The sequence below is a fragment of the Micromonospora sp. DT41 genome, assembly GCF_049841715.1.
Taxonomy (GTDB): domain Bacteria; phylum Actinomycetota; class Actinomycetes; order Mycobacteriales; family Micromonosporaceae; genus Micromonospora; species Micromonospora profundi.
In genome coordinates this window covers 57672-173014 of record NZ_JBNCKU010000011.1, presented here as the reverse complement: position 1 = coordinate 173014, position 115343 = coordinate 57672, and the positions used below count along the sequence as shown (strand labels likewise).

83 protein-coding genes, 1 pseudogene and 1 riboswitch (2 of these 85 cut by a window edge) are annotated in these 115343 nt (G+C 70.9%); of the genes and pseudogenes, 31 read left to right on the top strand and 53 right to left on the bottom strand.

Translation table 11 applies throughout. From position 1 onward, the window contains the following. The 8 genes from ACLQ23_RS21555 to ACLQ23_RS21520 form a co-directional block, all read right to left on the bottom strand. A protein-coding gene (locus ACLQ23_RS21555) for an ABC transporter permease (protein ID WP_425881006.1) crosses the window boundary here: on the bottom strand, positions 1-1029 show its 5' portion. Its footprint begins 1506 nt before the window's first position; only the first 1029 of its 2535 coding nucleotides appear in the window; its start codon is at positions 1027-1029; its stop codon lies off the left edge, out of view. 3 nt (positions 1030-1032) lie between these two features. Continuing rightward, positions 1033-1836 (bottom strand): ABC transporter ATP-binding protein, encoded by an 804-nt coding sequence (locus ACLQ23_RS21550; RefSeq protein ID WP_355591754.1) that lies wholly within the window; start codon positions 1834-1836, stop codon positions 1033-1035. Positions 1837-2069: 233 nt separating this feature from the next. Next, positions 2070-2187: riboswitch (SAM riboswitch) on the top strand. A 317-nt stretch (positions 2188-2504) separates the two neighbouring features. Continuing rightward, positions 2505-3305 carry an ATP-binding cassette domain-containing protein gene (locus ACLQ23_RS21545; RefSeq protein ID WP_425881005.1) on the bottom strand — a complete coding sequence of 267 codons (801 nt, stop codon included), beginning with the start codon at positions 3303-3305 and terminating at the stop codon, positions 2505-2507. Beyond that, complete coding sequence (locus ACLQ23_RS21540; RefSeq protein ID WP_425881004.1) at positions 3302-4549, bottom strand: alanine racemase; 1248 nt, start codon at positions 4547-4549, stop codon at positions 3302-3304. Before ACLQ23_RS21540 ends, ACLQ23_RS21545 begins: the two co-directional genes overlap by 4 nt. Before the next feature lie 19 nt (positions 4550-4568). Then, on the bottom strand, positions 4569-5549 hold the full coding sequence (locus ACLQ23_RS21535) for an ABC transporter permease (RefSeq protein ID WP_355591763.1): 981 nt from the start codon (positions 5547-5549) through the stop codon (positions 4569-4571). Next, on the bottom strand, positions 5550-6596 hold the full coding sequence (locus tag ACLQ23_RS21530) for an ROK family protein (protein WP_425881003.1): 1047 nt from the start codon (positions 6594-6596) through the stop codon (positions 5550-5552). Beyond that, a complete protein-coding gene (locus ACLQ23_RS21525; protein WP_355591769.1) occupies positions 6596-7588 on the bottom strand; it encodes a phosphotriesterase family protein in 993 nt (330 codons plus the stop codon). The genes ACLQ23_RS21530 and ACLQ23_RS21525 overlap by 1 nt, the downstream gene beginning before the upstream one ends. Before the next feature lie 118 nt (positions 7589-7706). Next, positions 7707-8825, bottom strand: a complete 1119-nt coding sequence (locus tag ACLQ23_RS21520; RefSeq protein WP_425881002.1) for a substrate-binding domain-containing protein — start codon at positions 8823-8825, stop codon at positions 7707-7709. 383 nt (positions 8826-9208) lie between these two features. On the opposite strand from ACLQ23_RS21520, the gene ACLQ23_RS21515 reads away from it, so the two are divergent. Further along, the gene (locus tag ACLQ23_RS21515; protein WP_355591775.1) at positions 9209-10402 is read left to right on the top strand and encodes an ROK family transcriptional regulator; all 1194 of its coding nucleotides are present in this window, start codon (positions 9209-9211) and stop codon (positions 10400-10402) included. A gap of 104 nt (positions 10403-10506) precedes the next feature. Here ACLQ23_RS21515 and ACLQ23_RS21510 read toward each other — a convergent pair whose 3' ends face one another. From ACLQ23_RS21510 to ACLQ23_RS21500, 3 genes are all read right to left on the bottom strand, one after another. Continuing rightward, the gene (locus tag ACLQ23_RS21510; protein WP_425735350.1) at positions 10507-12390 is read right to left on the bottom strand and encodes an alpha/beta hydrolase-fold protein; all 1884 of its coding nucleotides are present in this window, start codon (positions 12388-12390) and stop codon (positions 10507-10509) included. A gap of 326 nt (positions 12391-12716) precedes the next feature. Continuing rightward, the gene (locus ACLQ23_RS21505; RefSeq protein ID WP_355591781.1) at positions 12717-13349 is read right to left on the bottom strand and encodes a molybdopterin cofactor-binding domain-containing protein; all 633 of its coding nucleotides are present in this window, start codon (positions 13347-13349) and stop codon (positions 12717-12719) included. A gap of 107 nt (positions 13350-13456) precedes the next feature. Then, positions 13457-14677 (bottom strand): oxygenase MpaB family protein, encoded by a 1221-nt coding sequence (locus tag ACLQ23_RS21500; RefSeq protein ID WP_355591784.1) that lies wholly within the window; start codon positions 14675-14677, stop codon positions 13457-13459. A gap of 284 nt (positions 14678-14961) precedes the next feature. On the opposite strand from ACLQ23_RS21500, the gene ACLQ23_RS21495 reads away from it, so the two are divergent. From ACLQ23_RS21495 to ACLQ23_RS21475, 5 genes and pseudogenes are all read left to right on the top strand, one after another. Beyond that, complete coding sequence (locus ACLQ23_RS21495; RefSeq protein ID WP_355591787.1) at positions 14962-16146, top strand: acyl-CoA dehydrogenase family protein; 1185 nt, start codon at positions 14962-14964, stop codon at positions 16144-16146. Then, positions 16139-16447, top strand: a pseudogene (locus ACLQ23_RS21490) (phosphotransferase); the annotation flags it as partial. The gene ACLQ23_RS21495 and the pseudogene ACLQ23_RS21490, both read left to right, overlap by 8 nt. 19 nt (positions 16448-16466) lie before the next feature. Further along, positions 16467-17213, top strand: coding sequence for a phosphotransferase family protein (locus ACLQ23_RS21485; RefSeq protein ID WP_425881001.1), 747 nt, complete (start codon positions 16467-16469; stop codon positions 17211-17213). 26 nt (positions 17214-17239) lie between these two features. Next, entirely contained in the window at positions 17240-18007 is a 768-nt protein-coding gene (locus tag ACLQ23_RS21480) for an SDR family NAD(P)-dependent oxidoreductase (RefSeq protein WP_355591793.1), read from the top strand. A 247-nt stretch (positions 18008-18254) separates the two neighbouring features. Beyond that, complete coding sequence (locus ACLQ23_RS21475) at positions 18255-20123, top strand: AMP-dependent synthetase/ligase (RefSeq protein WP_425735349.1); 1869 nt, start codon at positions 18255-18257, stop codon at positions 20121-20123. Positions 20124-20136: 13 nt separating this feature from the next. On the opposite strand, the gene ACLQ23_RS21470 is transcribed toward ACLQ23_RS21475, so the two are convergent. Further along, positions 20137-21051 (bottom strand): oxygenase MpaB family protein, encoded by a 915-nt coding sequence (locus tag ACLQ23_RS21470; RefSeq protein WP_425881000.1) that lies wholly within the window; start codon positions 21049-21051, stop codon positions 20137-20139. Positions 21052-21160: 109 nt separating this feature from the next. On the opposite strand from ACLQ23_RS21470, the gene ACLQ23_RS21465 reads away from it, so the two are divergent. The 3 genes from ACLQ23_RS21465 to ACLQ23_RS21455 all read left to right on the top strand — a co-directional run bounded on the left by ACLQ23_RS21465 (position 21161) and on the right by ACLQ23_RS21455 (position 24180). Then, positions 21161-21631: a DUF4334 domain-containing protein gene (locus ACLQ23_RS21465; protein WP_425880999.1), complete on the top strand. Its 471-nt coding sequence runs from the start codon at positions 21161-21163 to the stop codon at positions 21629-21631. 27 nt (positions 21632-21658) lie between these two features. After that, on the top strand, positions 21659-22750 hold the full coding sequence (locus tag ACLQ23_RS21460) for an NAD(P)-dependent alcohol dehydrogenase (RefSeq protein ID WP_425880998.1): 1092 nt from the start codon (positions 21659-21661) through the stop codon (positions 22748-22750). A gap of 212 nt (positions 22751-22962) precedes the next feature. After that, a complete protein-coding gene (locus tag ACLQ23_RS21455) occupies positions 22963-24180 on the top strand; it encodes an oxygenase MpaB family protein (RefSeq protein ID WP_355591808.1) in 1218 nt (405 codons plus the stop codon). Positions 24181-24192: 12 nt separating this feature from the next. Here ACLQ23_RS21455 and ACLQ23_RS21450 read toward each other — a convergent pair whose 3' ends face one another. Continuing rightward, positions 24193-25356 carry a TetR/AcrR family transcriptional regulator gene (locus ACLQ23_RS21450; protein WP_355591811.1) on the bottom strand — a complete coding sequence of 388 codons (1164 nt, stop codon included), beginning with the start codon at positions 25354-25356 and terminating at the stop codon, positions 24193-24195. Positions 25357-25505: 149 nt separating this feature from the next. After that, on the bottom strand, positions 25506-26702 hold the full coding sequence (locus ACLQ23_RS21445; RefSeq protein WP_425880997.1) for a TetR/AcrR family transcriptional regulator: 1197 nt from the start codon (positions 26700-26702) through the stop codon (positions 25506-25508). Positions 26703-26886: 184 nt separating this feature from the next. Here ACLQ23_RS21445 and ACLQ23_RS21440 point away from each other — a divergent pair, with 184 nt between their 5' ends. After that, positions 26887-28101, top strand: a complete 1215-nt coding sequence (locus tag ACLQ23_RS21440; protein WP_425880996.1) for an acetyl-CoA C-acetyltransferase — start codon at positions 26887-26889, stop codon at positions 28099-28101. Positions 28102-28111: 10 nt separating this feature from the next. After that, positions 28112-30259 carry a 3-hydroxyacyl-CoA dehydrogenase NAD-binding domain-containing protein gene (locus ACLQ23_RS21435; RefSeq protein ID WP_355591819.1) on the top strand — a complete coding sequence of 716 codons (2148 nt, stop codon included), beginning with the start codon at positions 28112-28114 and terminating at the stop codon, positions 30257-30259. 4 nt (positions 30260-30263) lie between these two features. On the opposite strand, the gene ACLQ23_RS21430 is transcribed toward ACLQ23_RS21435, so the two are convergent. From ACLQ23_RS21430 to ACLQ23_RS21405, 6 genes are all read right to left on the bottom strand, one after another. After that, a complete protein-coding gene (locus tag ACLQ23_RS21430) occupies positions 30264-32210 on the bottom strand; it encodes a GMC family oxidoreductase N-terminal domain-containing protein (RefSeq protein WP_425880995.1) in 1947 nt (648 codons plus the stop codon). Beyond that, complete coding sequence (locus tag ACLQ23_RS21425; protein WP_355591825.1) at positions 32210-32962, bottom strand: ABC transporter ATP-binding protein; 753 nt, start codon at positions 32960-32962, stop codon at positions 32210-32212. Before ACLQ23_RS21425 ends, ACLQ23_RS21430 begins: the two co-directional genes overlap by 1 nt. After that, positions 32959-33714 carry an ABC transporter ATP-binding protein gene (locus tag ACLQ23_RS21420; RefSeq protein WP_425880994.1) on the bottom strand — a complete coding sequence of 252 codons (756 nt, stop codon included), beginning with the start codon at positions 33712-33714 and terminating at the stop codon, positions 32959-32961. The genes ACLQ23_RS21425 and ACLQ23_RS21420 overlap by 4 nt, the downstream gene beginning before the upstream one ends. Continuing rightward, positions 33711-35651 carry an ABC transporter permease gene (locus tag ACLQ23_RS21415; RefSeq protein WP_425735341.1) on the bottom strand — a complete coding sequence of 647 codons (1941 nt, stop codon included), beginning with the start codon at positions 35649-35651 and terminating at the stop codon, positions 33711-33713. Before ACLQ23_RS21415 ends, ACLQ23_RS21420 begins: the two co-directional genes overlap by 4 nt. Before the next feature lie 78 nt (positions 35652-35729). Then, positions 35730-36962: an ABC transporter substrate-binding protein gene (locus ACLQ23_RS21410; RefSeq protein WP_355591834.1), complete on the bottom strand. Its 1233-nt coding sequence runs from the start codon at positions 36960-36962 to the stop codon at positions 35730-35732. Between the two features lie 467 nt (positions 36963-37429). After that, positions 37430-38581 (bottom strand): acyl-CoA dehydrogenase family protein, encoded by a 1152-nt coding sequence (locus tag ACLQ23_RS21405; RefSeq protein ID WP_425880993.1) that lies wholly within the window; start codon positions 38579-38581, stop codon positions 37430-37432. Between the two features lie 74 nt (positions 38582-38655). Between ACLQ23_RS21405 and ACLQ23_RS21400 the strand changes: the two genes are divergently transcribed. Further along, the gene (locus ACLQ23_RS21400) at positions 38656-40146 is read left to right on the top strand and encodes an aldehyde dehydrogenase family protein (RefSeq protein ID WP_355591840.1); all 1491 of its coding nucleotides are present in this window, start codon (positions 38656-38658) and stop codon (positions 40144-40146) included. 1 nt (position 40147) lies between these two features. Here the strand turns inward: ACLQ23_RS21400 and ACLQ23_RS21395 are convergent, their stop codons facing one another. After that, on the bottom strand, positions 40148-40828 hold the full coding sequence (locus tag ACLQ23_RS21395; protein ID WP_355591843.1) for a GntR family transcriptional regulator: 681 nt from the start codon (positions 40826-40828) through the stop codon (positions 40148-40150). A 43-nt stretch (positions 40829-40871) separates the two neighbouring features. Here ACLQ23_RS21395 and ACLQ23_RS21390 point away from each other — a divergent pair, with 43 nt between their 5' ends. The 4 genes from ACLQ23_RS21390 to ACLQ23_RS21375 are packed head-to-tail and all read left to right on the top strand — an operon-like array spanning position 40872 to position 45036. Then, positions 40872-41690, top strand: a complete 819-nt coding sequence (locus ACLQ23_RS21390; protein ID WP_425880992.1) for an enoyl-CoA hydratase-related protein — start codon at positions 40872-40874, stop codon at positions 41688-41690. Next, the gene (locus ACLQ23_RS21385) at positions 41687-42844 is read left to right on the top strand and encodes a CaiB/BaiF CoA transferase family protein (RefSeq protein WP_425880991.1); all 1158 of its coding nucleotides are present in this window, start codon (positions 41687-41689) and stop codon (positions 42842-42844) included. Before ACLQ23_RS21390 ends, ACLQ23_RS21385 begins: the two co-directional genes overlap by 4 nt. Then, positions 42844-43872 carry an LLM class F420-dependent oxidoreductase gene (locus ACLQ23_RS21380; RefSeq protein WP_355591852.1) on the top strand — a complete coding sequence of 343 codons (1029 nt, stop codon included), beginning with the start codon at positions 42844-42846 and terminating at the stop codon, positions 43870-43872. The genes ACLQ23_RS21385 and ACLQ23_RS21380 overlap by 1 nt, the downstream gene beginning before the upstream one ends. A gap of 30 nt (positions 43873-43902) precedes the next feature. Continuing rightward, on the top strand, positions 43903-45036 hold the full coding sequence (locus ACLQ23_RS21375; RefSeq protein ID WP_425881027.1) for an acyl-CoA dehydrogenase family protein: 1134 nt from the start codon (positions 43903-43905) through the stop codon (positions 45034-45036). Here the strand turns inward: ACLQ23_RS21375 and ACLQ23_RS21370 are convergent. The 10 genes from ACLQ23_RS21370 to ACLQ23_RS21325 form a co-directional block, all read right to left on the bottom strand. Continuing rightward, positions 45022-45720 (bottom strand): TetR/AcrR family transcriptional regulator, encoded by a 699-nt coding sequence (locus ACLQ23_RS21370; protein WP_355591858.1) that lies wholly within the window; start codon positions 45718-45720, stop codon positions 45022-45024. The genes ACLQ23_RS21375 and ACLQ23_RS21370 overlap by 15 nt on opposite strands. Before the next feature lie 161 nt (positions 45721-45881). Beyond that, on the bottom strand, positions 45882-46598 hold the full coding sequence (locus ACLQ23_RS21365) for a tyrosine-protein phosphatase (protein ID WP_425880990.1): 717 nt from the start codon (positions 46596-46598) through the stop codon (positions 45882-45884). After that, positions 46595-47671 carry an acyl-CoA dehydrogenase family protein gene (locus tag ACLQ23_RS21360; RefSeq protein ID WP_425735336.1) on the bottom strand — a complete coding sequence of 359 codons (1077 nt, stop codon included), beginning with the start codon at positions 47669-47671 and terminating at the stop codon, positions 46595-46597. Before ACLQ23_RS21360 ends, ACLQ23_RS21365 begins: the two co-directional genes overlap by 4 nt. Then, positions 47668-48267, bottom strand: a complete 600-nt coding sequence (locus ACLQ23_RS21355; protein ID WP_355591867.1) for a nitroreductase family protein — start codon at positions 48265-48267, stop codon at positions 47668-47670. Before ACLQ23_RS21355 ends, ACLQ23_RS21360 begins: the two co-directional genes overlap by 4 nt. A gap of 3 nt (positions 48268-48270) precedes the next feature. Beyond that, positions 48271-49029: an ABC transporter ATP-binding protein gene (locus ACLQ23_RS21350; RefSeq protein WP_355591870.1), complete on the bottom strand. Its 759-nt coding sequence runs from the start codon at positions 49027-49029 to the stop codon at positions 48271-48273. Further along, on the bottom strand, positions 49026-50021 hold the full coding sequence (locus ACLQ23_RS21345; protein ID WP_425880989.1) for an ABC transporter ATP-binding protein: 996 nt from the start codon (positions 50019-50021) through the stop codon (positions 49026-49028). Before ACLQ23_RS21345 ends, ACLQ23_RS21350 begins: the two co-directional genes overlap by 4 nt. Beyond that, positions 50018-51553: an ABC transporter substrate-binding protein gene (locus ACLQ23_RS21340; RefSeq protein ID WP_355591876.1), complete on the bottom strand. Its 1536-nt coding sequence runs from the start codon at positions 51551-51553 to the stop codon at positions 50018-50020. Before ACLQ23_RS21340 ends, ACLQ23_RS21345 begins: the two co-directional genes overlap by 4 nt. Positions 51554-51608: 55 nt before the next feature. Further along, entirely contained in the window at positions 51609-52496 is an 888-nt protein-coding gene (locus ACLQ23_RS21335; RefSeq protein WP_355591879.1) for an ABC transporter permease, read from the bottom strand. Then, positions 52493-53686: a CaiB/BaiF CoA transferase family protein gene (locus ACLQ23_RS21330; protein WP_425880988.1), complete on the bottom strand. Its 1194-nt coding sequence runs from the start codon at positions 53684-53686 to the stop codon at positions 52493-52495. The genes ACLQ23_RS21335 and ACLQ23_RS21330 overlap by 4 nt, the downstream gene beginning before the upstream one ends. Beyond that, on the bottom strand, positions 53683-54624 hold the full coding sequence (locus ACLQ23_RS21325; RefSeq protein WP_355591885.1) for an ABC transporter permease: 942 nt from the start codon (positions 54622-54624) through the stop codon (positions 53683-53685). Before ACLQ23_RS21325 ends, ACLQ23_RS21330 begins: the two co-directional genes overlap by 4 nt. A 206-nt stretch (positions 54625-54830) precedes the next feature. Between ACLQ23_RS21325 and ACLQ23_RS21320 the strand changes: the two genes are divergently transcribed. Beyond that, entirely contained in the window at positions 54831-55478 is a 648-nt protein-coding gene (locus ACLQ23_RS21320) for a TetR/AcrR family transcriptional regulator (protein ID WP_355591888.1), read from the top strand. Positions 55479-55480: 2 nt separating this feature from the next. On the opposite strand, the gene ACLQ23_RS21315 is transcribed toward ACLQ23_RS21320, so the two are convergent. Then, a complete protein-coding gene (locus ACLQ23_RS21315; RefSeq protein ID WP_425880987.1) occupies positions 55481-58246 on the bottom strand; it encodes an AMP-binding protein in 2766 nt (921 codons plus the stop codon). A gap of 4 nt (positions 58247-58250) precedes the next feature. Further along, positions 58251-59414, bottom strand: coding sequence for an acetyl-CoA C-acyltransferase (locus tag ACLQ23_RS21310; protein WP_425735333.1), 1164 nt, complete (start codon positions 59412-59414; stop codon positions 58251-58253). Between the two features lie 179 nt (positions 59415-59593). On the opposite strand from ACLQ23_RS21310, the gene ACLQ23_RS21305 reads away from it, so the two are divergent. From ACLQ23_RS21305 to ACLQ23_RS21260, 10 genes are all read left to right on the top strand, one after another. Then, positions 59594-60805: an acyl-CoA dehydrogenase family protein gene (locus tag ACLQ23_RS21305; RefSeq protein ID WP_355591897.1), complete on the top strand. Its 1212-nt coding sequence runs from the start codon at positions 59594-59596 to the stop codon at positions 60803-60805. Positions 60806-60821: 16 nt separating this feature from the next. Beyond that, positions 60822-64100 (top strand): carboxyl transferase domain-containing protein, encoded by a 3279-nt coding sequence (locus ACLQ23_RS21300; protein ID WP_425880986.1) that lies wholly within the window; start codon positions 60822-60824, stop codon positions 64098-64100. A gap of 29 nt (positions 64101-64129) precedes the next feature. Further along, positions 64130-65104: an NADPH:quinone oxidoreductase family protein gene (locus tag ACLQ23_RS21295; RefSeq protein ID WP_425880985.1), complete on the top strand. Its 975-nt coding sequence runs from the start codon at positions 64130-64132 to the stop codon at positions 65102-65104. A gap of 10 nt (positions 65105-65114) precedes the next feature. Then, positions 65115-65906 carry an SDR family oxidoreductase gene (locus tag ACLQ23_RS21290; protein WP_355591906.1) on the top strand — a complete coding sequence of 264 codons (792 nt, stop codon included), beginning with the start codon at positions 65115-65117 and terminating at the stop codon, positions 65904-65906. Continuing rightward, complete coding sequence (locus ACLQ23_RS21285; RefSeq protein WP_355591909.1) at positions 65899-66654, top strand: SDR family oxidoreductase; 756 nt, start codon at positions 65899-65901, stop codon at positions 66652-66654. Before ACLQ23_RS21290 ends, ACLQ23_RS21285 begins: the two co-directional genes overlap by 8 nt. After that, on the top strand, positions 66651-67103 hold the full coding sequence (locus tag ACLQ23_RS21280) for a MaoC family dehydratase (protein WP_425880984.1): 453 nt from the start codon (positions 66651-66653) through the stop codon (positions 67101-67103). The genes ACLQ23_RS21285 and ACLQ23_RS21280 overlap by 4 nt, the downstream gene beginning before the upstream one ends. Before the next feature lie 29 nt (positions 67104-67132). Next, positions 67133-67900, top strand: coding sequence for an SDR family oxidoreductase (locus ACLQ23_RS21275; RefSeq protein WP_355591915.1), 768 nt, complete (start codon positions 67133-67135; stop codon positions 67898-67900). Between the two features lies 1 nt (position 67901). Beyond that, complete coding sequence (locus ACLQ23_RS21270) at positions 67902-68927, top strand: phosphotransferase family protein (protein ID WP_355591918.1); 1026 nt, start codon at positions 67902-67904, stop codon at positions 68925-68927. A gap of 148 nt (positions 68928-69075) precedes the next feature. Further along, positions 69076-71055, top strand: a complete 1980-nt coding sequence (locus tag ACLQ23_RS21265; protein ID WP_425880983.1) for an acyl-CoA dehydrogenase — start codon at positions 69076-69078, stop codon at positions 71053-71055. Positions 71056-71168: 113 nt separating this feature from the next. Further along, a complete protein-coding gene (locus ACLQ23_RS21260; RefSeq protein ID WP_355591924.1) occupies positions 71169-71651 on the top strand; it encodes a hypothetical protein in 483 nt (160 codons plus the stop codon). A 29-nt stretch (positions 71652-71680) separates the two neighbouring features. Here ACLQ23_RS21260 and ACLQ23_RS21255 read toward each other — a convergent pair whose 3' ends face one another. From ACLQ23_RS21255 to ACLQ23_RS21235, 5 genes are all read right to left on the bottom strand, one after another. Then, entirely contained in the window at positions 71681-72397 is a 717-nt protein-coding gene (locus ACLQ23_RS21255; RefSeq protein WP_355627726.1) for an alpha/beta fold hydrolase, read from the bottom strand. Between the two features lie 129 nt (positions 72398-72526). After that, positions 72527-73594, bottom strand: coding sequence for a glycosyltransferase family 2 protein (locus tag ACLQ23_RS21250; RefSeq protein WP_425880982.1), 1068 nt, complete (start codon positions 73592-73594; stop codon positions 72527-72529). Between the two features lie 42 nt (positions 73595-73636). Beyond that, entirely contained in the window at positions 73637-75397 is a 1761-nt protein-coding gene (locus ACLQ23_RS21245; protein ID WP_425735327.1) for a hypothetical protein, read from the bottom strand. A gap of 343 nt (positions 75398-75740) precedes the next feature. Next, positions 75741-76565: an alpha/beta fold hydrolase gene (locus ACLQ23_RS21240; protein WP_425880981.1), complete on the bottom strand. Its 825-nt coding sequence runs from the start codon at positions 76563-76565 to the stop codon at positions 75741-75743. A gap of 296 nt (positions 76566-76861) precedes the next feature. After that, positions 76862-77869, bottom strand: coding sequence for a 1-aminocyclopropane-1-carboxylate deaminase (locus ACLQ23_RS21235; RefSeq protein ID WP_425880980.1), 1008 nt, complete (start codon positions 77867-77869; stop codon positions 76862-76864). Between the two features lie 228 nt (positions 77870-78097). Between ACLQ23_RS21235 and ACLQ23_RS21230 the strand changes: the two genes are divergently transcribed. Further along, positions 78098-78991, top strand: coding sequence for an acetoacetate decarboxylase family protein (locus tag ACLQ23_RS21230; protein WP_355591939.1), 894 nt, complete (start codon positions 78098-78100; stop codon positions 78989-78991). A 78-nt stretch (positions 78992-79069) separates the two neighbouring features. Here ACLQ23_RS21230 and ACLQ23_RS21225 read toward each other — a convergent pair whose 3' ends face one another. The 4 genes from ACLQ23_RS21225 to ACLQ23_RS21210 form a co-directional block, all read right to left on the bottom strand. After that, on the bottom strand, positions 79070-79750 hold the full coding sequence (locus tag ACLQ23_RS21225) for a GntR family transcriptional regulator (protein WP_355591941.1): 681 nt from the start codon (positions 79748-79750) through the stop codon (positions 79070-79072). A gap of 126 nt (positions 79751-79876) precedes the next feature. After that, positions 79877-80716 carry an SDR family NAD(P)-dependent oxidoreductase gene (locus tag ACLQ23_RS21220; RefSeq protein ID WP_425735326.1) on the bottom strand — a complete coding sequence of 280 codons (840 nt, stop codon included), beginning with the start codon at positions 80714-80716 and terminating at the stop codon, positions 79877-79879. A 118-nt stretch (positions 80717-80834) separates the two neighbouring features. Beyond that, positions 80835-81200: a nuclear transport factor 2 family protein gene (locus ACLQ23_RS21215; RefSeq protein WP_355591945.1), complete on the bottom strand. Its 366-nt coding sequence runs from the start codon at positions 81198-81200 to the stop codon at positions 80835-80837. A 208-nt stretch (positions 81201-81408) separates the two neighbouring features. Beyond that, positions 81409-82221, bottom strand: a complete 813-nt coding sequence (locus ACLQ23_RS21210; protein ID WP_425735395.1) for a MerR family transcriptional regulator — start codon at positions 82219-82221, stop codon at positions 81409-81411. A gap of 77 nt (positions 82222-82298) precedes the next feature. On the opposite strand from ACLQ23_RS21210, the gene ACLQ23_RS21205 reads away from it, so the two are divergent. Beyond that, positions 82299-82661: a hypothetical protein gene (locus ACLQ23_RS21205; protein WP_425735325.1), complete on the top strand. Its 363-nt coding sequence runs from the start codon at positions 82299-82301 to the stop codon at positions 82659-82661. Between the two features lie 542 nt (positions 82662-83203). Beyond that, the gene (locus tag ACLQ23_RS21200; RefSeq protein WP_355591949.1) at positions 83204-84097 is read left to right on the top strand and encodes an SDR family NAD(P)-dependent oxidoreductase; all 894 of its coding nucleotides are present in this window, start codon (positions 83204-83206) and stop codon (positions 84095-84097) included. A gap of 36 nt (positions 84098-84133) precedes the next feature. Here ACLQ23_RS21200 and ACLQ23_RS21195 read toward each other — a convergent pair whose 3' ends face one another. From ACLQ23_RS21195 to ACLQ23_RS21175, 5 genes are read right to left on the bottom strand one after another with little or no spacing between them, the layout of a single operon-like run. Further along, positions 84134-85873, bottom strand: coding sequence for a hypothetical protein (locus ACLQ23_RS21195; RefSeq protein WP_355591951.1), 1740 nt, complete (start codon positions 85871-85873; stop codon positions 84134-84136). A gap of 10 nt (positions 85874-85883) precedes the next feature. Then, positions 85884-90296: a hypothetical protein gene (locus tag ACLQ23_RS21190; RefSeq protein WP_355627701.1), complete on the bottom strand. Its 4413-nt coding sequence runs from the start codon at positions 90294-90296 to the stop codon at positions 85884-85886. Beyond that, entirely contained in the window at positions 90296-95818 is a 5523-nt protein-coding gene (locus tag ACLQ23_RS21185; protein WP_355627698.1) for a DUF3892 domain-containing protein, read from the bottom strand. Before ACLQ23_RS21185 ends, ACLQ23_RS21190 begins: the two co-directional genes overlap by 1 nt. Continuing rightward, positions 95815-99219 carry a DUF6603 domain-containing protein gene (locus tag ACLQ23_RS21180; RefSeq protein WP_425735324.1) on the bottom strand — a complete coding sequence of 1135 codons (3405 nt, stop codon included), beginning with the start codon at positions 99217-99219 and terminating at the stop codon, positions 95815-95817. The genes ACLQ23_RS21185 and ACLQ23_RS21180 overlap by 4 nt, the downstream gene beginning before the upstream one ends. Next, positions 99216-104186, bottom strand: a complete 4971-nt coding sequence (locus tag ACLQ23_RS21175; RefSeq protein ID WP_425735323.1) for a hypothetical protein — start codon at positions 104184-104186, stop codon at positions 99216-99218. Before ACLQ23_RS21175 ends, ACLQ23_RS21180 begins: the two co-directional genes overlap by 4 nt. Positions 104187-104562: 376 nt before the next feature. On the opposite strand from ACLQ23_RS21175, the gene ACLQ23_RS21170 reads away from it, so the two are divergent. Continuing rightward, entirely contained in the window at positions 104563-105669 is a 1107-nt protein-coding gene (locus ACLQ23_RS21170; RefSeq protein ID WP_425735322.1) for a peptidoglycan-binding domain-containing protein, read from the top strand. Between the two features lie 35 nt (positions 105670-105704). Here ACLQ23_RS21170 and ACLQ23_RS21165 read toward each other — a convergent pair whose 3' ends face one another. The 6 genes from ACLQ23_RS21165 to ACLQ23_RS21140 all read right to left on the bottom strand — a co-directional run. Further along, a complete protein-coding gene (locus ACLQ23_RS21165; RefSeq protein WP_425735321.1) occupies positions 105705-107387 on the bottom strand; it encodes a bifunctional 3-(3-hydroxy-phenyl)propionate/3-hydroxycinnamic acid hydroxylase in 1683 nt (560 codons plus the stop codon). Between the two features lie 127 nt (positions 107388-107514). Beyond that, the gene (locus ACLQ23_RS21160; RefSeq protein ID WP_425880979.1) at positions 107515-110853 is read right to left on the bottom strand and encodes a BTAD domain-containing putative transcriptional regulator; all 3339 of its coding nucleotides are present in this window, start codon (positions 110851-110853) and stop codon (positions 107515-107517) included. A gap of 155 nt (positions 110854-111008) precedes the next feature. Beyond that, a complete protein-coding gene (locus ACLQ23_RS21155) occupies positions 111009-111428 on the bottom strand; it encodes a hypothetical protein (RefSeq protein ID WP_157552616.1) in 420 nt (139 codons plus the stop codon). A 217-nt stretch (positions 111429-111645) separates the two neighbouring features. After that, complete coding sequence (locus tag ACLQ23_RS21150; protein ID WP_306270948.1) at positions 111646-112779, bottom strand: glycoside hydrolase family 53 protein; 1134 nt, start codon at positions 112777-112779, stop codon at positions 111646-111648. A gap of 34 nt (positions 112780-112813) precedes the next feature. Next, positions 112814-114010 carry a cellulose binding domain-containing protein gene (locus ACLQ23_RS21145; protein WP_425880978.1) on the bottom strand — a complete coding sequence of 399 codons (1197 nt, stop codon included), beginning with the start codon at positions 114008-114010 and terminating at the stop codon, positions 112814-112816. Positions 114011-114087: 77 nt separating this feature from the next. After that, on the bottom strand, positions 114088-115343 hold the 3' portion of the coding sequence (locus ACLQ23_RS21140; RefSeq protein ID WP_425880977.1) for an RICIN domain-containing protein. It continues 229 nt past the right edge of the window; the window shows 1256 of its 1485 coding nt (coding positions 230-1485); the start codon falls outside the window, past its right edge; the stop codon is at positions 114088-114090.

Sequence of the window (115343 nt, the reverse complement as noted above, 5' to 3'; positions counted from 1 at the left end):
CCAGCCGGTCGCGAACAGGCCCGCCGGCACGCCCAGCACGACGGAGGCAATGCTCAGCTGGCCGACCTCCGCGAGGATCATCAGTCGTACCTGACCCGGTGTCGCCGCTATGGCCCGCAGCAGGGCGAGGTCGCGACGTCGGTGGCGTACCGCCAGGCCGATGGTTCCCGCCACGACGAAGATGACGAGCAGCGCGACGTAGCCACCGAAGACGGCCCCGATCTCCACGAGCAGGGCACCCGCCGCGAGAGCCTCGGGTTGCTCCAGCTTGCCGCGCTCGACACCGGTGTACGCCTTCGCTCCGACCTCGGCGGACATTCGGCGAGCCTCGGCCACCACTGCGGTGCGGTCCGCGCCGGGCGCCAGGATGATTCCGATCGCGTCGGCCCGGCCCGGGTGCGGGTTCAGCTGCACGGCATGGGTGTCGGTGAAGAAGAGGGCGTCCGCCGGCCCGTCCCCGGCGACCGTCCGTTCGACGGTGGCACTGATCCGATACTCGCGGACGCCGCCGTTGACCAGGATGGCGATCCGGTCACCGGGGCTCGCTGTGGAACCGGACGTCGTGGCGAGCCCGACGTCGACGGCGACCTCGTCGTCGGCGCCAGGCTGGTTGCCGGCGACGATCCGGTACGGCGTGAGCCCGGCACTGCTCCAGCCGTGGCCGGTGGCCTCCGTCGCCACCGGTGTCGAGACGACGGCCCGGAAGGAGTTGTCGACGGCTACGGTTGCCACTCCGGGCACCTGCCGGAGCCGATCGGCAAGCGCGACCGGAACGGTCCCGCCGGCGGGTAGGGCGACAGTGGTCGTGACCATCTCGCCGTCGAATTCCCTGTTGGTGACGGTGAGTTCGCGGTTGGCGATCACCACGTCCGCGGCGGCCAACCGCTGTGGTGTGGGCTGGTAGCGCAGTCCGGACTCGACCAGCAGGCCGATTGACGTCAGGATCGTGACGCCGAGCGTGAGTGCGACCAGGGTGGCGACGGCGCTTCCGATACGGTGGCGCAGCATCTGCGCGGCCAGTCTCAGCACGGCTCAGACCTCCCGCGCGGTGCCTGCGGGGCGGCGGCCGAGCAACGCCAACTGCTCGGCGATCCGCTCCGCGCCCGGCTGGGGCATGTCCCGCACGATCCGACCGTCCGCGAGGACCAGTACCCGGTCGGCGTAGGAGGCGGCCACCGGGTCGTGGGTCACCATGATGACCGTCTGCCCGGAATCGTCGACCACCGACCGCAGCAGGGTCAGCACCTCCGCCGCCGTCTGCGTGTCCAGGGCGCCGGTCGGTTCGTCGGAGAAGATCACGTCAGGACGCATCGCCAGCGCGCGGGCGATCGCCACCCGCTGCTGCTGCCCACCGGACAGCTCCGCCGGTCGGTGACGCAACCGATCGGCGAGCCCCACCCGTTGCACCACCTCCCGCAGCCACGCCGCGTCGACCGGCGTCCCGGACAGCCGCAACGGCAGGTGGATGTTCTCCTCGACGCTCAGCGCGCCGATCAAATTGAAGGCCTGGAAGATGAAGCCGATCCTGCTCCGGCGCAGCTTTGTCAGCTTGGTCTCCGACAGCCGCGACAGCTCCTCCTCGGCGATCCACACACGACCGGAGGTCGGCCGGTCCAGACCCGCCGCCATGTGCAGGAGGGTGCTCTTGCCCGAGCCGGACGGGCCCATCACCGCCGTGAACGTGCCGCGCTCGAACGTGGCGTCCACGCCGGCGAGCGCTGTGACGGACTGACGCCCGGACCCATAGACCTTGACCAGGCTCTCGACCCGGACGGCAATCGGCCCGGCAGCAGCCGCCGGCACCGGGATCGGGGAACGGTAGACATCCGTGCTCATAGTTTCTTTCCTTTATCGGCGCTCTGGGTGGCATGCCGAAGCGACAACCACGCCAGGCCCCGTGTCGCGAGACCGAACGTGTCAGGTCGAACCCTTCCGTCCGGAATTCCTTGCACCTGAACGTATGCGGGTCGTCGGACGGCAGCCATCCCCCGTGCCGTACTCCCGGCGTAGTGCTGGCACTACCAGCTGCCCGAACGCGTTCGACGGCGATGCTCTCTACGCTCCGTCTGCGTCACGAGTGGTAAGCGTCAAGCCTCCCGGCTCGCTGACCCGGCAACCGCGCCACGCGCACGGTGCCCCGGGGGAAGACCCGGCCGACCGCGAGCCGCGGCCCGGCAAGAGCGGGTGCCTCCTGGCACCGGAAGGCGAGTTCGCCGTGCCGACGGGCACGACACGAAGCCGTTGGTTGTGGCTGGGTTGCGAGCCCTGTAGACACGTCTCGCAGGCGCGCGCCGCTCAAACGAGCTGCGTGAGTGGCAGCGATGGTGGCCGCCCTCGCTCGGAGCGAACGTCGACGCGTTCAACCGCTACGGCATCGTGCCCGTCGCCCGTGACCTCGCCGGCCTCCGGCAGGCCCAGGTCGACTTCCTGTTCACGGCGCACTGGTCGCCGGCCTGGCCGGCTGCTGTTGGTGACGCCCCGGCTTCACCAACAGCAGCCGGGGCTCAGGACTGCTCGACCTCGCCCGACGCACCGGTGATCATCGAGACGATCTCGTTGCGGCTGGTCTCCTCGATGTTGCGGACACCGACCTGGCGGCCACGGCGCAGCACGGCCACCCGGTCGGCGATCCGGAACACCTGGTCGAGGTTGTGGCTGACGACGAGGACTGCGGCGCCCCGCTCCCGCAACTTCATGATCAGCTGCTCCACCTTGGCGGTCTCGGCCACCCCCAGCGCGGCGGTCGGCTCGTCCATCACCACCAGGCCGCTCGCCCAGTGGGTGGCTCGGCAGATCGCCACCGCCTGACGCTGCCCGCCGGAGAGGTCCCTGATCGTCGCCTTCGCGCTGGGGATGCGGACGTCCAGGGCATCCACCAGTTCCTGGGTCTCCCGCGCCATCCGGCGGCGGTCCAGCAGCCGCAGCGGGCCGCGGGTCAACTCCCGGCCGAGGAACATGTTCATGTAGACCGGCTGCGAGTCGGCAAGGGCCAGGTCCTGGTAGACGACCTCGACCCCCTGCCGTCGGGCGTCGGAGGCGTCCCGGAACGTCACCGGTCGGCCGTGAATCCGCAGCTCGCCCTCGGTCGGCTGGTACACCCCGGAAATGATCTTCACGAGGGTGGACTTGCCGGCGCCGTTGTCACCGACCAGCGCCGTGATCTGACCGGCGGCCAGTTCGAGGTTGAACCGCTCGATCGCGACGACCCCGCCGAACTGCTTGCGGATGTCGCGCAGCTGCAACGGTGGGGCGCCCGTGCCGGCCGCGTCACCGGCCGGGACTGTGTTCTGGGTGACAGTGCTCATGATGCCCTCCCTGTGCTGCCGGACGCGTGGGTGCGCGGGTCGCTGTCGTCGAGCCGGATCGGCGTCGACCCGTCGGCGGCGTAGACGCCGGTGACGGCCGGGGCGCCGGAACGCACGCCGGTCACCCCCGCGGTCAGCGCCCGGGTGACGAAGACCTGCGGGCGGAATCCGAACAGGACGGTGTCGCCGGGTGCGACGGACGGCACCGCGCCGACGTCAGCCATTGCGTAGTAGTCGATCGCCTCCGGCGCGGGCATCTCCACGTCGACCAGGTGCGCGTCGTCCAGACCACCGCCCCGGGGCACGATCAGGGCGCGCGTGCCGCCCAGACCCAGCACGGGGTCGACGTAGAGCCCGCCACCGAAGACGTACGCCCGGCCGTCCCACAGGTGGGACACCTCGCTGACGTAGAGCACGGCGGGCTCCTCGACCAGGTCGGTGACAGCGTGCCAGGGCGTCGTGCCGGTCAGCCCGTGACCGGGCTCGACCTGCGTGGCACCCGCCTCGGCGAGCATGCCCAGGATCGCTGTGGACGTCGTACCCGGGGCGTTGATCTCGACGTGGGACCGCCCGGCGTCGCGCAACGCGGTGGCGGCGGTCCGCAGGGTTTCGAGGTTCGCAGTCGGCACCACCCGGCCGGCGGCCGGGTCGAACAGTTGGGTCGGGAAGCTCGTGACACCGGCGAACCGTGCCCCGGAAAGGGCGTCGAGCCGGTCGGCGACCGCGACGATCTCGTCGGCCGGGTAGCCACCCTCGTGACCTCGGTAGAAACGGTCGCCGGGGGCGCTGATCCGGGCGAGCAGCGCCTGCTCCCGGCCGGCGGCGGCGCTCGCGGCGGCCGCCTCGCCGGCCCTGGTGTCGTTGAAGACCGTCCAGTATCTCGGGGCGAGCGCGGCCGCGGTGGCTGCCTCGTGCCGGGGAATCTGCACCAGGTGACCGAGGTGACCGATGCCGAGCCCGCCGCGTCGATCGGCCAGGGCGCACTGCAGGTCCACGCCGACGGCGTCGGTGATGCCGGCGTCGCGGATCGTCCGGCAGAAGTCGGGGTTACGCCCGACCTGCTTCGTCATCGCGTACGCGGAGAGCCCGTGGCGGTCGGCCTCACGCTTGATGGCGGCGGCGTTCGTCGCCACGGTGTCCAGGTCCAGCGCATAGCAGTTGGTCGGCAGGTCACCCCTGCCGTGCAGGTCCGCGGCAGCGGCCAAAAGGCCCGGGTTGCGGCGTCGCAGCAGATCCAGAAACATGCGTCAGCTTCCTTCCGGGTCAGCTGCGCCGCTCGCGCAGCGAGAGGGAGACGGCCACGAGGATGATCGCGCCGCGCGCCATCATCTGCTGGGACACGGACAGCCCGGCCAGGATCAGGCCGTTGTTGAGCATGCCCATGAGCAGGCTGCCCAGCAGCGCCCCGACGATGGAGCCCTTGCCGCCGAACAGGCTGGTCCCGCCGACGATCACCGCGGCGATCACGGTCATCAGGTCTGCCTCGCCGAGGGTGTACCGGGCGCCCTGCAAGCGGCCGGCGTAGAGCAGACCGGCCATCGCGGCGCACATGGCGCTGCCCATCATCACCATGATCTTGACGCGGACCACGTTGATGCCGCTTACCCGGGCCGCGCCCACGTTGTCGCCGATCGCGAGGGTGTGCGCGCCGTACCGGGTCTGCCGCAGCACGAGGTAGCCGACGACCACTGCCGCCACCGACCAGAGCACCAGGCCGGGGATGCCGAAGATCTCGCCCTGGCCGAAGATCGCGAGGAACGCGTCGTTGCCGACCGGCACCGACTGGAGGCCGGTGACCTCGCGGGCCAGACCGGCCACCGCACCCATCGTGGCGAGGGTGACCAGGAAGGACGGTAGCCGCACGAGGGTGACGAAGACGCCGTTGACCAGGCCGACCGCCGCGCCGGCGAGCAACCCGGCCGCCGCGCCGAGCAGCATGCTGTCGGTCTCCCGCAACGTCACCGCGCCGACCAGCGCGGAGAGCGCGACGACCGAGCCGATGGACAGGTCGATCTCACCGGCTGCCAGCACGAAGACCAGGCCGACCGCCATGACCGTGATCGGCGCGGTCTGGATGATGATGTTCGTGAGGTTGCTGGTGGTGAGGAAGCCATTGCTGCCCTGCGTGATGGCAAAGAACAGGAACACGACGGCGAAGCCGATGTAGACCACGTAGTCGCGCCAGTTGAACCTGCTCCAGGCCGGCCCGCTTCTGGCCTTCACCGCAGCATCGGTCTGGGTCATCTATCGTCCCTCCGCTGTTTCGAAAGAGGCGGTCCAGCCGGGCTGGGTCGCAACGGGCCGCGCCGCCGAACCGAGGTGGGCGGGCAGGTCGTGGTCGGTCGGCGGACCGCTGTGGACGCCGGCCTCTTTACGGGCGACCGCGATGGCGCCGAGCAGGCCGGCGCGGTCGCCGAGCAGACTGGTCTTGATCTCCGGGGCGTCCGCGCTCAACGCGGCGACCCAACGCCGGACCGGATCGACAAGCTCGACCCGGGAGCCGATCCCGCCGCCGAGGACGACCGCCTCCGGGTCGAGGACGGCGGTGACCGCGACGATTGCCAACGCGATGAAGCGGGCCTCCTCGTCGATGGCCGCCCGGGCGCCCTCGTCGCCGGCCGCGGCCCGGTCGAAGACATCGGGCACGCTTGCCTGCTCGCCGCTGACCGCCCGGTAGCGGGCGGCCAGGGCAGCGCCGGCCACCGCCTGCTCCAGCGCGCCGTGGACCTGGTTCGCGGGATCGAACGGGTCGGTGCCCAGTGGCAGGTAGGAGATCTCCCCCGCCGCGCCGCGGGCGCCGCGGACCAGTTCGCCGTTGAGCACGATGCCCATGCCGATCCCGGTGCCGACGGCCACGAAGACGAAATGCCGATGGGTACGTCCGCTGCCCAGCCACCGCTCTCCGGCGGCTGCCATGTTGACGTCGTTGTCCAGCACGACCCTGTGACCCAGCCGGCTGGTCAACTCGGCCCGGATGTCGAAGGACCCGAGTTCGGAGACGTTCGGGGAGAGGTCGACGGTGCCGGTGGCCGGGTCCGGGGCGCCGGGCAGGCCGATAGCGCTGACCCGGACGTCGGACCACGGAATGCCGGCCCGGACGGCCAGGTCGCGGAGCAGCATGTCGATCTGCGCGACGACCGCCACCCCGCCGCGCGGGTCGGTGGCCAGCACGTCCTCGGCCACGATGTGACCGGCGAGATCCGCGATCGCGGCCCGGAGCTTGGTGCCGCCGAGGTCCACACCGGCGACGTACCCGGTCGAGTCGGACCGCGGGTTCGGGTGGCCGGCCATCAGCCGACCGTCAGGAGTCGGGCCGGGTTGGCCACCAGCATCGCGTCGAGCGCTTCCGGCGGCACACCGAGCCGGGCGAGGCCCGGCACGATCTCCTGGCCGAGGTACGAGTAGCCGAGGCGGCCGTGCGTGCCCGGATTCAGGTACGCCTCCGCGCCGGTCAGGTCCATCGAGAGCAGGATCCGGTCGGCGTACCCGTCGCGGACCAGCCCCGCGAGCATGTCCAACCGGGCACGGTCGGGCCGGTGGTACGCCCGCTTGCCGAACTCACCCTCGGGCGGGTTGTCCGGCAGCGGGGCGAGCACGAAGTCCCAGAACTGCTTGCCGAGGGTGTCGAAGGCGATGTTGACGCCGGTCGCGAGCACCGCCCGCAGGTAGTCCGGGTCGGGGTTGATGTCCAGGTGGCCGATGACGATGCGGGAGAGGTCGGCTTTCTCCTCGCGCAGGATCTCGACCTGCTCCAGCGCCATCGTGCCGTGCGTGGTGTGGGTGTTCACCGACAGCCCGGTGGCCACGTGGGCGCGGGCGGCGGCACGCAGGCACTTCTCCTCGTGCGGGGTGATCTCGTTGAGTCCGGTGGCCTGCTCGCCGAAGATGCCGACCTTGACTCCGGTGTCGCCCACCCCGATCGTGGCGTCGGCGACGAACCGCTCCCGCATCTCGTCCACGCTGGCGTTCAGCGCCCAGCCCGGCGAGTACGGCTCCAGGTAGATCGCCGATCCGGCGACGACGTGCAGGCCGGTGCGTTCGGCCACCTCGCGCAGCAGTGTGACGTCGTGGCCCACCACCTCGTACGGGGACAGGTCCACGATCGTGCCGAAGCCCAGTTCCGGCAGGCCGCGTACGGCGTCGACGGCGAGGTCCGCGCGGTCGTCGCCGGCGCCGCCGGACAGCCACGGCCCGGGCACCAGCGCGCCGAGGTGCTCGTGGCTCAGCACCCGGCCGAGCGACTCGGGGGACACTGGCCCGAGGACTGTCTGGACGTACCCCATCTGGCTTTTCCTTCCATCGCGCTTCGCAGAGGGCTCGCGGACCCGGCCGTGTCGCGCGGCCGGGGTGAGGCCCGGGGTCTCGTCAGGGAGAGGCCCCCGGGCCTCGCGTCACCTGCTGTTAGTTGGCGCGCACCTCGGCCGGCGGCTCCTGGCCGTAGTCGTCGCGCCAGGCATCGGCGATGTTCTCCTTGGTGGCGGCCATCGGCGATCCGACGACCAGCTCGGGAGCCTTCTTGTCGAGCAGCCCGTAGGCGCCGACGATGCCCAGGCTCTGGCCGAGCCGGGTGGAGCCGTTGGCGACGACGCCGACGATGTTGCCGCCCTTGACCAGGTCGGCGGCGAGGTTCGCCTCCAGGTCGTTCGTGACGATCTTGACGTCGGTACGACCCTGCTGCCGGGTCGCGGCGAGCACGCCCTCGGCGGCGGTGGCCCAGGCGACGTAGACGCCGTTCAGGTCGGAGTGGCGGGTCAACATCGCGGTGGCGATGTCCTCGGTGCGCGCCGGGTCGGAGAACCCGCTCTCCTCGACGATCTTGATGTCGGGGTAGAGGAAGTTCAGCCAGTCCTTGAACGCCTTGTCCCGCTGGTTGGTGAACCAGAAGTCGGCGTCGTGGTAGATGTAGCCGACCTTGCCCTTGCCGCCGAGCGCCTTGCCGAGCATTTCCGCGTTGGCCTTACCGAACGCGGTCAGGTCGGCGGTGACGATGCCGACGATCTGCTCCCCGGCCTTGTAGCCCTTCGGCGGGGTGGTCATCACGACCAGCTTGACGCCGGCGTCGACAGCGGGCTTGAAGGCCGCCGCGGCCGCGGTGGGGTCGACAGCGATCGTGACGATCAGGTCGGGCTTGAGCGCCAGGACGGTCTGCAGGTTGTTGGCCTGCCGGGCGGCGTCGAACTCGGCGCTGGTGCTGGCCAGCACCTTGATGCCGAGCTGGTCGAACTCCTTGCGGACGCCGGACTCCACAGCCTTGGTCAGCGCGGATCCCTCGTGCCAGACGAACGCGGCCGAGAAGTTGCCGTCCTTGACCTTCTGCTGCTCCTCGGGGGTCAGCGAAAGCTGGTCGGCGGCGGTGGGCGTCTCCCCGCCGGGGCCGACGAACGACAGGCTCGGTTCGGTGCGAGGACCGCTCGACGCGCCGCCGTCATCACCGGACGTCTCGGTCGAGCAGGCGCTGACCATGAGCGCCAGGGCGCAGATCGCGCCCAGAACTGCCCCACGCCTACGGGTGAGATTCATAGCTCTTCCCTCCACAGCAACGGGCCCGGAGCCGGTGGCTCCGGACTGAGACGGGGTTCCGACGTGACCAGCACGGCACGTGACAAGGGACCCGTGCCGTCACCCCGGCTCCGGTCCGTACCGGCGGGGCGGCGGCCTCTATTTCCGTTCAGGATGAAAGTATTAACGTCCCTGCTCACACCAGTCAAGAGGCCCGCCCGGAGATTTCAGCCACGCGTTTCGACCACAAAGATGGTCATGTGTCCGGCTACGGCGGAAATGCAGTGGACGGCGCGAGTCACCGGCGGCATCCCGAGACCCGGGCGAACCGACACGCGCTCGGGTGTTGCGGCGGCCAGGGCGCAGCCTTAACATTCGGTCGGAAAGAAATAGGGGAGGTGGACGTGGAAGCACAGGCGCCGCGACGCGCGAACCGGTCGACAGTGCTGACGCACGTACTCACCCACGGCCCGGTGACCCGTACCGCCATCGGCCAGGAGACCGACCTCTCCCCCGCCACGGTCTCGCGCATCGTCGAGCAACTTCTCGACGAGGGGTTGCTGACCGAGAGCGACGGCACCCCGAGCACCACCCGGGGCCGGCGGGCGACACGGGTGGCGATCGCCGCCGGACGGGGCGTGGTCTGCGGAGTCGACGTCGGCGGCTCCAACGTCCGACTGGTGGTGGCCGACCTCGCCGCCACACCGCTTGTGGGCCGCACGGTCCCCACCCCGGCCGACTACGACGCCCCCCGGCTGGCCCACTGGCTGGCCGACCTCATCCGGCAGACCGTCGGCGACCATCTCGACCGGCTCGACTGCGTGGCGGTGGGGCTGCCCGGTGCCGTTCGGCAGCACGACCGCACCGTCCGTAACGCGCCGAACCTTCCCCAGGTCGAGGATCCGGAGTTCCTTCGCCTGCTGGAGAAGCGGTTGGCCACCGGCATCGAGGTGGACAACGACTCCAACTACGCACTGCTGGGTGAGCTGCGCTTCGGCGCGGCGCGCGACACGCAGACCGCTGTGATGTTCACGATCGGGGCCGGGCTCGGCGCCGGCGTCGCCATCGAACGGCGGCTGTTCCGGGGCCGCAGCGGCATGGTGGGCGAGTTCGGGCATCTGCCGGCCGGCCCTCTGGGCGGCGCACTCGAACAGATCATCACCGGGCCCGGCATCCTCGCCCGCGCCCGCGACCTCGGCCTACCGTTCGACAACGCGGCCGACGTCTTCCACTCCGGAGATCCCCGCCTGGTGCCGGTCAAGCAGTACGTCGAGCAGGCGCTGCTGATCATCCTCACCGCCGCAGTGGTTGCCTACGAACCCGAGGTGATCGTCCTCGGCGGCGGCATCTCCCACGCGCTCACACCCGATCTCGGCCGACTGGGCAGTCGGCTGCGAGAGATCGTGCCCTCCGCCCCGGCGGTCGTCCAGAGCGCGGAACTCGGGGACCTCTCCGGCGCGTTGGGCGCCGTGGTGGCGGCGCTGCACAGCGCGTACGGCCGACTCGGGCTCGCCGAGCCCGACCTGGCCCACGTACCCCAGTCGGACGCCCTCGTCGGCTGCGACCTGCGCGCGTTGGCCGCCACGGCGGACGCCTGACCGTCAGACGCCGCCGGGCCGTGCCCCGACTCGGGGCTCCGGCCGGACGGCGCCGGTGATGGTGGGCCGACGACCTGCGATCGCCGGCCCACCATGCCGAAGGGCTACCGCACCCGCAGCTGCTGATGGACGGCCGCGGTGGGGGCGTAGGTCGGGTCACCGGAGTAGGCGACGTGGACCGGGTATCCCCCGGCCGACAGGCCGCTGGTCGGCAGGTTGACGACGGCCGCGCCGTCGGTAAGCGACACCACCTGCGTGCTACCGCCGAACGTCACGGCGATCTCACCGGTCACCGGCGGCGCCTTCTTGTGCTGGGTCTGCGCCCGCAGGTCGACGTCCAGCCTGAAGGTGCCACCCCGGACGATCGACGCGGGCGCGGCCTTCGCCTTCACGACGACCCGTGCCGCACCCGGAGGCGTCAGGGTGACCCTGGCCGTGCCCGCCTTGGTCGGGTCGACCACCGACGTCGCCACGACGGTGAGCGCCGAAGCGGTCTCGTTCGCCGCCACCGAGAGCCGACCGTCCGCGGAGACGGTAGTTCCCGCCGAGGTCGCGCCCGTGACCGACCACGTCACCGCCGGACTCACACCGTCGTTGGTGGTGACCTTGGCGGCGAACTGCCGGGTCCAGTTCCAGCCCTGCGTCAGGCTCTCCGTCGGCGGGATCACCGACACCGAGTCGACGCCTGACCACAGGTGGTCCCGGGCGAAGATCGTGAACAGCTGGCCCGCCGTCATCCCGTCGTGCGCACCGGGCACCTGGGTCGTGTGGGCGTCGTACCCGCGGGCCCGGAAGTTGTTGGCGATGCCGTTCTGGGCGTTGAGGTTGCCCTCGAAGACGCCGTTGCCGAGGAACACGAAGAGGTCGTCGTCGCCGACCGCGCCGGCGATGGTGTCGTAGTCCTGCGTGGTGAGGGACGGGTTGCCGGAGAAGTGCCCGTAGAACGCGAACGTGGTCGGATAGTTCCTGATGACGACGCCGCCGGTCATCCCGCCATAGGAGAACCCGCCGTAGGCACGTCCCTCCCGCTCGGTCGAGACGTTGTAGTTGGCCTCGATGAGGGGAAGGATCGTCTGGACCAGGTTGTTCGCGGCGTTGGTCTGGTTGTACGAGGCGAACCCGAGGCTCGTGCCCGTGAAGTGGTTGCCCATGGTGACGACCACAGTCGGCTCGATCTCGCCCTTGGCCGTCATGTTGTCGAGGATGTTCGGGACGTTCGCGGGGACCATGAAGTCGGTCTCGTCACCGAAGATCCCGTGGGCCAGGTACGCGACCTTGTACGGCTGCGCCCGGTTGGGGTCGTAGTTCGGCGGCAGGTAGACACCGAGGTAGTGGCCACTGTCGCCGAGGATCGTCGTGTAGGGGATGTACCGGACGGTGCCCCGCCGCGACGGGTCCGACACCGGCAGCTCGTACTCCGAGCGCTCCTTCAGCACCGGGTCGTTCTGCTTGTCGGCGTACGGCACGTACACGGCGTCGAGCACGTCGTTGTTGCGGACCCGGAACGAAGACTCGCCCGGGGGTCGGGGGTTCGTCGAAGCCGGGTCCCAGATGCGCTTGTTGACCCAGCCCTGGGTCGGGTCCCAGACCCGGTACCAGTAGCTGAGGCTGCCGGCGTGCAGCGGGACCGAGACCGACCAGTAGCCGGCAGGGTCCCTGGTCATGTCCCTGAGAAACTCGGTACCTCCGGCGTGGTACCGCCCCGGCTGCCACGCCTCCGGCTGGTACCGCGTGGTGCCGGTGCCGACGTCGAGCAACGTCAGGTCACCGGCCAGGCGGACCTGCGTGGCGTTGGGGTTGTGGTAGACGAACCTGACGGTGTAGCCGGTCGGTGAGGTGCTGTCCGCAGTGACTGTCGCACCTTCCACGAGCGCGGTCGTGGTGGCGGCGGCAGCCGGCGCGGAGACGATCGCGCTGGCACCGAGTGACGCGAACGCGAGCAACGCGACCGCACGCGCGAGCCCGCGCCTTCCGATCGCCTTCCTCATCTGAGCACACTCCTTCGTAGTCTCATATCTTGTCCTTTCCGACCCACGGTTCTATTCGGACACTGTCGACTGAGGGCAGCACTGATCGAGCCCCAATCGGGGCGCAGCGCTTGATTCGGCTCATTACCGGAGGAGCCACCGGAGCTGAAGGCGTCTGGGGACGGGACGCGGGTTGGTGGTGGTGGAACGTGAAGAGCCTCCTCCTGGGCCACCCGGGCTCGCGCCCGTCGATAACGACCCGTTCCGGCACTCTCTGGACCCGATGCGGCGCTAAATCGAATTAGCAAAATTAGTGTGGCCGCGCACACCTTCCGATGTCAAGGGATCTAGCGCCCGCGCGCCGGCCCGACCGCCGGATGGCCGACGAGGGTGCGACCGTCGCGCGGGGCGAGTTCCACAGCCACGGCGAGGGTGCTCGGGCTGGCGGCCCTCGTGGCGAGGGCACCGATGTCGACTCTCCGGCCGGCGTCGTCGGTGACGAAGCCGGCCTCCAGCCGCAGGTCGCCAAAGGGTACGTCGAGCACTGCCGACGCGGCCCCCAGGAGCCGTTGTCGGGCGATGGCCGCTGCGACCCGGATCGGCGCATAGGACGGCCCGACGGCAGCCAGGGTGCCCGCACGCTCCGGCCGGGCGTCGGCAGGTGCCACGCGGATCCGTCCCCGCGGGACGCAGAGTTCCTCGGCGATCAGGGTGGCGGTCGAGGTGGTGGCCGTCTGCCCCATCAAGGCTCGGGGCACCGCGAACGAGACGGTTCCGTCCTCACTGACCTCGACAGCGATCAGTGCCGAGGTGGTCAGCGCCACGGCGGTCATGATGCCGTTGAGGCCGAGCAGCTCCGTCGGGTCCGACGACGGCAGCTCGGCAGCACCGGGGGGCGTCACCAGCTCCGCAGCGGTCACCAGCACCGGTGCGGCCAGTACGTACCCGGGGAAGCGTCCCCGGGTATTGCGCTCCACCATGGCCGTTCTCACTGCTGATCGGTGTGCTGTCTCGCGAACTGGGTGCGGTGCGTCGGCAGGGGTCGGGGACGCGACACCGGCCGCGTCCCCGACTGCGACGTACATGTTCAGGATGGGCGGTTGCCGAGCGGGATCTCGATGTTGATCTGCTGCCCCTCGGACAGGAAGAGCAGTGCCAGCTTGCGCAGGAACTCGTCGAAGAGCCAGTAGGACGGGGGCGCCAGGGGAAGCGGGAGCAGCGCCTCCCGGACGGCGATGAACGGCCCCCAGGCCGTCTGCAACAGGGTGTCCCAGAGCGGTTCCCGGGGGATCTGCAACCAGTTGGCGATCTGGTTGCCGAGCAGGAACCTCGTGAACGAGCCGAGGATGGGCTTGCTCAGGATGCCGGCGTCGATCTCCTTACCGAGGTCGAGCAGGATGTCCGCGAGCGCGATGCCCTCGGGAGTCGGTGCCAGCACCGGGTCGAGGACCTGGTCGGCCTGGGCGTTGGCCTCGCTCCACGTGGCGGGGATGTACTCGTCCTTGATGCCCAGCATGTGTGCGGCCACCTGCCACAGGTGGAGGAAGGCTGTCGACTCCCGGGTGGGGATCGGAACCCGCCACGCGTTCAACTGGCGCATCACAGTGGTCGGCAGGCTGTGCCAGGTGACCATCATGTCTCGCTGGCTGATCGGGATGTCCTCCGGGGCGACGGCCACCCACCTCGGCGACTGTGGCAGGAGGTGGCGCACGCCGGCGTGCGCCAGCCGGGTCTTGACGGCCGTCACGATCATCGAGCCGGTGGGCTGGTAGGCGTTCGCCGTGCCGATGTCGTATCCGAGCTTGGCCGTCTTGGAGATGCGGTCCTTCATGTCCGCGCCGCCCTCGGAGTAGTAGACGGCGCGGGCCTCCTTCGGAATGACAGTGCTCATCATGCCGCTGGCAAGGCCGTACAGCACGCCGAGGTAGAGCCCTCGCTTCTCGTTGAACTGCACAGCTGTGGCGAGCTTGCCCTGGTCGACCCAGGACGGAAGCTGGCGGGCACGCTCGATGAACTGGCGCACGTCGGCGGGCAGGCCGTCCGGCAGAGGCTGCCCGTTCCTGGTCCAGGTCCGCAGCACCCGGTTGACCAACGGCGCGTCGCCCCTGTCGAGCAGCGAGGCGACCAGAGGGTCGGCCTCCTCGTCCCACACCCATCGCGGGTCGGTGCCCGCCCCGGCACCCGCGACCGAGCCCACTGGGGACCAGGACCATGGTGCGGCCTGCGCTGGCGTGGTGGCACTCAACGCGCCGAGCGCGCCCAAGGCCCCTCCGACCTGCAACATCTTGCGTCTGCTGAGTGGTTCCACGGCTCACTCCTCGCGGTCGAGGCCATTGATACGGTGAAACAAATGTTGCGACCGTGTATCAGATGAGAGCACACTGTGCCGGTGATCACAAGGAGGATCGCGACGGCCATCTATGTACGGCGCGATCTGAACTGCGCGGACGTCGCGCCACACGAAGTCGCCACGGTGGCAACCGGTTCCGGCGTACGTCCTGGCCGGACAGTCCAGAACCAAAGAGCCGGTCGGTGCCCCACCCGACCACTGGACTTCGCGTCCGGGCGACCAGACCGACCAGGAGGCACAGGGTGCGTACGGATAGGACAGTCGACACCGGCCCGGAGAGCCTGACGGAGCGGGTTCGGCGATTCATCGACGACCAGGTGATTCCGGTCGAGCGCGAGATCGAGACCGATCCGGGAATCCTCGCCAAGCTTCGGGCGGGGGCTCGCGCCGCAGGCGTGTTCGCCCCGTCGGCGCCCACCGAATACGGCGGCCTGGGACTGCCCCTGCTCGAACAGGCCGACGCCCTCGAAGAGGCAGGCAGGAGTCTGCTCGGTCCGCTCGTCATGAACTGCGCGGCACCCGACGAGGGCAACATGACGCTGCTGGAGCACATCGCCACGCCCGCGCAACGCGAGCGGTACCTCCGGCCACTGGTCGCCGGTGACGCTCGTTCGGCGTTCGCGATGACCGAGCCCGCCCCGGGCGCCGGATCAGATCCCGGAGCGCTGACCACGACAGCCGCGCGTGACGGCGACGACTGGGTGATCGATGGCGGAAAATGGTTCATCACGGGCGCCGACGGCGCCGCGTTCTTCATCGTGATGGCGCGCACGGGCGCCGACGCCGCGACGATGTTCCTCGTCGACGCCGGCACGGCCGGGCTGTCGGTCGGCCGGCACATCCCGACCATCGACGCCGGCTTCACCGGCGGACACTGCGAGGTGGCGTTCGACAGCTGCCGGGTCCCGTCGTCGGCCGTGCTGGGTGAGGTCGACAGGGGTTTCGTCAACGCGCAGGTGCGGCTCGGGCCGGCCCGTCTCACCCACTGCATGCGCTGGCTCGGTGTCGCCCGCCGCGCTCACGAGATCATGCTCGGCTACGTCGTCGAGCGGAAACTGTTCGGCAGCCGGCTCGCCGATCTCGGCCTGGCACAGCACCTCATCGCCGACAACGAGATCGACATCGCGGCGTGCCGGGCGCTGATCCGTACCACCGCCGCGACGCACGACCGGCATGGACGCGCGAACAACGAGACGTCGATAGCCAAGACCTTCGTGTCTGAGGCCGTCGGGCGGATCGTCGACCGCTCGGTCCAGTTGTGCGGCGCGCAGGGCGTCTCCCATGACCTGCCGCTGGCGCGGTTCCTGGCCGAGGTGCGCCCGTTCCGCATCTACGACGGCGCATCCGAGGTGCACCGTTGGGCGGTGGCCCGCCGCGCTGTCCGGCGGTACGAGGCCGCCCGATCAGGCGGGGCAACGCATGGCTGAGCAGGGCTGCGATCCGCCGGGCCTGGCGCTGCGCCGCCTCGTGCCGTACCTCATGCAGTATCTGCCGGAGGTCGACAGTGCCCTGCCCTGGCACGCGGAACTCCTCACCGGCGGCCGGAGCAACCTCACGTACCGGATCAGCCAGGGCGAACGGTCCTGGGTGCTGCGGCGGCCACCGCTCGGCCACGTGATGCCCAAGGCGCACGACATGGCGCGCGAGTATCGCGTGCTACACGGCCTGCGATCAACGGCGGTGCCGAGCGCCCGGCCACACCTGCTCTGCGCGGACGAATCCGTCATCGGCGCCCCCCTTCCTCGTCATGGAGCATGTCGACGGCGTCGTGCTCTCCTCGGCGGCCGACTGCGCCGGTCTCCCCCGAGAACGCGCGGCGGCCATAACCGACGTCCTGGTCCGGACGCTGGCGACGCTGCACGACGCCGACCTGACCGGCACCGATCTGGAGACCTTCGGTCAGCCGGTCGGCTACCTGGGCCGGCAGGCCACGCTGTGGACCGCCCAGTGGACCCGGACCAAGGTACGTGACCTGCCGGGATTCGAGCGGCTCGCGCGCTGGCTGGCCGCCCGCACGGACGCGTTCGCCGACCGGCCGTGGGCGCTGGTGCACGGCGACTACCGGCTGGACAATCTCATCCTCGCGCCGGACACCTCACAGGTACGCGCGGTGCTGGACTGGGAGATGGCCACCCGTGGCGATCCGGTGTGCGACGTGGCGCTCCTGCTCGTCTACTGGACCGAGCCCGGAGACACGCTGCGGCGGCACGTTCCGGTGGCCCTCGGCGTGACCGACCGTCCCGGGTTCGGTGACCGGGCAGCCGTTCTGCGCGCCTACACGGCGATCCGTCCGGTCGACAGTGACCACCTCGACGTATGCCTCGCTCTCACCTGCCTCAAGCTCGCGGTCATCATGGAATCCATCTACTTCCGCCATCTGCAGGGCAACCAGCTGGGATCGGACGCCGCGGAGATGGCCGGGGCGGCTGCGGCGCTCGTGGACATGGGCCTGCGGGTCGTCGACGGGCAGGGCGTCGCGGCGCTGGGTTCGTGACGGAACCGCCGAAGAGAGGAGACGAGATGAGCGTGACCGACGGGCAGCTTCAGGGCAAGGTCGCCTGGGTGACGGGCGCCGGCCAGGGCGTGGGAGCGGCGATCGCCGAAGGGCTGGCGGAGGCGGGCGCTTCCGTGATCCTCCAGTCGCGCCGGATGGACGCGTTGGAGGCGGTGCGCGACAAGATCGTCGCCAACGGTGGTACGGCGGACATCGTCGCCGGTGACGTCACCGACGAGGCTGTTGCCGAAGCCGTCGTGACGTTGGCCCGACGACGATGGGATCGCCTGGACATCCTGGTGAACAACGCCGGCATCAGCCCGGCGCTGCACCGCAGCGAGCAGCTGAGCGTCGCGGACTGGCAGCAGGTGATCGACACCAACCTATCCGGGGTGTTCGTCTGCGCCCGCGCCGCCGGCGCGATCATGATCGAGCAGGGCGCGGGCAGCATCGTCAACATGTCATCGGTGCACGGCCAGGTCGGTCTTCCGCGACTGGCCGCCTACAGCGCCAGCAAGGGCGGAGTCGAGCAGCTCACCCGGACGCTGGCCCTGGAGTGGGCGGCCGCAGGCGTACGGGTGAACGCTGTCGCGCCCGGCTACCTGGAGACACCGATGACGGCAGGGCTACGCAGCCACGACCAGTGGTCGAGGCGGTTGCGCGAACGGATTCCGATGGGCCGGTTCGGCCAGCCGCACGAGGTCGTTGGTGCCGTCGCCTTCCTGGCCTCGGACGCCGCCAGCTATGTCACCGGCAGCATCCTGCACGTCGACGGCGGGTGGACCGCGCAGTAACCACCGGTCCCGCCCCGACGAGCGCCGCTGCGGCCGCCCCGCCCCGGGGCGGCCGTTTGGTTAGGCGAAGTTCTAGCGCTGGTCACGACTGCGGCCCAGATACCCGCGTACGGACAGTCGGTCCTTCCCAGAAAGTTAGCCCTCGTTTACAGTGCTGTCACAGGCTGCGGCACCCTCGCCACCACCACGATGAGGGGTACACCGGCCTCACCCCACCAGGCCCGGTTACGGCTGAAGGAGTAACCCCATGGACCCCGCCGAGACTCTTGCCGACCAATGCGCCAAGACGGCCGCCGACTTGACCGTTCCCGCCCTGCTGCACCGCAACGCCACCGAATTCGCCGACCTGCCGGCTCTGACCACACTCGACAGTGACGACACCCGCACGTGGGCGCAGGTGCACGCCGAGGTCACCGAGATCGCCTGCGGCCTGGCCGACATCGGCCTGGAGCCGGGCGGCCACATGCTGATCATGATGTCGAGCCGGCCGGAGCACTGGCTTGTCGACCTCGCCGCAGTCCACCTGGGCGCGGTGCCCTCCACGATCTATCCGACGCTGAGCACCGACCAGATGCGATACCTGGCGCTCCACAGCAACGCCCAGGTGCTCGTGCTGGAAAACGCCGCAGCGCTGGACCGCTGGCGTCCGGTCCTGCCGGACCTGCCGCACCTGCGCCGGATCGTGGTGGTCGACGAGGCCGAGCCCGACGACCTGTCCCCGAAGACCGTGCCGCTGTCACAGGTGCGTTCCGCCGGTCAGGCAGCGCACCGGGCCGACCCCGCCGCCTTCGAGCGGCGCTGGCGCGCGATCCGACCCGAGCAGCCGGTGACGTTGCTCTACACGTCGGGGACGACAGGTGACCCGAAGGGGGTCGTACTCAGTCACCACAACGTGATCTACCAGGCCGTGGCCCTGGAGGCCAACGTGTTCGTCCCCGACCACGCGCCGTCGGTGGCCTACCTGCCGCTGGCCCACATCGCGGAGCGGTTCCTGGGCATCTACAACCCCATCTACCGCGCCGGCCACGTGACCATCTGCCCGGACCCCACCCAGCTCATCAAGGCCCTGCGCACTGTCGCTCCGTACTCGTTCTTCGGTGTTCCGCGAATCTGGGAGAAGATGGCCGCCGGCGTCCAGGCCCACCTGGCCGCCGCGGAGCCCGCCGTGCAGACCGCCTTCAGCGCCGCGAGCGCCGTCGCCCTTCAGGCGTACGAGCTGCGCGCGGCGGGCCAGGCCGTGCCCGACGAGCTGGCTGCCCAGTTGGCGCAGGCCGAAGCCACGGTGCTGCGCCCGATCCAGTCCACACTGGGCCTGCAGAACATGCTCTGGGCCGGCAGCGGCGCCGCCCCGATCCCGGTCGACGTCCTGCGGTTCCTGGCCGGGCTCGGCGTCGACGTGCTGGAGGTGTGGGGCATGACCGAGACCACCGGCACCGCCACCATCAACCTGCCGGACCGTTTCCGTACCGGCAGCGTCGGTCGGCCCCATCTGGGCATGCAGGTACGCCTCGCCGACGACGGTGAGATCTTCGTACGCGGGCCGTTGGTCTGCTCCGGATACCTGCGCGCCGACGGCAGCATCGAGCCGATCGTCGACGCGGAAGGATGGCTGGCCACCGGCGATGTCGGCACGATCGACGACGACGGCTTCCTCACCATCACCGACCGCAAGAAGGAAATCATCATCACGTCCAGCGGCAAGAACATCTCGCCGGCGCAGATCGAGGGGCTGCTTCGGGCACATCCGCTCATCGGTCAGGCGGTCGCGATCGGCGACCGGCGACCGTACGTGACAGCGTTGATCGTGCTGGACGACGAGGTCGCTCCCCAGTGGGCGCGGGCACGTGGCATCAGTGACGCGCAGCTGCCCCACCTGGCCTCGGACCCCCTGCTGCTCGCCGAGATCCAGGCCGCCGTCGACGCCGCGAACGCCAGGCTCGCGCGACCGGAACAGGTGAAGACCTTCGAGGTGTTGCCGTCGAGTTGGACGCCGGAGTCGGGCGAGCTGACCCCGACGCTGAAGTTGCGCCGCCGGGTCATCGTCGAGCGGTACGGCGACAGCATCGACGGTCTCTACCGGTCGGCGGCCCCGGCGGCCGAGTCCGCCACCGGCTAGCCGTACACCACTGTCAGCGATCGGTCGGCGGCTCCGGGCGGGCCAGCCACTTCGGGTCGAGGTCGGACGGCGGTGGCGGTGCGCCCAGGTCGGAGGGCTCGTACCCGTGCGGGTAGCCGGGGTATGTGCGGTTGTCCGGCGCGATTGTCAACCTGCTGGTGCCGCGCGGCGGCATCAGGCGCACCGCCGCAGCCCGGCCGCGCAGCCCGTAGGTGACCACGGCGGACACCCAGCGCGGCGCGGCCGGGAGCCCGAAGGCGGCGCGCAGCTCGGCGGGCAGCAGTGCGAGCACTCCGAGCCGCGCGGCGCGGCGCAGCGGGCGCGGGTACCAGGAGGCGAACAGATCCAGGGTGTGGGTGGCGATGCGCTGGTTGCTCGGGTCGTAGCGGAACGTGGCCCGTTCGTACTCGCGCTTGAAGTCGAGGAACGCGTCGAAGTCGTCCGGCACGTCGCGGATACCCATGCGCGCGCCGACGGCCCGGTAGTAGTGGAACGCTGCCAGCCGCTCGTGCTCGTGCAGCCGGCGCCAGCCGAACCGGTCCAGCCAGTCGATCGGCTCGTACACGAACGTGGACAGGACGTAGCGCATGTCGTCGTTGGAGATGGCGTACTGATGATGTGCCCGGTTGATGGCCTTGAGCGCCTGCCGGCCGCGCGGCGAGTCGTAGCCGTGCTCGGCCATCTCGGCCATCAGCAGCGCGGTGTCGTCGTACCGCCGCTGGGCGCGGAGCCGGAACTCGCCGGTGGCGTCGAGCAGCGCCGAGATGCTCGGCACGCAGTACGTGCGCAGCAGTGCCAGCTCCAGCGCCCGCTGGTAGTCGAAGGGAAACTCGTAGCCGATCGAAATGCGGTAGATCTCGTGATGGTCGCGGACTGGATCGAGTGCCTCGATACGGCGCAACCAGCGGTGTCGGCCGCCATCAGCCATCGCGATCACCTCCCCAGCAGGTTCGGCGACGGTGCGGCGGGTTGTCAAGGCCGGGTGCGGCGGCCGGCCAGGTGCCCACGACCCTCACAAACGGCGAGAGGAAGCCACGATGAACACGAGTACGGCCCGAGCCCGCTTCTCCGAGCTGCGCCGGCAGGGCGGCCGGGTATCCGACGCCGAACTCGACGACATCTGGGCCGCGTTGGACACGGTCCGCCCCGAGAAGATTCTCGGCGAGTGGAAGGGCAGCGCGCTCGACACGGGGCACCCCCTCAACGGGCAGCTGGACCGGGTCCGGTGGTACGGCAAGCGCTTCGTCTCCCCCGCCGACGCCAAGCCGCTGATCTGCCGCGACGACAGGGGCGAGTTGTACTCCAACACCGTGCTCGGCAAGGGCGAGGCCAGCCTGTGGACCGTCGAGTTCCGTGGCGAGTCGACCGCGACCATGGTCTACGACGGGCAGCCGGTCTTCGATCACTTCAAGCGAGCTGACGAGAACACCCTCATGGGGATCATGAACGGCAAGAACGTCCCCGCCGACGGTCCCTTCTTCTATTTCGTCCTCGAGCGCGCGGCCTGAGGCTGACCGCTCGCGAAGGAGTCCACCATGCGAATCCGAGCTGCCGTCACCGACACCTCGGGCGGGCCGTTCGTCGTCCAGGCCGTGGATCTCGAGGCCCCACGGCCGTACGAGGTGCTGGTCCGAATGGCAGCTGCCGGCCTGTGTCACACCGACCTCAGCATGCAGGCGATCTGGCCCCGCCGGTTGACTCCCATGGTCTTCGGCCACGAGGGCGCCGGCGTGGTCGAGGATGTCGGCTCGGCAGTCACCACTCTCGCGCCGGGCGACCACGTCTGCCTGACCTTCAACAGTTGCGGTGCGTGTGAGCAGTGCGTGGCTGGTCACCCGGCGTACTGCCGTCGCCAGGACACCCTGAACACCTCGGGCGGCCGGGGCGACGGCACCACCCCGTTGTCCCGCGACGGCACACCGGTATACGCGGGTTTTTTCGGCCAGTCCAGCTTCGCCACGTTCGCGCTCGCCCACGAGCGCAACGCCATCCGGGTCCCTGACGATTTGCCGGCCGTCGTCGCCGCGCCGCTGGGCTGCGGTGCGCAGACCGGGGCGGGTACGGTACTCAACCGTCTGCGCCCCGAGCCGGGGAGTTCCCTGGTCGTCATCGGTGCCGGCGGGGTCGGACTCACCGCGCTCATGGCAGCGCTCGTGAGCGGCTGCGCCCCTGTCATCGTCATCGAGCCGGTTGCCTCGCGACGAGCCCTGGCCATCGAGCTCGGCGCCACGGCGGGTCTGGACCCGAAAGCGGCCGACCTCGTCACCAACGTGCGTGACCTCACCGGTGGCGGCGCACACCACATCGTGGACACCACCAGCCGTCCGGAGATGCTCCAGCGGGCCGTCGCCTTCCTGCGTCCCCGGGGCGACCTCGCCCTCGTCGGTGTCGGCACCACAGTGGCCTTCGACGTCATGAGCCTGCTCACCAAGGGGATCCGTGTTCACGGCGTGATCGAGGGCGACGCGGACCCGGCGCGCTTCATCCCCGTACTGGTCGATCTTCACCAACGCGGCCTCTTTCCGCTGGACCGGCTCATCGCCGCCTTTCCCTTCGACAACATCGGTGACGCCGTGGCCGGCATGCGCGACGGCTCGGCGATCAAGCCTGTGCTCACCTTCGGTTGACCCGGTGTGCCATCGCGGAGCCGGGTCGACGGGCCGCAGGACCGTCGATTCGGCGGCGATGTCCTCGCGTCGCGCCTACCCCCTTGTCGGCAGAGTCAAGCTCCTCTATGTTAATAGAAAATCACACGCCCGGATAACTTGAAACCTGCTTGTAGCACCCCATCAAGCTGGTGTTCAGGGCGATGTCCGGCTAGCCCGGAAAGCGGTGGCTAATGGAAAATCTCAGCAGAAGAAGCGCCCTGACCCTCGGCGCGGCGCTGGGTCTGGTAGCCGTGACCGACGTGCCCAAGGCGTGGGCGTGGTCCTCGACCAACTCGATCGCCGGGACCAACGCGGTCACGGACCCGTGGGACGTGTGGGACGACGACACCGACCCGCTCGTCGCCTCCATGCTCGACAACGGCCAGATCCCGGCCGTCAACAACGCGTTCAAATCGTTCATCAAGAACGGCGACCCGGTGCCCAGCGGCCTGCCCCCCGCACTCACCACCTACCTCAGGCAGTTCAACAAGCTGCCGTCGTGGGCCGACCAGGCCAAGCTGGACCGTGCCGCCCAGTTCAACAAGCGCATGAGCATGTACCTGTTCCTGCTGTACGGGCTTGGCAGCGGCATCATGAGCACCGTCATCCCCCGCGAGGCCCGTAACGTCTACTGGTCCGAGGGCGGCGCCGACATGAAGTCACGCGCGGCGAAGACCTTCACCTACGGCTACGACCTGAACACCCCCGACGCCTTCAAGCCGACGGGCAACTTCATCACCACCTCCACCAAGACCCGCCTGACGCACGCCGCGGTGCGGCACCTGCTGCCGCAGTCAGCGGCGTGGCGGGGGGTCACCGACCATCCGATTCCGATCAGCAACGGCGACATCCTGATCACCTTCCACAGCCTGGGCACCTACGTGCACAGCAAGTTGGTGGAGTGGCGTCGATACGGCCTGCGGGTGTCGGCGGCGGAGGAGGAGGCGTACCTGCACATGTGGCAGGTCGCGCTGCACCTGCTTGGCGTACGGGACGAGTTCATCCCCGCCACCTGGGCCGCCGCACACGAGCAGTCGCAGTACGCGCTGACGCCGATCCTGGCGCCGACGCGGGAGGGCATCGACCTGGCCGACATCCTGTTGAACCTGACCTCGTCGGTCGACCTGGGCATCACCAAGGGATTCCAACGCGAGTTCGCGCGCTACGTGCTCAGCGACCAGATCGGTAACTGGCTGCGGTTGCCGCGCGACCTCATCTCGCGAGGCGTGATCGAAGCCGGCTGGCCGACGTACATCATGTTCCGCGAGGGGCTGTCACCCATCATGCCGCGCACCTTCTCCACGTTCGACCACTTCGTGCGCGGCTTGGCGATGCTCTTCCTCAACAACGGCACCTCGGCGTCGCACACCCCCATCACCATCCCGGTGATGAACCGGCCCGGCAGCTGAGTCGGCCAGTGCTCACCGCGTCAGGGCACCGGTGACCAGGGCGGTCACCGCGTCCCGATGGCCGGGCGCATCCTGCCAGCGCAGGGCGCGCCCGGCCTCGACCACCACCCCGAAGCCCGCATGGACCAGCAGTCGGGCCTGCCGTGGGTCCAACTCCGGGCGGACCATCCGCACCTGTTGCTCCCAGACGGCGATGTGCTCCCGCTGCGCGAGGATCAGGGGCCGCCGCAGATCGGCCGGCAGACCGGCGACCTCGGCCTCGGCGACGCTGGTGAGCGCGTTGTGCTCGAAACAGTAGGCCACGTACGCCGCCGCCAACGCGACGACGGCCTGATGTGGGTCGGTCGCCCGGTGAAGGCTCCGCTCCACCGCCTGGGCCAGCAGGCCCGCCGCCTGCAGGCAGGCGGCCACCAGAATGTCGACCTTTCCGGGGTAGTGCCGGTAGATCGCGGACGGGGCCAACCCCACCGCCTGGGCGATCTGCGCGTTCGTGACGTTGGCGAAACCGTCCCGCGCGAAGAGCGGGACGGCCGCCGCCAGGATCTCGGCGCGTCGGGTACGCGGCACGGGCTGGGCGGGCAGTTCGACCAGGCGCGCGCTGCCCGCCGCCGTCGCCGGATCGGTGGCCACCACACCCAGGGCGGACGCCAGCAGCAGATCCTCGATCCGGCGTTGGGCGATCGAGGTGCGGTGCATGGTGATGGACCCGATCACACCGAGGGCCGCCATCGCCCGCAGGCGCTCGTCGGGCAGCGGGTACTCGCGCCGTACCGTGTCGGTGACCCGCCCCACGACGTGCGCGAACTTCGTCCGAAGCAGTTGACGGTCCGCGCGCTTGAGGTAGCGGGCCTCCCACCGGTAGAGGCCGCCGGACACGCGGTGGGACACCGTGACCCGGGTGAGGGCGGCGAGCACGTCGGTCAGGGCCGCCTCGGGCGGCCACTCGTCGACGACAGCTACGAGCTTGTCGACGATGACGTTGGCGCACTCGGCGAACAGCGCGTACTTGTTCGGGAAGTGCCGGTAGAGGGCTGCGGCGCTGATGCCGACGACGGCGGCGATCTCCTCCATGGACGCCGCGTGGTAGCCGCGCTCGCTGAAGACCTGACCGGCTGCCTCGACGATGACCTGCTTGCGGTTTCGAGGTCGGGTGGCCGCGGTCGGCCCGGTGGTCACCGGCTCAGTCGATCAAAGGTGGGCGGACACAGCAGCACGCCTGACAGTCAATCACAGCATCGTCGCGCCCCGTGCTCACCGCCGGGTCCGCCGTGCCCGGGCGGCTCCGAGGCGCGCGGCCGGACCTGCCCGGCGCGGATGCACGCTGGTCAGGCGTGCAGGACGGCGAGGGCCAGGTGGGCCGTCTGGGTGTCGTAGCCTTCGGCACGGTCGAAGCGGCCGAGCCGGCCGATGTCGGTGATGACGTTGAGCGCGGCGTGGACGAGCACACGGGCGCCGGTCACCGGCAGGTCCGGTCGTACCGTCCCGACGAGTCGTACCCACTCCTCGACGTGCAGGCGCTGTGCCCCGCGCAACTGGTGACGGTCCTTGTCGGGCAGGTTGTTGTTCTCCGCCAGGTAGACCGCGACGAGGTCGCTCTGGCCGAAGGCGTAGGCGACGTAGGCCCGCACGACTCGGCGCAGGGCGTCCGCCGGGTCACTCGCCTCGGTGATCGCCGCGCTGGTGGCCCCGGCAAGGCGGTCGGTGGCGCGGTAGTAGGCGGCCGCGAGCAGGTCGGCCTTGCTGGGAAAGTACCTGTACACGCTGGATGCCTGCATGCCGGCCGCGCGTCCGATGTCCTCGACGGCCACGGCGTGGTAGCCGTGGCGGTGGAAGAGGCGGATCGCCTCGATCAGCAGCAGTTCCCGGCGCGCCGCCGGGCGCACCGGCGCGGTACCCGGCGTGCCGCGCTGCGGTGGCGGCAACTGGGGCGCATCGCCGCGCAGGAGGGTCCAGGCGACCCGGGTGAGCAGTTGCTCGGTGCCGGTGCCGGTGGTCGCCGCGCGGTAGGTGGTCACACTGCCGAAAGCGCTGAGAGCCGCGTTGACAAGCAACTCGGCCTGCTCGGCGGTCAGTTCGGGCCGCAGCTCGCGCAGCGGCCCGGCGAGGCGGCCGACAAGCGTGGTCAGGGTCGCGGCGAACTCGCGGCGATGCTCCGGTGTGAGGTAGCGGCCTTCCCACTGGTACAGCCCCGCGACGCGCCGCTTGCTCACGGCAACGCTGGCGAGCCTGCCCAGGAGGACGTCGAGGACGCCCTCGGCGGTGGCGGTCGGCGGGTCGGCGGTCGCGGCGAGCAGCGCGCCGACCACCTCCCGGGTGGCGTGCACGAGGATGGCGTACTTGTTCGGGAAGTGCCGGTAGACCGCCGGGCCGCTGATGCCGACGACGGCGGCGATCTCGTCGACGGAGACGCCGTGATAGCCCCGCTCGCAGAACAGTTCGGCCCCGGCCAGGGCAATACGGTCCTTGCGATCCTTCGGACGCTTCGTCGCTACGGGGCCGGTGCCGCTCGCTGCTGCTCGCACCTCTACACGTTAGCGCCACCTCGCAGGATTGCTGCGATGCCCCTCTGCCCTCTCGTTCGCCGTAAGCGATCCAGGCCGGATGCGGCCAGCAGGCATGAGGGGTCGATGTTGCTTGACAATCGGCCGCGAGCTCAACGAAAGTTAGGCTGGATTCGCATTCGGGTGAGCAGCGAGGAGCTTGGCTATGACAACCGAGGCGTTCATCTACGACGCACTACGCACACCGCGTGGTCGGGGCAAACCGAGCGGATCGCTACACGGGGTTAAGCCGGTTTCGCTCGTCACCGGCCTGATCGAGGAGACCCTGCGGCGGATGCCCGGACTGGATCCGGCGCTGATCGACGACATCGTGCTCGGGGTGGTGTCCCCGCTGGGCGACCAGGGCGCCGACATCGCCAGGACGGCCGCGGTCGTCGCCGGCCTGCCCGACACCGTGGCCGGCGTCCAGCTCAACCGCTTCTGTGCCTCGGGCCTGGAGGCGGTGAACATCGCCGCGCAGAAGGTGCGTTCGGGCTGGGAGGACCTCGTCCTCGCCGGCGGCGTCGAATCGATGTCCCGCATCCCGATGGGCTCCGACGGCGGAGCGTGGGCACTGGACCCGGAAACCAACTACACCACAGGCTTCGTGCCCCAGGGCATCAGCGCGGACCTCATTGCGACCATCGCGGGCTACGACCGCGACGTGGTCGACGGCTACGCGCTCCAGTCGCAGGTCCGGGCCGCCAAGGCATGGGCCAACGGCTACTTCAACCGCTCGGTCGTACCGGTGCGGGACCGCAACGGGTTGACAATCCTCGACCGCGACGAGCACATCCGGCTGGACTCTACAGCCGAAAGCCTCGCCGCGCTTCGTCCCTCCTTCGCCGGCATCGGGGAGCAGGCCGGCTTCGACGCCGTCGCGCTCCAGAAGTACCACTGGGTCGAGCGCATCAACCACGTCCACACGGCGGGCAACTCCTCCGGCATCGTCGACGGCGCCTCGTTGGTGGCCGTCGGCAGCGAGGCCGTCGGCAGGGCCGCCGGTCTCGTCCCGCGGGCACGCATCGTCGCCACCGCGATCAGCGGCGCCGAACCGACGATCATGCTCACCGGTCCGGCGCCGGCCGCGCGTAAGGCGCTGAGCAAGGCGGGCCTCGACGTCGACGACCTCGACCTCGTCGAAATCAACGAGGCGTTCGCGGCCGTGGTCCTACGGTTCGTCGCCGACATGGGCCTGAGCCTGGACAGGGTCAACGTCAACGGCGGCGCGATCGCGATGGGGCACCCGCTGGGAGCGACCGGAGCCATGATCCTCGGCACCCTCGTCGACGAGCTGGAGCGACGCGGTGGCCGCTACGGCCTCGCCACCCTCTGCGCCGGCGGCGGCATGGGCATCGCGACAGTCATCGAACGAATCTGAGGAGCCACGAATGGTCAACACGATCCGGTGGGAACACGGCGACGATCGCGTCGTCCTGCTGACCCTCGACCACCCCGGCCGTTCGGCGAACGTGATGAACGGCGAGTTCGGTGCGAGCCTCAGGGCGACCGTCGACCGACTCGAGGCCGAACGCGACCAGATCGCCGGCGTGATCATCACCTCGGCCAAGAAGACGTTCTTCGCCGGCGGTGACCTGGACGCGCTACTGCGGCTGACGCCTGCCGACGCCGAGGCGTCCGAAGCGGAAACCCGCCTGCTCAAGGACACCGTACGTCGCCTGGAGACACTCGGCCGTCCGGTCGTTGCCGCCATCAACGGCTCGACCCTCGGCGGTGGGCTCGAACTCGCCCTGGGCTGCCACCACCGCATCGTCCTCGACAACCCGACCATCGAGATCGGCTTCCCGGAGGTCACCCTCGGCCTGCTGCCGGGCTGCGGTGGCGTCGTGCGCAGCGTCCGCCTGCTGGGCGTGACCGACGCGCTCACCAACTGGCTGCTCCGCGGTCAGCGCCGCCGACCGCACGACGCGCTCTCGCACGGGCTTGTCGACGCGATCGCCGCCGACGAGGCCGACATGATGGATGCCGCCCGCGCCTGGATCGCCGCCAACCCCGACGCGATGCAGCCGTACGACCGCAAGGGCTACAGGATTCCCGGCGGCACCCCGTCCACTCCGGCGCTCGCCGCCCAGTTGCCGGCCGTGCCGGCCATTCTGCGCAAGCAACTCAAGGGCGCCCCCTACCCCGCTCCCCTCAACATCGTCGCCGCCGCCGTCGAAGGCGCCCAGGTCGACCTGGGCACCGCCCTCACCATCGAGGGGCGGTACTTCACCGAACTCGCCACCGGCCAGATCGCCAAGAACATGATCAAGGCGCTCTTCTTCGACGTACAGGCCGCCGGCTCGCGGGACGTCGGCGCTGGCCATCCGCCGCTGGAGCGGGTGGCGGTCATCGGCGCGGGCATGATGGGCGCCGCCATCGCGTACGTGTGCGCCCGGGCCGGGATGCGTGTCGTGCTCAAGGACGTGACCCTCGCAGGGGCGCTGCGCGGGCGGGACTACTCGGTGGGCCTGCTCGACAAGGCCGTCGCCCGCGGTGTGTCCACCGTCGATGAGCGCGACGCGATCCTGGCCCGGATCCAGGCGACCGAGGACATCGCCGACCTCGCCGGCGTCGACCTCGCCGTCGAGGCGGTCTTCGAGGATCCCGCGCTCAAGCAGAAGGTGTACGCCGAGATCGAGCAGGTCGCACCGGAGGCGCTGATCGCCTCCAACACGTCCACTCTGCCCATCACAATGCTCGCCGAGGGCGTCAGCAGGCCGGAGGAGTTCATCGGGCTGCACTTCTTCTCGCCGGTGGACAAGATGCCACTTGTCGAGCTGATCCGCGGCGAGCGCACCAACGAGGCCACGCTCCAGCGGGCCCTGGGCCTGGTACGTCTGATACGCAAGACACCAATCGTCGTCAACGACAGTCGCGGTTTCTTCACCAGCCGGGTCATCGGGACGTTCACCAACGAGGGCGTGGCGATGCTGGCCGAGGGGATCCCGGCTGCCACCATCGAGCAGGCCAGCAGCCAGGCCGGTTATCCCGCGCCGGTCCTCGCGTTGATGGACGAACTCACCCTCACCCTCCCCCGCAGGATCCGGCAGGAGACGGCCGCGGCGACTGTCGCCGCCGGTGGCACCTGGCAGCCGCACGCCGCCGACGCGGTCATCGACCGGATGATCGACGACTACGGTCGACCGGGACGCTCGGGTGGCGCCGGCTTCTACGACTACCGCGACGGCAAGCGGGTCGGCCTCTGGCCGGGCCTGCGGGACACCTTCGGCGGAACCAATCTCGACACACCCTTCGAGGACCTGAAGGAGCGGATGCTCTTCATCGAGGCGGTCGAGTCGGTGCGGTGCCTCGAAGAGGGGGTGCTCACCTCGGTGGTCGACGCCAACGTCGGTTCGATACTTGGCATCGGCTACCCGAGCTGGACCGGCGGTGTCCTGCAGTACATCAACCAGTACGAGGGCGGGCTGCCGGGCTTCGTGGCCCGCGCGCGGGTGCTCGCGGAGCGCTACGGTGACCGGTTCAGCCCGCCCCCACTGCTGGTGGCAATGGCCGGCCGGGGCGAGCGGTTCGAATAGGCGGTCAGATCCCGGCGACGAGTCGTTGGGCGTTCATGTACGCGATGGCCTCGACGGAGATCATCGGGTTGACGCCCAACGACGCCGGGAAGGTGGACGCGTCGGCGAGGACCAGGTTCGGGACCTCCCACGTGGCACCGTCGGGCCCGGCGACCGACGTGGCCCTGCTGCCGCCCATGCGGGCCGCGCCCATGATGTGCAGGGCTGCCATGGCGACCTGACCGGGCGCGGTGCCCAGGGTGTCCGTCTGGCTGATGAAGTCCTCGATGGAGCCCTTGCCGCGTTCCCAGATCCTGCCGCGCTGATGGCCGGAGAACAGCTTGCGGGCACCGGCGGCCTCGACGATACGAGCGGCACCGGCGATCCCGGCCCGCATGTGGGCGGCGTCGTAGGCGGAGAGGCGGTAGTGCACCACCGGCTCGCCGTCGCTGCCGACCTTTACCTGTCCACTGTCGCGGTCGCGGGTGATGATGCCGACGCCGCTGAGGTTCGGTAGCGACCGCATCTGGTCCAGGTGGTTCCGGGCGCCCGTCCAGCTCATGAAGGACACGGCGGTGGTCGGGTTGGTGGCGGCGGTCTCGTAGATGACGCCGTAGCCGAGGCCGTCGAGATCGGCGTGTTCGGTGGAGTACCGGGTCTGCATTCCGCCCTCCCACGGGCGGACCTCCTCGGCGAACACGCCCCAGACGCCGGTGGCCGGGTGCAGATGGAGGTGCCGGCCGATGTTCGGGTTCGTGAGGCCGGAGCGGCGCAACAGGGCCGGCGTCTGCACGCTGCCAGCCGCGGCGACCACCACGCGGGCGCGAATGGTCACCGGGTGACCGTCGGCGGTGTGACCGGCGACGCCGGTCGCCCTGCCGGCCGTGATGGTGACCGTGCGGACGTCGACGTCGACGAGGAGGCGCGCCCCCGCGCGCTGGGCGTCGACGAGCCAGGTCTTTGTCGCGGATTTCTTGGCGCCGATACGGCAGCCCAGACCGCACCGCCCGCACTCGATGCCGGTGTCGCAGCCGTCGACGTTGCGGGGCATCTCGTCGACATGCCAGCCGAGCGCTGTCAGTCCGCGCTCCATGAGCGCGTCACGAGACGAGATCCTGCCGTGGTCGCTGTTGACGCCGAGCCGGGACCACACCGCGTCGAGGCAACGCTCGTACTCGTCAGTGGCGAACTGTGGCACGCCCAGCGCGGCCCACTCGTCGCGAACCCGCGGCGGGGTGCGGAACGACGTGGTGTAGTTGACGACGGTGCCGCCACCGAGGCACTGTCCCTGGAGGATGCTCAGCTGGCCCTCCGCGGTGGCCGAGGGGCCCGGGGCGTAGAGCCGCGACAGCCCGGACAGCTCGCCGCCGTCGAAGTCCCTGTCGTCGTAGTACCCGCCCTTCTCCACGACGATCACGTCGAGGCCGTGACCGGCAAGGACGGCCGCGGCGGTGCCGCCGCCAGCGCCCGACCCGACGACGATGACGTCGCAGTCCAGGGTGGTCGGCGCGGACGGGCGGATCGGCGCCAGGGCGGGCTCGGGGGCGTCGGTTCTGGTGCCGAGTGGGCCGGGGTAGCCGATGGCGGGCCACACCGGCGATCGACCGGTCGGCCCGGGCGCCATGTAGTAGGACAGGGTGGCCGCGCCCTTGAGCGCCTGGAAGAGCGCCCGCTTGCGGGTGACGTTCGACTCGGCCAGGGCGAGCAGCATCCGCTCGCGGCGCTGCTGGGTCTGCCGGGAGAACCGCCGTGCGCCGCCGCCGAGGATGAACTGGGTGGTGCGGGAGTCCCACAGATCCAGCAGTTGGAGGAACTGCTTGACCTCGGCGGCGCGAGGGTTGTGCAGAACCAGCGCGGCCATGATGTCGACCGCGCCGAGTTGACTGGCCGGCGGGAGGTCAGCCCCGTCGCCCGGTGCGAAGGTGTCGCAGATGCTCGCCAGGGCGGCGCGCTGTTTGGCAGATAATTCCATCATTTTTCCCGTTCAGAGCGGTGGGCGGGGTCCCGCGTGGCCGGCGCCAGGCGCGGGGCGGTGCCGAAGTAGGCCTCGGCGACGGCGCGCCGGTCGACGCGGAGTTCGGCGGCGGACCCGGTGAGCACGACTCGGCCGTGATGGAGCACCATCGCCCGGTCGGCGATGGACAGGGCGAGATCGATGTGCTGCTCGACGAGGACGACACCGACACCGAGCCGGTCGGCCAGCGCTCGGATGCCGGGCAGCAGAGCCTGGACCGCGATCGGAGCCAGGCCCATGCTCATCTCATCGATGAGCAGGACCCGTGGCCGGCAGACCAGGGCCTTGGCGATGGCGAGCATCTGCTGCTCACCGCCGGACAGCTGACCGCACCGGCGTGACATCAGTGGTTTCAGGGCGGGGAAGAGGTCGAGGGCGTGCCCCAGGCGGGAACGCCAGCCTCGGGCGAGGGCGAGATTTTCGCGTACCGACAGGCTGTGGAACACCCCTCGGGTGTCAGGTACCAGGATCAGGCCGTCGCGGGCGTTCTGCTCCAGCCGTTTACGCAGCGGCCGGCTGAACGCGGTGACGGTGCCGACCATTGGCCGGATGACCCCGGCGGCGGTCAGCAGCGCCGTGGTCTTTCCCGCACCGTTGGGGCCGAGCAGGGCCAGGACCTCGCCTTCGCCGACGTGGAGGTCGAGCTCCCGGAGGGCGGGGATGCCGGCGTAGCCCGCCGTGACGCGTTCCAGTCGCAGGACATCGCTCATTGCACGAGCTCCGATCCGAGATACGCGGTACGCACTGCCGGATCGGAGAGCACGCCGCTCGGCGTTCCGGAGGCGATGACGGCCCCGTAGTCCAGGACGTACACGCGATCGCAGATGTCCGCGACGAGGCTCATGTCGTGCTCGATGAGCAGCACCGCCCGACCGGACGCGGCGATGGCACGGACGTGGCCGCCGAATTCGGTGCTCTCGTCGGTGTCCAGCCCGGCGGCCGGTTCGTCGAGCAGGAGGACGCGGGTGGTGCCGGCGAGGGCTCGGGCGACGCCGACGATCTTCTGCCGGCCGAGGCTCAGCTCACCGGGGCGGCGGTCGGCGACGACGTGCAGGCCGAACATCTCCAGCACGCTGTTGTCGTCGTGGTCGGGCCGGCGACGACCGGCAATGTCACTCCACAGGTTGTGCAGCGGTCCCCGGCCGGACGCGATCGCGATGTTCTGGCGCACGGTCAGGTCGGTGAAGAGCTCTCCCGCCTGCCAGGTCCGGGCCAGACCGGTACGCCGGCGCTGGTGGGGCGCGAGCCGGTCGATCCGGCGTCCGGCCACGCTGATCGTGCCCCGGGCCGATGTGAATCCGGTGACGGCGTCGACGAATGTGGTCTTGCCGGCGCCGTTGGGGCCGATCAGCCCGACGACTTCGCCCTCGTCGACATGGATGCTGATATCGCTGTTGGCCACGACGCCGCCGTAGCGGACGGTCAGTCCGGTCGTGGTGAACAGCGGCTGGGTCGCAGTCACGAGGTGACCTCCCGACGGGTGTGCCCGCGCAGCAGGCCGGTGGCGCCGCCGGCGATACCCGCGGGATTGAGTACGGCGGTCACGACCAGGGCGCAGGCTGCGATGAGGGTGTAGTAGTGGCCGAGGCCGAACGTTCCGTTGAGCAGCGTGTAGAGCACGCCCAGTGGTGCGACGAGTCCGGCGATGAGCGCACCGCTGATTCGGGTGATCCCGCCGACGTAGGCCATGCACAGGACGCTGAGCCCCACGATGATGTTGAACGACTCGACCGACAGCTGTGAGCGGCTGTAGCCGATGAGGCATCCGCCGACACCGGCGAGGAACGCGGAGAGCGCGAAGCCGGTCAGTTTGACGCGCGCCACGTCGATGCCGGCGCTCGCCGCGGCCCGCTCGTTCGAGCGGACGGCCAGAAACGACTGGCCGGTCGTGCCGGCCAGGATCCGTGCGACGGCCAGTGTGAGCAGGCCGACGATGATGATCACTGTGGTCGCGAACGCGGTGGTCGTCAGGTCGGTGCCGCTGCGCACCGCCAGGTCCCAGCCGAACAGGGTGGGGTCCGCGATGAGGTTGCCCTCGAACGGGGTCAGCGCCGGGTTGGCGAAGACGAGCTGTTGCAGGGCGACGGCACCGGCCAGGGTCACGACCGCCAGTTGCGCCCCGCGGACCCGCAGCGCCGGCAGGCCGACGATCACACCGACGACGGTGGCAGCGCCGGCCGAGACCACTATCGACAGCGGGAACGGTATGTGCCAGGACGTCGTCGCGCGGGACAGCAGAAACCCTGCGGTACCGGCGAAGGCCATGGCGGCGAGAGAGATCTGGCCCAGGTAGCCGGTGAGCACGACCAGCGAGAGGGCGATCAGCGCCATGATGATCGACGTGACGACGCCGAACCGCCAACTGCCGGAGGTCAGCGCGACGGCCAGGGCGGCGGCACCGACCAGCGCCACCGCCGCCCGCAACGGCCGTCGGGGCAGATCTACTGCGGGCATGCGTACGGTGCCCAACGCACCCCGTGCGGGAAGGTGCCGGCCCAGGACTACCAACGCGACGATGACGAGCACGAACGGCACGACGTCGCCGAGGCCGGCCTGAGCCCAGACCGGCCAGCCGTCGAAGCTGCTCAACAACAGCAGAACCGACTGGAGGACGCCGATGCCCACACCCGCCAGGCACGCGATGATGATCGAGGTCAGGCGGGCCAGGAGGGCTGCGGCGAGGCCGGGCAGGACGTAGAACATGTAGCCGATCGGGTCGAGGCCGAGTGTCGGGGCGGCAAGGACCGCCACAAGTGCCGTCGCCGCTCCGGTGAGCAGCCACATGACGCTGGCCAGCCGGTCCGGCGACAACCCTGTCAGCCTGGCGGCTAGCTCGTCTTCGGCTCCGGCCCGGGTCGCCACGCCCCACCGGGTGAACCGGAAGTACGCGGCGAGCACCAACGCCACCACCACGGCCGCGACCAGGAGCACCAGATCGCTGATGTTGATCACAGCGCCGCCCACAGGCAGCGTTCGGTCGGTGAGCAGGGCGGGCGCGAGCGCCCCGTTGGTCGAGAAGCGCAGCGGCACCAGCGCGGCGACCGCCAGCATCAGCCCGACCGATGCCACCACCTGGGACAACGGTGGTGCGGTGCGAAGCGGCCGGAACACCAGCCAGTGCGCGGCGAACGCCAGCCCGGCCGCGCTGAGCACGCCGAGCGCGACAGCGGGCCAGGCCGGCAGCGGTTGCGAGCTGAGCCGCACCGCGCCGATGGGGAACACGAGCGTGCCGGACTCCCGTAGCTCGGCCACCACCCACACCGCCCACAGGGCCAGGGAGCCCTGTGCGAAATTGAGGACTCCGGTGGCGGCGTACAGGGACACGATGGACGTGGCGATGACGGCGTACACCGCCCCGCCGGCGAAGCCGAGCGTGACGAACAGCAAGACCTGATCCATTGTCGATTCCCTTGTGCTGGCCCTGATATGGACTGTGGGCGGCGGCGTGCGACCCGCGGACGCCGCCGCAGCAAGGGCTTACACAGCGCCGGGAATGATGCTCATGACCTGGGGAATGGGCGTGATCCAGGTGTCCGTGGCGGGCTTGATCGAACCGTCGGGCTGGACCACGAAGAGCAGTAGCTGTGTCGTGCAGTTCGGTGAGGTGGCGCTGCCGCAGGTGATCTTGGGGCCGAGGAAGCTCGGGAAGTCCTTGAGCGCCTTGAGCGTCTTGAGGACACCGGGGCCGGTCAGGTCGGCCTCGGCGGCCGTGGACATCGCCTTCGCGAAGTTCATGAAGAGCGCGAACTCGCCGTACGCGTAGTACCCGGCGGTCCCGCCGGACACCCCGGAGATGTACTTCTCGGCCAGCGTCAGGTCGCTCTGGACCTCCGCCGGTGCGTACCGGGCGGCGGCGGGCAGCCAGTTCGACGAGTACAGCGCGCCGCCGGCAGCCTGTTCCGGGGCGCCCTTGATGTAGTCGGTGCACGCGGCGGTGAAGATCTCGCCCTGGTACCGCAGTTGCCGCAGTGCCTTGACCAGAGCCGTGCAGACAGCCTCGCTCGGCGCGGCGACCAGGCCGCCCACATCGGGATTGTCCCGGGCGATAGTGGAGGCCACGGCGGTGAAGTTGGGGTTCGTGGGCGAGAAGTAGATGCCCTTGGCGTCGATTTCGAGCGCCTTGGCCAGTGCCGGAAGGAGGTTGTCGATGGTCTGGTGCGACGACGGGGTGTCGACGAGGGCCAGCGTCACCGACTTCTTGCCTTCGGTCTTGAACGCCTGCAGGGCGCCGATGAGGAAGGCGGCCTGCGGCGCGGCGAAGAACACCCTGTTCTCCGCCTTGGCGCCGGTCACGGAGTCGAACGGAATCATGCCGACGAGCGGGATCTGCGCGGCGGTCAGGGTCGGCAGGGTCGCGCTGGAGGAGAGGTTGTAGCCGTCCATGACGGCGACCACCTTCTTCTCGACGAACATGTTGGCACACGACTGTGCCCGCTCAGGCGTCGTGTCGGTGTCGCACGAGACGACCTCGAGCGGATGGCCGTTGATGCCACCGAACTCGCCGTTGATGTAGGACAGTGCCGCCTTGACCCCGGTGTCGGTGCCCGGTTGGGGAACCGGACCGCCGGACGGGTTGAGGAAGCCCACGACGATCGGTGACTTGGACAGCGTGGAGGTCGTGCTCGGGGTGTCCGAGGCGCAGCCGGTCGCGGCAACCACTGCGGCGACCAGAATTGCTGAAGCCCGCAGGACGGCGGGGCATCTGGGCATGGGTCCTCATTTCGACGCGATGGTCGGTGCCGTCAACCGTTCGAGGCGGCCGACCGAACGGCTCTCCGTGATGCGACGGGCCTGTCCTGCGGTGTTCTGTCAGACGTCGCCGTTTGTGGCGTGGCGGTGTCGGCGAATGCCCAGGACGGCGCACCGCCGAACCGGCGCGTGACCGGACCGGCGGTACCGGCGGTGACAGGCGATCGGCCCGCGATCATTGGCGCGGGCACCCCTCTTCGTGCTTACGGCACTGTAAATCACACGTAACTTCTTGGGAAGAGTTCTGGGCCGCGCACTGATCGATATGAGCGCCGTGGCGGTATCCGGCTCACTGAAAGGTGGCGACGACGGGCGGGAGATGTCGAACCATGCCTAACAGAACACCCCGGCCGGTGAGTGTTCGGCACACTCGTCGGCCGGGGTGTCCGCCGTCGGTGGACGTGCCATCGACGGCGTATCGCTGAGCCTTACCGCATGTGGTCGGACAGCCCGTAGGTCTTCGCGATGATCTCGCGCTGGATCTCGCTCGTGCCGCCGTAGACGGTGGACACGACCGAGGACCGGACCAGTCGCTCCATGTCGAACTCGGTCGCGTACCCGTAGCCGCCCATCATCTGCATGGCGTCCAGGGCGACCCGACGGGCCGTCTCGGTGGCCTTGAGTTTCGCCATCGAACTCTCCCGGGGCAGCACCGTCTCCGGGGCGCGATCGACCTGGGCCGCGGTGTTGTAGACGAGCAGCCGGGCGCACTCGATCTCGGTGGCCAGGTCGGCGAGGCGGTGCCGGATCACCTGGAACGCCCCGATGGGCCGGCGGAACTGCTGCCGGTTCTTGACGTATTCCATGACGTCGTCGAACGCCCGCTGCGCGGTGCCGAGCATGACGCTGGCCAGGATGAGCCGCTCCATGTTGAGCCCGGCCATCAGTTGCCGCCAGCCGTTGTCGACCTGACCGACCACGGCGTCGGCGGGCAGCACGCAGTCGGCGAAGTAGAGGTCGTTGACCTCCCGGCCGCCCATTGTGTCGATGCCGGAGATGGTCAGGCCAGGCGCGTTGGCCGGGACCAGGAACATGGTGAGGCCGTGGTGGTCACCGGCGCTTCCCGACGTCCGGGCGACAAGCAGGATGTGCTCGGCGAGATGGGCGTTGGAGCACCACGTCTTCTGGCCGTTGATGACGAAAACGTCGCCCCGGCGCTCGGCGCGGCAGCTCAGGTTGGCCACGTCCGAGCCGGCCTCCGGCTCGGACATCGCGACTGCCTCGACGACGCCACGGGCCACCCCGCTGAGGATGAGCTTCTTCTGCTCGGACGAGCCGAAGCGCTCGTAGGTGGCGGCCACGATGATCGACGTGGTGAAGCCGCCGATCGGCGCCATCGCCTTGGCCGTCTCCTCCAGGAAGAGGCACAGCTCCACCATGCCGGCCCCACCGCCGTCGAACTCCTCCGGCAGAGACAGGCCCAGCCAGCCGAGGTCGGCCATCTTGCGGTACAGCTCCGGGCTGTGGGGCTCCCGTCCGCCGTCTGTGAGACTCTGCCGCCGCTCACGGGTGCCTGCCTCGCGACGGCAGAAATCCTGCACGGCGGCGACCAGTGACCGTTGCTCGTCGCTCCATTCCACAGCTGTACCTCCAGCGTCGCAAAGGGATTGACAGCAAGGCTAAACTATCGAATATCAAATGTCAGGAGCTGCGGATGACATCCCTCGTTGAGCAACCCCGCCGGTTGCACCTCGTCGACCCGATCACCGGCGAGTCCCGCACCGACTACGACATAGCTGACGCAGCTGTCGTACGCGCCGCCGTCGACAGGGCACGCGAGGCGGCAGGCTGGTGGGCCGGCCTGGACGCGCGGCAACGCCGGCAGCACCTGCTCGCCTACAAGGCGACAATCGCGAACCGCATCGACGAGCTGGCCGAGCTCATCCGCAGCGAGACCGGCAAGTCGATCGCCGGGGCTCAGTTGGAGGTTATGCTCGCCGTCGAGCACCTGGACTGGGCCGCCCGGCACGCCCGGCGCGTGCTGAAACGACGCGGGGTCTCCTCCGGCCTGCTCGCGTTCAACCAGGCCAGCTCCGTGGAGTACGTGCCGTACGGCGTCGTCGGCGTGATCGGGCCGTGGAACTACCCGGTCTACACGCCGATGGGGGCCATCTCGCACGCGTTGGCCGCCGGCAACGCTGTGGTCTTCAAGCCCAGCGAGTTCACCACAGGCGTCGGCGTGTGGCTCGCCGAGCGCTGGAGTGACCTGCTTCCCGATCGACCGGTCCTGCAGGTCGTCACCGGCGACGGCACGACCGGGGCGGCACTGTGCCGCGCGGGGGCCGACAAGATCGCGTTCACCGGGTCGGCCGCGACGGGCCGGGCGGTGATGGCCGCCTGCGCCGAGACTCTGACCCCCGTCGTGATCGAGGGCGGCGGCAAGGATGCGCTCATCGTCACCGCCGACGCCGACCTCGACGCCGCCGCACAGGCGGCGGTCTTCGGCGGCCTGGGCAACGCCGGGCAGACGTGCGCCGGTGTCGAGCGCGTCTACGTGGAGCAGGCCGTCTACGAGCCGTTCGTGGCCAAGCTGACCGAGCTGGTGCGGCAGGTCCAGCCGGGCGCCGAGCCGGATGCGCCGTACGGGCCCATGAGCACGCCGGTCCAGCCCGGCATCGTGCTGAGCCACATCACCGACGCCATCGACCGGGGTGCCCGCGCCGTGGTCGGTGACGCGAGTTCGGTGCGGCCACCGTTCGTCGAGCCGGTAGTGCTCGCCGACGTCCCCGAGGACAGCACGGCGGTGACCGACGAGACGTTCGGTCCGGTGCTGGTGGTCAATCCGGTGCCCGACGTCGACGAGGCGCTACGCAGGACGAACGCGACCAGGTACGGGCTGTCCGGCTCCATCTTCACGCGACACCGCCGCCAGGGGCTGGCACTCGCGGCCCGGCTGCGGGTGGGAGCCGTGTCGGTCAACTCGGTGCTCGGGTACGCCGGGGTGCCGTCACTGCCCTTCGGCGGCGTGGGCGACTCGGGTTTCGGGCGGGTCCACGGCGCGGACGGCCTGCGCGAGTTCAGCCGACCGCGCTCGGTCACCTGGCAGCGGTTCCGGCCGCCGATCGACGTGATGACGCTGCAACCCGCCGCTTCCGCCATGCGGACCTCGCTGGCGATGTTCAAGTGGCGTCATGGTCGCCACTGACTCACCCGCTCCACACCCCCAGACCGTCCAGGTGCTTGACCAGCCGCTCCGCGCCGTCGGTGAAGTGGCGGGCCATGACCGGCCGCACGGCGACCGGGTCGTGGGCCTCGAGGGCGTCCAGCAGAGCCTCGTGGTCGGCGATCATGCCCGCCCGCCACTCGGCGTCGGCCGCGTAGAACCGCGACGGCGTGTAGCGCGTCGCGGTTCGCAGCAGCCAGGACAGCTTGCGTGCGCCGGCCAGCCGGTTGATGCCGCGGTGGAACTCGAACTCGAGCTGCTCGACCCGGCCGACCTGCCGGGCCTGGGCTGCCCGGCGCAGCCGCTCGTGCTGCTGCCGCAGGTCATCGAGCTGGGCCTGGGTGATTCTGACGGCGACCCGGGCGGCGAGTTCGCCGGCGATGTCGCCCTGCAGCCCGAACACGTCCACGATGTCCTGGCGGAACAGCGGCGCGACCACGTGGCCACGACGTGGTTGCAACTCGACCATGTCCTCGGCGCGCAGCATCAGCAGGGCCTCGCGCACCGGCGTGATGCTCAGCCCGGTCTCCTTGGCGACCTCTTCAAGGCGGATCCGCTCACCGGGGCGCAGTTGGCCGGACATGATCCGGTCGCGCAGCAGGCTCGCCACTGTCTCGGAGAGCTGGGGATGAGATACGTCTTGGACCTTGCTCCGGGTTGCCACCCGACAACAGTATCAAATATCAGATATCACAAGGGACGCACCGATGCTCTCCGTGCTTGAGGCCGAGCCGGCCGGTTGTGGTCTGCGGGCCGCGACCCACGCCGGCGTACGCACGATCTGGTTCGACCGGCCCGACCAGCGCAACACGATGACGCTTGACATGTTCCGCGACTACTACGCGGCGCTGCTGGCAGCCGACAGGGATCCGGAGGTAGGCGCCATCGTGGTGACCGGCGCCGGCGACTGGTTCTGCGCGGGCGCCGATCCGGGGGCATTGGAGGCGCTGCTCGACGAACGTCACCGCGACCAACTGACCAAAGAGTTCGGCTTCGAGCCACATCTGCCGATCACGCTGGGAACGCCGATCGTCGCGGCGGTCAACGGCGGCGCCGCCGGCCTGGGGCTGGTCCACGCGCTGTATGCCGATGTGCGGTTCATGGCGACGCGGGCGCGCCTTGCCATGGCGTTCAGCCGGCTCGGTCTCATCGCCGAGTACGGCAGCGCCTGGCTGCTCCCCCGGCTGGTCGGCGTCGGCAACGCGCTGGACCTACTGGTGTCCGGTCGCAAGATCGACGCGGCGGAGGCGCTCCGGATCGGACTTGTGCAACGCGTACTCCCCCGCGACGAGGTGCTGGCCCAGGCGCAAGCCTACGCCGCCGACCTTGCCGCACACTGCTCGCCAGCCTCCATGGCGGTGATCCGGCGGCAGGTGTTCGCGGGCCTGGAATGCGGGATCGCCGAGGCGGCCGCCGATGCCAGTCGACTCATGACCGCCTCCCTGGCCGGTGCCGACTTCGGTGAGGCCCTGGCCAGTCAGGTCCAGAGGCGTACGCCCCGTTTCGCGCCCCGGGCCGGCGCGTGAGCGGGCCACTGGCCGGGGTCCGGGTCCTGGAACTCGCCGGGATCGGCCCCGGCCCGTTCGCCGCTATGCTGCTGGCCGACCTGGGCGCCGACGTCGTACGGGTCGACCGACCGGGGCCGGGCGCGCTGCCGGCCGGCGACCCGAGGCGTGACCTGCTCAACCGGGGCAAGCGCTCGATCGTCGTGGACCTGAAGCATCCCGACGGGGCCGAGGTGGTCCTCGGACTGGCCGACCGGGCCGCGATCCTCATTGAGGGCTGGCGTCCGGGGGTGGCCGAGCGGCTCGGTATCGGCCCGCAGGCCGCGCTGGAGCGCAACCCCAGCCTCGTCTACGGACGGATGACCGGATGGGGGCAGCACGGGCCGCTGGCTCACGCCGCCGGCCACGACATCGACTACATCGCCGTCGCCGGGGCCCTGCACCCGATCGGCCGCTCCGACGGGCCGCCGCAGATCCCACTCAACCTCGTCGGCGACTTCGGTGGCGGCGCGCTCTACCTCGTCGTCGGCTGCCTCGCCGCGTTGCACACGGCCCGCGGCACCGGTCAGGGGCAGGTGGTCGACGCCGCCATCGTCGACGGCACTGCCCACCTCACCACGATGTTCGCCGGACTGCTCGCCGACGGCGCCTGGCAACCCGAGCGTGGCCGCAACCTGCTCGACGGCGGCGCACCGTTCTACGACGTCTACGCGACAGCCGACGGCGGGCACATGGCCGTCGGCGCACTGGAGCCCCAGTTCTACGCCGAGCTGCTGCGGTTGCTTGGGCTGGCCGACGCGGACCTGCCCGCCCAGCACGACGTCACCGGATGGCCGGTGCTCCGCGCACGCTTCGCGGAGGTCTTCGCGGGCCGTACCCGCGACGAGTGGACCGAGCTGTTCGACGGCAGCGATGCCTGCGTGGCACCGGTGCTGTCGCTCGCCGAGGCGCAGCACCATCCGCACCTGGTGGCGCGCGCGACGTTCGAGGAGCACTTCGGCGTTCGCCAGCCCGCTGTGGCGCCCCGCCTGTCGCTGACACCCGGGTCGGTCGGCGGCAGCCCGCCGGCGCCGGGCGCGGACACCGCGACGGTCCTCACCGACTGGGGCCTCGGCGCCGACGTGCCGCGGTGGCTGGACAACGGCGCCGTCAGCGAGAAACTAGGAGACCACTGATGCGTATCGCGACACCCCTGGCCTACGCGACGGACCCCAGAAGCGGGGCTGATGCCGTGGCCGCCTGGGAGCAGGACGGCCTCGACGTGGTCTGGGTGTCGGAGGCCTACGGGTTCGACGCGCCGACCATCATGGGCTACCTCGCCGCGAAGACCACACGGCTGCAGATCGGCTCCGCCATCCTGCCCATCTACTCCCGTACCCCGGCGCTGCTGGCGCAGACCGCGGCGGGGCTGGACGCGGTCTCGGGCGGTCGTGCCATCCTCGGCCTGGGCGCGTCCGGGCCGCAGGTGATCGAGGGATGGCACGGCGTCGCCTACGATCGGCCGCTCGCCCGGACGCGCGAGGTGATCCGGATCTGCCGGCAGGTGTGGCGACGCGAGACGCTTGTCAACGACGGTGTGTATCCGCTGCCACTGCCCGCCGAGGAAGGCACCGGCCTCGGCAAGCCGCTGAAGATCCTCACCCGTCCGCTCCGCGACAGCATCCCGATCTACGTGGCGAGCCTGGGCGACAAGAACGTACGGATGACCGCCGAAGTGGCCGACGGGTGGCTCCCGTTCCTCTACGACCCGGAGCGCGCGGCCGACATCTGGGGTGCGGCGCTGGCCGCCGGACAGGGCAAACGATCCGCCGATCTCCCGCCGCTGGAGGTCGTGGCAGGTGGTCCACTGGCCATCGGCAGCGACGTGACAGGCCTGCGCGACCTCGCCCGACCGCTGATCGCCCTGTACGTCGGCGGCATGGGCGCAAAGGGTCGCAACTTCTACCACGACCTGCTGTGCCGCTACGGCTACGCCGACGACGCCGACCGTATCCAGGAGCTGTACCTGGCGGGGCGCAAGACGGAGGCCGCCGCCGCCGTCCCCGCCGAGCTGCTGGAGCGCACCAGCCTGATCGGGCCGGAGAGCTACGTACGGGATCGGGTCCAGGCCTACCGCGACGCCGGCGTCACGATCCTCAACGTCACACCGCTGGGTTCGGACCCGCGGCGTCTCATCGCCACAGTGAAGGACATGGCCCGGTAGGGCCCGTGCGGCAAGGAGCTGACACACATGGTGGACCGTCCCATCCTCACCGCCGACCACCTCGCGTTCGCCGAACTGGTGCGTGCCTTCATCGACAAGGAGATCGCACCGCACCACGACCGCTGGGAGGCCGACGGCATCGTCGACCGCGGCCTGTGGCGGGCCGCCGGCACGACCGGCCTGCTGGGCTTCTCCGTCGACGAACGGTACGGCGGAGGCGGGGTGACCGACCGGCTGTTCAGCGCCATTCTCACCGAGGAGCTGGCCCGGGCCGGCGCGAGCGGCCCTGCGTTCGGCCTGCACAACGACATCATCGGTCCGTACCTCACCGACCTGACAAACGACGAGCAGGAGGAACGCTGGTTGCCGGGCTTCTGCTCCGGCGAGATCATCACCGCGATCGCCATGTCCGAACCGGGCGCTGGCAGCGACCTGCAGGGCATCACGACCACCGCGGTACGCGACGGGGACTGCTACGTCCTCAACGGTCAGAAGACCTTCATCAGCAACGGCATCCTGGCCGACCTGGTCATCGTCGTGGCCCGCACCGACCCGGCGGCGGGGCACCGGGGCATCAGCCTGCTGGTGGTGGAGCGGGGCATGGCAGGCTTCGAGCGGGGCCGCAACCTCGACAAGATCGGGCAGAAGGCGCAGGACACCGCCGAGCTGTTCTTCGCCGACGTCCGGGTGCCCGCGGCGAATCTCCTCGGCGTCGAGGGCAAGGGCTTCGGCTACCTGATGCGCAACCTTCCCTTCGAACGGCTGTCGATCGCCGTGGCGGCGCTCGCCGGCGCCGAGACGGTGTTCGAGCAGACCCTCGCGTACTGCAAGGAACGCCAGGCATTCGGCCGCCCCATCGGCAGCTTCCAGCACAACCGGTTCGTGCTTGCCGAACTCGCCACCGAACTGCGCCTCGGCCGGGTCTTCATCGACCAGTGCCTGGTCGCGCCGGACCTCACGGCGGAGACGGCGGCGATGGCGAAGTGGTGGTGCACCGAGCTACAGCACCGCACCGTCGACCGTTGCCTCCAGTTGCACGGCGGTTACGGCTACATGCGCGAATATCCGGTGGCCCGGGCGTATCTGGACGCCCGCGTGCAGACCATCTACGGCGGCACCACGGAGATCATGAAGGAGGTGATCGGCCGATCACTCGGCCTGTGAACCGTGCTCCAGCATGGGTACGAGGAACCGCCGGGCCACGGCTCGTAGTTCTTCGGTGTCATCGAGGTCGATGACGTGGCTGGGTATGAGCAGGAAGGAGCAGGAAAGCCGGGTCATCAGCTCGGCGACGATCTCGACGTCCACCGAGGCGGAGATGGTGCCGGCGTGCTGTTCGCGGCGGAGTTGGCCGGCGACGAACCGCTGCACCGTGGCCAACGTCCGCCCGCCGTCGCTGATCATCGAAGGGATGAGCATGTCCGGTTCGGCGTCCATCAGCCCTCCGATCAGCGGGTTGCGGCGGATCGCCTGCAAGGCGCTGACGAAGCCCAGCACCACCCGGTCGCCGACGGTCGCGGCCCGCTGGATGTCGACGAGGAACTGGTCGAAGTAGCGCCGGAACTCCCGGCGGACCACCTGCTCCACCAGCCGGTCCTTCGTGGCGAACCGGCGGTACGCGGTGATCCGGGAAACGCCGGCCCGCCGCGCCACGTCCTCCATTGTTGACCGGCGGACGCCCATGCGGCGGAACTGCTCGTAGGCGGCGTCGAGAAGCCGCATGGTGATCTCGTCGTTGTCGTCGGAGCGCTCGAGCGCCTCGGTGAAGGCGCGTTCCAGCAGCGACTCCGAGCGGGGCGCGGCCCCCGGCGGTGCCGCGACAGGCTGGTCGTGGGTCGCCTCGGACATACCGGGGATTGCTGCGTTCGCGGAAACGGTCCGGGCCATGGTTGCCCTCTCGTGAGATACGTTGACGCGCGCCTTGCATCACGGTAGCAATCAGGGACCCGGAGTTCCCGAGACGGTAATGGTGGGACCGCCGGTGTCGGACACTCGTCACAGCCCGAGCACTACTCCACCAGGGCGGCCCTCAGCGCGTCGAGGTCGGCGGCGCCGAAGCCCTGCGTCGCCAGCCAGGCGGCGACGCCGCCGTGCAGCTCCTGGACGAGCGCCAAGAAGTGCTCCATGGTGGCTGGTTCCGCAGTGTGCGCCTCCTCGGGCAGGCTCGCAATCCGCTTCTCCCACTCCGGCAGGAGCCGCGCCTGGTTCCAGATCGCCACCAGGTGCTCACGGGTCCGCGCGTAGTCCTCGACCACGTCGCGCGCGGGGACGCCGAGCGCGGCGAGCAGCACGGCGACGACAACGCCGGTGCGGTCCTTGCCCGCTGTGCAGTGCACGAGCAGGGGGTTCTCGCGGGCGTCCACAGCCTGCCGCACCGCCGTGGTGATCGTCGCGGCGGACACGACGAGCATGTCGGCGTAGTGCTCGGCCAGGCGCACACCCGGGTCCGGATGCACCGGCCGCAGGGTCGATCGGCCGAACGGCAGGTGCATGATCCGCAGACCGCCTGTGAGCCGGTCCCGTTCGCTGGTCTCGGCGATCTCCCGGCGGCCCCTCAGGTCGACCCGGACCCGGATGCCTGTCACCTCGCGAAAGGCCTCTGCCTCGTCCGGGTCGAGGAACACAGGGGTGGCGCTGCGGTAGACCGCGCAGGGGCGCACCCGCCCGCCGTCGGCTGTCGGCAGGCCACCGAGGTCCCGGAAGTTCAGCGGCGTGTGGACGCTCATCGGGCGGCGAGCAGGTGGTCGATGAGTTCCTCCCGCTGCGTCGCCGGCCCGTCGAACAGCAACTCGCTGCTCTTGGCCCGCTTGAAGTAGAGGCCGATCGGATGCTCCCAGGTGAAGCCGATGCCGCCGTGCACCTGGACGGCCGTGGCGGTTACCCGGAAGTACGCCTCGGAGCAGAACGACCGTACGGTCCGGGCCTGGACGGCGAAGGCGTCGTCGTCGAGGGTGTCGTCGACCGCGTGGACGAGCGACCGCATCGACTCCACGTCGAGCAGGCGTTCGGCACACAGGTGCTTTATCGCCTGGAAGCCGCCCACCGGGCGGCCGAACTGCTCCCGGGTCAACGCGTGCTCGACCATCAGCTCCAACGCGCGGGCCGCGCCGCCGGTCTGCTCCGCGGCGAGCGCGACCATCGCCTGGTCCCGCACGCGGGCCACCACCGTGGCCGCCTGGCCCGGTCGCCCGAGCCGCCGTGCCGGGGCTGACCGGAAGCGCACCACAGCCTGGCGGCGGGTCGGGTCCAGCACGGGCGACGGCTGCACTGTCACCTCGGCCTCGGCCGGGTCCACCGCCAGGACGTCGACACCGTCCACGGTCGCGGCGACCACGAGCAGGAGCGTCGCCGCCTCGGCGTCGACGACGTGCGTCGCGGTGCCGTCGACGACCCAGGTCCCGTCCTCGCCGGCCCGGGCCCGCAGGTCGCCGCCCAGCGAGACGGCCGTAGGCAGCGACCCGTCGGCGATCCGGGGCAACAAGTCGGCGCGGGCCCGCTCGTCGTCGAGCCGGAGCAGCAGCTCGGCCCCGAGGGCCACGGTGGCGAAGTACGGGCCGCCGTAGAGGACGCGACCGAGTTCCTCGATCACGAGCCGCAGCTCCGCGCCGCCGAAGCCCTGCCCGCCGTACGCCTCGGGGATGGCCACACCCGGCAGCCCCAGCTCGACCGCCATCCGTTGCCAGACTGCGGGATCGAAGCCGATCGGGGCCTCCATCAGCCGCCGTACCTCGGATTCCGGTGACGCCTTCGCCAGGAAACCGCGCAGCGACTGGCGGAAGTCGGCTTGGGCGTCGCTCACCGGGTCGCCTCCCAGGTGTCCCAGTAGACGACCGACTCCAGCGGACGCCTGCGGGCCTCGCCCCAGCGGCCGGTCGGGACGCCGACCGGGATCAGCGCCCAGGTGATCGCGTCCGGTGGCAGGCCGAGCACCTTCCGCACCTCGTCGGCGGCGTGCCGGTGCGTGGTGGTCAGCGTCGTGCCCAGGCCCAGTGCCCGCGCCGCCAGCATGAGGTTCTGCACCGCCGGAAACACCGACGACGGCTCGTCCACTGTCGTCACCGGGACGATGAGGACCGGCGCCTCACCCATGTGCTCGGCCAGGTGGTCCGCCGAGCGCAGCATCCGTGCCTGCTTCTCGGCCGCCTCCGGGTCGGCGGGCACGCGGTCGTCGTAGCGCCGGCGGACCGGCGCCCAGCAGGCCCGATAGATCTCGCCGAGTCGAGCGCGTCGTTCGGCGTCGGTGACCACCACCCAGCGCAGCCACTGCGCGTTGCCGCCGGAGGGCGCGCAGTGGGCCGCGCCCAGGATGGTCCACAGTTGTTCGTCGGTGACCGGCACCGTGGGATCCAGTCGCCGCATCGCGCGCGTCGTCCGGATCGCCTCGAAGACGTCCATTGCTCAGGCTCCTTCGGCGGAATGCATCAGGCGACGTTCCAGGCTGGGGGTCGCCGCGATCAGGGCGCGGGTGTAGTCCGACTCGGGCCGGGTGAGCACCTGCTCGGTCGGCCCGTGTTCCATCACTTTTCCGTTGCTCAGCACCAGCACCCGGTCGGCCAGATGGCTCACGACGGCGATGTCGTGCGAGATGAAGATCATCGCGATGCCGAAGTCCACTCGGACCCGGTTGAGCAGGTTGAGGACTGTGGCGCGTACCGAGACGTCGAGCGAGGACACCGCCTCGTCGCAGACCAGCACCGCAGGCTTGGCGGCAAGCGCCCGGGCGATCGAGACGCGCTGGCGCTGACCGCCGGACAACTGCGTCGGGCGGCGGTCGGCGTCGGCGTCGCTGAGCCCGACGTACCGCACGTACTCCATCGACGGCTCGCGGAACCGGCGGGCCAACCGCCGGTTGACAGCGGTGACCTCGGCCATCGACCGCCAGACCGGCAGCCGGGGGTTCAACGCCCCGGCCGACTCCTGGACGATCATCTGGACCGACCGTGGCCCGCCGGCGAGGTGCTCGACGCTGCCCTGGCTCGGCGGCAGAAAGCCGGCGACGATCCGACCCAGCGTGGACTTGCCCGAGCCGGACTCGCCGACGACGCCGAGCACCTCGCCGCGCGCCAACTCCAGGCTGACGTCGGAGAGCACGCGGTGGGCGCGGTCGCCCGAGCCGTAGTCCTTCGACACCTTCGAGACCCGCAGGACGTCGCTCACCGCAGCACCTCCGTCCGGCCGGCGGGGGCCGCCTCACCCAGCGGGTGCCGGCAGCGCACCAGGCTCTCCTCGACACTGCGCAGGTCGGGGTGCTCCCGACAGTCGTCGGCTGCACGGGGGCAGCGGGCCGCGTAGTTGCACCCACCGCCGGTCCAGCCACCGGCCTGGTCGGCGGCGATCTCCGGGAAGGTCCGCAGCCGGTCGCCCCCGAGCCGGGGTACGCAGTCCAGCAGCGCCTGCGAGTAGGGGTGCTGCGGCCGGCTCAGCATCGCGTCCACCGCACCGACCTCCTTGACCTCACCGCGGTAGAGCACCATCACCCGGTCGCTCACGTCGCCGAGGACGCCCAGGTCGTGGCTGATGAAGACGGCGCTCAGGCCGCGCGAGGCGACCAGCTCCCGCAGCAGGACGAGGATGTCCTTCTGCAACGAGACGTCAAGCGCCGTGGTGGGCTCGTCGGCGAGGACAACGTCGGCCTCGCAGCTGAGCGCCATCGCGATCATCACTCGCTGGCACATCCCGCCGGAGAGCTGGTGCGGGTAGCTGCCCATGACCCGATCCGGGTCGAGCCGGACGTCGCGCAACGCCGCCACCGCGCGCGCACCGGCCTCGGCCCGGCTGCCGGGCAGGTGCGCCCGGATCACCCGGACGATCTGGTCACCCACCCGGCGCATCGGATGCAGCGCCGAGACGCTCTCCTGGAAGATCATCGCGATCCTCCGACCACGAATCGCGCGGAGCCGGCGGCCCCGGAGCCCGACCAGTTCCTGGTCGCCGAGGCGGATGCTTCCGGTCACCTCGGCGTCCGGCGGCAGCAGCCCCAGCGCGGCGAGGGCGATGGAGGATTTGCCGCTGCCGGACTCCCCCGCCACGCCGAGGACCTCACCGCGTCCGACAGTGAACGAGACGTTCCGCACCGCGGGCTCGGGGCTCCCCGCGAACCTGATGCCCAGGTCACGGATCTCCAGGGCCGCCTGCTCCGCGCTTGTCACTTGCGGGCCACCGTCGACATGTCCGGTCGCCCGCTGGCGTTCGGCTCGTAGCCGTCGACCTGGTCGGACAGACCGACGATCATCGGTACGGTGAACAGCGGCGCGAACGGCGCGACCTCGGCCACCTTCTTGGCGAGGTCGGTGGCCGCCGCCTTGCGCGGCGCGAAGTCGAACGTGGTCAACAGCTTGTCCTGAAGTTGCGCGGTGCCGAAGTCGGTTTTGCCGGCGTTGTAGAAGGAGTCCGGGTTGAGCAACCGGCCGTAGGTGATCGCCGGGTCGGCGTGGCCGGTCCAGCCGGACAGGAAACAGGGCGCCTGGCTCTTGGCCCAGAACGCCTCGGTGGCCGCGGCGGCGGTCTCGGACTGGATGGTGACGTCGATGCCGATCTTCTTCAGCGAGTCGATGATGATCGGGCCGCTGGTCTCGTAGTTGAGGCCCGGGAAGGTCAGGCATTTCATTGCCACCCGCTTGCCACCGGTGGCCTGGGCGACGAGCGCCTTGGCCTTCGCCTCGTCGTAGGCGTAGGTGGGTGTGATCGACGCGTCGTGGTACGGGTGCGTCGGCGGCAGCGCCGTCCAGGTCACCTCGGCGGCGTCACCGCTTGCCGCCTTCCGGATGACCTCGCGGTCGAGCGCGTAGTTGATGGCCTGCCGGATCTCCACCTTGTCGGTGGGCGCCAGCTTCGCGTTAAAGTTGATCATTGTCTCGGAGTACGCGGGACCGACCACCACCTGCTTGCCCGGCACCGTCTTGAGCTTCTCGACGCTCAGCGGCGGCACCGAGATCGCCACATCGACCACGTTGCTCTGGAACGCCGTCACCATTGCCTGCGGGTCCTTGAACACCTGCCAGTTGAGCGTGGGCGCCTTGCCCTTGTCACCCCAGTACGCGTCGTTGCGCTTGTAGTTGACGGCCGCCCCGGTCTGCAGGCTCTCCAGCGTGTACTTCCCGGCGCCGACCGGACGGGCGGCGAAGTCCTTGCCCTCCTTCTCGACAGCGGTCGGCGAGACGATCATCCCGGCCCGGTCGCTCAACGCCGTCGGGATCGAGGAGTCCGGCTTGCTCATCGTGAGCACCACTGTGTTGGCGCCTTCTGCGGTGATCGCGGAGACACTGGCGATGTCCTGGCCGTTCGCGGACGCCTTGAACCGATCCATGCTGGCCTTCACGGCGGCGGCGTCCATCGTCGTGCCGTCGGAGAACTTGACGCCCTCGCGCAGTTCCAGGGTGATCGAGGAGCCGTCGTCGGCGACCTTCCACGACGTGGCCAGGCCGGGGCCGAGCTCACCGGTCTTGGGATCGCCGACCAGAAGGCGGTCGTAGACCAGGTTGAGGTGCGGGTAGTCGTACCCCGAGGAACTCACTGTCGGGTCCAGTGAGGTCGGGAAGTTGACCGTGCCGATCTTCAAGGGTGCGGCGGCCGTCGAGTCGGTTCCGGACTCGCCGGATCCGCATGCGGTCCCGGTCGCGAGGACGAGGATGCTGACGGCGAGGGCAGTGGTGGGTAGGCGGCGGGGGCCGAATATGGACATTGCTGCTCCTCATCGAGGGAATTGGTGAGAAGAAAGGAGCGGATGACGGGACGGCTCATCCGATCCGTAGGCGGTCGCGCAGGCCGTCACCGACCTGACTGATCGCGAACGCGGTAGCGGTGATCAGCAGGCCGGGAGCGACGGTGAGCAACGGGTTGACGTAGAAGTCGGCGTACGCGCGGGCCAGGTCCGGCCCCCAACTGGGTGCCGGCGGCTGCACGCCCAGGCCGAGGAATCCGAGCGCGGCCTCGATGATCAGCGCGGTGCTGGCCAGGCCGCAGAGCTGGACGACGACGGGCCCCATCGCGTTGGGCAGCACGTGCCGCAGCGCGATCCGCCAGCCGCGTACGCCGAGCGACCGGGCCACAAGCACGAACTCCGCCTGCCGCAGCGCCAGCACCTGGGCACGCAGCAGTCGGGCGACGATCGGGGCGAAGACGACACCGACGGAGAGCATCGCGGTGAGCAGGCTCGGGCCGAGCGCGCCGGTGATCGCGATGGCCAGCACGATGCCCGGGAAGGAGATCACGGCGTCGGCGAGGCGCATCAACACCTCGTCGACAGGCCCGCCGACGTAGCCGGCGACCAGACCCCACAGGCTGCCGAACACTCCGGCCACACCGACGGTGATGGCGATTCCGCGGAAGCTGGAGGCCGAGCCGTGCATCAGTCGGGACAGCACGTCGCGGCCGTTCGCGTCGGTGCCGAGCCAGTGCGCGCCGGACGGCCCGGCGTACGGGTCGGCCGGATCGATGGCCAGCGGGTCGTACGGCGCCAGCCAGGGCGCGAGCAGCCCGGCCAGCAGCACCAGCAGGACGACCGCGGAACCGATCCAGAAGGCGACCGCGCGCGGGCCGCTTGCCGACCGTGGCCGCCGGGCGGCCAGCCCGGCGCGGACGCGCAGCGGCGTGGCAGCGGTGCGCGGGTCCATCGACGTGGTCATCGGTCTGCCTCCTGCGATCGCGCTACCGGGGCGGCCGGGCCGCGCTCGGCCGGGTCCTGCTGCTGGTGCGGGGCGAGCCCGAGTTCGGTGAGGATTTCCGTCGTGTGCTCACCGGTCCGCGGCACCGTGAGCGCGCCGGGGCGTTCGGTGAGGCCGACCCGCACCGGCCGGCCGGGCACCCGCACCGGCCGGCCGTCGGGGCCGTCAACTGTCAGCACCATGCCCGTGCCGGCCATCGCCGTGACCGCCTCCCCGACCGGGCGCATCGGTCCCGCCGCCACGCCCGCGGCGCGCATCGCGTCGAGCACCTCGGTGATGGTGCGACCGGAGGTCCAGTCGCCCACCACCTGTTCCAGACGCTCCCGCGCCTCTCCGGTGGACTCGTCGTAGCTGACGTCGGTGCCGCCCAGCACCGCCCAGAACCGCTGCCAGGCGGCGTCACCCAACGGGGCCAGGAAGACCTGCCCGTCCCGCGCCGCAAAGACGTTCGCGAACGCGGTCTGGACCTGGTTGCCCCAGCGTCCACGTGGGACGCCGGCGGCCGCCAGGCCGACCTCGTGGGCGAGCATTGCGGTGTACGAGTCGAGCATGCTCACGTCGACGAACGTTCCGACGCCCGTGACCTCACGCTCGCGCAGCGCCATGAGCACCGCGATTGTCGCGTGGTACGCGGCCACGTGGTCGGCCACGAAGGCACCGACGAACGTCGGCTCCCCGCCGGGTTGCCCGGTGAGGTCGGCGATCCCGCTCATCGCCTGGATGACGCCGTCGTACGCGGCACGGGGCGCGTCGGACGCCCCGGAGCCGAAGCCTGTGACGTGCACCATCACCAGTCGTGGATTGCGGGCCCGGAGCACGTCGTAGGACCAGCCCAGTCGCTGCGGCACGTCGGCGCCGTAGTTGGTGAGCACGACGTCTGCGGTGTCGCACAGCCGGAGCAGCAGCTCCAGGTCGGGCGGGGTCTTGAGGTCCAGGCAGATGCTGCGCTTGCCGCGGTTGTGCGAGGCGAAGTAGACGCTCACGCCGTCCACGACCGGCAGGGCGTCGCGGGACATCTCCCCCACCGGCGGCTCGACCTTGACGACGTCCGCGCCGTGGTCGGCGAGCATCTGCGCGCAGTGCGGGCCGGCGATGGCGTGGCCGAGCTCGATCACCCGGACGCCGGCCAGCGCGCCGGCCGCCGGGCTCACGCCGCCACCCGCCGGTCGAGCCGGGCGAGCACGAGGTCGGCGACGAAGTTGAGGATGAGCACCAGCAGCGCCATCAGCAGCACAGTGCCCTGCAACGTCGCGTAGTCCCGGTTGTCGACCGACTGCACGATGAGGCCGCCCAGGCCGGGAATCGCGAACACGTTCTCGACCACCACCGAGGCACCCACAAGTGTGGCCACCAGCAGCGGCAGGAGGGTCACCACGGCGGGCGCCGCCGAGCGCAACGCGTCGCCCAGGTACACCTGCCGGGGCGCGAGGCCCATCGCCCAGGCCGTACGGATGTGAGCGCTGTCCAGGGCCTGGCTCACCGCGCTGCGGACGTGCCGGCAGACCAGCGCGCCGGTGGCGAAGGAGAGCACCAGGACGGGAAGGATGATCGAGCGGATCGTCTGCACCCAGTCGTCGGCGAGCGGCGTGTAGCCGACGGCCGGCAGCAGGGCCAGGTCGAGACCGATGAAGCCGGCGGCGATCGTCGCCAGCCAGAAGTCCGGGACGGCGAGGCCGATGCCGGAGACGGCGAGCACCGAACGGCCGTCCAGGTGGCGACGCCGGGCCGCGGCCCACAGACCGGCGCCGCCGCCGATCAGCAGGGCCAGGACGAGCGCCGAGACCACCAACAGCACCGTCGGTTCGAGCCGGCGGGAGAGCAGCTCGTCCACCGGCTCCCGGCTGAAGTACGACGTGCCGAGGTCACCGCGTACCAGGTTGCCGATCCAGGAGGTGTACTGCTCGATGAGCGGGCGGTCCAGCCCGAGCTGCCTGTTGATCTCGTCGATCGACTCCTGGGTCGATCCCGCGCCGGCGATCGCCTCGGCGGGACCGCCCGGCACGATCTGTTGCAGCCCGAACACCATCAAGGTGATGAGAAGCAGCGTGGGCACGAAGGTGGCCAGTCTGCGAATCAGGAAGGCACGCATCCCGTCACCTTTCTCGCGTTAATCCTGGGAGACCCGCGACGCGCGTCAAGCAGGGGAGTTAGGGTTGACTCTGACGTCGGGGTCAGATTCGTTGCCCAGGACGTTAGGACGAGGCACTACCCGGTGTCCAGGATTTTCTATGATTCGGTTCACACGGCCGGTCGACAGCGGCCGACCGGGCGACACGAGATCGAATGGGGCGACGAGTGACAGACAGGACCACCACGCCGGCACGTCCGGACGGCGCGGCGACGCAGTCGAAGCGTTATCTCGAGCGTCGCGCCAAGCTGGTGGAGGGCGCCCACCGGGTCTTCGAGCGGGACGGGTTCATCGATGCCCGGATCACCGACATCGCGAAGGAGGTCGGCCTCGCGCACGGCTCGTTCTACACGTACTTCTCCTCCAAAGAGGAGATCTTCCGGGTCGTCGCCGAGCAGATCCAGGCCGAGATGTTCGACGGCCAGCGCGGCGGGTCGGCCGACCTCACCCCGTACCAGCGGATCGAGGCCGCCAACCGCCGCTACCTGGAGTCCTACCGCCGGCACAGCCGGATCATGGCGATCATCGAGCAGGTGTCGACGTTCAACGACGACATCCACGCGATCCGTGAGTCCCGGGCACAGCAGACCATGAGCCGGACCGAACGCTCGATCCGCAGGCTCCAGGCCGACGGCTTCGCCGATCCGGACCTCGACCCGCACCTGAGCGCCGTGGCCCTCACCTCGATGCTCAGCCGCTTCGCGTACCTGTGGATGGGCGCCGACGCCGGCCCCGACTACGAATTCGACCTCGACGCCGCCGTCGACGGCCTGACCCGCCTGTGGGCCAACGCGATCGGGCTCAAGAAGGACTGACCTCAGCCGGGGCCCGCCGGTCGCACCTCCTTCGGCATCCCGAGCAGGCGCTCGGCCACCACGTTGCGCAGCACCTGGGTGGTGCCGGCGTAGATGGTTCCGGGTCGGGCGTTGTAGAAGATGTCGACCCAGGAGGCCGAGCTGATCGGCGCACCGGCCGCGTCCGGGCCGCCGTAGCCCAGCTCCAGCACACGCCCTGTCGGCGTGGTGGCCTCCGGCCCGAGGATCTCCAGGGCCAGCTCGGTCACCGCCTGGTGGTGCGCGCTCCACTGCAACTTGAACAGGGCGGCGTCCCCCGCCGCGTCGGCACCGGTGAGGCCGCCGTGGGCCAGCCGCCGGCCGAGCGCGTCCATCACCTCGATCCGGACGTACGCGGCGGCCAGGCCGTCACGTACCCAGGCCCGATCCAGCATGCCGTTCTCCCGGGCGGTACGGACCAGCCGCTCCCACTCCGCGCGGTACCGGATGGCCTGGGTCGTGGCGGACTGCCCGCGCTCGTGGCCGAGCAACGCCATTGCTACCGCCCAGCCTCCACCGACGGCGCCCACCACATCGGCGGCCACCGCGTCGGTGAAGAACACCTCGTTGAAGTGGGAGGCGCCGGAGAGCTGCCGGATCGGGCGCACCTCGACACCCGGCTGATCCAGCGGCACGAGCAGAAAGGTCAGGCCACGGTGTCGCTCAGCGCGGGCGCCGGTACGGGCCAGCACGAAGATCCAGGACGCCAGGTGCGCGTTCGAGGTCCAGATCTTCTGCCCGGTGAGCCGCCAGCGCCCGTCGGCGCCGAGCACCGCACGGGTCTGCACCGCCGCCAGGTCGGATCCAGCGCCCGGCTCGGAGAAGCCCTGGCACCACACGTCGGTGCCGTCGAGGATCCGGGGCAGGTAGTGGGCCCGCTGTTCGGTCGTACCGAGGGCGAGCAGCGTGTTGCCCAGCATGTCGATGCCGAACGGGTCGTTGCCGCTGCCGCTTGGCACTCCGGCCCTCGCGAACTCCTCCTGGAGCACCACCTGCTGGTCCGGGGCGAGACCGAGCCCGCCGTGCTCGACCGGCCAGCCGGGGGCGAGCAGGCGGTGCCGGGCCAGCACCGCGCGCCAGCGCGCTATCCACTTGTGCAGTTCGTCGTCCCCGAGCGCCCCGAGCCCGCTCCAGCCGGGCGGAAGTTCCCTTTCCAGCAGCGCGCGTACGGAGGCCCGGAACTCCTGTGGCCCGGCGGTCGTGTCCAGGGCGCGGGCCGGCAGGTACCGCTCCCGCAGGCGGTTTTTGGCGAGCTTGCCGGTGGGCAGTCGCGGCAGGGCCTCCACCACGAACACCGACCGCGGAATCTTGTGCCGGGCCAGCCGACCGGCCAGGTACGCGAGCAGCCCGGCCACGAGCTCGTCCCGGTCGACAGCCGGGTCGACGGGCTGGACGACCGCCACGACCTGCTCGCCGAGTTCCTCGTCCGGAACGCCGAACACGGCGACGTCGACCACCGGCTCGTAGCCGATCACCGCGTTCTCGATCTCCTGGGGCGAGATGTTGACGCCCCCCGAGATGATCAGATAGTCGCGCCGGTCGGTGAGGTAGAGGTAGCCCTCGTCGTCGAGGTGGCCGATGTCGCCGAGCGTGGACCAGTCCGGGCGTACCGGGTGGCGGGCCGCCGAGCTGTCGGCTCCACCGACGTACTCGAAGTCGGACCGGCCGCCCTCGGCCTCGAAGTACACAAGGCCATCCTGCCCGGACGGCAGCTCGTTCCCCTCGGGGCCGCAGACGTGCACCCGGCAGCCGGCGATGGCGCGGCCCACCGACCCGGGATGCGCCAGCCACTCCTGCGAATCGATGAACGTGGTGCCGTTGTCCTCGCTGCCGGCGTAGTACTCCAGCAGGATCGGCCCCAGCCAGTCGATCATCTGGCGTTTGACGTCGACGGCGCACGGCCCGGCGCCGTGGATCACGACGGACAGCGAGTCGAGCACAGCGGCCCGGCGCCGCTCGGCGGGCAGCCGCAGCAGCCTGACGAACATCGTGGGCACCATCAGCGCGTGGGTGATGCCGTACCGCTCGATCGCCGTGAGCGCGCCATCCGCGTCGAACCTGCGCATCAGCACGACGGTGCCGCCCGCCGCCGTGACGGTGCTGGAGAACGAGAGCGGCGCGGCGTGGTACAGCGGGGCCGGAGTCAGGAAGACCGAGTCGTCGGTGAACTTCCACAGCTCCCTGAGCCAGCGCAGGAAATGCGGGTGTCCCTCCTGCACGGTGCGTCCGGACAGCTCGCGGCGTACCCCCTTGGGCCGCCCGGTGCTGCCGGAGCTGTAGACCATCGCGACGCCCAGCGGCTCGTGCTCCAGCGGCTCGGCCGACGACGCCGCGAGCGTCTCGGCGTAGTCGTCGAAGCCCGCCAGCGGGCCACCGACCGCAAGCCTCAACACCATCGCGGGTACGGCGGCGAGGGCGCCCGCAGCGGGTGCCGCCGCGTCCACCACAAGGGCTCTGGCCCCGCAACTGTCGACGATCCAGGCCGCCTCGTCGGCGGTCAGCGAAGTGCCGATCGGGGTGAGGACCAGCCCGGACCGCATCGCCGCCCAGTACACCTCCAGGAAGCTGAGGTGGTTGGCCATCATCAGGGCGACATGGTCTCCGGGGCGCAGGCCGGCGTTCCACATCGCCCGCGCCAGTCGGCGGGAGGCATCGTCCAACTGACCGTAGGTGAGGGTTTCGCCGGTCTCGGCGATCACCACCGCCGGCCGGTCCGGCCACCGGAGCGCATGCGCCGTGGGGTACGTCATCGGGTCACGCCATCCGCTCGACAGCCATGGCCATCCCCTGCCCGCCGCCGACGCACATCGTCTCGACGCCGACAGTACCGCCGGTGGCCTCCAACCCGTTGAGCAGCGTGGTCATGATCCGGGCACCGGTCATGCCGAAGGGGTGGCCCAGGGCGATCCCGCCGCCGTGCGGGTTGAGCTGGTCCTCCACCGAGATCTTCAGGGCGTCCACGACCGCAAGCACCTGCGCCGCGAACGCCTCGTTGAGCTCCAGCACGTCGACGTCTCTGATGGCGAGCCCGGTGCGGTCGAACAGCCGGCGTACCGCCTCGATCGGCCCGACCCCCATGATCTCCGGGGCCAAACCGGTGGTGGCGCAGCCCAGGATCCGCGCCAGGGGTTGGATCCCCAGGTCGCGGGCGCGCTCGGCGGACATCACGACGACCGCCGCAGCGCCGTCGTTGAGCGGGCAGGAGTTGCCGGGTGTGACCCGCCCGTCGACCTTGAACGGGGTGGGAAGCCCGGCCAGCACGTCGAGGTCGACGTTCGCGCGCGGGCAGTCGTCCTGTTCCACGAGCGTGCCGTCGTCCAGCCGGTACGGGCTGATCTCCCGGGCGAAGAACCCACGGTCCCGGGCGGCGACCGCGCGGTCCTGGGAGAGCTTGGCGTACTCGTCCATCCGGGCGCGGGAGATGTCGAACTGGTCGGCCACGTTCTCGGCCGTGCGCCCCATCGTGATGTAGGCGTCCGGCAGGGGGTCGGTGCCGAACCGCGGGTTCGTGGCGGCGTCGTCGATGTGTGCGCTTGAGGTCCGGGAGACGCTTTCGACGCCGCCCGCCACGTACACGTCGCCCTCGCCGGCCACGATGGCGTTCGCCGCGATCCGGATCGCGTCGAGCGAGGAGGCGCATCCCCGGCTGACGGTGGTCCCGGTGACGGTGTCGGGCAGCCCGGCCAGCAGCGCGGCCAGCCGTCCGACGTTCAGTCCCTGCTCCCCCGCCGGGTTGGCGGTACCGACGATCACGTCGCCGATCTGGTCAGGGGTGACAGCTGGGACCTTTCCCAGGGCCTGTGCGATGGCGAAACCGGCCAGATCGTCCGGCCGTGCCTGACGGAGCGACCCCTTGTGCGCACGACCGATCGGCGTCCGTGCGGTGGCCACGATTACTGCTTCGCGGGCTGGCGCCACGTCGTCTCCATTCGTCGCGAAAAGGTCCACCAACGGACCTGTCCGATTTCTTGACGCCGACGTCGACGTCGGCTCTAATTTGAGCACCGGTACCGGGCCGACGCAACCATCCGGATCGTCGGAGGCCCGGACTCACCTCCGCTTCCGACCCGGTCCGATCGACGACGCTTGGAGCTCTCGTGGACTTCGCCTACTCGCCCACCTCCGCCGCCCTGCGAGAAACGCTGCTGACGTTCATGGACGAGTGCGTCTATCCGGCCGAGCCGGTCTACCGGCAACAACTCGCCGACAGCGGTGACCCGCACTTCTTTCCTCCGGTGATGGAGGAACTCAAGCGCGAGGCACGGGCCCGTGGCCTCTGGAACCTGTTCCTGCCGCACAAGACCCAGTGGACCGAGGGCCTGTCCAACCTCGACTACGCGCCGCTTGCCGAGATCCTGGGCCGCTCGCACATCGCCTCGCAGGCGCTGAACTGCTCCGCACCGGACACCGGGAACATGGAGCTGCTCACCATGTTCGGCACCGAGGAGCAGCAGAAGCAGTGGCTCCAGCCGCTGCTGGAGGGCGAGATCCGTTCCTGCTTCGCGATGACCGAACCGGCTGTGGCCAGCTCCGACGCCCGCAACATCCAGTGCTCGATCGTCCGCGACGGCGACGAGTACGTCATCAACGGCCACAAGTGGTGGATCTCCGGGGCCGGCGACGCCCGGTGCAAGATCGCCATCGTGATGGGCAAGACCGACCCCGACGGCCCCACCTACCGGCAGCAGAGCATGGTCCTCGTGCCGCTGGACACCCCGGGCGTCACACTCGTGCGCAGCCTCACCGTCATGGGCTACCAGGACCAGGAGGGGCACTGCGAGATCACGTTCGAGAACGTCCGGGTTCCGGTGACGAACCTGCTGGGCGAGGAGGGCGGCGGCTTCGCGATCGCCCAGGCGCGGCTCGGACCGGGCCGGATCCACCACTGCATGCGGTCGCTCGGGGCGGCCGAGCGCGCCCTTGAGCTGCTCTGCCAGCGGGTGACGTCCCGCGTGGCGTTCGGCGGCCCGCTGTCCGAGCAGGGCCAGATCCAGCGCTGGATCGCCGACGCGCGGATCGAGATCGACCAGGCGCGGCTCTACACGCTCTACACCGCCTGGCTGATGGACACCCAGGGCAACAAGGCGGCCCGGACCCAGATCTCCGGGATCAAGGTCATCGCTCCCAACGTCGCGCTCCGCGTGCTCGACCACGCCATCCAGGCGTTCGGCGCCGCCGGCCTCGGACCGGACACCCCACTGCCCAGCATGTACGCCCACCAGCGCACGCTGCGCTTCGCCGACGGCCCGGACGAGGTGCACCGGCGCTCGATCGCCCGTGCGGAGCTGCACGCGCAGACATCCGCCTGACCGGGACGATGGCGGCGTGGGCGACAACGCAGAGGAGCTGACCGTGGGGATCTACCCGGATCGCGTGCTGGTGGCCAACCGGGGCGAGGTGGCCGTCCGTGTGCTGCGGACGCTCGCCGACCTCGCCGTGCCGTCGGTCGCGGTGTACGCCGCCGACGACGACCGCTGCCTGCACGTACGCCGGGCGGACCAGGCGGTGCCGCTGCCCGGCACCGGGGTCGGCGCGTACCTCGATCAGACCGCGCTGATCGAGGCCGCCCACGCGGCCGGAGCCACTGCCGTGCACCCCGGCTGGGGGTTCCTGAGCGAGAACGCCGAGTTCGCGCGCCGCTGCGCCGAGGCCGGGCTGGTGTTCGTCGGTCCGGCGCCGCAGGTGCTGCGGGTGCTTGGCGACAAGACCGCAGCACGCGCGGCGGCGGAGTCGGCGGGTATCCCCGTGGTGCCGGCGACCGGGCCGGCGACGCTCGACGAAGCGGCGAAGTTCCTGGCCGGCGCACCGGAGGGCATCATGCTCAAGGCCGTGGCCGGCGGCGGCGGACGCGGGATGCGGCCGGTCACCGACCCGGCCGACCTGGCCGCCGCGTTCGAGCGCTGCCGGTCCGAGGCGCTCGGCGCGTTCGGCGACGGCACCCTCTACGCCGAGCAGCTGCTCACCGGCCGCCGGCACATCGAGGTGCAGATCGTCGGCGACGGCACCGGCGCGGCCGTCGCCCTCGGTGACCGGGACTGCAGCCTCCAGCGGCGCCGGCAGAAGGTGGTGGAACTCGCCCCGGCACCCGGTCTGGCCTCTGGACTGCGCGACGCGGTGCACGACGCGGCGGTACGCCTGGCCGCCGGACTCGGCTACCGCGGGGTCGGCACCGTCGAGTTCCTCGTCGGCAGAGACGACTTCGTCTTCCTGGAGGCCAACCCGCGCCTGCAGGTCGAGCACACAGTCACCGAGCAGGTGTTCGACGTCGACCTCGTGGAGATCCAGCTGCGCCTGGCAGCCGGGGCGAGCCTCGCCGACATCGGCCTGGACGGTCCCGCGCCGAAGCCTGCCGGAACGGCGATCCAGCTGCGGGTGACCACCGAGACGGTCCGCCCGGACGGTGGCAGCCTGCCCGCCACCGGTGTGCTCACCGCCTTCGACCCGCCCGCCGGCCGGGGAGTACGCACCGACACCCACGGCTACGCCGGCTACCGGGTCGGCACCGGGTACGACTCGCTGCTGGCCAAGGTGGTCGTGCACGAGCCCGGCGGTGACCCGTCGGTGTTGCGACGCAAGGCGTCCCGGGCGCTCGCGGAGTTCCGCGTCGAGGGTGTGGACACGAATCTGGGCGTACTGGGACGGCTTCTTGAGCACCCCGAGGTGACCGACGGGACAGCGACCACCGCCTTCCTCGACGAACACGCCGCCGGGCTGGCCACCGCGCCGGCGCGGGAGCCGCTGTGGTTCCCCGGCGCCGACGTCGATCCGGCCGCCGCACCCGAGCCGGAGGAGGGAACGGACGGCATCGCGGTCCGGGCACCAATGGAGGCCACTGTCATAGCGGTCCCGGCTGCCGAGGGCGACCAGGTGACCGCGACGTCAGTCCTGGTCGTGCTCGAGGCGATGAAGATGGAACACCAGGTCGTGGCCGGCGCGAGCGGCGTGGTGGACCGTCTGCCGGTGACCGTCGGCCAGACCGTGCACCCCGGCACGCTGCTCGCCTCGCTGCTGGCCGGTGAGGTCCAGGCGACGACTGTCGACACGGTCGCCGAGGCCGACCCGGACCTGATCCGCCCCGACCTGCGGCGCGTCCTGGACCGGCAGCACAAGACCCGGGACGAGGCGCGGCCGGATGCGGTGTCGAAGCGGCACGGCCGGGGGCACCGCACCGCCCGGGAGAACCTCGACGACCTCTGCGACGCGGGCACCTTCTCCGAGTACGGCTCGCTGGTCCTTGCCGGCCAGCGGGCGCGGCGCAGCCTCGACGACCTGATCGACAGGACCCCCGCCGACGGCCTGGTGGCCGGTGTCGGCCAGATCAACCGCACCGGCTGCGTGGCGATGGCCTACGACTACACGGTGCTGGCCGGCACCCAGGGCTACAACGGGCATCGCAAGAAGGACAGGCTCTTCGAGCTTGCCGAACGCAACAGGTGGCCGGTCGTCATGTTCGCCGAGGGCGGCGGCGGGCGCCCCGGCGACACCGAGAACCCGGGCGTGGCGAACCTGGACACTCGCGCGTTCGCCCTGCTCGCCCGGCTCAGTGGGCTCGTGCCGACGGTGTCGGTGGTGACCGGCAAGTGCTTCGCCGGCAACGCCGCCCTCGTCGCGTGCAGCGATTTCATCGTGGCCACCCCGGACGCCAACATCGGGATGGCCGGACCGGCGATGATCGAGGGCGGCGGCCTCGGCGTGTACCGCCCGGAGGAGATCGGGCCGACAGCGGTACACGCCGTCAACGGCGTCGTCGACCTGGTGGTCCCCGACGACGCGGCGGCAGTGCGCGCCACCCGTCGGTACCTCTCCTACTTCCAGGGTCGGATCGACACCTGGGAGGAGCCGGACCAGCGCGCGCTGCGCCACGCGGTGCCGGAGAACCGGCGGCGCACGTACGACGTCCGTACCGTGATCGACACCCTGGCCGACCGGGACTCGGTGCTGGAACTCCGGCGCGAGCACGGCGTCGGCATGATCACCGCGCTGATCCGGATGGCGGGCCGCCCGGTCGGGCTCATCGCCAACAACCCGCGCCACCTCGGCGGTGCCATCGACGCCGAGGGCGGCAGCAAGGCCGCCCGGTTCATGGAGCTGTGCGACGCGTTCGACCTGCCGATCGTCTCGCTGTGCGACACACCGGGCTTCATGGTCGGCCCGGCGGCTGAGGAGAGCGCGCAGGTGCGGCACTTCGGCCGGATGTTCCTGGCCGGCGCCAGCCTGACCGTGCCGATGGTGACAGTGGTGCTGCGCAAGGGGTACGGGCTGGGCGCGCAGGCCATGGCCCGCGGCGGCTTCTACGAGCCGGAGCTGACAGTGTCCTGGCCCACAGGCGAGTTCGGCGGAATGGGCCTGGAGGGCGCGGTACGGCTCGGCTACCGCAAGGAGTTGGACGCGGTCACCGACCCGGACGAGCGCGAGGCGCTCTACCAGCGGCTGGTGGCGCAGATGTACGAGCGCGGCAGCGCGCTGAACATCGCCAGCGTGTTCGAGGTGGACGACGTGATCGACCCGGCGCAGACCCGGAACCGGATCGTCGGCGTGCTGGACGCGGCTCCGCCGCCAGCACCTCGGGCCGGGAAGAAGCGACCCCTGGTCCCCGCATGGTGACCGGGCCGGCACGACGAGGAGGAGGTCGGATGAAGGCGTGGCAGGTGACCCGGCTGGGCGAGCCCGCGGACGTTCTGGAGTGGACCGACGTGCCGCAGCCCTCGGCACCCGAGGGCGCCCTTCGGGTGGCTGTCGAGGCGGTGGCCCTGAACTTCCCCGACGTGTTGCTGTGCCGGGGCGAGTACCAGGACAAGCCGGCACTCCCGTTCACGCCCGGCGCTGAGGTGTGCGGGCGCATCGTGGACGGGCCGCGGGCCGGCGAGCGGGTGCTCGCCGCGCCCGAGCTGCCGTACGGCGGGCTCGCCGAGCAGGTGGTCGTGGCACCGCACCGGGTGTTCGTCATCCCTGACGACATGCCCGCCGAGAAGGCGGCGTCCATGCTGATCACCTACCAGACCGGGTACGTCGGCCTGCACACCCGCGCCCGCCTGCAACCCGGCGAGTGGCTGCTGGTGCACGCCGGGGCCGGCGGCGTCGGGTCGGCGGCGATCCAGATCGGCAGGGCCGCCGGTGCCCGGGTGATCGCCACGGCGGGCGGACCGGACAAGGTGCAGGTGTGCCGGGACCTCGGCGCGGAGGTGGTCGTCGACTACCTGGCGGAGGACTTCGTGCCTGTGGTCAAGGAGGTCACCGGCGGGGCCGGCGCGGACGTCATCTACGACTCGGTAGGCGGCGATGTCTTCGACAAGAGCCGCAGGTGCGTCGCCTTCGAGGGCCGGATCGTGGTGGTCGGCTTCGCGGGCGGCCGGATCGCCCAGGCGCCCACGAACCACGCTCTGATCAAGAACTACAGCGTCGTCGGCCTGTACTGGGGGCTGTACCACGTCAAGAACCCGGCCGTGATCGCCAGCACCCACGAGCGGCTTGTCGAACTGTGGCACAAGGGACTCGTCGATCCCCTGGTCAGTGAGGTGCTCCCGATGAGCGCCGCCCCGTCCGCCCTGGCCAACCTCGGCGACCGCCGCACCGTCGGCAAGGTCGTGCTCGTCAACAACCCCATCTGAGGACGTACCCATGAGTGAACAGGATCTGGTCCGCGGCCGGTGCGTGGTGGTCACCGGCGGCGGCAACGGTATCGGCCGGGCCATCGCCCGGAAAATGGCGGCCCAGGGCGCGCGCGTCGTCGTCGGCGACCTGGACTCCGCCGCAGCCGAACGGGTCGCGGCCGAGGTCGGTGGCGTCGCAGTGGGCGGCGACGTGTCGACCGACGAGGGCGTGGCACGGTTGCTGATCGCCGCCGCCGGACGGGTCGACATCTTCTTCGCCAACGCCGGAGTGGGTGTCGGAAAGGGCATCGACACGCCGGACGCCGACTGGCACACCGCCATCGAGGTGAACGTCCTTGCGCACGTCCGCGCGGCCCGCGCGCTGGTCCCCGGCTGGCTGGAGTCCGGCGGCGGCCGGTTCGTGGTGACCGCCTCCGCGGCGGGACTGCTCACGATGCTCGGCAGCGCGCCGTACTCGGTGTCGAAACACGCGGCCGTCGCGTTCGCGGAGTGGCTCTCGGTCACCTACGGGCATCGCGGCATCGCCGTCCAGGCGCTCTGCCCGCAGGGGGTGCGGACGAAGATGCTCGACGACTCGGGCGAGTTCCGGGATCTGCTGAGCCACGATGTCGCGCTGGAGCCCGAACAGGTCGCCGAGGTGGTCTGGGAGGCGCTGCACGACGACCGGTTCCTGATCCTGCCGCACCCCGAGGTGCAGCGGTACTACGAGACCCGCGCGGGCCGGACCGACGCCTGGCTGACCGGCATGCGCAAGCTCCAGAAGCGCTTCGACGACGCGGCGGTGACCCACAATGGCTGAGCGCAGGGTAGCTGTCGTCACCGGGGCGGCACGCGGAATCGGGGCGGCGGTGGCCACCCGGCTCGGCGCTGACGGTTTCGCCGTGGCCGTGTGGGACCTGGACGCCGACGGGTGCGACAAGATGGTGGCCGACCTGGGCGAGCAGGGCGTTCCGGCGTACGCGGTGGTGGCCGACGTGTCCGACGAGGCGGCAGTCGTCGCCGGTGTCGAGCAGATCGCGCAGCGGCTGGGGCCGCCGGTGGCACTTGTGAACAACGCCGGCGTCCTGCGTGACAACCTGCTGTTCAAGATGTCCTCAGCGGACTGGGACACGGTTCTCGGGGTGCACGTCCGGGGCGCGTTCCTGATGAGCCGGGCCGTCCAGGCGCACATGGTCAAGCAGCGGTGGGGGCGGATCGTCTCGTTGTCCAGCACCTCCGCGTACGGCAACCGCGGTCAGGCGAACTACTCGGCGGCGAAGGCTGCGCTGCAGGGCCTGACCAAGACGCTCGCCGTCGAGCTGGGCCCGTTCGGCATCACCGCGAACGCGGTGGCGCCGGGCTTCGTGCAGACCGAGATGACCGCCGCTACCGCGCGGCGGATCGGCCGCCCGTTCGACGAGCTGATCGCCGAGGCGGCCGCCGGCATCCCGGTACGCCGGGTGGGGCAGCCGCAGGACGTCGCCGAGGCGGTCTCGTTCTTCCTCGGGGAACGGGCCGGCTACATCAGCGGTCAGGTGCTCGACGTGGCGGGCGGGCCGGTGCGATGAGGGTCTTCAGCGGCATCGACGAGTTGCGCGCGGCTGTCGGCGAGCACCTGGGGCACAGCGACTGGCACCTCGTCACGCAGCAGCAGGTGAACACGTTCGCCGAGGCCACCGGTGACCACCAGTGGATCCACGTGGACCCGGAGCGGGCCGCCACCGGGCCGTTCGGCGCGACGATCGCGCACGGCTTCCTCACCCTGTCGCTGATCCCCACCCTGGCCGCGCAGGTGTACCGGGTGGACGGGATGAGCATGGGCGTGAACTACGGCTCGGACCGGCTGCGGTTCCCCGCGCCGGTGCCCGTCGGGTCGCGGATCCGTGCCGGGATCACCCTCACCGGTGTGCACGAGGCCCGTCGCGGTTTCCAGGTCACCTCGGACATCCAGATCGACCTGGAGACGGGCGGACCGCCGGCATGTGTGGTCGCCGCCATCTCGCTGCTCGTCCCCTGATCCGGAACTCAGAAACAGGAGCGAATCGCGTGCAGGATTCTTTTGAGGGCCGGACCGCCGTGGTCACGGGCGCGTCGCGCGGGATCGGTCTCGCCGTGGCCCGCCACTGGCACGAGCAGGGCGGGAACGTGGTGCTCACCGCCCGCACCGCCGAGGCCGCCGAGGCTGCCGCCGCGACGCTCGGCGAGCGGGCACTCGGCTTCGGCGCGCACGTCACCAACCAGGACCGCGCCCAGGCGTGCCTGGAGACCACACTGCAGCGCTTCGGTCGCATCGACCTGCTGGTGAACAACGCCGGCACCAACCCGGCGTTCGGGCCGGTGGTCGAGCAGGACCACGGGCGCTTCGCGAAGCTGATGGACGTCAACCTGTGGGGTCCGCTGCTGTGGACCTCGCTGGCCTGGCGGCTGTGGATGCGTGACAACGGTGGCGCGGTCGTCAACGTGGCGTCGCTGGGCGGGCTGGCGGTGAGCCCCGATCTCGGCCTGTACCACGTCTCCAAGGCCGCGCTGATCCACCTGACCCGGCAACTGGCTCTGGAACTGGCACCCGGGGTACGGGTGAACGCCGTCGCGCCGGGAGTGGTCCGGACCCGGCTGGCCGAGGCGCTGTGGAAGGAGAACGAGGCCGACGTGAACGCGGTGACACCGCTCGGGCGGATCGGCGAGCCCCTCGACGTGGCGGAACTGGTGGTCTTCCTGGCCTCCCGCTCGGCGTCCTGGATCACCGGGGAGACGGTCCTCGTCGACGGTGGGCAACTGCTCACCGGCTCCGCTGTCGAGCCGGTGAGCGCCTGAGATGGCAGTGGATGTCACAGCGCTCGGGCGCTGGCTACGGCAGTCGGGGCAGGCAGTTGTCGAGCCGCTGACCGCGACCCGGATCGGCCTCGGTCAGTCCAACCTCACGTATCTGCTGACCGACGCGGCGGGCTGGCGTGCCGTGGCACGTCGGCCGCCGCTCGGGCACCTCCTCGCCTCGGCGCACGACGTCGCCCGCGAGCACCGCATCCTCGCCGCGCTGGGCCGGACCGACGTGCCGGTTCCCCGCGTCCTGGGTCTGTGCCGCGACGATCAGGTGGCCGACGTCCCGGTGCTGATCGTCGAGCACGTCGAGGGCCTCGTCGTGGACAGGGTGGAGACCGCTGCGGCGATGACGCCCGACCTGCGCCGCGCCGTCGGCCTGGAACTGGGCCGGGTGCTCGCCGACCTGCACGCCGTCGACCCGACCGAGGTGGGCCTGCACGATCTGGCCAGCCACTCCGCGTACGCGCCGCGACAGTTGAAACGGTGGTCCCGGCAGTGGGCTGCCAGTCGTACCCGTGAACTGCCCGAAGTGGAGAAGCTGACAGCCCTGCTGCACGACCGGATTCCCGAGCCCGGCGACCTGGTGCTCGTGCACGGCGACTTCCACCTGGTCAACCAGATCGTCGACCCGTCGTCCGGTGCCGTCCGCGCGGTACTGGACTGGGAGCTTTCCACTCTCGGTGATCCGCTGGCCGACCTCGGCAGCCTGCTCGCCTACTGGCAGGAGCCGGACGACCCGCCCCTGGGCCTGTTCAACGCCTCCCGCCTGCCCGGGTTTCCGTCAAGAGCCGAGGTGAGCGCCGCGTACGCCGAACGGTCCGGCCGTGACCTGGCCGCGCTGCCCTTCTGGCACGTGCTCGGCCTGTGGAAGGTCGCCATCATCCTGGAGGGCGTGTACCGCCGCGCACTCGACGAACCGGCGAACGCCGCGCTGCCGGGCTCTCTGCCGGACCGTGCCGTCGTCGACCGTCTCGTCGCCCAGGCCTGGTCCGTGGCTTACGAGACGGGGCTGGCCTACTGAACGGGGCGATCCCGCACGCGGGCGGGGTCAAACGTCGCAGGATGGTGTCATGTTTCACCGTGGTCTTCCCGGGTGGGCCGCTGTGACCACCCGGTAGTCTTGATCGGGTCCAGACTGTACGCATATGTCCCGCACCGGAGGGGTGACCATGCCCGATCGCATCGACGTCACACGCCTGCAGGAGACGCTCGACGGGCCGTGGGCAAAGGTCCGCCACGCGCACCGGGAGCACCTCGACGAGCGCTTCCTTCCGGTGTACGGCGAGACAGGCGATCAGGCACGTGAGCGGATCACCCGCCTGCTCGGCGAACTCCCCGTCGAGTTGGGCATCGCGTCGGCGTTCCCCGCCGAGTACGGCGGCGGATCCGACGTGGGCGGCTCGATCGTCGCCACCGAGATGCTGGCCCAGGTCGACCTGTCACTGATGGTCAAGGCCGGCGTGCAGTGGGGCCTGTTCGGCGGAGCGGTCGCCGCCCTGGGCACCCGTCGACACCACGACGCCTACCTGCGGGACATCATCTCGGGCACGATCTTCGGCTGCTTCGCGATGACCGAGACCGGTCACGGTTCCGACGTCCAGCAACTGCGCACCACCTGCACGTACGACCCGCAGACGCAGACCTTCGACCTGCACACCCCGCACGAGGCGGCCCGCAAGGACTACATCGGCAACGCCGCCCGCGATGGACGGATGGCTGTGGTCTTCGCGCAGCTGATCACGAACGGTGAGGGGCACGGCGTACACGCGTGGCTGGTCCCGATCCGCGATGCCGAGGGCAATCCGCTTCCCGGCGTGACGATCGGCGACGCCGGGCCCAAGGCCGGTCTGCTCGGTGTCGACAACGGCCGGTTGAGCTTCGACCACGTACAGGTGCCCCGCGACATGCTGCTGGACCGCTACGGTCAGGTCGCCGAGGACGGGACGTACTCCAGCCCCATCGAGAACGACTCCCGCCGTTTCTTCACGATGCTCGGCACCCTGGTCCGTGGACGGGTCAGCGTGGGCGGCGCCGCGGCGGCGGCCACCAAGTCGGCACTCGCCATCGCGGTGCGCTACGGCGACATCCGCCGCCAGTTCGGCACGCCCGACTCCGACCGCGAGGTGCTGCTCAACGACTACCTGGCCCACCAGCGCAAACTGCTGCCCGCCCTGGCCACCACGTACGCGCTGCACTTCGCGCAGGCCGAGTTGGTCGCCGCGTTGCACGAGGTGCAGGGCAGTGACGGGCCGGTCGACGAGCACCGGCAACGTGAGCTGGAGTCCCGGGCGGCGGGTCTCAAGGCCGCGCAGACCTGGCACGCGACCCGCACGATCCAGACGTGTCGCGAGGCGTGCGGCGGCGCCGGCTACCTGGCCGAGAACCGGCTGCCCAGCCTGAAGGCCGACACCGACGTCTTCACGACGTTCGAGGGCGACAACACGGTGCTGCTGCAACTGGTCGCCAAGGGGCTGCTCACCGGCTACCGGGACGAGTTCGGCTCGCTGGACGGCTGGGGGCGCGCCTCGTTCGTCGCCGAGCAGGTCCGCGAGATGGTGCTGGAGCGCACCGCCGCGCGGTCGCTCATCGAACGGCTCATCGGCGCCGTGCCCGGCCGCGACGAGGAGGTCGCCGTCACCGACCGGGGCTGGCAGCTCAAGGCGTTCGAGGACCGCGAGAAGCACCTCCTGGACGGCGCGGTCCGCCGCCTGCGCGGTGGCGCGACCACGAAGAAGGACCGCCCCTTCGACATCTTCAACGACGTCCAGGACCACGTCCTCACCGTCGCCGCCGCGCACATCGACCGCGTCACCCTGGAGGCGTTCGTCGCCGGCATCGAGGACACCGCGGACCCGGCGGTCCAGGCGCTGCTCTCCCAGGTCTGCGACCTGTACGCCCTCAGCGTCATCGAGGCCAACAAGGGCTGGTTCCTGGAGCACGGCCGGCTCACCCCGGCCCGCGCCAAGGCGATCACCTCGGTGGTGAACGGTCTGCTCAAGGAGTTGCGCCCGCACATGCGCACGCTCGTGGACGGTTTCGCCATCCCGGACGCGTGGCTGCACTGCACGATGCTGCGCGAGGAACCACAGCGGCAGGACACCATGGCAGCCCACGACGCCGCCGGCGATCCCCACGCGGCTGCGGCGTAAGGGAAGCTGCGTCACCGAGTCGGAGATCGGACGCACCGCACGGCGAGCGCAACCCCTGTGGACCGATGGGCGTGTTGTGAGAAATCGCCGCCCATGCCGATCCCGGAGGAACAATGACCCCGACCGCGCTCCGCGTCCTCGCGCCCGTCGCCCTACTGGCGGGTCTGGCGGCCTGCACCGGCACCTCCTCCCCCACCGCCGGGGCGAGCGCCACACCCACCCCTGGCGTGGCGCTGCCCTCGGCCACCGGCGACGCGGCACCGACCCGCAGCGCCGCATCGCCCACCGCCGCCGCCGGATCGCCGACGCCCGACACCGGCACGAAGATCTGTCCGGTCAGCGCGGCGACGCTGCAGCGGGCATCGGGGCTGGCGAGCAGCACCCACCGGATCGACCCCGATCAGATCAAGTGCGCCGGGCAGTGGGCCACGGCCGGTGTGATCGCCGTCGACCCCACGCAACAGGGCGACGGGGTGCTGCTCTTCACGTACGCCGACGGCAGGTGGAAGAAGCTCGGTGAGGGCAGCGCGCTGGAGTGCAGCCCCTTCGGCATCCCGCCGGAGCTCGGCGACCGGGTCGGCTGCCTCGACCGCTGAGAGGGCCGGTGCCACTGCTCGTGGGCGCGTCAGCCACCCACGCCGCGGACCGCCTCGATGATCGTCTCAGCGACCTCGCTCGGTTGGGACACCGCCATCGCGTGGGACGCGCCGGCGACCTCACGCTGACCCCGGGCCGCCGCGCGTTCGGCCATGAACCGGTGCGCGGCGACCGGGATGTTCTTGTCGGCCTCGCCGAACACGAACCAACTGGGCAGCGATCGCCAGGCGGGGTCGCCGGTGAGCCCGTCGTTCAGTGCCTGCTCGGTGACCGGGCGCTGGGTCCGGGCCATCAGCGCGGCGACATCGTTCGACACGTCAGCGGCGAACTGCGCGTGGTAGCCGTCCTGGCCGATGGCCACCTCGTTACCGCCTGTGGACACCGGGTACTGCACGAGCGTGTCGGCAAGCGTGCTGCCGGGGAACTTCGCTGACAACGACAGCGCCGAATCGCCGGTGTCCGGTGCGAGGGCGTTCACGTACACGAGGGCTCGCACCGACGGATCGCCAGCCGCAGCCTGCGTGATCACCATGCCGCCGTAGGAGTGACCGACGAGAATGACCGGGCCACCGATCCCGCCCATCACATCCCGCAGGTATGCGGCGTCGGACGCGACGCTCCGCAGCGGGTTGGCGAGGGCCACCACGTTGTACGCGGCACCCAGGTGGTCGATCACGCCGTTCCAGCTCGCCGACTCGGCGAACGCACCGTGGACGAGGACGATTGTGGGCTGCGGATCGGACATGGCAGGCTCCTCACGTCGTGACTGTTCCACCCACCGGCCGCGGCGGTCCGCATGAATACCCAGGACGCGAAAGTGAAACCTCCCCCCCCACCTGTGGCCGCCAGCCGTGCCCTGCGGGCAGGACGCCGGTCAGGGACCGGCCGGCCGGCCGCCCTCGGGGTCGCGTCGGGACGGATCCTCCGGGACCGGAACCGCCCGCCTGCCCGCCTCCGTCGACCGCGCCGTGTGCTGGGTCGGCAGCCGTGGGCCCTCGCCTGCCTCGTCGGCCAGCCGCTCGGTTTCCTGCACCAGGTAGTGCGGTCGGCGCTTGGTCTCGTAGTAGATCCGGCCGATGTACTCACCGATCACACCCAGGATCATCATCTGGATGCCGCCGAGCCCGATCACGCTGACGATGATGGTGGTGTAGCCCGGAACGTCGATGCCCTTCTCAATGGCGTCGGCGACCACCCAGGCCATGTAGGCCACCGCGATGAGGGTGAGGATCAGGCCGCCGTAGATCGCCAGGCGCAGCGGCCGGTTGTTGAACGACAGCAGGCCGTCGAAGGCGTAGTTGAAAAGTTTGCTGAGCGTCCACCTGCTCTTTCCCGACTGGCGGGTCTCGTTCTGATGCGCCACCACCACCGTCCGGAACCCGATCCAGGAGAACAGGCCCTTGGAGAACCTGTTGTATTCCGGCATCGCCAGAATCGCGTCCACCGCGAGCCGCGACAGCAGCCGGAAGTCACCCGCGCCGTCCTGGAGGCGTACGTCGATCCACCAGTTGACCACCCGGTAGAAGGACCGGGAGGCGACCATCCGGATGAACCGGTCACCGCGCCGGTCCCGGCGGGCGATCACCTGGTCGAAGCCCTGCCGGTACAGCGCGACCATCTCGGGCAGCAGCCGGGGCGGGTGTTGGAGGTCGGCGTCCATGATGACGACCGCGTCGCCGGTGGCCCGTTGCAGGCCGGCGAGCATCGCCGCCTCCTTGCCGAAGTTGCGGCTCAGCGACGTGTAGCAGACGGCGGGGTCGGCGGCGGCGAGCCGGCGCAGCGCCGCGAGGGTACCGTCCTCGCTGCCGTCGTCGACGTACACCACCTCGATCTCCACGTCGGACAGGTCGGCGAGCGCGGCGGTCACGCTCTCGTGCAGCCGCTCCACCGACGCTTCCTCGTTGAAGCAGGGCACCACCACTGACAGACGCATCGTCGTCACCCCGCCCGGCCCGCGCGCGGGCCTCCGTCGGCACGCGGTCGGTCAGAGGCGGTAGACAAGCGCACCATCATGATCCTCCCGGGTGATGCCGAGCCCGTCCACGGGCCGGGTCTCGATACCCTCCCACGGCGTCCCCGCGGCGCGGCTCGGCACGGCCAGCACCGATCGGACGCCGATCCCCCGCAGGTACGCCACACTGCCCGCGTCGGGGAACGACGCCACAGCGATCCGGGTCTGCGCCTGGGTGACCGGCTCGAAGCCGCCCAGCCCGTTCGTCACCCGGGGAAACCCGTCGGTCGTCCACAGCATGACCGTCAGGTCGCCCACACCGCCGGCAGGGAGCACGAGCATCGGCTCCGGCGCCGCCTGCATCGCGGCCGGCGGCCGTGGCACCGTCGGGTGGGGCGTCCGGTTGACACCCTCCAGGGTGACGAGGGCCAGCGGCACCAACAGCACCACCGGCATGAGCATCCGCGTCCAGCTCCGAGGCGACGACTGGCCGGACGCCGGGTCAGACGCCGGGTCGGACGACCGGTCTGGCGGCTGCTCCGACGGCGGGTCAGACGACTGGTCCGACGTCGGGTCCGATGCCTTTTCCGACGACGGTGCCAGCGCGGTCACCAGCCCGGCGGCCAGCACCGCCAGCAGCAGGCTCGTCCAGTGCATCATCCGACCCGGCGTACGCAGCGCGTCCCAGCCGGGCAGGAGCGTGGACAACGTCAGGTAGCCGGGATCCCCGTCGCCGCCGAGGGTCGCGCCCAGGCCCAGCAACACGGTGCCGAGCACGCCGAGCCCCAGCGCGATCCGGTGCCGGAACGGGAACGCCGAGACGAACAGCCCCGCCGCTGCCAACCCGATGACTGTCATCCCCGGCAGCAGCGCCATCTCCGGCGGCCAGGACAGCTGCTCCCGTGCGGCGGCGTGGCGCTCGCCCCACAGCCACGAGTCCGCTGGCGCGGTGACGAAACCGATGAGCGGAGGCGAGAACATCTTCGTCCAGTCCAGCGTCCGCTCGGCCTGCGGATTGAGGTCGACCACCCGCAGGTAGACAAGGCCGAGCAGCAGCGTCACCGCTCCGAAGATGGCCCCACCGCCCAGGTCCGCGAGCAGCAGTCGCCGGCCGAACGGCGGGCGTTCCCGCTTGCGCCACCACGACCAGCCGTAGCAACCGGCCGCCACGAGCACCGCGGCCAGCAGGAAGTAGACGAGCGGCAGCCCGATGCCGAAGCCGAGGCTGATCTGCCAGGCGGCGACGAGCCAGCCGGCAAGTGCCCAGCCGGGGCGTCGTCGCTCCGGCCGGTATCCGTGGCGCAGCGACCAACCGTGGCCACGGGCCAGCATCGCCAGGGCCAGCGCGATTCCCCCGCTGGACAGGATGTTCAGGTGGCCGGAGTGCGCCAGCCGCCACGGCGCGTACGCCCACGCGATGCCCGCGAACGCCCCGCCCCACCGGTTGGCCCCGAGCTGCCGGGCCAGCGCGTACGCGCCGAGGAAGGCAAGCGCGTGCAGCAGCACGTAGAGCACGTTGTACCTGATGACGGCGGCCTCGAAGCCGGAGCCGAGCATCCCGAACGGGGCGTACCCGAGCAGGGTGTCGCTGTAGGCGTACGTGTATCTCTCCGGATAGAACGTGTTGGAGTTCCAGAGGTTGGTGGGGTCGCTGAGCAGAGCGTGCCCGGACCAGGCGACCTGCCAGGCCTGCAATGTCGGGTCGCCGAGGTCGCCGGGGATCGTGGTCGCCGGGTGTCGCAGCGTCGGCCAGGTCAGCACCACCGCCAACAGCAGACTGCCAAGCGTCGCCATTGTCCATTCCAGGCGGGGCCAGCGCCATCGACCCCGATCGCCAGGTCTCCGGTCATCGGAGGCCTGCTCGGGTTTCGCGTGCTCGTCTGTTGGTGGGGCGCCGGTCGACCGGGTTGTCATGAAATAGATGATCCGCAATCCTCTCGACCTTGTCCATCGGCTGTCCGAGTCGTGGATCCACGCACGGTAGGCGGTCCGCACGATATCGGTCGAGGAGCACCCTCGGTGCGGCGAACGGCGGTCCACGGAGACCGACCCCGGCCAGATCCCCACAAACCCGGCCGGGGTCAGCTCCACCCCCTGAGAAACGCCATGCGGTGTACGGCTGCGCTCGCGACCGCCGCTACGAGGTGATGAAGTCCAGCAGGTCGGCGTGGAACCTCGCCTGGTAGGGGCTGCCGACGATGCCGTGCGGCGCACCCTCGTACACCTTCAGCGTCGCGTCCTTGAGCAGCTCGGCGGTCTTCACGCCGGAGATGGCGACCGGCACGATCTGGTCGTCGTCGCCGTGCACCACCAGGACCGGGATGTCGATCGTGAGGAGGTCGGAGCGGAAGTCGCTCTCCGAGAACGCGGCGATGCAGTCGTACGCGGCCTTCAGGCCCACCTGCATGCCGGCCAGCCAGAAGGCGTCGCGCGTGCCGTCCGAGATCGTGACGCCCTCGCGATTGGCGTTGTAGAACGCGGTGGGCAGGTCCTTGTAGAACTGCGAGCGGTCGCTCTCCACGCCCTCCCGGATGCTGTCGAACGTCTCGATGGGCGCGCCCTGCGGGTTGTCAGCGGTTTGCACCAGGAACGGCGGCACCGCACCCAGCAGCACGGCCTTTGACACTCGGCCGGTACCGTGCCGACCGAGGTAACGGACCACCTCGCCACCGCCTGTCGAGTGACCCACGAGCACGGCGTCCCTGAGGTCGAGCTCCTGGATCAGCGCCGCGAGATCGTCGGCGTACGTGTCCATGTCGTTGCCGTTCCAGGGCTGCCCGGACCGGCCGTGACCACGGCGGTCGTGGGCGATGCCGCGGAAGCCGTTGTCCGCGACGAGCCGGAGTTGAGCGTCCCAGGCGTCGGCGTTCAACGGCCAGCCGTGGCTGAAAACGACAGGCCGGCCCGATCCCCAGTCCTTGTAGAAAATCGGCGTGCCGTCGAAAGCGTTTATCGTGGCCATCGAACCTCCTCGGTCGGATCTTTCCGACGAGACTGCCGGCCAGAGGCGCCGCCGGGCATCTGCCATTTGACTGTGAACCCCCGCTCCGGCCGGACCCGGAACCTGCCTTACGGCTTGCAGGACCTGCTGGGTGCCAGCGAGGCGGTGCTGAGCGACACCACGTCACCGTTGAGCAGAACCAGCAGTTGATCTACCGAATACGGTCGTTCGACCGTAGGCTGACCCACGTCCACGTCACTCACGGCCACGGCGACCACCTCTTCGGCCTGAGCAAGAGTCGGAGGGGACGTCAAGGGCTACTCGAACACGGTGCTGTAGGCGTTTATCGCAGGCTGGCCGCCGAGGTGCGCGTACAGGACGTTCGAGTTCCGGGGGATCTCGCCGTTGCGGACGAGGTCGATCAGCCCGGCCATCGACTTCCCCTCGTACACCGGGTCGATGATCACGCCTTCGAGCTGGCCGGTGAGCCGGATGGCGTCCAGTGTGGACTGCACGGGGATGCCGTAGAGGTCGCCGGCCCAGCCCTCCAGCACGGTGATCTCGTCGTCGCGCAGGTCACGGCCGAGCCCGATGAGTTCGGCCGTGTTGCGGGCGATCTTCGCCACCTGGGTCCGGGTTGCGTCGATAGTGGCGGAGGCGTCGATGCCGAGCACCCGCCTCGGCCGGTCCTGACCGGCGAAACCGGCGATCATGCCGGCGTGGGTGCTGCCGGTCACGCTGCACACGATGATCGTGTCGAAGAAGACGCCGAGCTCACGTTCCTGCTGCTGCACCTCGTAGGCCCAGTTCGCGAAGCCGAGACCGCCGAGCGGATGGTCGGACGCGCCAGCCGGGATCGCGTACGGTGTGCCGCCTGCGGCGCGAACGTCGTCGAGGGCCTCGTGCCAGCTCTGCTTGAAGCCGATGCCGAAACCGGCCGGCGCGAGGCGTACGTCGGCGCCCATGATCCGTGACAGCAGGATGTTGCCGACCTTGTCGTTGACCGGGTCGGGCCAGTCCACCCATCTCTCCTGGACGAGGACGGCCTTGAGCCCCGCACGGGCGGCGACAGCGGCCACCTGACGGGTGTGGTTGGACTGCACTCCACCGATGCTGACGAGCGTGTCGGCGCCCTGCTTCAGCGCGTCCGGAAGCAGGTACTCCAGCTTGCGGGTCTTGTTGCCGCCGTAGGCCAGGCCACTGTTGCAGTCCTCGCGCTTCGCCCAGATCCGGGCGCCGCCAAGGTGCGCGCTGAGCCGGTCCAACGGGTGGATGGGGCTGGGGCCGAACAGCAGCGGGTAACGCTCGAACGCGTCGAGGGGCATGTCGTTCCTTCCACAGGATTCCGAGCTGGGAGCGGCTCGCGAGAACAGGAGAGTCAGATCAGGCGAGGCAGCCGGATCGGGTCGCCTCGCCGCCGACGTCACCAGCGATCGACATGCAATATATTGCGTTCCACTCTGCGCCTGTCAAGGAGTTGGAAGAGACGACGCATGAACCCCTGGACCTTCATCGCGTCATCCAGGTGGACGTTGACAAACGGAAGGACCAGGATGGACAAGAACCTTCAACGGCGCGCCGTGCTCGCCGCGATGGCGGGCACCACTGTCGGTCTCGCGGCGTCGGCACCAGCCGGCGCGAGCGCCACCCCGACGCCGGCCGAGCGACTGAAGGGCTACACCTATCCGCTCAGCCCACGCGGCGTGGCAAACCTGGCCGGCAAGCCGCCGTGGCACTACGTTGGCGACGCCGTCGGCGTGGAGTTCTGGACCAGCCCGGAGGCTGCCAACGCCTCCCTGCCCACCGGCCTCGACCCGGATCCGGCCAACCCCGGTCACGGTTACGCCGTGTTCATCGACTGGCAGTTCAACGGCGCCGACGACGACTACCTCGACCCACCCTTCAGCCAGTATTCGGAGTTCCTGGTGCTGCTCGACGCGCAGTGGCAGGGCACCCCGGTGGCCTGGTGCCCGTACATCTGGGTGGACAACGACGCCTCGCTCGCGCGTGGCTGGGTGCAGGGATTCCCCAAGAAGATCGGCTCCATCCAGCAGACCCGAGCCTTCGCCATCAACAGTCCTGCCGCGCCGGCGGTCGGCAAGGGTGGCCGCTTCGCGGCGGTCATGTCCGCCGGTGGCCGGCGCCTGGCCGAGACCACGGTGACTCTCGACCGGACCGCGGACCGGCTGCCCGCGCTGACGCGCCCGCTCGTCAACCTGCGCCACTTCCCGCGACTCTCCGCCGGGCAGCACGACAACCCTGCCGTACACGAGCTGACCATGTCGGTGCTCGACAACCTGAAGTTCGCGAACACCTGGGTCGGCACAGGCGACTTGCGATTCCTGCCCGCACCCCGGGAGGAACTCGCGGATCTCACGCCGAGGCGGGTCGGCGTGGGATTCCGCGGCTCGCTGTCCTACACCGTCAACGACCTGCGCATCCTGTGAGGAAAGCCGGGGACTGACGGCACCGCGGCCGAGTCTGTTCCGCCCCTGGGAGGGGCGGAACAGACGGAGCCGATGCGCTCAGTGCGCGGGCGGATCGTCGGACTTCCCGCACTCGAAGAGCGGATCCAGACTCAACCAGTTGTCCCGGGCGGCCAACGCGGCCCGCTCAGCGTCGCCGGCCGCACAGAGATCGATGATGCGGTCGTGCAGGGCCACCGAGTCGCGCCCGTTCAGCGAGGAGAAACGGAGCCGTTCGAGCCGGCGCAGAATCGGCGTGAACTGCTCCAGCACCGAGGCGATCGCCGAATTGGCCGAAGCCGTCACAGTGACGCAGTGAAATTCGTCGTCCGAGGCGATCGCCGCGTCGACATCGCCCGCGTGCAGAGCTTCCGCGAACCGCCGGTTGGCCGCCCGCATCGTCTCGATCTCCTCGGACGACAGATTGGGCACCGCCTGACGTACGGCAAGCTCGTGCATCGCCGCGGTGACCGACTGCGCCGCGCGGGCGGCCTGGACGTCCAGTGGAGTGACCATCGTGTACCGGCCGGGCTTGGTGTGGACCAGGCCCGCCTCCTCCAGCCGGGCCAACGCCTCGCGCACCGGGGTGCGGCTCACCCCGAGCCACTGCGCCAACTCCGCGTCGTTGAGCCGCTCCCCCGGCGCCAGGGTGCCGTCGACTATCGCGTCACGGATGGTCCGGAACGCATTTTCCCGCAGTAGGGCACGCGGGATGACACCCTGACGCTTGGGGATCGGCATGCAACATATTCCACACCGCGATGAACCAACCGTCAACGAGGGGCTCACCACTACTGAACAGCGTCAATCCAACGGCGCGACTCCGTTTCGCCGCCCCGACGGCGCGTCCACCATTTCCGCTGCCCTTCAGGCGCCGGGAAAGTCGGCACCCCGGGAGAGCGTTTCGGAGGCGCGGACGTCGGCGAGGGTGTCCTCGAGCGTGGCGACGACAGCGTCGAATCCGGCGCTGCCGAGGACGAGCCGGCGCGGAGGCGCGTCCTGGACCATGGCCGCCAGCACCGCGCGAACACCACGCTGCGGGTCACCGGGCTGGTTACCGTCCTCGTCGATCATGGCCTTGCGGACGTACTCGAGCATCGGCAGGTACTCCGTGATGGTCTCCTGAAGGGCCTCGTCGGCGAAGCCGGCGTAGGCGCGGGTGCGGAAGGCGCCGGGCTCCACCGCCAGCACCCGGATGCCCAGCGGCGCGACCTCCGCGCGGAGGACCTCGGTGACGGCTTCGAGCGCGAACTTGGAGGCGCTGTAGTAACCGAACCCGTCGATGCCGCGCAGCCGCGCCACCGAGGACATGTTGATGATCCAGCCGCTGCCCCGGGCACGCATGCCGGGAAGGACGCCCCGGATGACCGACAGCACGGCGAAGAAGTTCAGCTCGAACATGCGACGGACGTCGGCGTCGGCCATGCCCTCGATCGACCCGCACCAGCCTCGTCCCGCGTTGTTCACCAGCACGTCGATGCCGCCGAAGTGCTCCTCGGCCGCGCGCACGGCCTGCTCGACGGCCGTCGGATCGGTGACGTCCAGGGGCAGGACCAGGACGCGGTCGCCGTGCCGCTGCGCCCACTGGCGCAGCTCGTCGGGCCGGCGCACTGTCAACGCCACACGGTCGCCGTTGTCAAGCGCGGCCTCGGCGTATGCCATGCCGAACCCGCCCGGGGTGCCGCCGGTGATGAACCAGGTCTTCATTGCGTGTGTGTTCCTTGCCTGAGAAGAGGCACCGGTGACCGGCTGACCGGCCCGCAGCGCCCACGAATCGTCAACCCTCTCCTCGGGAGAGGGTCAAGGGACGGTGGCGGCGTCGCCGCTACGGTTCGATCACCAGCCGGCGGATCAGAGCGCCCTCCAGGTCGAACCGGTAGTGCAGGTCGGCCGACCCTCCCGGGAAGTTCCCCTCCAGGTGCTGCACCACATCGATCTGCCCCTCCCCTGTCCGGGAAGCACCGACGAACTCCGTGGTGTACGTGTACTCGCTGGCCCCGTTGTCCAGCCAGAACCGGATCTCGTCGCGGCCCCGGTGGGTGCGGCCCTCGTCGGTCACCTCGGCGTCGGCGGCGAAGGCGCTGATCGCGGTCTCCGTGTCACGGGCCTGGTGCGCGGGAAGGTACGCCGCGATCGGGGCCGGAAGTTCGTCCCAGGAGATGACGGCGCCTCGGCCTGCGTTCGTTTCCATGTCTCCACCGTCAGGTCTCCCCCGGCGGGAGAGTCAAGAGCGTGACCCGCTCCACCCGTCCCGACCCTCGCGTCAGCCGGCCGGCATCCCCGGCAGGACGGCAGCCAACTCGGCCACTGTCAGCGGGGCGAGGTGCAGGTGGGTGCCGGAATCCCTCGCCTCGACAGTGGTGGCCAGCGCCGCCGCGCAGCCCTGTCGACTCAGGGGGTCAGGCGGAGGTTACGCGGAAGACCGGCCAGCCCAACTCGGTGCGCCACCGCCCGGGGTCGCCGGTGTCCCGGGGACCGGCGAGGTACGTCTCGTGGACCGGCCCTGCGACACCCAACGCGTGGGAGACCACCCACGCACCGAGGCGGCCGTAGGTGACGTCGATGTCGTCATGTGACCCCTGGTGGACGGCCACGGCGAGATCGACCGACGGCAACTCGACGACCTCGATCCGGCCTCTGGCGCGCGGGTCGCGCACCGGCCGGAAGACCGTCATGACGCCTGCTCCGTCGGTGAACAGTTCGTTGTCGTACCGCCCGCCGGAGGGCCCGCTGCGCTCGGCGGGCGGAAATGCCTCGTCCAGCTCGTCCATCGCCGCGTCGAACCAGGCGAGCGCGTCCTCCTGACGGACCTGCTCACGGATGGCGGCCACGGTCCTGGCGGGCACGGACCGCAGGTCGACGTCGAGCGCCGCAGCGTCCGGGTGCAGCAGTTGGCGCAGCGACACGACGGCGGCGCGCGTGCGGTCGAGTTCGGCCTCGAGTCGCCGCAGGTGACCCGATATGAGCTCGGCGCGCTGTGTGGTGTCGTCCGTCGCGAGGATCGACTTGACCTCGGCCAACGGCACATCGAGCTGACGGAGTCGGTGGATGACCTGTGCGGTGGCGATCTGGTCGGGCAGGTAGTACCGGTAGTTCGTGTGCGGGTCCACCGTCGCGGGCTCCAACAGGCCGGCCTCGTGGTAGCGGCGCAGCGTCCGCACGCTCAGGTGGCTCACTGTGGCGAACTCGCCGATGGTCAGGCCCTTTCGCATCGTCACAGTGTCCATCCTCGGGCCGGTACGACCGCACCGGCGCCCTTTCCTACTCGGATCGTCGATGGCGTTGCGGGTTGAACCAGCACGCCGACAGCACTGCGCTGCTGGCCACGGTCAAGCCGGCGACGGTGCATTCTCTTACCTATGCTGAGATGCCTCCTGAATTGATGTCCGTGCGGAGTTACCGGTCAGAGAACGTTCTCAGCCCAGCCGTACGCGCCATCATCACCTTTGCTCGCGCAACTGTCGCGGACAACGCTATGAAGTGTGACGAGATAGACAGAATCCTATCCGGCCAGATTGAAACATCGCGGCCTGACAGCCGTAGCATCACGGGCGTGGTCCCCGACCCGACTGGCTATCAGGGCACTGCCTGTCATGCCGGTGCCATCGGCCCGGTCCTGCGCGGCGACGACGGGCCCAGCAGCACAATCTGAGAGCCGCCGAGCGACTGACAGCGGCACGCCGCCGTGGAGGATCTCGTCGAGCAGGAGGCCAGCGTTGGCCTCCCGTCGGCACCGAGATGGGCAGCCCTCCGGTCGCCGTTCCCACCGAGCCGGCCCTGCTCGATGCCCCGCCGCCCATGCTCGCGGGCGTCCTCAGCGCGGGCTCGCGGCCGGGCGGCGCGACCGGGCGAAGGTATGCGAGCATTACGCCACGACTCATTACTACGCGGCGTGTCGCGCCGAGCTCACGGCACCCGCGCGCAGGTTCGACGACGCGCCGCGCGCTTGTCTATTCCGACGACACGCCCATGCCCTCGTCAGCCAAGCCGACGATGACCAGAGCGGCAGGTGGCACCGACCGATTTCCCGTGTACGAGCAGGTGCTTGGCTTGATTTAATTGACTTAACAAATAGGCGAATCCGGATGGTAGTGTCGCGGTAACAGCTTGCTATCCAGCCAGCCACCTAGACTCTCCCAGTACGCCGAACACCGAAGGGGGCTGCATGACGGCCAGGCAGCCGCACCACATCCGATGACCCGTGGGATCTCACTGGACGACGCTACGCGCCAGGATGGGCCCAGGGGTGACCAGCCCGCCTTGAGCGAAGGCGGGGACAGCGGTCGCGCGGTGGCGCGCCGCAGCCCGAGAACACGGAAGCGGGCACCCGCAGGATCCCCAGCGTTGTACGTCGCCTGGCCGGCCGAGTCGCCGCCCTCGTCGCCCGAGCCGGAGGACGGCAGGGTCGCGCTCGTCAGTGGAGGCAACCGCGGGCTGGGGCTTCAGGTCGTCCGAATGCTCGCTGAACGCGGCATGCGCGTGGTGTTGGGCAGCCGCTCGGTGGAGAGCGGCCGTGACGCGATCGAGTCCCTGGGTGACCTCGCGGACCGGGTCGCGGTCCGCCAACTGGACATCACCAACCCGGACAGTGTCGCTGCGCTCACGTCATGGATGGACCGGCGGCTCGGGCGATGCGACGTACTTGTCAACAATGCCGCCGTGCTCCTCGACGACGACGACATCGACGCCACCGCCGTCGACCTGGACGTGGTGGTCAGCACCCTGAACACCAACCTGCTCGGCACGTGGCGGCTCACCCAGGCCGTCGTGCCTCTCATGCGGGCCTGCGGGTACGGCCGGATCGTCAACATGTCCAGCGACGGTGACGGCGTTCCACCGCTGGGGCGCGGTCTGCCTGCGTACCGACTGTCCAAGGCCGCGGTCAACACGTTGACCCGCATGCTCGCCGCCGAGCTGGCCGACGACGGCATACTGGTCAACGCCTGCACCCCGGAACGCGCGGGCATCCTGACCGGACGGGCCGTTCCCCCCACGCCACTCGCCTCGGCGGCGGTGTGGCTGGCCACCCTGCCCGACGGCGGACCCACCGGCGGCTTCTTCAGGGGATTCTCGGCCGTCGAGAGGTAGCCGCCACCAGCCGGAGCCGGCGGCGGCCCACAGCGCCTATTCCACCGAGCCCTGCTCGACGACGTCGAAGACCAGACCACTCGAACCCTCGCCGCGCCCCGGCCGCTTCCGACGGCCGATCCAGGTGTGTGTCGACCCGTCCGACCAGCGTGCCCGCTGGTGTACGCGTGTGACGTGCAGCCCCTCGCGCGGCACCTCCTCCGAGTGGATCGTCAGGTCGCGCCCTGGTTCCAGGAGTTCGCCCCGCGGCCGGGGGTCGACCGTGTGCCCCGCGTCGTGTCGGGGCACGCTGCCCCGGCGCAGCAGGTAGGCGCCCCGCGCCGGTTCCACGGGCAGCAGCGGGAACCAGTGCTCGGGCACACTGGTGGCCAGCCGGTAGTGGTCGGCCCCCGCCGCGCCGGAGCCCACCGCCGGGCCGCCGGAGCCCGTCGGAGCGCTGGCGCCGGCCAGGTCCGCCGTCTCGTGCCGGCGTACCCGGCGGCCGGTCGCCCCCGCCACAGTGGTCTCCACCGCCCACGCGACGTTCGCCATCTCGTCCCGAAACAGGCGGACCTCCTCCACCGGCTCGGCCTCCAGGCTGTCGGCGATCGCAGGGGCGACCAGGAATCGGTCCGAGCGCCCACCTGTCGCCGCCCCCGGGCCGGTGACGGTGTGCCGGAACAGGCTCCAGTCCTGACCGTCGCCGGGCAGCGCACCGGCGGGGCGGATCAGGGTCCGGAAACCGAAGGTGTCGGTGACCACCAGCGACCCGATCCGCACCACGGATGCCACCGGCAGGGTCAGCGGCAGCAGGTACCAGTCGTTGCTGTAGACGGTGGCGTATTCCACGAGCAGCAGCCGGGACAGGTCGGTGGGCTCGGCCTCGACCCGGCCGTAGTCCACCCGCGCGTCCTCGAACTCCCACCAGCGCGCCGCCGGCATACCCGGATAGCCGGCCGGGGCCGGTAGGACGGTCCGGACGATCTCCTCGACCGGCGCCTCGGTCGGATCGGCCGCCGGCAGTGTGGCGCCCGTGTCCACGCTGAAGGAGTACCAGTCGAGCCGGCCGCCGTCGTACTCGGGCGCGGAGAATACAGTGTCGGCTCCGCCGGAGCGGGCCGCCACCTCGAACCGGTACTCCATCCTGGACGGATCCCAGGCCGGCGGCGTCGTCTCCGTTTCGTCGTCGTCGAGCCCGAGCGAGTCGAGCCAGGCCAGCCACGACCGGGCCCGGGACCGCAACGCACGCAGGTCCGCGAAGGCCACCGTCACCCGAGTCGGCGGCGTGCCGTTGTCGGCCAGGGCGCGCAGCTCCGGCAGCAGTTGGGCGCCGCTCGGCGTCCGCCGTGCCAGCACCGACAGCCAGCGCCGGCTCTGCGGGTCCAGTGAGCCGCCGTCGTCGACGGTCAGCGGGTACGCCTCGGCGAAGCGGTCCCGGTAGCCGGCCAGCGGCTGATCTCTGCCGAGCAGCCGCAGGAAGTGCTGGCCGGCGCGGGCCGCGATCCGCAGGTCGGTGAGCCGGCCGGGAGAACCGGCCTCAACGGCCGTCTCCAGTGGACGACCACGGTCGTACGGTCGCGCGGTTCCGCCGAACGGACGGTAACGGGTCACCGGCGCGACCTCCGCCTGGAGGCGCACCGACACCGGCGAACCGGCGTCCTCGCCGGTGAACTCGCCCAACTGCCACTGCCGGGCGAGCATCCAGAGCGGGTCGTGGACGCGGGCTTGCAGACCGGGGGCGAGGTCGTCGCTGCGGGCGCCCGGTTCGAGCCGGGTCCATGAGGTGACAGAGGGCATCCTGGGTTCCTTAGCCGGCGGGGACGGTGCGGGTGAAGTCGGTGGCGGCGGTTTCGCCGTCGGTGTTGAACGGGAAGTAGAGCGCGGGCAGGAACTGGCCGACCTCGCCGAGGGTCGCCACGTCGATGGCGCGCAGCGGGGCGAGTTCGAGGGTCTCCACGAGCGTGCGTTCCAGGGCGTCCCGGGTCCACACTGTGGCGTCGTCCGCCGGCACGGCGAGCAGGATGGCCTGCGGTGCCGCCTGGCCGGGCGTCTCGGCGTGGAACGCGACCCCGGTGGTCTCGGCCTCGTTCGGCACCACCTCGACCCACTCGTCCACGAGCAGGCCGCACAGCGGTGCGGCCGGGTCGACAGTGGCCGGGGCGTCGACGACGATCGACAGCCGGGACCCGGCGGGCCGGTCGGCGCCGAAGCGAAGCCCCACCCACCGGTCGCCGGGCGCGTAGGGAAGCTGCGCCACCCGCAGGTCCCCGTACCGGTCGGGGCGGACCGCCTGGGCGTAGCCGCGTACCGTCTCCAGCCGGTCGACTCCGGCCCGGACCGGCGCCGAGTCGGCGAGCCAGTCATCGGCCTCGTGTGGCGACCCGCCCTGAAGATCGGTGCTCGCGGCCAGCGCCGCGGTCAGACCGGCGGGGTCGGCGATGGTGAACGCCGGCAGGACCCGGAAGTCCGCGCCGAAGACCGCCTGCAACCGGGCCACGTCGTGGTCCCGGCGCTCCTCGGCGGTCGCCCTGGCCCGGTCGAACCCGTTGGTAAGCACGAGCAGGGCGGCGTGCCGGGTGCCGACCTCCGCGCCGACCGCGCGGGCCCGCGCCAGCAGCGCCGGCGGCGTCGCGTCCGGACCGAGGTACGCGCCCAGCACCCCGATGCCGGCGGCGGTCGCCAGCGCCGCAGCGAGCACCGCCGGATCTTCGCTTGCCAGGTCGGCGACGAGCTGGCCCAGCAGGTCAGCGGCGTCGTCGGCGCGGTCGCGCAGAGTCGGGTCATCGGCTGGCGCGGACCCGTCAGTGCCCGGATCGGCGCCGCCCGGGTGCAGGTCGACGGCGCTCAGCGGGCGGGCCGAGGCCACAAGGGCTCGCACCGCGCGGGCGACCTCAACGAACTCGTCAAGTGCCAGCACGTCGGCGGTCCAGTCTTCGCGCCGGCCCGGCAGCACCCGCTGCGGCCGGGATCCGGTCGCGCCCACCGGCGGGGTCGCGGCGTCCAGGATCCGGGCGACCAGCTCACCGTCGGCAGAGATCTCCTCGCCGTCGGTGAGCGCGAGCAGGTCCAGCGGGGACCTGCCGATCCGGTCGAGGCCGACCTCTCCGATGACCGGGGCGCCCGGCCCGGCCCACTCCACCCGGGCGCGCACCGACGCCGGCCGGGGCAGCAGCCCGCCGACCAGCGCGTCCAGACGGGGCTCGGCCGCTGCCCGGGGCGTCGGCCCGGTGGTCGGCCAGTCCTGCGTCGTGGCGGGCCAGTCGTTGCCGAGCAGCGCGACCCGGTGGGTGATGGCCAGGCCGGTGCGCGGTGTCCGGGCGAACTCCAGCTCACTCGCCGGTACGTCGCCCCGGGAGGCGGCGTCAAGCGTGGCCCCGGACCGCATCGGGTTGCCCTGCGCCGCCTGGTGCACGCTCTCGGCCAGCAGCGCGTCGGCCACCGCGTCGATCGCCTCGCCCAGCGAGGTGAGCACCTCGACGAGCGCCACCTGGTCGCCGGCGCCGGCGTTCGGCAGCTCCGGGTCGCCGTTCCAGTCGAGCCCGCCGGCGCGCCAGCGTTGGTACAGGTCGAGGCCGTCCACCACTGCGGCGGAGGCGATCACCGGCTCGACCTCGGCGTCGTGCTGCACCCGCAGCGCACGCACCGGCGCGATCTCCCGCAGCCGGGGCAGGTACTGCTCCAGCACCCGCGGATGGTCCTGGAGTTGGCGCTCGAACCGGTAGCCGAGCAGCTCGGTGAGAGGCTGCCCCTGGCGTACGCCGTCGAGGAGCCAGCTCGCCAGCCGTACGCGGTCGGAGCTGAGGTCCACGGCGAGGGGGTTGTCACCGCCGGAGGCGTGCGCCCGGTATCCGGCGCGCAGCACTGCGGCGGTGGCCGCCTGGCCGAGCGACGGCGCGTGCACGTACCCGGCGTTCGGGGCGCCCTCGCGCAGCGTGCCCGGGTCGGCGGAGGTGCCGCTTCGGCGCAGGTTCTCCACCCAGCCGTACGCGCCGAGGTGCACTCCGGTCGGCTGGGTCCGGCGCATCGTGGCGAGGCGCTTCGTGGCGAACGAGGTGATCCAGGCGTCGAGCCGGTACGAGGAAAGGTCGATCGACTCGGCGAGCAACCGCTCCAGATCGGCGGCCGGGTACGCGGCCAGCGCCAGCGCGCTCTCCCGGAACGCGAACAGATCCGTACCGGGGGCGGTACGCAGGTGCTCGCCGACCACTGCGGTCGACCCGCCCGGCAGCGGGACCTGGCGTGCGAGTTGGCGCCACAGCGGCCAGCTCGTCCGGTCGGGGCGGATGTCGATCAGCTCCGCGTCCCGGTACGCGTCGGCCGGCAGTGGCGCGACCATCTGCTGGAGCCGGCGCGCCGCGGTGGCGTACTCGGCCAGGGCGGACTGGCGCAGCAGGCGGTAGAGCAGCGGGGTGGCCGTACCGTTGGTCTCGGCCTGGTCCCGCAGGTCGGTCCAGGTCCGTTCCAGTGCGGCGAGCCACGGCAGGTAGTCGGCAGGTCCCGCGCCCTCGGGCGGGGCGACAAGGGGTCCACCGACCGGAAAGGCCCGTTGCGCGAAGGCGGCCTGGGCCAGCCGGGTCTCCCAGCCCAGTTCGAGCAATTCCATCACCTGGCTCGGTTCGAACGCCTGCCGCACGCGCCAGTTCTCGTCCATGTCGAGGCGCAGGAACCGCCACAGGTGCGTCAGGTAGTCCATGCCGAGCAGGCTGCGGGCCTGCCATTGCGAGCCCAACGGCCCCTGGGCGAGGATCCGAAACAACACCTCGCGCGGGTCGCCGGGACCACCCACCCGGGGTACGCCCGGCAGGTTGGTATCCGGCTCGATCTCGGTGGTCGACGGGCGCCACACCCGGTCCCGCAGCAGCCGGAGAAAGCCGACCAGGGCGTTGTCCCGGGCGTCGGTGCCGGTCCACCGGTCCAACGCCGTCACCGGCAGCACCCCGTACGGCTGTTCGGCGACCCGCAGCGCCGGCACCGGACCGGCCGCCCGTACGTGCTCGATGTAGTGCCGCCGCCCGTATCGGATGTCGTCCTCGGTGACCACCCCGGTCACCATGTCGCTGAGGAAGTATCCCCAGGTGGTGGCCCAGGTGACGGTGTTCATGTGTCGCGCGCCGGCGGATTGGGACACGGCGGCCCTGGCTGGGGCGGTGGGCGGTCCCTCGGGGCGCAGCGCGGCGCGGGCCAGGGCCCGGGGCGACTTTGTGACAGTGTCACCCCGGACCACGTGCAGCGGGTCGCCCGGCTGCGCGACGAGCGGGACACCCAGCGCCCGGGCGGTGACCGGTGCGTCGCCGTCCACCTCGGCGGGTGGCTCCTGACCGGGCAGCACCCGCAGCAGGTCGATCCGCTGCGGATCGTCGGGGTCATGGCCGGAGCGGGCGCCCGCGGTGTTGTTGGTAGGGGTGCCCGGCGGCACGAAGACGAGCCCGTGGGTGTGGAAGTGGGCGTCGAGCAGCTCACCGAGCACCCGGGCCCCGCGTCCGGCCGGGGTTTCCGGGGCGACCACCTCGTCGGCGTCCACACCGAACACCACAAGCCGGTCGATGCCACCCTGGACCATCTGCGGTGGCAGCGGGATCCGCATCGCCATGCCGGCGTCGACGGCGGCCTGGAAGTCGACGAGCCATCGACTACGGTCGTCGACCGGAGGCTCCTCGTTGCTGACCGAGGTCAAGTCGACAGAGGGTGACGGGCCGACGACCAGCGGACGGTGTACCGGCGTGGACTGTGCGTACACCGGCGCGACGCCGGTCCGCCACAGGGTGACGTGCCACTGGCTGGGCAGGGCGCGGGCCACCGGCGCACGGTCCCAGGCGTCGGCGCCACCGGCCACCGGCGGGAAGTCCGGGTCCCGCAGCAGTGGACGGCCCGGTGGGACGGGCTTGCCCGGTCGGCCGTCCGCCGCCGGCTCCAGGGCCCGGGCGATCCAGACGGCCCGTTCCGGGTCGACGAGCTGGCACAGCCGCCGCCAGGCGGTGACCTCGTCGGCGGAGACCCGGCCGGCCCGCCACACGTCGATCCAGTACTGCTTCGCCCAGGCCACCTCGTCGTCGGTCAGATCTGGCTGGTGGGTGTCGACGTGCAGTACGTCCGGCAGCACCCGCAGCCACAGCTCGGTGCCGGTCGGTCCGGTGTCGACGAATCGGGTCTCCACGCGCACCGGCAGCATGGCCACCGGCCACTGGGTGGGCAGGTGCCACGTCGGGTTGGGTGCAGTCATCACGCGTCCTCGGCCAGTTCGGGCAGGGATAGCAGGTTGTTGGGCAGGTCGCCGTCGGCCTCGGTGGTGAGGTACGGGCGACCGGCAGCGGTACGGGAGACCAGCACCTGGACCTGGTCACCGACGGGGCGTTCGACGTAGAACCGTTCGTGCCTACCGATCGCGGCGATCACGTCCTCGGTGCCCATCCGCCACGGTGTGCCGTCGGCACGGTGCCCGCCGACGGCGACGATCCGGTGCTGGGGAACCCCGCCGGAGTGCCGGGCGACCGCCTCGATCTGCCAGGTGTCGTCGATGGCCGGGATCATGTCGCTGGCATGGATCGCCACCATGACCGGCCGCTGGAGGGTGATCTGCGCCTGGTGGGCGCTGTTGTAGCCCCACTCCAGGCCACCGAGTCGCAGGCTGCTCAGCCGGCCGGAGGCCTGGGCGTGCCGCAGTCGCTCCTCCTCGGACGCGTCGCCCGTCAGGTGCCGCCAGTGCACGTCCGACCAGTGCGTCGGGGCACCGCCGTAGCTCGCCCCGTCGGGCGGGGCGTCCAACCCGAACCGGGCGTCGGTCGGCGGCTGCCGCAACACGATGAACCAGCCGGCGTCGGTGTCACTCCCCCGGGCTTCGGAAACCTCCAGCGGGAGTCCGAAGAACTGGATGTCCGGGTCGAGCCGGCCGGCGAACTGCGGCTCGCGCGTCTCGTCGGCCAGCTGCCGGCTGCCGTCGGCGGCGAAGGTGGCCTTCTGCACGTAGATCGCCGTGCCCGGGTACCGGCGTAGCAGCTCTCCACGGACCAGCACCACCAGCAGGTCACCGGCGCCGACGGCGGTGGCGTTCTCGCCCAGCCCGTTGCCGGGCTTCCAGCCCTGGATGGGTGGGATGTCGGACAGCGGACCGACTGACGACTGCGCGGATCGGACGTCCCAGAACTGGGAAAAGAAGGTGGCACCCAGGTCGGTCGGGTACCGCCGCCACAGCATCTCCCGGCCCAACTCGGAGTTGAGGCCGACCATGAACGCCTCCACGAAGGACGCGTTGACCCGCAACAGGGTGACCGTCTCCGGCGGGATCTCGGACACTCCGGGAAAGAGCAGCTCCTGGGACAGGTCCCGCAGCGCCTCGTACATCGGGCGAGGGAACCGGGGCACCACCACCAGTTCGCGCAGCTCCTCCACCGACTCGGCGCCGGCCAGTTTCAGTCGACCGGCGGTCTTGTCGGTGATCCCGCCGACGGGCTCCAGGGCGCTTGTCATCCGGGCCGCCAGCGTGGCGGTGTCGACGGCAACCCGTTGCTTCGGCCGAGCCAGCGCCTGGGCCGCCAGGATTCGGTCCTGGTGCCGCCCGGCGGCGGCGGCGAACTGGTCGCCCATGGTGGCGCGGGCCGCGGTCAACGCCGGGTCGAGGTCGGCGAGGGCGACCGCCGCCCCCTGCCCCTCCCATCCGAACCACCCGGGGACCTCGGCGTCGGCCGACCACCGCTGGGCCACCCCGTACCGGTCCAGGTCCCACCCGACCCGGTAGTAGCCGCGGTTGGACTGGGCCGGATTGGCGACGTGGAACAGGACCAGGTCGGCCCGGCGGGTGCCGGTGACGTCCATGACGGCGATGCCGGCGCCCTGGTGCGCCGCCGGCAGCGGGCCGCCGCCGACCACCTTGGCCGGTGCCCAGCCGCCGGTGACGCGGCCCCGGGCGTTGAGCTGCCACCCGATCCGGTAGACCGCCTGGTTGGCACCGCCGGCCGATTCGATGGTGAGCACCACGATGTCCGGAGTCAGGTTGTCGTTGAGGTCGGCGACGGCCACCCCGACGCCCTGCACCGGCCTCGGCGTCCAGGGCACCGACACCGAGTCGGACCATCCCCGGCTGATCGCGCCCTGGGTGTCCAGCCGCCAACCGACCCGGTAGTACAGGCCCGGGGCGGCACCGCCGGTGGCGTACGCCAGGATCAGTTCGGGACGGCCGTCGCCGTCGAGGTCCGCCACGGCGAGGTCGGCGCCCTGGATCTCGGCGGCCACCTCGTCGGGCAACCGGTACGTCGGGCTCCACCCTCCGGTCACCGCACCGTTGGCGCCCAGGTTCCAGCCGATCTGGTAGTAGACGGCGTTGGCTCCTGCCGGGTTGTCCACCCACATCAGGATCAGGTCGGGTTGGCCGTTGCCGTTGATGTCGGCGACCGCGATGCCCAGACCCTGCGTCTCCCAGCCGATCGGCCCCGGCTTGTCGATCTGCGCGGTCCAGCCGCCGCGTACCTCGGCTTCGAACCCGAGGTTGCGGCCCACCCGGTGGTAGATGACGTTGTCGGTCACGCCGTTGTCGACGTGCGCGGCGACCAGATTGGACATGAAGCCCAGCGGCAGCGCCCACCGGACGCCGCCGGCCGGCTCCGCGGCGATCGAGCCGGCGCCTCGGGAGTCCACCGGGAAGCCCTGGTCCTCCCAGGTCCACTCGTTGCCGGTACGGCTCACCGAAAAGAGGCGGCCGTCGCTGCCGGTCACGAAGACCGTCAACCGGCCCCACATCGCCGCGCCTGGCACCTGCATCACCGTCGTGCCGGGCGGGGAACCCAGGTCCCGCCACGACCAGGCAGAGCCGTTCCAGAACCGGATGTACAGCCGCCCGTTCGAGGCGCCGCAGAAGACCATCACCTCGTTGCCGCTGACGATGATGTCGCCGGGGGCGTTGCTGAGCGTGGTCCCCGGCGGGGTGCCGTGGTCGCCCCAGGTGCTGTTGGTCAGTACCCGTTCGATCAGCCGCCCGTCGTAGGAGATGCCGAACACGCTGACGGGTGCGGTGCGCGGCGCGATGTGCCGCAGCGGGGCGCCGGCCATGTGCCCGTGCCAGCGCCACTCCCAGCGGCTGCCGGTCCAGTAGCGCTGCCACAGTCTGCCGGCGTCGCTCGTGACGAAGAAGCTTCCGTTGGCCTGGGCGCTGCCCGGCGTGCTGACGATCTTCTCGGCGCTGTAGTGGCTGGGATTGCCGTGGTCGACCCAACTCCACTGCGTACCGTTGCGGCGCCGTTCCCAGAGGCGGTTGCCGCCACCGTTGGTGGTGCTGGTCAGGAAGATGCTCTGGTTGTTGAGCACCAGGAAGGGCGAGCTGCCGAGCCCGTAGCTGCCGGGCGGGATCGGGTGCTTGCGCCAGTACCAGCGGTCGTCCTCGCGGTAGTGCTCGAAGAGCCCGCCGTGCACGGTGGCGACGAAGATCCGCCGACCGCCGTCCATGACCCCGCCGGGCTCGACCCCGGCGGCCTGGGTGCCGGTCGGTGCGCCGTGGTCGAACCAGAGCCACCGGGTGCCGTCGAAGGACCGCTCGAACAACCGGCCGTCGGTGGTGCTGACGAACGTCTGCCGGTCGTTCACCGCCGGGCCGGGCGGGCTGAGCACCACGCCCGGCAGGCCGGTCGGCTGGGCGGGCACGCCGGCCGGCAGCGGGCTGGTGTCCGGGTACGACACCGGCAACGGCTGCGGCGGGTCCGGGATCGGGTCCGGATCGGGATAGGGGTCCCGCGGCGGCCAGTTCGGGTCGTCCGGGGGCAGCCTCGGCTCGATCGGTCGCATCGGCGACACCGTCCACACCTCGCCGAACTGCTCGACGGTGGCAGCGCCGACCGGGGTGTCGAGCAGGCCGGTCAGCGCCGGCCGGCTGTCGCCACCGGTGCCGTCGGACGCCGGTGGAGCCAGCGCGACCTTCGGCTCCGACGTCGACGGGACGGCATCCGCTGCCGGAGCCGGCTGATCCACCACGACGGCCGACGCCAGGGCCGGCTCGTCCGCCGCCACGGCTGCCTCGTCCGCCGCCACGGCCGGTGCCTCAGCGGTGGCCGCACCGGTGGTCGCGGCTGCCGCGAGGCCCGCGGCGCGTCCCCGCCACCAGGGGTTGGCGCGGTCGATGCGGTTCCGGTTGATCAGGTGGAAGGCGATGTCGTCCCCCGCGACCTCGTCGAACAGCACGGTGCCCGTCGGCGGCTGCTCCGGCGGCGTCGCGGTCACCTCGTTGCTCGCCGCCGCCTCCACCATCGAGTCCAGAGCTGCGACGCCGGCCCGGCGGGCCAGTGGACCGTCCGGCCGGGTCATCCTCCGGAACGTCGCCGACAGGGCCGCCGTCGCGGTCGGGTTGCGGTGCAGTTCGCCGCTGATCAGCCGCTTGCCGCGGGGGGTGACCGTCACGGCGTCCAGCACCGCCCCGGAGACCTGCAACAGCCGGCCGGCCCCCAACGGGCCGCCGAGGGCGAGCCGGCCGACGGCAGCCCCGGACCGGGCGAGAGCGGCCGCCGCCGCGCCGGCGATCCGCCGGTCGTACGTCGAGCGGCTGACCTCGGTGGCCAGCTGGGCCTGGCGTACGGCCTCGTTGGCGCGCTGCACCTCGGCCGCCTGTTCCCAGGCCGCCGCCATCAGCTCCTCCTGCTGCTCGCGCACCACGCGGGTGCCGAGCGCTGCGGCGATCCGGTGCCGGGGGTCGAGGTTCAACTCCCGGAGCCAGTGCGGGTGTGCCGCGTCGCCGGGCACCCGGTCGACCCCGGCGTACCTTCCGCCGTAGAGCGGTGGGCCGAGCCGGGTGCCGGTGTCGGCGATCAACGCGCGCAGCAGTTCCTCGAACGCCTCCCGGGACTGCGCCGGCCAGAGGGTCGGCATGGTGAGCGCCCCCCGGAGCGCGCCCTCGGCACCCAGGGTCACAGTGGGTACCGACGGGTCGAGCCCTGGCACCCCGGACGGGCCGAGCAGCATCGGGCGCAGCCCCGCGTCGGTGGGCAGGGCCCGGGCCTGCAGCCGCCGGACCAGGGACTCGAAGTCGCCGTCGGCGCCTGTGGAGAACTCCCAGCTGTGGTAGACCGGCAGCGGCGGCGCGGCACCCAGACCGGGCGTCCAAGCCGGAGCGAGAGCCGCGCTGTCGTCGACAGGCAGGCCCAACCCGGCCCGCCGGCCGGCCTCGAACGCCGGCACCAGGCAGGCTCGGTAAGCGATGCCGGCGGCCAGCCGGCGCGGGCTGATCAGCCGGGACAGGGTGCGTCGCGGGTCACCGGCCAGCACATCGGCGACCGGTTCACCCGTCCCGGTGGTGGCGACCTGGGCATGCGCCCAGGCCCACGACTCGGCCAGGTCGGGCAGGTCCGACAGCGCGCACTGCAACACCGGCAGCGGGGCGCCCATGTCGGTACGCAGCTCGGAGTTCGCCACCGGCACCACGACGAGGAACAGCCAGGGGCGCAGCCGCTGGCGGCTGCCGGGCGCGGCCGGGGTGAACAGCCACGGGAAGTCCGGCCGGTCGAACTCGATGGTGACCAGGTTGTTCGGCTCGAAGTCGCTGGCCCGCTCCGGCGGGTCGGTGCGGATGACCTGTCGGGTGTCGATGCCCCGGATGTCGCCCGGCCCGTACAGGCGGATGTCGAACGTGCGCTCGGTGCGACCGGCCAGCCGGACGCCCACAGTGACCGGCTGCCGTGCGGGGATGTCCGTCTCCAGCGGGTCGGCCACCGCACCGGCGGCGGCCAGCCCTTGCCGGACGTACGCCAGGAAGTGCAGTTGCGCCGTCACCGGCGTGCCTCCTCAGGGATGCGTGAGCCGGCGACCGGCTCGGTGAACCGCACCAGGGGGGTCAGCCCGGCGCGGTACGCGGCCGGGCCGGTCACCCGGGCGGGGGCCAGCGCGGCTGCGCTGGACCGGGTCAGGCGCTTCAGGGTCGCTCCGTCCATCGGCCGCATGGCCGGTGCCGGGGCGACAGCCGACCGCTTCGCCCGCCCGGCCCCGCCCGGGGTACGGGCGGCGACGTCGGGCTCGTCGATGATCAGCACGTCGTAGCCGAGCGCCACCGGTGGCGGGGCGGCCATGTCGTACTCCACCTCCGGGGAGGAGAAGCCGCGGCCCGCCTCCATCCGCTCGAAGGAGGGAGTGGAGAGCAACTGGTCGTCGGTCATGGCCTGGAACTGGGCCCGCGCGAAGTGCTCGTAGGTGACCGTGCCGGCGTCGGTGGCGTCGACCCCGCCGAACCGCACCGACGCGATCGTGTACGCGGTCTTCTGCGTCACCGGCGCGCTGCCGTACCGCTCGATGGTCAGGCCCAGTGGGGCGACCTGCTGGGTGACCGCTATCGCGCCCAGCGGGTGGGCCAGCAACTGCCCAGGCGCCGCCTCGATCTTGCGGAGGGTGACCAGGGCCTCGCCTCGTGGCGGCAGCTGCGCCGTCCAGTTGCGCGGGTCGGCGAACGCCGCGTCGAGCTGCCCGCCGACGTCGACAGGTGTGGGCAGCGGCGGTGGGGTACGCGACCCGATGGTGAGGTCGAAGGAGACCGAGGCGCTGACGAACAGCACCTTGAACTTCGCCTTGCCGCGCGCCCGCCACGGCCGGGGACCGCTGAGCGTCACGCTGAGCGCGACGGCCATCAGCTCCCGCTTGCCCCGGCGCAGCGCCACCGCCGCACCGATGTCGGCGACGAAGCTCAACGGCGCCAACTGCACAAGGGTGTCGAAGGAGAGCATCCCGGAGACGTTGAAGCCGGCCGCCTCGGCGTAGACCTCCAGCCGGGCGCCGAACTGCACGGTGTTCGAGGTCAGCGCGAGGTACGACTCCAGCCGCAACCGGGGGTTGTTCTTCTCGGACAGGGCGATCGCGAGGCGACGCAGTTGCGGGAAGTTCGGCGGCGGCTGGAATCGCGGGTTGAACCCGCCGGCCGCGAGCGCGAACGTCGGTTTCGCACCCCAGGACATCCGCATCGCCATGTCCCCGCTGATCGGGAAGCCGGCGATCTGCGAGTCGTAGAGCGAGGCGTCGATGGATGCCTCTTCGGCACCGAAGTCGACGATGCCCAGGACGTCCATGTTGATTTTTACGATCGGGTTCTTCTCGTCGGGCAGGGCCATCCGCAGCCGCCCGAGCACCACCAGCCGCAGCGGCGCCGGCAACTCCAGCACCAGACCGAGGTCGAAGGTGAGCAGGGTCGGTGTGCCCCAGCCGAGCCGGGCCATCGGGCCGAAGACGTACCTGCCGACGGCCACCGGGAAGATCGTGCCGACCGCCGCCACCGTCTCCGCGGCCCGGCCCACCGGGTCCGTGGGGAACATCAGCGAGTTCAGCGACCCGTTGCGCACCCCGGACCGCAACGCCTCGACGTTCACCGTCCGGTGCACGCCGAGCATCCCGCCGACCCCGTTGAGGGTGAAGCCGAAGCCGAGCTGGATCGGGGTGAACTCCCCCGAGATGATGACCAGCAGGGAGAACCCGTCGCTGCCGTCCGGCATCCGGATCGGCGACCCGTCCGGGTTCTTCGTGGCGAGCAGGCCGACAGCGCTCACCGCGATCGACTCGAACTGCAGGTGCAGCGCACCGGCGTACTGGCCGGCGTCGGCGTCCACGAAGAGGTAGCCGCCGCCCGCCAGCGGCCCGGCGGCGAGCGACAGCCCGAGGCCCGACGGCGGCTTGAACGCCAGTGCCGTCTCGGCCGGGCCGAGGTTGCCGCCACCTGGCGGGAAGGTCAGGCCCGCCTCGACACCGATCCGCTCGGCCACCGCGCGCAGCGGCCCCAACCGCAGGGTCGCCGAGGCGGCCAGCGCGGCGAAGAGCCCTTCCCCGCGTACGCCGAGCGCCGCGTGCAGCCCGAAGATCTCGACCGGGCCGGCCGAGATGTGCAGCGGCAGGTCCGCGTCGAGCCCGGCGGCGCCCCGGAAGGTGAGACCCTTGCGCAGCGACCAGGTCAGCGCGAGGTCGAACTCGGCGCGCAGCCCCTCCGGCGGCAGCACCTGGGCGAGGAACCCGTCGCCGTCGCCGGCCGCGACGACAAGCGCCGCGCGGGCCGCCGAGATCGACAGCTCGATGTCGTCCACCCCGCCGCCCAGCGCCGCGCCGGCGGCCAGCCGCAGGCCCTGCACCTCCAGGCGGGTGCCGGTGACGCTGCCGATGCGCAGGGCCACACCTGTCGCGTCCGGCACCCGGTCGGCGGTGAGCGCGATCCGCACCATCGCGTCCAGGCCCGCCGGCAGGGTGAGCCCGTCCGGCCCGATCGCGAATCCGGCGCCCGCCCCCTGGACGGCCAGCTTCAACGCCCAACCGGCGACGATCCGGTCGAGTTCCAGCGCGCCCCGCAGCGCCAGGACCAGGCCGAGCCCGCCCCGGTCGGCGGCGGACAGCGCCGCGCTCGCCCCGACGGTGAGCCGGGCGTCGCCGACCCGGACCGGGGCGGCCACTGTGAGCATCCGGGATGCCAGGGCGGTGCCCACGGTGCCCAGGTCCGGTCCGTCGGCCGGGTTCAGGCCGTACAGCGCCGGCACGCCGAGTTCCTTGAGTACGGCGGCGATGCGGGGAAAGAGCTTCGCCGCCGCCGCGTCCGCCGCCGCCGTGGTGGCCAGCCCGTCCGGGAAGTACTCGGCCCGTAGCGTGCCGACCGGGTCGGTGAGCAGGTCACCGAGCCGGTCCAGGTGCAGCTGCGGCCGGGACCGGGGCAGCCGTACCGGTGCGCCGGTCGCCGGCATCGGCGCGCTCACCGGCTGCTCGCCGGCCGGGGTGAGCAGCGTCAACAGGATCGCCACCTGGTACGCGACCGGGTGCTGGCGTTGCAGGTAGTTGACGGTGAGGAAGGTGATCAGATCCTCGGCCAGCACCTCGGCGGGCGGCAGGTTCGCCGCACCGGCGCTCAGCGCCGGGGGCAGCCCGCTGACCGCCGCGACCGCCGCCGACACGGTGTCCAGCGCCGCGGTCAGGTCGTCGAGCGTCTCCGGCGGCCCGTGCTCGATGATCTGGCGGACGCCGTCGACAGCCTCGGCGCAGTCGGTCAACCACTTCTCGAACTCCTCGGGCGGCATCCCGGCCAGCGCGGCGAGGTCCCAGCCGAGCGAGTCGAGGATGCCGGAGCGACGCCACTGGCTGGTGGCGGCCATGGTGATCGGCGACAGCAGCGCCTCGATCTCGCCGAGCAGTTGTGTCTGGAAGTTGCCGTCGTCGGTCATGCCGTCTCCGGTCCGTAGTGAGCCGCGGTGAAGGCAGCCGGCCGGTTGTAGACCGTGTTGACCACGTTCACCGGGTCGGCGATGTTCGCGACGCCCGCCGCGCTGCTGAAGTAGGTGATGGCCGGGACGCCGGCGTGGGCCAGGACCTGGTTCGGGTAAAGCAGCCGTGGGCTCGGGCCTGAGGCCACCTGACCCGTCGTCGCGTACTGCAGACTCGGCATGATCTCCCAGGTGTTGTTGTCCCACCGGAACTCTCGACCGCCGTTGTAACGGCGGATCGTCTCCCGCTGGAAGACCGCGCGGGTGCGCTGGTCGATCGGATTCGGCAGATGGTCGTCGACCAGGTTGTAGGCGGCGGCGCCGTAGGTCCCGAAGATCAGGTCGACGGCTTTACGGATGTTCTCCACCCAGTTCCACGCCTGGTCGGCATTGACGCCCGTGGGCGGGTTGCCCCAGTTGTCGAGCTGACCGATTCCGTAACCGTGGGGCGGCCCGAACAGCGGCATGTCCGTCTCCTGGCCGTACCGCCAGGAACTGCCCTGGAACGTGTACTCGGGTCGGCGTGGGGGGTCCGTGCGGAACTGGTTGTAGCCGCCACGTACACCGCTCTCGTGCTGGAAGATCAACAGTGCGGTCCGCTGCCAGCACGCCAACGTCAGGATGTTGACCCGTGCCAGGTTCTGATTGTTGTTGTAGTACTCCTGCACGATGTCCTCGATGACCGCCTCGATCTCGGCGTCGGGAGCGGGGTTTCGCCCGAGGACCCGGAAGTCTGGCAGCGCCAGCAGCGGCACGGCGGCCGGCGGCGGCCCGAGCACGCCCCCCGCGCCGGGAATCAGCCCGGGGTCCACCTGCCGCTTGTCGAAGGAAAAGCTCGACACGCCCACCTTCCCGTCGCCGCCTCGGATCACCTCCGCCCCGTTCTGCGTCACCGCGGGCTGGAACTCCAGCACCAGCGACGGCCGCGCCTGGGTGCCGGCGCGCCGCCCCCACGGCCGCTGCTGCCCTGTGACAAGCACGGCGGGCAACCGCCGGTTCGCGACCGGGAACGGGACCGGTGTCGGTGCGGGCGTGAACGCCGCCGGCACCCGCCCCTGGCCGTCCACGACGAGGTCCCGCCCCGTGGCGTCGGTGAACTGCCCGGTGGCGCCGTAGTGCAGCACCACCGTCGGGCTGCCGGTGAGGTCCAACTGGTAGTTGTGGCCGATCTGTGGGTTCTGCACCGCGCCGGCCACGGCGTTCGCGTTGGCGTCCGGGCCGTCCCAGCTCAGCCGCAGGTTCCAGGTCCAGTCGATGCGCAGCTTCTGCGGCGGAGCAGGGTTGGCCGTCGGGTCCGGCGGGTCGGACACCGCCGACCGGGTGTACCGCCGGCGCAGCAGGTCCCGCAGCTGGGCGTCGGTGACGCCGACGAACTGCACCTCGCCCATCCACATCGGCATCTGCGGCCGCAGCCGGGCCGGGCCATTGGCGACTAGTGGCCGTCGCTCGTTGCGGAACTCGTACGGCACCATCCGGCGGACCCTCGTCTGGTCGTCGAGCAGAGCGAGGTTGTTCTGCGGCGACCGGAGGAAGTCCACGATGACGAGTTCGTTCGCCTCGCCGCGCAGCGGGCCGCGATCCTGCGCATTCGGGTCGTCGACAAGCGCGGTCTGAAGGCCGCACAGGTGCAGTGTGAACGACTCGACGTGTGGCACTGTCGGACCTTCGGCGACGACCAGGACCTCCACCGGGCCGAACGCCGCCGCCGCGTCGACCAGGAACACGGTCGCTGTGAACGTGCGCACCCCGCCGGCAGCGGGTGCCAGCGTCGCCGTCACCTCGTCGGCGGTGGGCGCGTCGACAGCGATCCCGGTCCGCAACCGCAGCGCGACGCCGGCGGCGGTTTGCAGCCGTAGTCGTACCTGCGTCGCCGCGCCGTCGACCTGCCCCTCGATCCGCAGGCCCCGCTCCACCGGCCGGTGGGGCGCCACCGCGGCCGGGGCCGGGTCGCCGTGCACCACGGCGGGAGGCGCCCACGCGTTGGCCTGCTGCCGGAGGCCCCCCGTGGCGTAGGTGTCCGGCACGTGCCACAGCACCGGCCAGAGCGCCAGTTCCTCGGGACTCACCAGTTTCAGCAGGCGAGCGGGGAGGGTGATCGTGACCGGCTCGGGCTCGGTGTCGCCGGACGATGGCACGGGCGGCACTGTGCGCTGCTGGAACAGGCCGGCGGTGCCGAGCAGCGCGTCCGGCAGAGGCCGGGCGCCCGTGCTGTACGCGACCTCGGCGACCGTGCCGGCGGCCGGTCTGAACGCCTCGGTGTAGTCCCACGGCTCGGTCGAGCCGGCGACGGCGCTGGCGTACAGGTAGCCGTCGGTGCCGGCGCGAAGCCGGCGGACAGCGTCGCCGGTACGCCAGTAGACCCAGGTGTCCTCGGCGGGTTGGCTGCTCGCGGCGGTGCCGTCGACAGCGGGCCGACCGGTCATCAGGACGAGGTGGTCGGGGTCGTGCGACGCGCCGGCCACCCGGGTGGAGAGGCTGACCACGCAGCGGGTCAACGGCGCGGCGGCGTCCTGGCCGGGCAGCCGCCACCACAGGGTCTGGATCGCCTTCTTGGCGTTGCCCGGCTGCCAGGAGAGGCTGACCTCGCCGAGGTTCGCGTAGCCCACCACCTCCTTGCCGTCACCCCATTTGCCCAGGTAATCGTCGTGGTTCTCGGTGGCCGCCAGGTACTGCCCGAGGGCCGCCGAGCGGTCGCCTGTCGGCGGGTAGACCGGTCGCGGCGAGCCGGGGCGGGGCGGGATCGTCGGGTCGGCGGCGTCGTGCTTGGCGAAGCTCAGGTCGTAGGACCAGTCCGGGGTACTTGTGACAGTGCGCAGCGGCCCGGTCTCGGCCACTGCCGGGGTGCCGCTCACCGTCCACGGCACGCTCCGGAGGTGCCCGGTGATCGTGTCGACCAGCTCGGTGCCGACCGTGAGATTCCCGCCGGCCGGGTTCGCCCAGCCGACCCGGCTGCTGCGGGGCAGCACGTCGGCTGTCACGTCGAAGCCGGTGCCGTGCAGGAACCGGGTCAGCCCGTCCTCGTTGCGCGCCGCGCTGGCCACGAACTGCGCGACCACTCCCCGGGTGGGCACCGGAGCGGTGGCCCGGAACGGCGCCGCGCCCTCGTAGCGCAGCCGAGCGGCGAAGCCGTAGCCGACCTCACCGGAGAGCAGGACGATTCGCTGCCGGCGGGTGGCGTCCGGTCGTGCGGCGCCCCTGTTGAACAGTCGGGACAGCAGCTTCTCGTACCCGGCGCGTTGCAGCCCCCAGGCCTCGCTGTCCACCGTGGCCCGGCCCCGGTAGCGCTTGCCGAGTAGCTGTTGCGCGAAGTCGGAGACGAACGGGTAGCCGACCACAGGTGTCGCCGAGACCACGAAGGTGGCGGCCTCCGGGCCGAGGTCCGGCGGGTCCAGCACCTGTTCCTTCAGGGCGGCGTCGCCGTAGAGCAGGGCGGGCGGGTCGCCCGCCCCGCCGAGGAAGACCCGCATGGTCCGGGTGTCCAGCACGATGAGTTGGTGATTGGCCGACTCGACGTGGTAGTGCCAACTCAGCGCGCCGGCCGGGCGCAGCGGTACGCCGCTGTTGAAGCCTGTGGGCAGGCCGACGCAGGTACGGATGGCGGCCGAGGTGTCGTTCTCGGTGCCGTCCCACCCCGCGACAGCGGCGAGCAGCCGCCGGCCGGGTTCACCGGCCGGACCGTCGGTGGCGAACCGTTCCGGCGTGTTCCCCCAGCCCTGGCAGAGGGCGTACGCGGTGAGCGCGTTCTGCATCACCCGCCGGCCCAGCCCGCTGGCGTCGCCGGTGGTGGCAAGCGCCTTCTCGGCCCAACTCTGCGTGGAGAACCAGTCCTCGCTGACCTCGTGCTCGCCGAGCACCAGGTAGGTAGGGGTGTTCGCCAGCACCCGGCGGACCGCGCCGACGCTGGATCGGAACTCCAGCACCGCCGCGCGCTCGTCGGCGAATGTGTCCCGCCGCTGCTTGGCCGGGCCGTACCGGGCCATGGTGGCCCAGGCGTCGGTGAGCCCGGAGTCGGTGAGCGACCGTTCCAGCAGCGCGTGCTCGTCCGGGTGCACGTCGGCGAACTCCGGCAGGGTCTCCGGCCAGAGCACGTCGGACCAGACGAGCAGGTACATCGCCCAGAACTCGGCAAGCGACAGCAGGTGGCTCTTCGCCGCCGCGGCGGTCAGTCCGGCCGCCCCGGTGACCAGATCCTGCCGGTACCCGGGACGCAGTCGGAGGTCCGCGTCGACGACTCCGGGCAGCGCCTCGGGGCCGGCCTTGAGGGTCTGTCCAATCCCGGTGACGACCGCCAGCAGCGGATCGGCGACGTCGTCGGCGTAGATCTGGCTGCCACTGAGCACCAGTTGCTGCGGCCGGGCGAGAGGGTCGGCGACGTCGGCCCGCAGGATCTCGTCGAGCACGGCGAGCGCGTCGTCGCCACCGCCGTGCGGCTTGCGGCAGGAGGTGTGCACCACGCGGAGGCGGTTGAGGTCCTGCGGCGGGGTGGCGAAGCTCGGCAGGCTCGGCGCACCCGGCCCGGCGTAGGTGAGGGCAGCGCGGGCGGCGGGCGTCGTCGCGGCGACCACGCTCGGGGAGTACAGCCGAGGCTCGGTGGCCGGTACCGGCACGGATTCGTCGCCGGGGGCGCCGAAGAACACGTCGTACCGGTAGAGGGTGCCTGCCGCCAGCGGCGCCGCGCCGGTGGCGGTGACAGCGACCAGGTGGCAGTTGGCTGCCACCTTGACCGTGTTGCGGCTGCCCTCGCCGACCTGGGTCACCCCGACCCCGTCGGCGTCCGACGAGTAGACCCGCAGGGTGACCTTGCGGGGTTCCCGCAGCGCCAGCCACACGGTGACGGACGTGCCGTCCACCCGCCGCAGCAGGGGGCCGGCCAGCACCAGCGGAAGGCTGGCGAGCGGGCGGGGCTGCCAGGTCACGCCGACCTCCACGAGCCCGAGTCTGCGGCACCGAGCCGGTCACATATGTCCACAGTGGACATGTCTGTTGCACTGGATCCCTTCACACGCCACCCATTCCACGCTCGCCGACGTCCGGAGCGTTCAGTCAACGCTGGGTGACCAATGAGTAACATCGTTCGATTGCCGCTCAACTCGCAACCCTTCGTTTGACAACCAGGGGCCTTTTGCGGGCGGCCGACCTACCGATCGGTCGCCTGCTCCTCAACCTGTCCGGCCCTCCTGCTGCAAGGAACCCGACTAGCCCTTGTGGACGGAAATCCGGAGCACACAGCCTGGTGGCGGCCGCTGCCGGGACGGTTCGTCTCCCGCGCCGCGCCGCCGGCAACCACACCTCTGGGAGGACGACATGGACGAGGCACCCGACATCGACGAGCCCGACGTCACCCACAACGGCGAGGACGACGACCCGGGCAGCCTGATCGGCGAGGAGATCGAGTACGACCTCGGGCCGGACGACGACCCGGGCATCGATCCCGGCGGAGATGAGCCGGACGACGGCGAAGAACCGCCGCCGGGGCTGCGCCCGCCGGTCCGGCTCGCCCCGGTGCTGGTGTGCCTGCGAAACGAGATCAACGCCCGCTGGCCGAACCGGGACCGCGCGTCGGACGGCTGGATCGGCGACGCGGCTCACCGGGCCACGAAATCGGACCACAACCCGGATCAGGACAACTCCGTCAACGCACTCGACGTCGACCGGGACGGCATCGATCCGCAGCTGGTGGTGCGTCGGGCCATCGCTCACCCGTCCACCCAGTACGTGATCTTCGACCGGACGATCTGGAGCCGTACCCGCGGGTTCACGCCGTCCCGGTACACCGGGTCGAATCCGCACACCAAGCATCTGCACGTCAGCGTCAGCCACTCCCCGGCCCTGGAGAACAGCAGCCGGGCCTGGGGCATCGACACCGGGGTGACGACCACTCTCCTGAAGCTCGGCGATCGGGTGCTGCGTACGGGGTGCACGGGTGGTGACGTCCGCGAACTCCAGGGCCTGGCTAACACGCTCGGGGCGAAGCCGAAGCTCACGGTGGACGGCGACTTCGGCAGCCGGACCGAGGCGTGGGTCCGCGACTTCCAGAAGGCGAAAAAACTCACCGTCGACGGCGTGGTCGGACCGAAGACCATGACGGCACTCCGTGCGGCATCCAAGCCCACACCGGCCAAGCCCTCGACGCCCGCCAAGCCCTCGGCGCCGGCGAAGCCGATGACAAAACCGCCTGCTCAACCGCGGCGGGAGCCCGGCTCCCGTACCCTGCGCCAGGGAGCGACCGGCGACGACGTCGGCTTCGTCCAGCGGTTCATCGGCGCGCGGCGGTGCGGCGCGGCGGACGGAAAGTTCGGCGCCCGGACCGAGGCCGGGGTCCGCTGGTACCAGAAGATGCAGGGCCTCACGGCCGACGGCGCGGTCGGCCCGCGCACCTGGCGCAAGATGGGAGTGACGGTCCGATACTGACCTGCGCCTCGGCGGGGGCAGGTGGTCGCGCCCGGTCATGCGGCCTGCCCCCTCGCCGGTCGCAGGGATCGACCCGGTCGGTCCGACGGCACGCCGAGGGCGGCCGACAGATCCTGCCCGACCCGGTCGATCCCGTCGACCGCCGCCAGGGCGAACACGAAGCGGTCCGGCCGCAGCACCGCCAGGTCGGCGCTGTGGCGGCGCAGCCACCCGCCGAGCACACCGTCGACGTCGACGACATCGACCCGGTCCGGCTGACCGTCCGCGGATGGGCCCGGCAGGTCAGTCACCGGAGTGCCGGCCGGGTGAACGGCGACGAACCGCACCGGCAGCCCCCGCCACTGCGGCCCGAGCGGACCGCCCGCCGTGGCGGGGCCGAGTACGACGAAGCCGTCGCCGAGCGCCTCGTCGAGCAGCCCCGCGCCGGGGGAACCCGGCATGAGGATCCGGGGCTGGGGAAACATCGTGCCGACCACGCCGTCGCGCCGGCCGCCGGCCATCAGACCCCGCCGGTAGGCCGGGACCGGCTTGAACTCGAACCGCTCCACGAACCGCCGTACCCGGGGGACCGTCTGGACCGCCCGGAGCACGGTGTCCCGCATCCAGGCGGTGGCCCGGTTGCGGGCCAGGAAGACGCGCCCGAGCCGGACGCTCGTCTGCGCCATCTCCACGGTGTGCGGGCGCCGCTCGGTCTCGTACGTGTCCAACACCGTGGCGCCGGCGGCGCCGGACAGCACCAGAGCCAGCTTCCACGACAGGTTCGCCGCGTCGCGCAGACCGCTGCACAGGCCCTGGCCCAGGAACGGCGGCATCTGGTGGGCCGCGTCACCCAGCAGGAACACCCGGCCTTCTCGCCACCGTTTGGCGATGAGGTGGTGGAAGCTGTAGACCACCGCCCGGGTGACGTCGAACCGGTCCGGGTCGACGTACGGCGAGACGAGCGCCGCGATCATGTCCGGGCGCCGCATCTCGGCTTCGGTCTCCCCCGGGCGCAGCATGAACTCCAGCCGGTAGCTGCCGGCCGCGCCGGGAGACACGAACGCCGGGCGCCGCCAGTCGCAGACGAACCGGGTGTCCCTGACCCGCACCGCGTCGGGCGGCACATCGCCGGAGACCGCCAACCACGGCTCGGCGTAGCTCGCACCGCCCAGCGGGATCCGCACGGCGGCACGGGTGGCGCTGCGGGCGCCGTCGCATCCGAGCACGTACTTCGCGCGGACCACACGCCGCTGGCCGGTGCCCACCTCGGACAGGAGCACTGTCACCCCGTCCTGGTCCTGCTGGAGACCGACCAGCTCGGTGCCGAACGAGAGCTGGACGTGCGGGAAGCGGTCCAGCCCGGTCCGCAGCGTCTGCTCCAGCCGTGGCTGGTCGAAGAAGCGCAGCGGAGCGTGCCCGTACCCGAAATCCGTCTCGGACAACGCCATCCGGGCGAAGACCCGGCCCACGCGGTTGACGTACTCGACGAGCGGCGGGGCGATCGTCTCGCCGCGTATCTCGTCGAGCAGGCCGGCCTGCTGGTAGATGCGCAGCGCCTCGTCGTCGCAGGAGAAGGCCCGCGGCTGGCCGTGCGGGGCCGCGCTGCGCTCCACGACGAGCGTGGTGACGCCGCGGGCGCCGAGCAGGTTGGCGGTGAGCGCACCTACCGGCCCGCAGCCGATGACGGCCACGTCGACATCCTGGACCGGGTGGTGGGCCGACGACTGAACTGGACGCATGGCGGTGCCTCTCGGAACACGTTCCCGTGGGGACGGCACCCGGCCGTCCTCCTCCGACGTGAACCAGGGCACCAGGCCGGCGTGGAGAAGGTGTGGAGACGGCGTGGAGGCGGGCCTCCAGGCCGGGTCAGAAACCGGCGAACCGGGGCAGCAACAGCCCAGCCCCCTGCGCGGCGGCGATCCGGGCGCCGAGGTCCCACTCCGTGCGGTCGCGGCGGGCGACGCCGCGGATGCGGTGCAGTTCCGCGGCGAACACCCGCTCGCCCAACCGCTCGGCCACGGCCAGCGCCTCCTCGGCCAGCGTCGCCGCGGTCTCCGGGCGACCGGCGGTCAGGTACGCCTCGGCCATGGCGCAGAGCGTGATGGTCCGGGTGGACCGCAGCCCGGGACGGTAGATTTCGTGACCTGCGGCGCGCATCGCTTCGAGCCGGCCGTGGTCGCCGCCGCGCGCGGCAGCCCACTCGATGAAGAACGCGCCTGTCGCCATCATGTGCGGCAGCCCGGTGGCCTGTCCGATGTTCCGGCACCGCCGCCCGGCGGCGTCGGCCGCGGCGACGTCGTGTTCCTGCATCGCCAGCCAGGCGGCGTAGAGTGCCGCGTTCGCCCGGCCGTACGGGTCGTCCAGCTCCTCGGCGAGCGCCTCGGCGTCGGCGATGTCCGCCCAGGCGCCGGAGGGGTTGCCGCGCACCGAGCGGACAAGCGCCCGGAAGTTGTGGCAGCCCAGGACCGGACGCCTGCCGACCTCGCGGCGCAGCAGCCCACGATCGACGGTACGCAGCCGGTCGATCGCGGCGGTGAGCCGGCGCTCGCCGTCGGCCGGTCGTCCGGTGAAGTAGCCGACCGCGCCCAGCAGGTACTCGCCGGCCACGGCGATCAGCCGGCTGCCGTCGTCCTCGGCCCGTACCAGCCGCTCGGCGAGGTCGGCGCAGATCGCGAACTCGGCCCGGTTGGCGGCCAGCTCGCCCAGTGCCCAGAGCGCGGAACGGATGTCGGCGTCCGGCCCCACGAGCGTCAACAGCTCACGGGCGCGAGCGCAGACCTGGTCGACCGCGTCGCTGCCGACGCCTACCGTCATCTGCAACAGCGACGCGCGATGCAGATGGACTGTCAGCTCGGTGAACGCCCTGTCGGGCGAGACCTGCGCGGTAGGGGCCAGCCGGTGCGCGGCGCGCTCGAGGTGACCGAGCGCGTCCTCGTAGGCGACCCGCCGGGTCGCGTCGTCGGCGGCGAGCAGCGACCACCGCAGGTGGTCCTCGCCGTGGCCGATCCCGATGGCCTGACCGTAGTGGTGGGCCAGCTCCGCCGGTGCGACGTCGGCGGTCCGTTCGTAGGCAAGGGCCAGCCGGGCGTGCAGCGCGGCCCGGTGCGGCGGGAACAGCTCGGCGTAGGTGACCTCGGCGATGAGCGGATGGCGGAAGGTGACCGCGCCCGGTCCGGCCTCGGTCACCAGTGCGGACGTGTACGCCGGGACGAGCTGCTCGGCGACCGCCGACGCTGAGGTGTCCAACGCCGCCGCCAGCACCTGGAGGTCCAGGTCGTGTCCGGCAACGCTGAGCAGGTCGAGGCAGCGCCGGACGGGGTCGGGCAGCCCGCCGAGCCGCAGCCGGAGGGTGTCCCGGATGCTCGGCGGCAGCTCCCCGGCATCCACCGGGTCGGTCCGAGACCTGAGCAGCTCCGTGATGAAGAACGGATTTCCTCCGGTACGGGTGACGAGTCGGGCCACGGCCGGCTCCGGCGGTGACACTCCGGTCCGGTCCCGGACGAGGTCGGCAACCGAGAAGGCGTCCAGCCCGGCGAGCCGCAGCTGACCGAAACCCCAGCCGCGAGCCAGTTCGGCGACCGTCGCCACCAGGACCGGATCGTGGTCGTACGGCCGGAGGGTGGCGACCACGAGCGCCCGCGACGCCGACAGATCGGCCGAGAGGAACCGCAGCAACAGCAGCGAGTCCGGGTCTGCGGCGTGCAGGTCGTCAAGCACGACGAGCAGGCCCCGCCGCCGGGCCACCGCGTGCACCAGTTCCGACACCGCCTCGTACACCTGGAACCGCGCCGTCGGGTCGAGTCCGCCGCTGTCGGCGGAGCCGGCCAGCGACCCGGCGGCGAACCCGTCCAGCCGGCTCGCCGAGCCTGTGGCGTTGGCCTCCGGCATCGCCACGAGCGCGCGGACGACCTGGCTCCACAGCCAGAACGGTGGCGCCTGCCCGACGTCGGGACAGCGGCCCCGGACCACCGGAACGCCGCTAGCGGCGGCCTGCGCGCCGAGTGCCGCGGCGAGGCTGGTCTTGCCGATGCCGGCCTCCCCCACCAGGGCCAGCATCCGCCCGCCGTGCCGGTTGGCCGCGTGCAGCGTCTCCCGCAGCCGCGCCATCTCCGCGCTGCGACCCACCAGCGGGTCCGCGTCCCGGTCCGGCGACGCGCCGGCCCCCGCCTGGTCTCGCCCGGACGGCCCGCCCTCACGCTCACCTGCCTGCGCTCCAGGCTCGGTCGGCAGGGGTTCGGGCTCGGTCGGCCTTGGTCCGGACGGCTGCGGATCGCGCTCGCCCGCCTGCGGTTCGGGCTCGACCGGCCGCGGTCCAGGATCGCTCGGCCGCGCTCCGGGATCGGTCGGGGTGGGCGGCGCCGGGCTCGACCCGGTCTCGGCGGCAGGCGGCGCGGTGCCGGCCACCTGCACAGCCTGCCTACCGAGCGTCGGCGCAGGACCGGTCTCCGCCGGTACGGCCTGCTCAAGGATCAGCCGGTACGCCGCCCGTATCTGTTCGCCGGGATCGAGCCCGTACTCGCTGGCCAGGACCCGGCGCCCCTCGTCGAAGACCGCAAGCGCCTCGCTCTGCCGGCCGGACCGGTACAGCGCCACCATCAACTGCGCCCGCGCCCCCTCGCGCAACGGGTGTGCCGCCACGAACCGACGCAGCTCGGCCAGGAGCGTCGCGTGCCGACCGGCCACGACGGCGGCGGTCAACCGCCCCTCCTCGGCGCTCAACCGCAGTTCAGTCAGGCGTGCCGCCTCCGGGCGCACCGCAGCCAGCTCGGCGACGCCCGCGAGCGGATCGCCCCGCCACAGCGCCAACGCCTCGGCGTAGCCGGACTCGGCGGTCGCCGGCTCCCCGGCCGCGAGCGCGTCCGCCGCCCGATCCACAAGACTGCCGAACCGGATCGCGTCGATGGCTTCGATCTTCACCCGCAGCTCGTACCCTTTGGGGCGGCTACGCAGGAATCGCGCCGGCTCGCGGTGGGACCGCTCGGGCTCCAGGACCCGACGCAACCCGGCCACGTACGTACGCAGCGTCATGTGGGCGCTGGCCGGCGGTCGCCCGTCCCACAGCGCCTCGACCAGCCAGTCGGCGGCGACGAACCGGTTCGGCCGCAGCACGAACAGGGCCAGCAGCGCCTGCTGCTTCGGGCTTCCGAGGGGCACCACCTGCCCGTCCCGGACGACCTCCGGCGGACCTAGCACCCGGAACTGCACGCCATCACCACAACGACGATCCCCACCTGTCCAGTGCCGAGTATGGCAGCGGTGGGTCGCGTCGGACATCCGCGACCCACCGTCCAGTGTGTCCTGTCATGGCGGCGGTCAGGTCAGGCTTTCGGTCCGGCCCGGCCGCATGGAAGTGCCGGAAGCTACCCGTGGGCTCCCCGGGCACTGACGTGGAAGTTGAATACTGCGCCGTTGCGGACGAGGGTGAAGTTCCACTTCCCGCCCGTCTTGAGCACGTTCGGCTTGGATCCCGGATACCGCTTCCGGAACCACTCCTCGAGCCGCTCCGCCTCGGCGAGGGACAGCTCTCCGACGTCATCCACCTTCGCCGCAACGCCCCGATCGTCGTTACAGCCGGCGTTGAACCGGTAGCTGGTGTCCCGGTTCCACCGGCCGTTGCCGAACATGGTGACAGTGACCGGGCCGGACCGCTTGGACTCCAGCTGCGGGATGGGAGGGTCGGCGACGACCACGCCGGGTGGCGTCTCCAGCGAGGGGAACGGCACCGCCACCGTCTCGATGATCGCCTGTGAGGCCCAGTTGAAATCAACGTTGAACGGCATGCCCATCCCCCTGCCCGGAGTTCCACGCCCGCCGGCCCGTCGTGGCGGCACGTCGACGTGGTCCATCATCGGGCCGTGCCGAGGTCAGACGGCGCGCACTGTCCGTGCTCGGACAGTGCCGCGCAACCGACAGCGCCGACGATTCGCGCCGGCCCTCATCGGGCCGAGCGCCGGTTCTGAGCGATGGGTGTCGGTCAGGCCGACGCGTGGCAGCGGATCAGGGCGTCCAGCGCACGCCGGGGTTCACCCTCCCGGACCAGTCGAAGACGGCCATGTTGTCCCACTGGTTTCCGGTGCCGTTGATGTTGGCTGGGTCCCAGCCGTTGCCGTTGACGGCGTACCAGGTCGGTTCCCAGTAGAAGACCCCGACGGCTCCCGCGTTACGGGCGGTGTTCTGGACCCAGTCGAACTCCTGGGCCTGCCCGGCCCAGGTCGCGCTGATCCCGTCACATGTCGCGTCGCCGATGGCGTTCGGCTCGCTGTCCGCGTTGTTGCGGGTGAACGGGTACGCGGTCTCCACGATCACCACCGGCTTCCCGTAACGCCCGCGAACGTCGACGATGTTGTTGTAGAGATTCGACAGGCTGCCGTGCCACATGCAGTAGTACGACAGCGCCGTGATGTCCCACTGCACGCCCTGCGCGCGGATGCCGTCGTAGAACCAACGGGCGTTGGCGTTGCTGTCGGCGTTCGCGGTGTGGATCATCACGGGGATGCCGCTGCCGCACGCCTTGGTGGCGTTGTAGCCCTGCTTCAGCAGCCCGGCCAGCGGGGCGAAGTCGTTGTTGACGACCTTTCCCTCGTTCCACAGCATCCCGACGTTGATCTCGTTGCCGATCTGCACGCTGTCCGGCGTGGTGCCCTGCCCCCTGAGGCTGGCGCAGACGTCGTAGGTGAAGGCGTACACGTCGCTGCGCAGTTGGCTCAGGCTGTGACCGGCCCAGGCAGCCGGCTTGTACTGCTTGCCCGGGTCGGCCCAGGTGTCGGAGTAGTGGAAGTCGATGAGGACCTTGAGGCCCTTCGCCTTGGCCACCCTCGCCTGCCCCAGCACCTTGCTCTTGTTGTTGTAGCCGCTGATCGGGTTGTTCCAGACGCGCAGCCGTACGTAGTTGACGCCGACGGACTTCAGGATGTCCAGCGGGTCGCGGGCGGCGCCGCCGGCGTCGTAGTACTTCGCGCCCAGGTCGAGGCTGCGCTGCAACGATGAGACGTCGGCGCCCCGCATGCTCAGCGTGTTCGCGGCGGAGGCGGGCGTGCCACCGAGCGTGGTGGAGGCCACGAGGATGCCGGCCGTGACGGCGCCGATCAGGGCCCTGCGAAGGCGATGAGGTGTGGCCGGATGCGTGCTCACGAGACTCCTTCGCAGAAGGGGGACGGGGTCACGCTCAACCCACGGTGCAGGGCGCGCCGTTCAGCGAGAATCCGGTCGGCGGGGCGTTGCTGGCGCTCCACCGCCCCTGGATGCCGAAGGACGCGGAGCCGCTCGGCGCGATGACGCGGTTCCAGTCGACGTTGCGGGCGGTCACCGTGGCACCCGTCTGGGCGATAGTGGCGTTCCATCCCGAGGTGACCTGCTGGTCTCCCGGGAAGCCGAAGGTGACCGTCCAACCGTCGATCGGCGTCGCCCCGGAATTCTGGATCGTCACGGTGGCCACGAAACCGCCCTGCCACTGGGACTGGTTCCGGTAGGTCACCTGGCAGGTAGAGGGCGGCGGAGGCGGCGAGGACGGCGGAGGCGACGTCGGATCGGACGTCGTGGGCAGCTCGACCGTGTTGGAGGCGATCGACACGTTGCCCACCGCGTCCCGGGCACGCACGTAGTACAGGTTGTGCAGCGGCGTCGAGGCGGGCAGAGATACCGTGTACGTCGTTGCGCTCACGGTGGCGACCAGCCTTGAGGTGAACCAGCCGTCGAACCGGTAGACGTCGTACCCGAGGACGCCGACGTTGTCCGTCGACGGCGACCAGGACAGCGTGGCGGTCGAGGCGGTCACCGCGCCGACGGTCAGGTTCTGCGGGGCGCTCGGCGGGGTCGTGTCCGGCCCGGTGTCCGTCGCCGGGGTGACGACTGTCAGCACGTCCCCGTAGCTCGATCGGTGGCCGAGGGAGTCCCGGGCGGACACCCGGAACGAGTACTGCCAGCCCGGCCGGATGTAGTTGGTGATCGTGGTGGTGGTGACGGGCCCGACGCTGGCGCTGTAGATGACATCGCTGAACGCCTCGTAGTACATGATGTCGTAGCCCTCGATGGCGCAACAGCCGCGCGTGGAAGCTGTCCAGGTGAGGGTGACCGAGCCGGTGCGGACCTGGCTGGCAGCCAGGTTGGTGGGCACGCTCGGCGGGAAGGGTGAGGTGCTCGGCGTGCTGGGCGCCGAGGTCGGCGACGCGGGCCCGGTCGGGTCGGCCGCCCCAGCGGGGGCCGGTGCGACCCCGGGATAAGCGGCGGCGGCCGGTGCCGTGCCGGCGTCGGCCGCCGGTGCGACGCTCAGAGCGGACGCGAGTACCGCCGTCGACAGCGCGGCCGCGGCCAGCAGGCCCGGCCGGAGGCGGCGGAACAGCGAGGACGAGAAGACGCCTGTCATACCTCGACGATGACGCAGTGCATCGATGATCGCCAATCTATCTCACACCTCGGTCGATGCTTTTGCCGGACTCCCCGTCAGACGACGGTGCGCGACCACTGCTGATTGGCGCCGGTGTTGCACGTGTACTGCTTGAGGATCACCCCGTCCGCTGTCGACGCGGCCGGTACGTCCACGCACTTGCCGCTGTGGCGCGCCCGGAGCTGGAAGTAGCCGCCGCTGGTGACCATCTGGAACTGCTGGTTGGCGCCGGCGCCACAGGTGTACTGGACGAGTTCGGCACCGTCGGCGGTCGAGGCGCTCACCACGTCGAGGCACTTCCCGCTGTGCCTGCTGATGATGCGCCAGTAGCCGCTGCCGGCATCCTGGAACTGCCACTGCTGCCAGGCGCTGCCGCCGTACGTGTACTGGCCGACGCGCGCGCCGTTGTCGGTGTTCGGCTGCTGGACGTCCATGGCCTTGCCGCTGTGCCGCACGGTGATCCGGTAGTACGTACCCGTCGAAGGCGGGGGCGTCGTGGGACCGCCACCGACGGTGTCGCCCCACGCGTACCGGATCTGGTCGGCGCCGGAGGTGTTGCGCACGGTGAGGTTGAGGTCGGTGCCGGTACCGCTCAGGGAGAACATCGAGTACCAGTCGTAGCCGATGGTGCCGGGCTTGCCGCCAAGGGCGGGCCAGTAGGTGCCGCCCATCTGGTTGTCGCGCATGACCTGGGCCATGGCGCGGATGTGCCGCACGAAGTTGTCGCTGCTGCCCGCGTCGGCGTAGTTGCGGCCGTCGTTCATGGGCGCGCCGAACTCGGTCGCCACCGCGCGGGAGGCGCAGTTGCCGAGGCGGGTCTGGATGTGGCTCCGGAAGGCGTCATAGGTCATCGCGCCGTAGAAGAAGGCATAGTGGTGGAAGGACAGCAGCGTCGAGGCGAAGCGGCTGTCGTTGCAGATGTCCCGCAGGTCCTGGCTGAAGCCGGTGCCGCCGATGAGCACCCGGCCGGGCACCGCCGAGTAGTGGTAGCTGAGCCAGTTCGCCGCGACGTTGCGCCACTCCGCCGAGCTGTAACCGTGCGGCTCGTTCATCGGCTCGAAGTAGACGCTCGTGTTCGCCCCGTACGTGTTCGTCACAGTGGACCACATGGCGTTCCACGCGGCGAGGTTCGTGATCCTGCCTCCGGAGGCGGCGCCGTCCTCCCAGTACGCGAGGATGACCTTGAAGCCGCGGGCGGTGGCGGCGTCGATGGCACCTCGGTACGCCTCCCACCATGCCGTCCCGACCGTGTGGGTGTTGATGGGCAGCCGGACGGTGTTGACTCCCATTGTGGAGGCCATGTCGTCGTAGA

Coding starts and splice junctions, on each gene's coding strand:
- ACLQ23_RS21145 (WP_425880978.1), bottom strand. CDS start 114,010: ATGACAGGCGTCTTCTCGTCCTCGCTGTTCCGCCGCCTCCGGCCGGGC.
- ACLQ23_RS21255 (WP_355627726.1), bottom strand. CDS start 72,397: ATGTCCGATCCGCAGCCCACAATCGTCCTCGTCCACGGTGCGTTCGCC.
- ACLQ23_RS21245 (WP_425735327.1), bottom strand. CDS start 75,397: ATGGCGACGCTTGGCAGTCTGCTGTTGGCGGTGGTGCTGACCTGGCCG.
- ACLQ23_RS21370 (WP_355591858.1), bottom strand. CDS start 45,720: ATGTCCGAGGCGACCCACGACCAGCCTGTCGCGGCACCGCCGGGGGCC.
- ACLQ23_RS21380 (WP_355591852.1), top strand. CDS start 42,844: ATGCGTATCGCGACACCCCTGGCCTACGCGACGGACCCCAGAAGCGGG.
- ACLQ23_RS21435 (WP_355591819.1), top strand. CDS start 28,112: ATGGTCAACACGATCCGGTGGGAACACGGCGACGATCGCGTCGTCCTG.
- ACLQ23_RS21290 (WP_355591906.1), top strand. CDS start 65,115: ATGAGTGAACAGGATCTGGTCCGCGGCCGGTGCGTGGTGGTCACCGGC.
- ACLQ23_RS21240 (WP_425880981.1), bottom strand. CDS start 76,565: ATGGCCACGATAAACGCTTTCGACGGCACGCCGATTTTCTACAAGGAC.
- ACLQ23_RS21220 (WP_425735326.1), bottom strand. CDS start 80,716: ATGAAGACCTGGTTCATCACCGGCGGCACCCCGGGCGGGTTCGGCATG.
- ACLQ23_RS21415 (WP_425735341.1), bottom strand. CDS start 35,651: ATGGATCAGGTCTTGCTGTTCGTCACGCTCGGCTTCGCCGGCGGGGCG.
- ACLQ23_RS21460 (WP_425880998.1), top strand. CDS start 21,659: ATGCGAATCCGAGCTGCCGTCACCGACACCTCGGGCGGGCCGTTCGTC.
- ACLQ23_RS21485 (WP_425881001.1), top strand. CDS start 16,467: ATGGAGCATGTCGACGGCGTCGTGCTCTCCTCGGCGGCCGACTGCGCC.
- ACLQ23_RS21180 (WP_425735324.1), bottom strand. CDS start 99,219: ATGACCGACGACGGCAACTTCCAGACACAACTGCTCGGCGAGATCGAG.
- ACLQ23_RS21270 (WP_355591918.1), top strand. CDS start 67,902: ATGGCAGTGGATGTCACAGCGCTCGGGCGCTGGCTACGGCAGTCGGGG.
- ACLQ23_RS21480 (WP_355591793.1), top strand. CDS start 17,240: ATGAGCGTGACCGACGGGCAGCTTCAGGGCAAGGTCGCCTGGGTGACG.
- ACLQ23_RS21210 (WP_425735395.1), bottom strand. CDS start 82,221: ATGCGAAAGGGCCTGACCATCGGCGAGTTCGCCACAGTGAGCCACCTG.
- ACLQ23_RS21440 (WP_425880996.1), top strand. CDS start 26,887: ATGACAACCGAGGCGTTCATCTACGACGCACTACGCACACCGCGTGGT.
- ACLQ23_RS21535 (WP_355591763.1), bottom strand. CDS start 5,549: ATGACCCAGACCGATGCTGCGGTGAAGGCCAGAAGCGGGCCGGCCTGG.
- ACLQ23_RS21465 (WP_425880999.1), top strand. CDS start 21,161: ATGAACACGAGTACGGCCCGAGCCCGCTTCTCCGAGCTGCGCCGGCAG.
- ACLQ23_RS21475 (WP_425735349.1), top strand. CDS start 18,255: ATGGACCCCGCCGAGACTCTTGCCGACCAATGCGCCAAGACGGCCGCC.
- ACLQ23_RS21430 (WP_425880995.1), bottom strand. CDS start 32,210: ATGGAATTATCTGCCAAACAGCGCGCCGCCCTGGCGAGCATCTGCGAC.
- ACLQ23_RS21355 (WP_355591867.1), bottom strand. CDS start 48,267: ATGGACGTCTTCGAGGCGATCCGGACGACGCGCGCGATGCGGCGACTG.
- ACLQ23_RS21525 (WP_355591769.1), bottom strand. CDS start 7,588: ATGGGGTACGTCCAGACAGTCCTCGGGCCAGTGTCCCCCGAGTCGCTC.
- ACLQ23_RS21170 (WP_425735322.1), top strand. CDS start 104,563: ATGGACGAGGCACCCGACATCGACGAGCCCGACGTCACCCACAACGGC.
- ACLQ23_RS21230 (WP_355591939.1), top strand. CDS start 78,098: ATGGACAAGAACCTTCAACGGCGCGCCGTGCTCGCCGCGATGGCGGGC.
- ACLQ23_RS21425 (WP_355591825.1), bottom strand. CDS start 32,962: ATGAGCGATGTCCTGCGACTGGAACGCGTCACGGCGGGCTACGCCGGC.
- ACLQ23_RS21260 (WP_355591924.1), top strand. CDS start 71,169: ATGACCCCGACCGCGCTCCGCGTCCTCGCGCCCGTCGCCCTACTGGCG.
- ACLQ23_RS21510 (WP_425735350.1), bottom strand. CDS start 12,390: ATGAGGAAGGCGATCGGAAGGCGCGGGCTCGCGCGTGCGGTCGCGTTG.
- ACLQ23_RS21530 (WP_425881003.1), bottom strand. CDS start 6,596: ATGGCCGGCCACCCGAACCCGCGGTCCGACTCGACCGGGTACGTCGCC.
- ACLQ23_RS21195 (WP_355591951.1), bottom strand. CDS start 85,873: ATGCCCTCTGTCACCTCATGGACCCGGCTCGAACCGGGCGCCCGCAGC.
- ACLQ23_RS21505 (WP_355591781.1), bottom strand. CDS start 13,349: ATGGTGGAGCGCAATACCCGGGGACGCTTCCCCGGGTACGTACTGGCC.
- ACLQ23_RS21540 (WP_425881004.1), bottom strand. CDS start 4,549: ATGTTTCTGGATCTGCTGCGACGCCGCAACCCGGGCCTTTTGGCCGCT.
- ACLQ23_RS21390 (WP_425880992.1), top strand. CDS start 40,872: ATGCTCTCCGTGCTTGAGGCCGAGCCGGCCGGTTGTGGTCTGCGGGCC.
- ACLQ23_RS21365 (WP_425880990.1), bottom strand. CDS start 46,598: ATGAGCGTCCACACGCCGCTGAACTTCCGGGACCTCGGTGGCCTGCCG.
- ACLQ23_RS21550 (WP_355591754.1), bottom strand. CDS start 1,836: ATGAGCACGGATGTCTACCGTTCCCCGATCCCGGTGCCGGCGGCTGCT.
- ACLQ23_RS21165 (WP_425735321.1), bottom strand. CDS start 107,387: ATGCGTCCAGTTCAGTCGTCGGCCCACCACCCGGTCCAGGATGTCGAC.
- ACLQ23_RS21520 (WP_425881002.1), bottom strand. CDS start 8,825: ATGAATCTCACCCGTAGGCGTGGGGCAGTTCTGGGCGCGATCTGCGCC.
- ACLQ23_RS21285 (WP_355591909.1), top strand. CDS start 65,899: ATGGCTGAGCGCAGGGTAGCTGTCGTCACCGGGGCGGCACGCGGAATC.
- ACLQ23_RS21455 (WP_355591808.1), top strand. CDS start 22,963: ATGGAAAATCTCAGCAGAAGAAGCGCCCTGACCCTCGGCGCGGCGCTG.
- ACLQ23_RS21265 (WP_425880983.1), top strand. CDS start 69,076: ATGCCCGATCGCATCGACGTCACACGCCTGCAGGAGACGCTCGACGGG.
- ACLQ23_RS21410 (WP_355591834.1), bottom strand. CDS start 36,962: ATGCCCAGATGCCCCGCCGTCCTGCGGGCTTCAGCAATTCTGGTCGCC.
- ACLQ23_RS21155 (WP_157552616.1), bottom strand. CDS start 111,428: ATGCCGTTCAACGTTGATTTCAACTGGGCCTCACAGGCGATCATCGAG.
- ACLQ23_RS21315 (WP_425880987.1), bottom strand. CDS start 58,246: ATGACGTACCCCACGGCGCATGCGCTCCGGTGGCCGGACCGGCCGGCG.
- ACLQ23_RS21340 (WP_355591876.1), bottom strand. CDS start 51,553: ATGTCCATATTCGGCCCCCGCCGCCTACCCACCACTGCCCTCGCCGTC.
- ACLQ23_RS21200 (WP_355591949.1), top strand. CDS start 83,204: ATGACCCGTGGGATCTCACTGGACGACGCTACGCGCCAGGATGGGCCC.
- ACLQ23_RS21225 (WP_355591941.1), bottom strand. CDS start 79,750: ATGCCGATCCCCAAGCGTCAGGGTGTCATCCCGCGTGCCCTACTGCGG.
- ACLQ23_RS21215 (WP_355591945.1), bottom strand. CDS start 81,200: ATGGAAACGAACGCAGGCCGAGGCGCCGTCATCTCCTGGGACGAACTT.
- ACLQ23_RS21470 (WP_425881000.1), bottom strand. CDS start 21,051: ATGGCTGATGGCGGCCGACACCGCTGGTTGCGCCGTATCGAGGCACTC.
- ACLQ23_RS21295 (WP_425880985.1), top strand. CDS start 64,130: ATGAAGGCGTGGCAGGTGACCCGGCTGGGCGAGCCCGCGGACGTTCTG.
- ACLQ23_RS21335 (WP_355591879.1), bottom strand. CDS start 52,496: ATGACCACGTCGATGGACCCGCGCACCGCTGCCACGCCGCTGCGCGTC.
- ACLQ23_RS21545 (WP_425881005.1), bottom strand. CDS start 3,305: ATGAGCACTGTCACCCAGAACACAGTCCCGGCCGGTGACGCGGCCGGC.
- ACLQ23_RS21280 (WP_425880984.1), top strand. CDS start 66,651: ATGAGGGTCTTCAGCGGCATCGACGAGTTGCGCGCGGCTGTCGGCGAG.
- ACLQ23_RS21325 (WP_355591885.1), bottom strand. CDS start 54,624: ATGCGTGCCTTCCTGATTCGCAGACTGGCCACCTTCGTGCCCACGCTG.
- ACLQ23_RS21235 (WP_425880980.1), bottom strand. CDS start 77,869: ATGCCCCTCGACGCGTTCGAGCGTTACCCGCTGCTGTTCGGCCCCAGC.
- ACLQ23_RS21400 (WP_355591840.1), top strand. CDS start 38,656: ATGACATCCCTCGTTGAGCAACCCCGCCGGTTGCACCTCGTCGACCCG.
- ACLQ23_RS21190 (WP_355627701.1), bottom strand. CDS start 90,296: ATGACTGCACCCAACCCGACGTGGCACCTGCCCACCCAGTGGCCGGTG.